The 114570-nt window shown below is 65.9% G+C and carries 99 protein-coding genes and 1 tRNA gene (2 of these 100 only partly in view); 58 read left to right on the forward strand and 42 right to left on the reverse strand.

The annotated features are described in order from the left end of the window. A protein-coding gene (locus tag QX094_RS14065; protein ID WP_316174456.1) for a ComF family protein crosses the window boundary here: on the reverse strand, positions 1–349 show its start. It extends 455 nt beyond the left edge of the window; 349 of the gene's 804 nt are visible here — the first part of the coding sequence; its start codon is at positions 347–349; its stop codon lies off the left edge, out of view. A 78-nt stretch (positions 350–427) separates the two neighbouring features. Here QX094_RS14065 and QX094_RS14070 point away from each other — a divergent pair, with 78 nt between their 5' ends. Continuing rightward, positions 428–1273 (forward strand): methyltransferase domain-containing protein, encoded by an 846-nt coding sequence (locus QX094_RS14070; protein ID WP_316174457.1) that lies wholly within the window; start codon positions 428–430, stop codon positions 1271–1273. A 62-nt stretch (positions 1274–1335) separates the two neighbouring features. Further along, positions 1336–1758 (forward strand): VOC family protein, encoded by a 423-nt coding sequence (locus QX094_RS14075; RefSeq protein ID WP_316174458.1) that lies wholly within the window; start codon positions 1336–1338, stop codon positions 1756–1758. A gap of 31 nt (positions 1759–1789) precedes the next feature. Here the strand turns inward: QX094_RS14075 and QX094_RS14080 are convergent, their stop codons facing one another. Then, a complete protein-coding gene (locus QX094_RS14080; protein WP_316174460.1) occupies positions 1790–2200 on the reverse strand; it encodes a (deoxy)nucleoside triphosphate pyrophosphohydrolase in 411 nt (136 codons plus the stop codon). Positions 2201–2380: 180 nt separating this feature from the next. Here QX094_RS14080 and QX094_RS14085 point away from each other — a divergent pair, with 180 nt between their 5' ends. Further along, entirely contained in the window at positions 2381–3709 is a 1329-nt protein-coding gene (locus tag QX094_RS14085; protein WP_316174461.1) for a TadE/TadG family type IV pilus assembly protein, read from the forward strand. Positions 3710–3772: 63 nt separating this feature from the next. On the opposite strand, the gene argJ is transcribed toward QX094_RS14085, so the two are convergent. Next, on the reverse strand, positions 3773–5014 hold the full coding sequence (gene argJ, locus QX094_RS14090) for a bifunctional glutamate N-acetyltransferase/amino-acid acetyltransferase ArgJ (RefSeq protein ID WP_315715203.1): 1242 nt from the start codon (positions 5012–5014) through the stop codon (positions 3773–3775). Between the two features lie 255 nt (positions 5015–5269). Next, entirely contained in the window at positions 5270–6184 is a 915-nt protein-coding gene (locus QX094_RS14095) for a peptidylprolyl isomerase (RefSeq protein WP_316174463.1), read from the reverse strand. A 392-nt stretch (positions 6185–6576) separates the two neighbouring features. Here QX094_RS14095 and secA point away from each other — a divergent pair, with 392 nt between their 5' ends. Then, the gene (gene secA / locus QX094_RS14100) at positions 6577–9429 is read left to right on the forward strand and encodes a preprotein translocase subunit SecA (RefSeq protein ID WP_315715205.1); all 2853 of its coding nucleotides are present in this window, start codon (positions 6577–6579) and stop codon (positions 9427–9429) included. 142 nt (positions 9430–9571) lie between these two features. On the opposite strand, the gene QX094_RS14105 is transcribed toward secA, so the two are convergent. The 3 genes from QX094_RS14105 to QX094_RS14115 form a co-directional block, all read right to left on the reverse strand. Continuing rightward, entirely contained in the window at positions 9572–10894 is a 1323-nt protein-coding gene (locus tag QX094_RS14105) for a caspase family protein (RefSeq protein ID WP_316174465.1), read from the reverse strand. 1 nt (position 10895) lies between these two features. Further along, a complete protein-coding gene (locus QX094_RS14110; protein ID WP_315715207.1) occupies positions 10896–12029 on the reverse strand; it encodes a glycoside hydrolase family 3 N-terminal domain-containing protein in 1134 nt (377 codons plus the stop codon). 72 nt (positions 12030–12101) lie between these two features. After that, positions 12102–13400 carry a flavin-dependent oxidoreductase gene (locus QX094_RS14115; protein WP_315715208.1) on the reverse strand — a complete coding sequence of 433 codons (1299 nt, stop codon included), beginning with the start codon at positions 13398–13400 and terminating at the stop codon, positions 12102–12104. A 210-nt stretch (positions 13401–13610) separates the two neighbouring features. Here QX094_RS14115 and QX094_RS14120 point away from each other — a divergent pair, with 210 nt between their 5' ends. After that, positions 13611–14633 (forward strand): glycerophosphodiester phosphodiesterase, encoded by a 1023-nt coding sequence (locus tag QX094_RS14120; protein ID WP_315715209.1) that lies wholly within the window; start codon positions 13611–13613, stop codon positions 14631–14633. Positions 14634–14856: 223 nt separating this feature from the next. On the opposite strand, the gene QX094_RS14125 is transcribed toward QX094_RS14120, so the two are convergent. From QX094_RS14125 to QX094_RS14135, 3 genes are all read right to left on the reverse strand, one after another. After that, a complete protein-coding gene (locus tag QX094_RS14125) occupies positions 14857–15366 on the reverse strand; it encodes a GNAT family N-acetyltransferase (protein WP_315715210.1) in 510 nt (169 codons plus the stop codon). Between the two features lie 62 nt (positions 15367–15428). Beyond that, positions 15429–17336, reverse strand: a complete 1908-nt coding sequence (locus QX094_RS14130) for an acyl-CoA synthetase (RefSeq protein WP_316187950.1) — start codon at positions 17334–17336, stop codon at positions 15429–15431. A gap of 346 nt (positions 17337–17682) precedes the next feature. Next, positions 17683–18126 (reverse strand): MarR family winged helix-turn-helix transcriptional regulator, encoded by a 444-nt coding sequence (locus tag QX094_RS14135; RefSeq protein ID WP_315715212.1) that lies wholly within the window; start codon positions 18124–18126, stop codon positions 17683–17685. A 185-nt stretch (positions 18127–18311) separates the two neighbouring features. On the opposite strand from QX094_RS14135, the gene QX094_RS14140 reads away from it, so the two are divergent. Beyond that, on the forward strand, positions 18312–19493 hold the full coding sequence (locus QX094_RS14140) for a substrate-binding domain-containing protein (RefSeq protein WP_315825529.1): 1182 nt from the start codon (positions 18312–18314) through the stop codon (positions 19491–19493). Between the two features lie 263 nt (positions 19494–19756). On the opposite strand, the gene QX094_RS14145 is transcribed toward QX094_RS14140, so the two are convergent. After that, positions 19757–21829 carry a putative bifunctional diguanylate cyclase/phosphodiesterase gene (locus QX094_RS14145; protein WP_316174636.1) on the reverse strand — a complete coding sequence of 691 codons (2073 nt, stop codon included), beginning with the start codon at positions 21827–21829 and terminating at the stop codon, positions 19757–19759. 329 nt (positions 21830–22158) lie between these two features. Between QX094_RS14145 and QX094_RS14150 the strand changes: the two genes are divergently transcribed. Then, positions 22159–23052 (forward strand): hypothetical protein, encoded by an 894-nt coding sequence (locus tag QX094_RS14150; RefSeq protein WP_315715215.1) that lies wholly within the window; start codon positions 22159–22161, stop codon positions 23050–23052. Positions 23053–23109: 57 nt separating this feature from the next. Here QX094_RS14150 and QX094_RS14155 read toward each other — a convergent pair whose 3' ends face one another. The 3 genes from QX094_RS14155 to QX094_RS14165 form a co-directional block, all read right to left on the reverse strand. Beyond that, the gene (locus tag QX094_RS14155; protein WP_316174469.1) at positions 23110–24429 is read right to left on the reverse strand and encodes a hypothetical protein; all 1320 of its coding nucleotides are present in this window, start codon (positions 24427–24429) and stop codon (positions 23110–23112) included. Positions 24430–24691: 262 nt separating this feature from the next. Beyond that, on the reverse strand, positions 24692–25399 hold the full coding sequence (locus QX094_RS14160; protein WP_316174470.1) for a class I SAM-dependent methyltransferase: 708 nt from the start codon (positions 25397–25399) through the stop codon (positions 24692–24694). Further along, positions 25389–25853: an Rrf2 family transcriptional regulator gene (locus QX094_RS14165; RefSeq protein ID WP_315715218.1), complete on the reverse strand. Its 465-nt coding sequence runs from the start codon at positions 25851–25853 to the stop codon at positions 25389–25391. The genes QX094_RS14160 and QX094_RS14165 overlap by 11 nt, the downstream gene beginning before the upstream one ends. A 581-nt stretch (positions 25854–26434) precedes the next feature. Here QX094_RS14165 and QX094_RS14170 point away from each other — a divergent pair. Beyond that, entirely contained in the window at positions 26435–27811 is a 1377-nt protein-coding gene (locus QX094_RS14170) for an IS30 family transposase (protein ID WP_315715219.1), read from the forward strand. A gap of 455 nt (positions 27812–28266) precedes the next feature. Here QX094_RS14170 and QX094_RS14175 read toward each other — a convergent pair whose 3' ends face one another. The 4 genes from QX094_RS14175 to QX094_RS14190 form a co-directional block, all read right to left on the reverse strand. Then, on the reverse strand, positions 28267–29724 hold the full coding sequence (locus tag QX094_RS14175; protein WP_316174472.1) for a L,D-transpeptidase family protein: 1458 nt from the start codon (positions 29722–29724) through the stop codon (positions 28267–28269). Positions 29725–30018: 294 nt separating this feature from the next. Continuing rightward, a complete protein-coding gene (locus QX094_RS14180; RefSeq protein WP_315756907.1) occupies positions 30019–30981 on the reverse strand; it encodes an acetyl-CoA carboxylase carboxyltransferase subunit alpha in 963 nt (320 codons plus the stop codon). Positions 30982–31200: 219 nt separating this feature from the next. Then, positions 31201–32157 (reverse strand): site-specific tyrosine recombinase XerD, encoded by a 957-nt coding sequence (gene xerD, locus QX094_RS14185; protein WP_316174474.1) that lies wholly within the window; start codon positions 32155–32157, stop codon positions 31201–31203. Positions 32158–32328: 171 nt separating this feature from the next. Next, positions 32329–32475: a histidine kinase gene (locus tag QX094_RS14190; RefSeq protein ID WP_315715424.1), complete on the reverse strand. Its 147-nt coding sequence runs from the start codon at positions 32473–32475 to the stop codon at positions 32329–32331. Positions 32476–32631: 156 nt separating this feature from the next. On the opposite strand from QX094_RS14190, the gene QX094_RS14195 reads away from it, so the two are divergent. The 3 genes from QX094_RS14195 (at position 32632) to QX094_RS14205 (ending at position 35820) form a co-directional block, all read left to right on the forward strand. Then, positions 32632–33297, forward strand: a complete 666-nt coding sequence (locus tag QX094_RS14195; protein WP_315715223.1) for a shikimate kinase — start codon at positions 32632–32634, stop codon at positions 33295–33297. Continuing rightward, complete coding sequence (gene aroB, locus QX094_RS14200; RefSeq protein WP_316174475.1) at positions 33294–34442, forward strand: 3-dehydroquinate synthase; 1149 nt, start codon at positions 33294–33296, stop codon at positions 34440–34442. Before QX094_RS14195 ends, aroB begins: the two co-directional genes overlap by 4 nt. Before the next feature lie 73 nt (positions 34443–34515). Then, entirely contained in the window at positions 34516–35820 is a 1305-nt protein-coding gene (locus QX094_RS14205; RefSeq protein ID WP_315715225.1) for an HlyC/CorC family transporter, read from the forward strand. 7 nt (positions 35821–35827) lie between these two features. Here QX094_RS14205 and QX094_RS14210 read toward each other — a convergent pair whose 3' ends face one another. Then, positions 35828–36097, reverse strand: a complete 270-nt coding sequence (locus QX094_RS14210; RefSeq protein WP_316174476.1) for a BolA family protein — start codon at positions 36095–36097, stop codon at positions 35828–35830. Positions 36098–36207: 110 nt separating this feature from the next. On the opposite strand from QX094_RS14210, the gene QX094_RS14215 reads away from it, so the two are divergent. Further along, positions 36208–36852 (forward strand): J domain-containing protein, encoded by a 645-nt coding sequence (locus QX094_RS14215; protein WP_315715227.1) that lies wholly within the window; start codon positions 36208–36210, stop codon positions 36850–36852. Positions 36853–36895: 43 nt separating this feature from the next. Here QX094_RS14215 and QX094_RS14220 read toward each other — a convergent pair whose 3' ends face one another. Further along, positions 36896–37984 carry a citrate synthase/methylcitrate synthase gene (locus tag QX094_RS14220; protein WP_315715228.1) on the reverse strand — a complete coding sequence of 363 codons (1089 nt, stop codon included), beginning with the start codon at positions 37982–37984 and terminating at the stop codon, positions 36896–36898. 83 nt (positions 37985–38067) lie between these two features. Here QX094_RS14220 and QX094_RS14225 point away from each other — a divergent pair, with 83 nt between their 5' ends. After that, entirely contained in the window at positions 38068–39291 is a 1224-nt protein-coding gene (locus QX094_RS14225; protein ID WP_316170982.1) for a citrate synthase family protein, read from the forward strand. Between the two features lie 14 nt (positions 39292–39305). On the opposite strand, the gene QX094_RS14230 is transcribed toward QX094_RS14225, so the two are convergent. Then, a complete protein-coding gene (locus QX094_RS14230) occupies positions 39306–39962 on the reverse strand; it encodes a DedA family protein (protein WP_316174478.1) in 657 nt (218 codons plus the stop codon). Between the two features lie 295 nt (positions 39963–40257). Between QX094_RS14230 and cobS the strand changes: the two genes are divergently transcribed. The 11 genes from cobS to QX094_RS14285 all read left to right on the forward strand — a co-directional run bounded on the left by cobS (position 40258) and on the right by QX094_RS14285 (position 53407). Then, the gene (gene cobS, locus QX094_RS14235; protein ID WP_315715231.1) at positions 40258–41256 is read left to right on the forward strand and encodes a cobaltochelatase subunit CobS; all 999 of its coding nucleotides are present in this window, start codon (positions 40258–40260) and stop codon (positions 41254–41256) included. Between the two features lie 144 nt (positions 41257–41400). Further along, positions 41401–43302 (forward strand): cobaltochelatase subunit CobT, encoded by a 1902-nt coding sequence (gene cobT / locus QX094_RS14240; protein ID WP_315715232.1) that lies wholly within the window; start codon positions 41401–41403, stop codon positions 43300–43302. A gap of 66 nt (positions 43303–43368) precedes the next feature. After that, positions 43369–44445 carry an esterase-like activity of phytase family protein gene (locus QX094_RS14245; RefSeq protein WP_315715233.1) on the forward strand — a complete coding sequence of 359 codons (1077 nt, stop codon included), beginning with the start codon at positions 43369–43371 and terminating at the stop codon, positions 44443–44445. Positions 44446–44548: 103 nt separating this feature from the next. After that, the gene (locus QX094_RS14250; protein ID WP_316174480.1) at positions 44549–45661 is read left to right on the forward strand and encodes an NADH:flavin oxidoreductase/NADH oxidase; all 1113 of its coding nucleotides are present in this window, start codon (positions 44549–44551) and stop codon (positions 45659–45661) included. A gap of 217 nt (positions 45662–45878) precedes the next feature. After that, positions 45879–46979, forward strand: a complete 1101-nt coding sequence (locus tag QX094_RS14255) for an LLM class flavin-dependent oxidoreductase (protein ID WP_315715235.1) — start codon at positions 45879–45881, stop codon at positions 46977–46979. 185 nt (positions 46980–47164) lie between these two features. Then, positions 47165–47587 carry a hypothetical protein gene (locus QX094_RS14260; RefSeq protein WP_315715425.1) on the forward strand — a complete coding sequence of 141 codons (423 nt, stop codon included), beginning with the start codon at positions 47165–47167 and terminating at the stop codon, positions 47585–47587. A gap of 322 nt (positions 47588–47909) precedes the next feature. Then, the gene (locus QX094_RS14265) at positions 47910–49457 is read left to right on the forward strand and encodes an ABC transporter substrate-binding protein (RefSeq protein WP_315752302.1); all 1548 of its coding nucleotides are present in this window, start codon (positions 47910–47912) and stop codon (positions 49455–49457) included. Between the two features lie 80 nt (positions 49458–49537). Next, the gene (locus QX094_RS14270) at positions 49538–50509 is read left to right on the forward strand and encodes an ABC transporter permease (protein ID WP_315735163.1); all 972 of its coding nucleotides are present in this window, start codon (positions 49538–49540) and stop codon (positions 50507–50509) included. Then, the gene (locus QX094_RS14275) at positions 50506–51345 is read left to right on the forward strand and encodes an ABC transporter permease (RefSeq protein ID WP_316174482.1); all 840 of its coding nucleotides are present in this window, start codon (positions 50506–50508) and stop codon (positions 51343–51345) included. Before QX094_RS14270 ends, QX094_RS14275 begins: the two co-directional genes overlap by 4 nt. Before the next feature lie 3 nt (positions 51346–51348). Then, entirely contained in the window at positions 51349–52959 is a 1611-nt protein-coding gene (locus QX094_RS14280) for an ABC transporter ATP-binding protein (RefSeq protein ID WP_315715239.1), read from the forward strand. Positions 52960–53218: 259 nt separating this feature from the next. After that, positions 53219–53407: a hypothetical protein gene (locus QX094_RS14285; RefSeq protein ID WP_315715240.1), complete on the forward strand. Its 189-nt coding sequence runs from the start codon at positions 53219–53221 to the stop codon at positions 53405–53407. 47 nt (positions 53408–53454) lie between these two features. On the opposite strand, the gene rpsU is transcribed toward QX094_RS14285, so the two are convergent. Further along, a complete protein-coding gene (gene rpsU, locus QX094_RS14290) occupies positions 53455–53778 on the reverse strand; it encodes a 30S ribosomal protein S21 (protein ID WP_315715241.1) in 324 nt (107 codons plus the stop codon). Between the two features lie 458 nt (positions 53779–54236). On the opposite strand from rpsU, the gene QX094_RS14295 reads away from it, so the two are divergent. The 3 genes from QX094_RS14295 (at position 54237) to QX094_RS14305 (ending at position 55223) form a co-directional block, all read left to right on the forward strand. Next, positions 54237–54443, forward strand: a complete 207-nt coding sequence (locus QX094_RS14295; RefSeq protein WP_315715242.1) for a cold-shock protein — start codon at positions 54237–54239, stop codon at positions 54441–54443. Between the two features lie 136 nt (positions 54444–54579). Beyond that, positions 54580–54816, forward strand: coding sequence for a transcriptional regulator (locus tag QX094_RS14300; protein WP_315715243.1), 237 nt, complete (start codon positions 54580–54582; stop codon positions 54814–54816). Positions 54817–54974: 158 nt separating this feature from the next. After that, complete coding sequence (locus QX094_RS14305) at positions 54975–55223, forward strand: hypothetical protein (protein WP_315715244.1); 249 nt, start codon at positions 54975–54977, stop codon at positions 55221–55223. 60 nt (positions 55224–55283) lie between these two features. Here QX094_RS14305 and QX094_RS14310 read toward each other — a convergent pair whose 3' ends face one another. Both QX094_RS14310 and rpmB read right to left on the reverse strand, forming a co-directional pair. Beyond that, a complete protein-coding gene (locus QX094_RS14310) occupies positions 55284–56546 on the reverse strand; it encodes a DUF2235 domain-containing protein (protein ID WP_315715245.1) in 1263 nt (420 codons plus the stop codon). Positions 56547–56889: 343 nt separating this feature from the next. Beyond that, positions 56890–57198 (reverse strand): 50S ribosomal protein L28, encoded by a 309-nt coding sequence (rpmB, locus tag QX094_RS14315; protein ID WP_172114511.1) that lies wholly within the window; start codon positions 57196–57198, stop codon positions 56890–56892. A gap of 615 nt (positions 57199–57813) precedes the next feature. Between rpmB and QX094_RS14320 the strand changes: the two genes are divergently transcribed. The 5 genes from QX094_RS14320 to QX094_RS14340 all read left to right on the forward strand — a co-directional run bounded on the left by QX094_RS14320 (position 57814) and on the right by QX094_RS14340 (position 64824). Further along, positions 57814–58590 carry a DUF3108 domain-containing protein gene (locus tag QX094_RS14320; RefSeq protein ID WP_315715426.1) on the forward strand — a complete coding sequence of 259 codons (777 nt, stop codon included), beginning with the start codon at positions 57814–57816 and terminating at the stop codon, positions 58588–58590. 554 nt (positions 58591–59144) lie between these two features. After that, complete coding sequence (locus QX094_RS14325; protein ID WP_316166233.1) at positions 59145–62711, forward strand: helicase-related protein; 3567 nt, start codon at positions 59145–59147, stop codon at positions 62709–62711. A gap of 22 nt (positions 62712–62733) precedes the next feature. Continuing rightward, positions 62734–63039, forward strand: a complete 306-nt coding sequence (locus QX094_RS14330; protein WP_315752296.1) for an RNA-binding S4 domain-containing protein — start codon at positions 62734–62736, stop codon at positions 63037–63039. 114 nt (positions 63040–63153) lie between these two features. Next, positions 63154–63492, forward strand: coding sequence for a ferredoxin FdxA (gene fdxA / locus QX094_RS14335; protein WP_315715248.1), 339 nt, complete (start codon positions 63154–63156; stop codon positions 63490–63492). A 501-nt stretch (positions 63493–63993) separates the two neighbouring features. Then, complete coding sequence (locus QX094_RS14340; protein WP_316166232.1) at positions 63994–64824, forward strand: CarD family transcriptional regulator; 831 nt, start codon at positions 63994–63996, stop codon at positions 64822–64824. Positions 64825–65187: 363 nt separating this feature from the next. Here QX094_RS14340 and QX094_RS14345 read toward each other — a convergent pair whose 3' ends face one another. Continuing rightward, a complete protein-coding gene (locus tag QX094_RS14345) occupies positions 65188–66654 on the reverse strand; it encodes a M48 family metalloprotease (RefSeq protein ID WP_315715427.1) in 1467 nt (488 codons plus the stop codon). Positions 66655–66702: 48 nt separating this feature from the next. Continuing rightward, positions 66703–67479: a thermonuclease family protein gene (locus QX094_RS14350; RefSeq protein WP_316174483.1), complete on the reverse strand. Its 777-nt coding sequence runs from the start codon at positions 67477–67479 to the stop codon at positions 66703–66705. A gap of 223 nt (positions 67480–67702) precedes the next feature. Between QX094_RS14350 and QX094_RS14355 the strand changes: the two genes are divergently transcribed. From QX094_RS14355 to QX094_RS14365, 3 genes are all read left to right on the forward strand, one after another. Next, on the forward strand, positions 67703–68887 hold the full coding sequence (locus QX094_RS14355; protein WP_316174637.1) for an ABC transporter substrate-binding protein: 1185 nt from the start codon (positions 67703–67705) through the stop codon (positions 68885–68887). Between the two features lie 200 nt (positions 68888–69087). Then, complete coding sequence (locus QX094_RS14360; RefSeq protein WP_316174485.1) at positions 69088–69882, forward strand: enoyl-CoA hydratase; 795 nt, start codon at positions 69088–69090, stop codon at positions 69880–69882. A 126-nt stretch (positions 69883–70008) separates the two neighbouring features. Continuing rightward, positions 70009–70770, forward strand: coding sequence for a hypothetical protein (locus QX094_RS14365; RefSeq protein ID WP_315715252.1), 762 nt, complete (start codon positions 70009–70011; stop codon positions 70768–70770). Positions 70771–70995: 225 nt separating this feature from the next. Here QX094_RS14365 and QX094_RS14370 read toward each other — a convergent pair whose 3' ends face one another. The 3 genes from QX094_RS14370 to QX094_RS14380 all read right to left on the reverse strand — a co-directional run bounded on the left by QX094_RS14370 (position 70996) and on the right by QX094_RS14380 (position 74197). Then, a complete protein-coding gene (locus QX094_RS14370; protein ID WP_316174486.1) occupies positions 70996–71802 on the reverse strand; it encodes an enoyl-CoA hydratase/isomerase family protein in 807 nt (268 codons plus the stop codon). Between the two features lie 153 nt (positions 71803–71955). Continuing rightward, positions 71956–73113 (reverse strand): acyl-CoA dehydrogenase family protein, encoded by a 1158-nt coding sequence (locus tag QX094_RS14375; RefSeq protein ID WP_315752289.1) that lies wholly within the window; start codon positions 73111–73113, stop codon positions 71956–71958. 19 nt (positions 73114–73132) lie between these two features. Further along, complete coding sequence (locus QX094_RS14380) at positions 73133–74197, reverse strand: acyl-CoA dehydrogenase family protein (RefSeq protein WP_315715255.1); 1065 nt, start codon at positions 74195–74197, stop codon at positions 73133–73135. 233 nt (positions 74198–74430) lie between these two features. Here QX094_RS14380 and QX094_RS14385 point away from each other — a divergent pair, with 233 nt between their 5' ends. Then, entirely contained in the window at positions 74431–75210 is a 780-nt protein-coding gene (locus QX094_RS14385; RefSeq protein WP_316174487.1) for an SDR family oxidoreductase, read from the forward strand. A gap of 55 nt (positions 75211–75265) precedes the next feature. Here the strand turns inward: QX094_RS14385 and QX094_RS14390 are convergent, their stop codons facing one another. The 3 genes from QX094_RS14390 to QX094_RS14400 all read right to left on the reverse strand — a co-directional run bounded on the left by QX094_RS14390 (position 75266) and on the right by QX094_RS14400 (position 76965). Next, entirely contained in the window at positions 75266–75532 is a 267-nt protein-coding gene (locus QX094_RS14390) for a GlsB/YeaQ/YmgE family stress response membrane protein (protein ID WP_315715257.1), read from the reverse strand. Positions 75533–75566: 34 nt separating this feature from the next. After that, the gene (locus tag QX094_RS14395) at positions 75567–76163 is read right to left on the reverse strand and encodes a YidB family protein (RefSeq protein ID WP_315715258.1); all 597 of its coding nucleotides are present in this window, start codon (positions 76161–76163) and stop codon (positions 75567–75569) included. Positions 76164–76263: 100 nt separating this feature from the next. After that, positions 76264–76965, reverse strand: coding sequence for a hypothetical protein (locus QX094_RS14400; RefSeq protein ID WP_409977942.1), 702 nt, complete (start codon positions 76963–76965; stop codon positions 76264–76266). Positions 76966–77335: 370 nt separating this feature from the next. On the opposite strand from QX094_RS14400, the gene QX094_RS14405 reads away from it, so the two are divergent. Further along, positions 77336–79462 carry an NAD(P)/FAD-dependent oxidoreductase gene (locus QX094_RS14405; RefSeq protein WP_316170971.1) on the forward strand — a complete coding sequence of 709 codons (2127 nt, stop codon included), beginning with the start codon at positions 77336–77338 and terminating at the stop codon, positions 79460–79462. Between the two features lie 28 nt (positions 79463–79490). Here QX094_RS14405 and QX094_RS14410 read toward each other — a convergent pair whose 3' ends face one another. The 3 genes from QX094_RS14410 to QX094_RS14420 are packed head-to-tail and all read right to left on the reverse strand — an operon-like array spanning position 79491 to position 81998. Beyond that, a complete protein-coding gene (locus tag QX094_RS14410; protein ID WP_315825506.1) occupies positions 79491–80435 on the reverse strand; it encodes a M28 family peptidase in 945 nt (314 codons plus the stop codon). 25 nt (positions 80436–80460) lie between these two features. Further along, entirely contained in the window at positions 80461–81078 is a 618-nt protein-coding gene (locus QX094_RS14415) for a fused MFS/spermidine synthase (protein ID WP_315715262.1), read from the reverse strand. Further along, positions 81075–81998 (reverse strand): fused MFS/spermidine synthase, encoded by a 924-nt coding sequence (locus QX094_RS14420; RefSeq protein WP_316174489.1) that lies wholly within the window; start codon positions 81996–81998, stop codon positions 81075–81077. Before QX094_RS14420 ends, QX094_RS14415 begins: the two co-directional genes overlap by 4 nt. 393 nt (positions 81999–82391) lie before the next feature. On the opposite strand from QX094_RS14420, the gene QX094_RS14425 reads away from it, so the two are divergent. From QX094_RS14425 to QX094_RS14435, 3 genes are all read left to right on the forward strand, one after another. Continuing rightward, a tRNA-Arg gene (locus QX094_RS14425) sits at positions 82392–82468 on the forward strand. Between the two features lie 190 nt (positions 82469–82658). Beyond that, positions 82659–83351, forward strand: coding sequence for a flavin reductase family protein (locus tag QX094_RS14430; RefSeq protein WP_315715264.1), 693 nt, complete (start codon positions 82659–82661; stop codon positions 83349–83351). A gap of 81 nt (positions 83352–83432) precedes the next feature. Continuing rightward, entirely contained in the window at positions 83433–85538 is a 2106-nt protein-coding gene (locus QX094_RS14435; RefSeq protein WP_316174491.1) for a tetratricopeptide repeat protein, read from the forward strand. A 38-nt stretch (positions 85539–85576) separates the two neighbouring features. Here QX094_RS14435 and QX094_RS14440 read toward each other — a convergent pair whose 3' ends face one another. Beyond that, the gene (locus tag QX094_RS14440; protein ID WP_315752282.1) at positions 85577–85963 is read right to left on the reverse strand and encodes a hypothetical protein; all 387 of its coding nucleotides are present in this window, start codon (positions 85961–85963) and stop codon (positions 85577–85579) included. Between the two features lie 237 nt (positions 85964–86200). Continuing rightward, entirely contained in the window at positions 86201–87238 is a 1038-nt protein-coding gene (locus tag QX094_RS14445; RefSeq protein WP_315715267.1) for an LLM class flavin-dependent oxidoreductase, read from the reverse strand. A 926-nt stretch (positions 87239–88164) separates the two neighbouring features. Between QX094_RS14445 and QX094_RS14450 the strand changes: the two genes are divergently transcribed. Together QX094_RS14450 and QX094_RS14455 are read left to right on the forward strand one after the other, a co-directional pair. Next, complete coding sequence (locus tag QX094_RS14450; RefSeq protein WP_315825500.1) at positions 88165–89196, forward strand: alpha/beta fold hydrolase; 1032 nt, start codon at positions 88165–88167, stop codon at positions 89194–89196. Between the two features lie 14 nt (positions 89197–89210). Beyond that, positions 89211–90170 (forward strand): fatty acid desaturase family protein, encoded by a 960-nt coding sequence (locus QX094_RS14455; RefSeq protein WP_316174492.1) that lies wholly within the window; start codon positions 89211–89213, stop codon positions 90168–90170. A gap of 292 nt (positions 90171–90462) precedes the next feature. Here QX094_RS14455 and QX094_RS14460 read toward each other — a convergent pair whose 3' ends face one another. Further along, complete coding sequence (locus QX094_RS14460) at positions 90463–92523, reverse strand: ATP-dependent helicase (RefSeq protein ID WP_315825498.1); 2061 nt, start codon at positions 92521–92523, stop codon at positions 90463–90465. A gap of 196 nt (positions 92524–92719) precedes the next feature. On the opposite strand from QX094_RS14460, the gene QX094_RS14465 reads away from it, so the two are divergent. The 10 genes from QX094_RS14465 to QX094_RS14510 all read left to right on the forward strand — a co-directional run bounded on the left by QX094_RS14465 (position 92720) and on the right by QX094_RS14510 (position 103557). Then, entirely contained in the window at positions 92720–95032 is a 2313-nt protein-coding gene (locus tag QX094_RS14465; protein ID WP_315752276.1) for a Tex family protein, read from the forward strand. Between the two features lie 150 nt (positions 95033–95182). Then, on the forward strand, positions 95183–95827 hold the full coding sequence (locus QX094_RS14470) for an NAD(P)H-binding protein (protein ID WP_316174494.1): 645 nt from the start codon (positions 95183–95185) through the stop codon (positions 95825–95827). Between the two features lie 325 nt (positions 95828–96152). Then, positions 96153–97046, forward strand: a complete 894-nt coding sequence (locus QX094_RS14475) for a TRAP transporter substrate-binding protein (protein ID WP_316174495.1) — start codon at positions 96153–96155, stop codon at positions 97044–97046. Positions 97047–97081: 35 nt separating this feature from the next. Next, on the forward strand, positions 97082–99097 hold the full coding sequence (locus tag QX094_RS14480) for a HAMP domain-containing methyl-accepting chemotaxis protein (protein WP_316174639.1): 2016 nt from the start codon (positions 97082–97084) through the stop codon (positions 99095–99097). A 58-nt stretch (positions 99098–99155) separates the two neighbouring features. Beyond that, positions 99156–99848: an alpha/beta family hydrolase gene (locus QX094_RS14485; RefSeq protein WP_315715275.1), complete on the forward strand. Its 693-nt coding sequence runs from the start codon at positions 99156–99158 to the stop codon at positions 99846–99848. 107 nt (positions 99849–99955) lie between these two features. Beyond that, complete coding sequence (locus QX094_RS14490; protein WP_315715276.1) at positions 99956–100438, forward strand: hypothetical protein; 483 nt, start codon at positions 99956–99958, stop codon at positions 100436–100438. 137 nt (positions 100439–100575) lie between these two features. After that, positions 100576–100746 carry a hypothetical protein gene (locus QX094_RS14495; RefSeq protein ID WP_315715277.1) on the forward strand — a complete coding sequence of 57 codons (171 nt, stop codon included), beginning with the start codon at positions 100576–100578 and terminating at the stop codon, positions 100744–100746. Positions 100747–100919: 173 nt separating this feature from the next. Then, positions 100920–101921, forward strand: coding sequence for an ABC transporter substrate-binding protein (locus QX094_RS14500; protein ID WP_315715278.1), 1002 nt, complete (start codon positions 100920–100922; stop codon positions 101919–101921). A 42-nt stretch (positions 101922–101963) separates the two neighbouring features. Next, positions 101964–102737 carry an ABC transporter ATP-binding protein gene (locus QX094_RS14505; protein WP_315715279.1) on the forward strand — a complete coding sequence of 258 codons (774 nt, stop codon included), beginning with the start codon at positions 101964–101966 and terminating at the stop codon, positions 102735–102737. Continuing rightward, complete coding sequence (locus QX094_RS14510; protein ID WP_316174496.1) at positions 102730–103557, forward strand: ABC transporter permease; 828 nt, start codon at positions 102730–102732, stop codon at positions 103555–103557. Before QX094_RS14505 ends, QX094_RS14510 begins: the two co-directional genes overlap by 8 nt. 10 nt (positions 103558–103567) lie before the next feature. Here QX094_RS14510 and gtdA read toward each other — a convergent pair whose 3' ends face one another. Next, positions 103568–104605, reverse strand: coding sequence for a gentisate 1,2-dioxygenase (gtdA, locus tag QX094_RS14515; RefSeq protein ID WP_316174497.1), 1038 nt, complete (start codon positions 104603–104605; stop codon positions 103568–103570). Between the two features lie 102 nt (positions 104606–104707). Here gtdA and maiA point away from each other — a divergent pair, with 102 nt between their 5' ends. Further along, positions 104708–105340 carry a maleylacetoacetate isomerase gene (gene maiA / locus QX094_RS14520; RefSeq protein WP_316174641.1) on the forward strand — a complete coding sequence of 211 codons (633 nt, stop codon included), beginning with the start codon at positions 104708–104710 and terminating at the stop codon, positions 105338–105340. Further along, positions 105330–105839, forward strand: coding sequence for a MarR family transcriptional regulator (locus QX094_RS14525; protein WP_315752271.1), 510 nt, complete (start codon positions 105330–105332; stop codon positions 105837–105839). The genes maiA and QX094_RS14525 overlap by 11 nt, the downstream gene beginning before the upstream one ends. Before the next feature lie 38 nt (positions 105840–105877). Here QX094_RS14525 and QX094_RS14530 read toward each other — a convergent pair whose 3' ends face one another. The 3 genes from QX094_RS14530 to QX094_RS14540 all read right to left on the reverse strand — a co-directional run bounded on the left by QX094_RS14530 (position 105878) and on the right by QX094_RS14540 (position 109693). Further along, on the reverse strand, positions 105878–107491 hold the full coding sequence (locus tag QX094_RS14530) for a benzoate-CoA ligase family protein (RefSeq protein WP_316174498.1): 1614 nt from the start codon (positions 107489–107491) through the stop codon (positions 105878–105880). Continuing rightward, on the reverse strand, positions 107488–108627 hold the full coding sequence (locus QX094_RS14535; protein WP_316174499.1) for an FAD-dependent monooxygenase: 1140 nt from the start codon (positions 108625–108627) through the stop codon (positions 107488–107490). The genes QX094_RS14530 and QX094_RS14535 overlap by 4 nt, the downstream gene beginning before the upstream one ends. 112 nt (positions 108628–108739) lie before the next feature. Then, positions 108740–109693 carry a RimK-like protein gene (locus tag QX094_RS14540; RefSeq protein WP_316170957.1) on the reverse strand — a complete coding sequence of 318 codons (954 nt, stop codon included), beginning with the start codon at positions 109691–109693 and terminating at the stop codon, positions 108740–108742. A gap of 288 nt (positions 109694–109981) precedes the next feature. Between QX094_RS14540 and QX094_RS14545 the strand changes: the two genes are divergently transcribed. The 4 genes from QX094_RS14545 to QX094_RS14560 all read left to right on the forward strand — a co-directional run. Next, positions 109982–110755, forward strand: coding sequence for a ferredoxin--NADP reductase (locus QX094_RS14545; protein ID WP_315715287.1), 774 nt, complete (start codon positions 109982–109984; stop codon positions 110753–110755). A 210-nt stretch (positions 110756–110965) separates the two neighbouring features. Further along, a complete protein-coding gene (locus QX094_RS14550; RefSeq protein WP_315752268.1) occupies positions 110966–112531 on the forward strand; it encodes an acyl-CoA synthetase in 1566 nt (521 codons plus the stop codon). A 216-nt stretch (positions 112532–112747) separates the two neighbouring features. Next, the gene (locus QX094_RS14555; protein ID WP_316174501.1) at positions 112748–114373 is read left to right on the forward strand and encodes an FMN-binding glutamate synthase family protein; all 1626 of its coding nucleotides are present in this window, start codon (positions 112748–112750) and stop codon (positions 114371–114373) included. 81 nt (positions 114374–114454) lie between these two features. After that, positions 114455–114570, forward strand: the 5' portion of a protein-coding gene (locus QX094_RS14560) for an RNA polymerase sigma factor (protein ID WP_316174503.1). It continues 571 nt past the right edge of the window; only the first 116 of its 687 coding nucleotides appear in the window; its start codon is at positions 114455–114457; the stop codon falls past the right edge of the window.

A 114570-nucleotide genomic window follows, 5' to 3' on the forward strand; every position in this document is an offset into this window, starting at 1 on the left:
ATTTCAGCTGATGCACCAGGGTGCGGGCGACCTCGTCATAGCGCACGGCGGCGCGGGCGCGGGCGTACGCCGGCGGCGCCGCGATCGCTTCCATCGACAGCAGCTCGGGGCCCGGATCGTAGACGAAGGGGATGCCGAGCTTCGGGCAATACGGCCGCTCGATGAACGACAATTTGCCCCAGCAGGCCGCGCAGACGCCCTCGCCGTCGACCGGCTCGCGGCAGGCGATGCACAGCGTCGGCAGTGCAATATCGAGTGCGAGCTTCGCAACGTGCGCGAGACTGCCATGCAGGGCGCCCACGGCTGCACGAAGTCGTCCGACGCTGATTGGAGCAAACGTCACACCCATGTATTGAGGCTAGCGCCGCAACCCACGCGGCTCAAGCGGTGCATTGCCCGACCGCGAGGATCGGCGTAACCAGCCCCAATGGTCCAGTCCGTCACCACTCCCGTTCTGTTCGATCGCAGTTTGCTCGCGCTCAGGCAGCGGCGGGCTGCGGCAGCGCCGGAGACCTTCCTGTTGGAGCGCGTTGCGGAGGACATCGAGGATCGGCTTGCGGCAGTGAACCGGTCCTTCACCGCGGCTGCCGACGTCTGGACGCCGGCCGCGGGCTTGAAGCCGTATCTTTCGGGACGCCTCTCGCAGCTCGCACATATCGCTGCGCCGGAAACGGCAGATGAGCGGCTGCCGCTGGCCGCGCAATCGCTCGATCTCGCGCTGTCGGCGCTGGCGTTTCAATTCGTCAACGATCTGCCCGGACTGCTGGTGCAGATTCGCCGCGCCTTGCGCCCCGATGGTCTGCTGCTGGCGGCGATGATCGGCGGCGATACGCTGACCGAGCTCCGGCAGAGCTTCGCGGCGGCCGAAGCCGAATGCGAGGGCGGCGTCTCGCCGCGCGTCGCGCCGTTCGCCGATCTGCGCGATGTCGGCGGGCTGTTGCAGCGTGCCGGCTTCGCGCTGCCCGTCACCGACGTCGACCGCGTCGTGGTCCGCTATGCCAGCGCGCTTGGCCTGATGCAGGATCTCCGCCGCATGGGCGCGACCAACAGCCTGGTCGAGCGGCGCCGCACGCCGCTGCGCCGCGCCACCCTGCTGCGCATGGCCCACATCTATGCCGAACGCTTCGCCGACCCCGACGGCCGCATCCGCGCCACCTTCGACATCATCTGGTTATCCGGCTGGGCCCCGCACGAAAGCCAGCAGAAGCCGCTGAAGCCGGGCTCGGCGACAGCGAGCCTCGAGGCGGCGGTGAAGAAAGCAGGCCGCGACTAGACTTTCTCCCGAAGGCCGGGCCTTATAGCCGTCGCCTATCAAGTCGCACGGTATCGCCTGCCATGCTTACCCGGATCGACTACGTCGCGGTCTATGTCGCCGATCAAAGAGCTGCACTCGACTTCTATGTCGATACACTCGGATTTGAACTGCGGCATTGCTCGCCTGGCGGCATCATCAATTGGGGATATGATCTGACCGTAGGCCTGCCCGGGCAGCGCATGATGCTGCAACTCACCTTACGCCCGCCCGGCGACACCTCGCGCAGCACCCCGATCATGCTGAGCTGTACGGATTTGGAGCAGACCTACCACGCTCTGCTTGCAAAGGGAGTTCGCTTCCACTGTCACCTCAATGGCGGGCTTGAATTCGTGTCGTTCTACGATCCAGACGGCAATGAATTTTATATGTCCGATAATAGCCAGAACTGGATCGACGAAAACGCCCTTGCACGAATGAAACAAGGGGTTCCGGACGGGCCATGAACTCGCCCGGAGAAACGTCGCTGCGCGATCCTCACATCAATAGATCGATCAGATGCGGCAGCAGCGGAATGTCCGCCGGGGGCATCGGGTAGTCGCGCAGCTTGTTCGGCCGCACCCAGGCCAGTTGCTGTCCCTCGCGCGCGGCGACCACGCCTTCCCAGCGCCGGCAGATGTAGAGCGGCATCAACAGATGGAATGTCTCATAGGCGTGGCTGGCAAACGTCAGCGGCGCGAGACAGGCCTCGCGCACGGTGATGCCGAGCTCCTCGTCGAGCTCGCGGATCAGGCTGGCTTCGGGGCGCTCGCCGGGCTCGAGCTTGCCGCCGGGAAACTCCCAGAGTCCCGCGAGCGTCTTGCCGGGCGGCCGCTGCGCCAGCAGCACACGATTGTCGGCGTCGACGAGCGCGCAGGCGACCACGAGCGTGAGTTTCAGGTCGGGCATGGTCCGATCGGTTTGAGAGGGATGCGCCGGTCCGAGAACCAGGTGCGCCTGTTGAGGGAATCTTAACCTAGGCCGTTTCGAGCCCGGTTTCCACGGTCGAAATAAGCCAACCTTAATGGCCGGCCGCGTATTTTCACGGGTGAACGCCATGGCCTCCTCATGGTTTGTTAGGCATCATTCATGCGAATTTTATCCAGCCTGCTCGGCCGCCTGCGGCGCGACGTCAGCGGCAACGTCGCGGTGACCTTCGCGATCGTCTGCGTCCCGCTGATCACCGCGGTCGGCTGCGGCGTCGACTACAGCCGCGCCAACCAGATGCGCGCCAAGCTGCAGGCGGCGGTCGACGCCGCCTCGGTCGGCGCGGTGTCCCGGACCTCGCCGGCCTTCATCGCCGCGGGCACGATGACCTCGGACGGCGTGATCGCCGCCGGCAATGACGATGCGGCGAAGATCTTCAACGGCAACATGTCGGGCACGTCAGGCTATACGCTGACCAGCCTGACGCCGGAGGTGAAGAAGGCCGGCTCGGTGCTGACCGCCACCGTGTCGTTCTCGGCCACCGTGCCGATGATGTTCATGAACATCGTCGGGTTCAAGACCATGACCCTGCAGGGATCGTCGACCGCCAAGGCTTCGATGCCGCGATACATCGATTTCTATCTGCTGCTCGACAATTCGCCGTCGATGGGCGTGGCGGCGACGCCGGCGGACGTGACCAAGATGGTCAATGCGACCTCCGACAAATGCGCCTTCGCCTGCCACGACTACAACGACTCCAACAACTACTACAATCTCGCCAAGACGCTCAACGTGACCACCCGGATCGACGTGCTGCGCAGCGCCACCCAGCAGCTCATGGACACGGCGCAGCAGACGCAGACCTATACGAACCAGTTCCGCATGGCGATCTACGATTTCGGCGCAGCGTCGAAGACGATCGGATTGCGGGCGCTGTTTTCGCTGTCGTCGAGCCTGTCCAGCGCCAAGAGCGCCGCGGGCAACATCGACCTGATGGGCGTCTACGGCAACAATGATTCCTACACGGCCGACAAGGATACGCCGTTCACCACGGTGTTCCCCGCCATCAACAACGAGATCTCGACGCCTGGTGACGGCACGACCGGCTCGCCGCTGAAATACCTGTTCTTTGTCTCCGATGGCGTCGCGGACGAGAGCAACGCCTCCTGCCTGAAGCCAAAGGCCAGCGGCAATCGCTGCCAGTCGCCGATCAATCCGGCGCTCTGCACCACGCTCAAGAACCGCGGCATCAAGATCGCGGTCCTCTATACGACCTATCTGCAACTGCCGACCAACAGCTGGTACATGAGCTGGATCGATCCCTTCAACAAGGGGCCGTTCGGCCCGTCGCCGAACAGCGAGATCGCGCAGAAGATGCAGGCCTGCGCCTCGGACGGATTCTATTTCGAGGTGTCGCCGACGCAGGGCATCGCGGAGGCGATGAAGGCGCTGTTCCAGAAGGCGGTCGCCGACGCACGGATCGCGAGCTGATCGACTCGGCCCCAGGAAGCGCGCCGGCATCTGCGCGCTTCCTGGCCGCGGTTGGTTGCGGAATCAGGATCGGTAGTCGCCGTTGATCGCGACATACTCCTTGGTCAGGTCGCAGGTCAGCACGCGGTCGCGGCCCTTGCCGAGGCCGAGCGCCACCTTGATCTGCACCTTCTGCGCCTTCATCGCCTCGGAGACTTCCGTCTCGTCATAGGACGGATCGCGCGCGCCCTTCGATGCGACGCGGATGCCGTTGAAGGAGATCGAGAGCTTGTCGCGGTCGGCCGGCTCGCCGGCCTTGCCGACGGCCATCACGACGCGGCCCCAATTGGCGTCCTCGCCGGCGATCGCGGTCTTGACCAGTGGCGAGTTGGCGATCGACATCGCGATTCTGCGCGCCGACGGCTTGCTCTTGGCGCCCTCGACGATGATCTCGACCAGCTTGCGGGCGCCCTCGCCGTCGCGCGCGACCTGCTCGGCGAGGTCGGCCAGCACGGCATTGAACGCCTTCACGAACGCCTTCGCGCGCGGATCGCTGGCGCGGCTGATCTTCGGTGCGCCCTTCGCCGCGGCGGCCCCGGTGGCGAAGGCGAGCAGCGTGTCGGATGTCGAGGTGTCGCCGTCGATCGTCACCGCGTTGAAGGTGTCCTCGACGCCGGCCTTGAGCAGGGCCTGCAGCGCGGGGGCCGAAATCGGCGCATCGGTGAAGATGAACGACAACATCGTCGCCATGTCGGGCGCGATCATGCCGGCGCCCTTGGCCATGCCGTTGATCGTCACCTTGGCCTTTCCGAGCTTGACGGTGGCGGTGGCGACCTTCGGGAAGGTGTCGGTGGTCATGATGGCGCGCGCTGCACCCATCCAGTCCTCAGGCGCCGCGGTGCCGGCCAACCCTTCGAGCACGCCGTCGAACTTGGTCGCATCCAGCGGCTCGCCGATCACGCCGGTCGAGGCGAGGAAGATCTCGTCCTGCTTGCAGCCGACCGCCTTGGCGGCGATCGCCGCCGTCAGGGCCGTCGACTGCTTGCCGGTCTTGCCGGTGAAGGCGTTGGCGTTGCCGGAGTTGACCACCAGCGCGCGCGCCTTGCCGCCCTTCAGCTTGGCCCGGCACCATTCGACCGGCGCCGACGGGCATTTCGACAGGGTGAACACGCCGGCCACGGTGGTGCCGGGATCGAGCAGCGCCAGCAGCACGTCGGTGCGGTTCTTGTAGCGGATGCCGGCCGCCGCAGTCGCGAGCTTGACGCCCGCAACGGCGGGCATGTCGGGGACATCGGTGGGGGCGAGCGGGGAGACGGCTGAGGACATCGGAGAGGCTTCCGGCAGGAATGAGCGGGAAGCGCTCTGTATCATCTCGGTCGTCGTTGTGGGAGTGGATGTCACTGCACCCACTGCTGTCATCCCGGCGAACGCCGGGATCCATAACCACAGGGTCCAGTTGGGAGCCCTGGTATCGGCCGCGTGCCTGTTTCAAACATCACGCGGTATGGGTCCCGGCTTTCGCCGGGACGACACCATTTATGACGCGACCATGTCCCGTCTCAAGCCAAGTAGCCGAGCCGCTTACTTCTTCGCCGGCTCGGCCGGCTTCGCGTCCGCCGGCTTCGCGTCCGCCGGCTTGGCGGCGTCGGCGGCCGGCTTGTCCAGGCGCTCGATCTTGGCGGCCTCACGCAGCTTGCCGACGTAGTCGGCCTGAGCCTTGCGGGTGACGTAGGTCTCGATCTGGCCCTTGACCTGGTCGAACTCCGGCGGCTTGCGGCTGCGCTTTTCCTCGACCTTGATGACGTGCCAGCCGAACTGGGTCTTCACCGGATCGGAGATCTTGCCCGGCTCCAGCGAGAAGGCGACGTTGGCGAATTCCGGCACCATCTGCTCCTTGGTAAAGAAGCCGAGGTCGCCGCCGTCCGAGGCACCGGGATCCTTGGACTTCTTCTTGGCGAGCTCGGCGAAATCGGCGCCCTTGGCGAGCTCGGCCTTGACGGCCTTGGCGTCGTCCTCGGTCTCCACCAGAATATGGCGGGCGTGGACCTCCTGCTCGCCGCCGATCTGCTTGGCGGCCTCCTCATAGACCTTCTTCATCGCGTCCGGCGTGGTCGCGGCCTTGCCCTCGGTGGCGAGCAGGCTGTCCATCAGCAGCCGGTTGCGGGTGAAGGCGAGGCGCTTCTTGAACTCCTCGGTATCGGCGACCTTCTTGTCCTCGGCCGCCTTGGCGACCAGCTTCATGTCGATCAGGAACGACAGCACGTTCTCGTCCTTGGTCGCCGGATCCATCTGCGCGAGGCTCTGTCCGAGCTCCTCCTCGGCGAGCGTCACGTCGCTCTTGCGGATCTCGGCGCCGTTCACCTTGGCCAGCACCGGGTTGGCATCGTCGGCGGCGCGTGCGGGCGCGGCAAGCAGGGACAACGCGAGACTTCCGGCGAGAGCGGTGGCAAGGCCGAGGCGCAGGCCGGTTTTCGTAACCGGGAACGACGTGGTCATGGAAAATCCTTGTTGAGAAGAGGGGGCTCGAGGGGGAGGCCTCAGGGCGGCCGGGACACTCGCCCAATCGCCGTGCCTTGGCAACGCGAAAAGTCTGTCAATTTCGTGAAATCGGCGACAGGTTGGCGACGACGGCCCCGCTGTCGGGCGCCGTTGACAACGTTCCCCCCCAGCCATATCTCTGCCCGGTCGCTTCAAGGGCGATGGCGCTTATTTTGCTGCGTTTTTGGCCGTTGAACCCTGGTTTGCCTGTCTCCCACTCATCTGGCGGACGCCGCCCGGCGCCGAAGGTCGAGGCTGGCGCGGGTGCTGCGGTGCATCACGTCGGGAACAGCAAACCCAAACCATGAGTTACGGCTGCAACGCAGACCCATAGAGGCAGGATTTCAGCAATGATCGGCGCGCTCGCCCGTAAGCTATTCGGCTCCGCCAACGACCGTCGCGTCAAGGGTTACCAGTCCCGTGTCAATGCCATCAATGCGCTGGAGCCGGAGCTCGCCAAGCTGACCGACGAGCAGCTCAAGGCGCGCACCGAGGAGTTCAAGAAGCAGCTCGCCGACGGCAAGACGCTCGACGACATCCTGGTCCCGGCCTTCGCCACCGTCCGCGAGGCCTCCAAGCGCACCCTCGGCCAGCGCCATTTCGACGTCCAGCTGATCGGCGGCATGGTGCTGCACGAGGGCGACATCGCCGAGATGAAGACCGGCGAAGGCAAGACGCTGGTGGCGACCCTCGCGGTCTACCTCAACGCGCTCGCCGGCAAGGGCGTCCACGTCGTGACGGTGAACGACTACCTCGCCCGCCGCGACGCCGGCTGGATGAGCCAGATCTACGGCTTCCTCGGCCTGACCACAGGTGTGATCGTGCACGGCCTCGACGATGCCGAGCGCAAGGCGGCCTATGCCTGCGACATCACCTACGGCACCAACAACGAATACGGCTTCGACTATCTGCGCGACAACATGAAGTACCGTCTGGAGGACATGGTCCAGCGCGGGCACTTTTTCGCCATCGTCGACGAGGTGGACTCCATTCTCATCGATGAAGCGCGCACGCCGCTGATCATCTCCGGCCCGCTCGACGATCGCTCGGAGTTCTACAACACCATCGACACCTTCGTGCCGAAGCTCGACAAGACCGACTACGAGGTCGACGAGAAGCAGCGCACGGTGACGCTCACCGAAGCCGGCATGGAGAAGATCGAGACCCTGCTGCGCGATGCCGGCCAACTCAAGGGCGAGTCGCTCTACGACGTCGAGAACGTCTCCGTCGTGCACCACATCAACCAGGCGCTGCGCGCGCACACGCTGTTCACCCGCGACAAGGACTACATCGTCCGCGACGGCGAGGTCGTGATCATCGACGAATTCACCGGCCGCATGATGCCGGGCCGGCGCTATTCGGAAGGCCTGCACCAGGCGCTCGAGGCCAAGGAGCACCAGCCGGTGCAGCCCGAGAACCAGACGCTGGCCTCGATCACCTTCCAGAACTACTTCCGGATGTACGAGAAGCTCGCCGGTATGACCGGCACGGCGGCCACCGAGGCCGACGAGCTGTTCGACATCTACAAGCTCGAGGTGCTGGAGATCCCGACCAACCTGCCGGTCGCACGTCTCGACGAGGACGACGAGGTCTATCGCACCCAGCAGGAGAAATACGCCGCCATCCTCGCCGAGATCGAGCGGGCGAATTCACGCCTGCAGCCGGTGCTGGTCGGCACCGCCTCGATCGAGAAGTCCGAGGTGCTGGCCGCCTATCTCAAGCAGCACGGCTACAAGCAGATCGATTTCGGCAGCGAGCGCGCGCTCGACAAGCTCTATGCGGCGGCCCGCGCCGGCAAGCCCGCAAAACTGTTCGCGGTGCTCAATGCGCGCTTCCACGAGCAGGAAGCCTATATCGTGGCCGAAGCCGGCGTGCCCGGCGCGATCACGATCGCGACCAACATGGCCGGCCGCGGCACCGACATCAAGCTCGGCGGCTCGCTCGAGATGCGCCTGCAGCAGGAGACCGCCGGGATCACCGACGAGGCCGAGAAGGCCGCCAAGATCGAACAGATCAAGGCCGACATCGCCCGCTTCCGCGAGATCGTGCTGAAGGCCGAGGAGACGGTCGAGATCGAGCCCGCCAAGGGCTCGAAGGCGGCGAAGACCGTGACCAAGCCGGGTGGCCTCTACATCATCGGCTCCGAGCGCCATGAATCCCGCCGCATCGACAACCAGCTGCGCGGCCGCTCCGGCCGTCAGGGCGACCCCGGCCGGTCGAAATTCTTCCTGTCGCTGGAAGACGACCTGATGCGCATCTTCGGCTCCGACCGGCTCGACAGCATGCTGACCCGGCTCGGCCTGAAGGAAGGCGAGGCCATCATCCATCCCTGGATCAACAAGGCGCTGGAGAAGGCGCAGCAGAAGGTCGAGGCGCGCAACTTCGACATCCGCAAGAACCTCCTGAAGTTCGACAACGTCCAGAACGACCAGCGCAAGGTGATCTTCGACCAGCGCGTCGAGCTGATGCAGGACGAGAGCGTGGTCGAGACGATCACCGACATGCGTCACGCCTTCATCGACGATCTCGTCGCCAAGCACGTTCCCGAGCACGCCTATGCCGAGCAGTGGGACGTCGCCGGCCTGAAAGAAGAGCTGAAGCGCGTGCTCGACATCGACCTGCCGGTCGACGAATGGGCGAAGGAAGAGGGCATCGCCGACGAGGAGTTGCTCAAGCGCATCGAAACCCACGCCGACGAGCGCATGGCCGCCAAGGTCGCGCAATGGGGCCCCGACGTGATGCGCTACGTCGAGAAGACCATCCTGCTGCAGACGCTCGACCACCTCTGGCGCGAGCACCTGGTGATGCTCGACCATTTGCGCCAGGTCATCGGCCTGCGCGGCTACGGCCAGCGCGATCCGCTGCAGGAGTACAAGTCGGAAGCCTTCACGCTGTTCGAGGCGATGATCGCGCATCTGCGCGAGGCCGTCACCGCGCAGCTGATGCGGGTCGAGATCGTGCCACCGGAGGAGCAGCAGCCGGTGCTGCCGCCGATGCAGGCGCACCACGCCGATCCCAGCACCGGCGAGGACGAGATGGCCTTCGCCAACGTGTCACTCGTGCCCTCTTCGGGCGCCGCCCCGGTCCCGGCCGAAGCGCGCAACCCCAACGACCCCACCACCTGGGGCAAGATCGGCCGCAACGAGGATTGCCCCTGCGGCTCCGGCAAGAAGTACAAGCACTGCCACGGCAGGTACGCGTAAGCGCGGGCCGGGCAGTAACATTCGACGTGCTCGCGTGAAAGGAGCGAAGCGACGGATGGGTGGAAAGACCCGAATGTCGCTCCGCCGATCGAGCTAGATTTAAGAGCCGTCGAGTTCCGAAACTGCCCTTGATTCAGTCAGTTCATTTGGCAACAAAGAAATAGTCTTCGTTACCTGAGAGCGAGCCATAAGAGAACGGCTGTTGCCGGCGATTGGTCGCTAGGAGCACATCGTCTCGCACGAGATCAAACAAGCGACGGACCTCAAGACCGGCGACTTTCAGCCGGCTTGCGAGCGCTATCGCAAACGGGCTGTTGGAGCCATCTCCGTCGAGGGCAGTCTCTCCGTGCTTTGCCGAAAATATAACTAGCGATCCCGGCTCCGGCTCGACGGCAGCCAAGCCGCGCCCTAACGAGCGGGTGGCGATGGTCCGTTTCATCTGACTCAGAAACGGATTGCTGCGACAGGCATCCATGATCACCATGCGCAGCTTCCTTGCACCGTCCGCAGCAGAGATTGCCAAGGAGAGTGGAACGGTCTCAAAATCTACATCTCTGTCAGATTCGAGGTGAGCGTCGACGGGGATCATGTAGTCGGCGCCACCCACTTCGATGCCATGTCCCGAGTAGTAGATGACCGACCAGTCGGCCTCCGAAGACTTCTTCGAGAACTCCAACAACAACTTGTGTAAAGCATCGCGCGACAGGTTCTTTCCTGCGATTACCTCGTCAAACCCGATAGACTTCAGCGTTTGTGAAATGAGGTCCGTGTCTCTCACAGGATTTGGAAGCTCCGGAACGGAACTGTATTTCGAGTTGCCGATCACGAGGGCAACCCGACGGCTGGGTTTAGACCAAATAGGTAGAGAGGCGCCACCGGAAGGCCTCGTAGAGGTTTCAGAAGAAGAAGGTTGATTTAACTTTTCTGCTGTCTGAGCTGAAAGAATTCTCAGCTCTTCGGTGGCTTCTGAGCTGCTCGGTTCAATAGCGAGAGCTATTTGGTATTCCGCTCTGGCTCGATCGAGCTCACCGAGCCCAGCGAGTGATCGGGCCAGATTTAGATGGGACCAAAAGAACCGAGGCTTTAGCTCGATAGCCTTCCTCGCGGCGTTGGCAGCTTCCCCAAAATTCTTCAATCCCAGGAAAGCCGAGGACAGATTGTTGTAGGAGTACGAATAGTTCGGTCGAAGCGATATGCTTGCCCTGCAGTCTGCAACGGCCAGTTCATACAGTCCCTTGACGTGGTATGCCCAGCAGCGCCCGTCCAAAGCGTCGGCAAGCCGAGACTTAGGACGTCTACCTTGAGAGACTACTTCGCTGCAGCCGGATATCCGCTGGTCGGCATCCGACGATTGGCAGCGTTTCCAAGCATCGCTCTCGATAGGCCGCGCATGTACTGAGCATACAGCGGCCGACCGCGCACATACCGCTAAGCAGATCAACAAAAATCTGGCGCTTAGACACAAGTTAATGACTCCCCCCGCTTCGATCTCGCTGGATGCTCATCGCCTTTAGTCCACGAACACGGGCATACGACCGTTTGACCAGATCCAACGGGAGCTCACGTGAGCAAGCGGCTGCTGTCAACGCGCTGTTGATCTCGCGGCCGACGTCGGACGTCTGGTCCTCGTCGCTCAGCTTGGTGAACATGATGATATCGGCGCCTGCCTTGACGGCATCGATGGCGGCGGTGGCCGGCGGCTTGGCGTCGAGAATGGCCTTCATGGCGAGGTCATCCGTCATGACCACGCCGTCATAGCCGAGCTCGCGGCGCAGAAGACGGTCGATCGCGTGCGCGCCATTCTGCGTTGCGACACCGCCCCAGCGGCGGGTATTGGCGAGATGGCCGACCATGATCGCCTCGGCCATCCCCCGCCGAATCAGGCGCCTGTACGGCTTCAGCTCCGCCGATGACCAGGTGGTCGTGACGTCGGCGATGCCGGCGTGGCTGTCGGCGGTGGACGATCCATGCCCCGGGAAATGCTTGAGCACCGTCAGGATGCCCTGCCTTCGGTGCGCCCGGATGAAGGCTGCCGCGTAGCGCGCCACCGTGTCGGCGTCGCGGCCATAGCTGCGTTGCCGCTGACCGATGATCGGGTTCGACGGGTTGGTGTTGAGATCGACCACCGGCGCGAGATTCATGTTGATGTGCAGCGTCGCGAGCTTCTCGGCGAGTGCCGCGTAAGCGCGGCGCGCCGCCGGGACGGAGCCGCGGGCGATCTCCGCGGCCGACGGCGTTTCCGCAAGGCCGACATTCGATCCGAGCCGCTCGACCGTTCCGCCTTCATCGTCGATGGCGATGAACGGAGGAGCCGCGCATTTGCAGGACCGGAGTCGATCGATCATCGCGGCGAGATCATCTGACGTTCCGACATTGCGGCCGAGGATCACGACACCGCCGATCAGCCCCTCCTCGAGATCGGACAGAATCTGCTGAAATCCGGCATCCGATGCCTTGGTCCCGAAGAAGCCGGCCATGATCATCGGGCCCACGAGCCGCGACGTTGCCGCTGTGTTGCGGCAGCCGGCGGCAAGGCCGGCGTGCCCCGAGTGCATCAGGAGTGCGAGGGCGAGGGACAGTCGGCCCAGTCGTCGCAGCATTGCGATCACGCCTCGCGGCTGTGGAGGTGACTCGCTCATATGCACGGGGTCAGATCGCCGCGAAGGCAAATCTCAGGTTGTTGACAGGCTCGCGACCGTCGCCCCCTCGGCAATGGTCCGCGGCGCGGCATTGAGCTGCTCGATGGCAAACCCTGCCGCCTTCTTGTAGCCGGCCATGAACGCGTCGCGCTCGGCCGGTGGGATGACCTCGTCAATATTGGTGAAGGTCCCGCCGCAGCGCTCGTCGACCAGATTGAGCAGGCCGAACGGGCCGGCGCCGCGGTTGCGCAGGATGACAGCCGAAATCGGGCCGCACAGTTTCTCGTCATAGGCGGCGAGCGCCGCCGGCGTCACGCCGTGCGCCAGCAGGCAGGTGCCGAGCACGCGGGCGTCGACGATCGCCTGGCTCGCGCCATTGGAGCCGGTCGGGTACATCGCATGCGCGGCGTCGCCCATCAGCGCGACCGGGCCATCGACCCAGGTCGAGACCGGATCGCGGTCGATCATAGGGTTCTCATAGGCGCCATCGGCGCCGGCGATCAGCGCGGGCACGTCGAGCCAGTCATAGGTCCAGCCGGCGAAGTGATGCGCAAACTCCTGCACCGGGACCTGGCGGAACCAGCCGGTCTGCTTCCAGCCCTCGGTGTTGTCCATCGTCACTTCCGCGATCCAGTTGATCAGCGCCAGCCCCGTCTTCGGGTCGGGATGCGAGATCGGATAGACCACGACGCGATGGCGGTGAGTACCCAGCCCGACGAAGGACGAGCCGGTGCGCATCGGCTTCGCCCAGGTGACGCCGCGCCACATCACCGCGCCGCCCCAATGGATCGGCGGCTGCGCCGGGTGCATCTGCGCGCGCACCGCCGAGTGGATGCCGTCGGCGCCGATCAGGAGCCGCCCGCGCCGCTCGGAGCGCGACCCATCGGCATGCTCGACGCGTGCGGTCACGGAGCCGTCCGCATGCTTCTCATAGCCGCTGACGCGGCTGCCGAGCCGCACGCAATCAGCGCCAGCCCGCTGTACCAGCCGGCTGTAAAGCAGCATGTGCAGCCTGCCGCGGTGAACCGCATATTGCGGCCAATTGTAGCCGGCAAGCAGCCCGCGCGGCTCGGAATAGATGTCGTTGCCGTTCAGCCCGACCAGCGCCCATTCCTTCGCGGGCACGCCGACCTGATCGAGATCGTCGGCGCCAATGCCCAGATCATACAGCTCGCGCACGGCATTGGGCTGCAGGTTGATGCCGACCCCGAGCGGCCGCATCTCGCGCACGCTCTCGTAGACGACGCAGGGCACGCCGATCTGCTGCAGGGTGAGTGCGGTCGCAAGGCCGCCGATGCCGCCGCCGGCGATGATGACAGGAAGGTCGGTCATGGGCATGGGTCCGTCGCGCCTGAACTCGGGAAACAAAGCTCGAAAGGAGGGTCGATAGGGATGCTGGCACGACGCGTGCAGCGCGCGGATCGCCTCCCTCGATCCATCCGTGGCCAGCGTTATCCGCCGGTCTGTGGCAAAGGCCTAATTCAGAAGGCCAGCCGAAACAAGGGGAATGGGCAATCCGCGCCGTCATGGTAGGCTGGTGCCATGCACCGTCCAACTCTCTCCCTCTGTGCGGCCCTGTTGCTGGCCGGCCTGGCGAGTCCCGCGACCGCCTTCGACGTCGAGGCTCATCGCGGCGGGCGGGCACTGCATCCGGAGAACACGCTGCAGGCCTTCGCCGCAGCGCTCGCGTTGGGCGTCGATACGCTGGAGCTCGATGTCGGCGCCACGGCCGACGGCGTGCTGGTCGTCTCGCACGAGCGGCGGCTCAATCCCGATCTCGCCCGCGACGCTTCCGGCAACTACGTCGCGCCGCCCGGACCGCTGCTGATCGACCTGCCGCTGGCCGAGGTGCAGTCCTACGATGTCGGCCGGATTCGCCCCGGCAGCGACTATGCCAGGCAGTTTCCGGAGCAGCAGCCGCTCGCAGGCGACGTGCCGCCGCGCATTCCGACCCTGAAGCAGCTGTTCGATCTCGTCAGGCGCTCGGGAGACGACCATGTGCGTCTCAACATCGAGACCAAGCTCGATCCGGCGTTTCCCAACGAAGCGCCTGACCCGGCGCGGTTCGTCAGCCTGCTGCTCGGCCTGATCGATGCTGAGCAGTTCGCGGATCGCGTCATGATCCAGTCGTTCGACTGGCGCACCCTGCAGTTGGTACAGCAACGCGCACCTCGGATTCCAACCGTCTATTTGTCACTGCAGCGGGGCAAGGCGCCGACGGTGTCGTTGACCGCGGCCACCCGCTGGACCGCCGGCTTCAATCCTGCCGATCACGGCGGCTCGCTGCCGCGCACGATCAAAGCGGCCGGGGGCAAGGTGTGGTCGCCCTATTTCGCCGACGTCACGCCGGAGTTGGTCGCCGAAGCGCATGCGCTCGGGCTGCAGGTCGTGGTCTGGACCGTGAACAAGCCGGAGGACATGGCGCGGCTGATCGACACCGGCGTCGATGGCATCATTTCCGATCGGCCGGATGTGCTGCGCAAGGTTGCTGCCGACAAGGGGGTGGCAAATCCAACGGGGGAGCTGCGGCTGCAATCGACGAAGCCAAGGGCGCATCCGGACTAGCGGAGCCGAGAGCTCTCACGCGTCGGAATCCGTGGCTCCTGACAGGATCATAGGCGATGAGTCGCGGCATAGACAGTCGGCTCCCTCTCCTCGTTCTGACGAGGGAGGAGGCCGGGGTGAGGCGCCGCCGCGCGGGGATACTTTGTTGTCCGACCTGTCGTCACTCCCCCTGACTGCACGTTCGATGCATCCGGACACCCAAGCACCGTTCGCGCCAGCCTGGTCAAGCCACCAGCCGTTTGGTCATGAACAGGCTGAGCGGATCGAGTCGGTAGATCCCGAACGGCCCGCAATCCTGATAGCCGGAGCTGCGATAGAGCTGGATCGCCTGCGGCTGTCTGATGCCCACTTCGAGGCTCACGCGGCCAAGCCCGCGACCTTGGGCCTCGTCTTCCAACGTCATGAGGAGCCTGCGTCCGAGCCCACAGCCGCGGGCGGTTTCGCGGACGAACAATCGCTTGATCTCGGCGTGTCCTGGACCAATGAGCCGAAGGGCGATCGACCCGAGCAGCGTCCCGTCACGACGGGCGGCAAAAAATGCGGCCCCGGGCACCGAAAGCGCGTGGGCATCGACGGGATGATTGCTTTCAGCAGGGTATAGCGTCCGCAGAAAGGCATTGGCCTCCGCGATGAGGTCGGCCACATCAGCCTGTCTGGCATCTTCGATCGCGATGGTGATGTCGGTTGGGTTCATCCGTCCCGGCCTGGCAAACGTGACGAAACGCGTCAGCATCGTGCCAGAGCACCACCGTCCCGATCAAATGCCGAGACGGCTGTCTCACCCGGAATCGCGGCTCACTCCATCACCACCTCGTGCCGGATCACGAACGGCGCCAGCAATGTGTGCACCTCGTTCTCGACCGCCTCGCGGGTCTCCGCCGGCACGTTGCGCAAGGTCACCGTCGCGATGCTGCCGTGGCTGCCGTGCGGTCCGACCTTGACGCTGCAATCGATGCCGCGGTCGGTCAGTTGCGACAACACCTTGGCGAACACCCGCGTCGCGGCGTCCCAGCGCAGTTGCGGCTTGAACACCTTGCCGACGCCGGTCACCGGCATCGGATCGATCGGGATGATCTGCACCGGCACCGCGGCGCGCTCCGGAGTGCGGGCGCGCACCCAGTCCTCCAGCTCGCCCGGTTGCACGCTCGCGCCGGGCTTGAGCTGCACATAGCCGATCGGCAGCTCGCCCGCATAGGCGTCGGGCTGACCGACCACCGCGGCGAAGCCCACGGCCGGATGCTGGAACAGGATCTCCTCGATCGGCGCCGGATCGATGTTGTGGCCGCCGCGGATCACGAGGTCCTTGGCGCGGCCAGTGATCCACAGGAAGCCGTCGGCATCGAGCCGGCCGAGATCGCCGGAATTGACCCAATGTCCCTGGACGAAGGCGCCCTTGTTGTGGGCGTCGTCGAGATAGCCGGAGAACACGCCGGGCCCGGCCATGATGACGACGCCGATCTCATCCGTTGCGCAGTCGCGCTCATAGCGCCCGTCGGCATCGAGCTTGACGATCCGCACCTTCGCGTAAGGCAGCGGCAGGCCGACCGAGCCGAGCCGGATCGGCTGGTCCGGATAGGCCATGGTGTGCACGCTCGCGGTCTCGGTCATGCCGTAGACCTCGATCACCGGCAGCTTGAGCTTGTCCATGATCGCCTGCCCCACGGCGACCGGAATCGCCGAGCCGCCGCCCGCGGCATAGCGCAGACTGGAGATGTCGGCGGCGCCTTGCGGCACCGCGAGCGTCGCCGCCAGCACCGTCGGCACGCTCGACAGCGTCTCCGGCTTGAAGCGCTGCACCAGACCCCAGATGTTGCGCACCGCATTCGGATTGCGCCAGCCGGCGCCCGACAGCACGACGAGGGACCCGCCCGCCGACAGCGTCTGCAGCGCCTGGGTCAGCGATCCCCCGACATGGAATAGCGGCATGCCGAACAGCAAGGTGCCGCCGGGCTTGGCCTTCAGGACCAGGTTGATCCCCCAGGCCTGATAGACCTGGTTGCCATGGCTGTGGCGCACCAGCTTCGGCGTGCCGGTCGTGCCGCCGGTGTGGAAATAGGCGGCGGTGTCGCTGGCCTTGATCTGCCGGCCGCTGACGAGGTGGTCGCTCGGCTGCGCTCCGATCAGGTCGTTGAACGCGTGAATGCCGTTGGCGGGGTCACCGCCGCCGCCATGCACCTGCACGATCGCCTTGAGGTGCTTGAGGCCGCCGCGCACCTTCTCGACCTTCTGCCAGATGTCGGTGCCGGGCAGGGGGCCGAGCGCCACCAGCACCTTGGTCCTGGCGGCATCGAGAATCTCGGTGATCTGGTGCGGCTCGAGCAGCGGATTGACCGGGTTGGCGATGCCGGCGGCCTCGGCGCCGAACAGCGTGACGAAGGCGTCGGGCACCAAAGGCAGCATGAAGCTGACGACGCCGTCGGGGCCGACGCCGAGCGCATGAAACATGTTCGCCGCCTGCGTCACCCGGGCGATGAAGTCGCGATAGGAGATCACCACCGGCGTGTCGGCCGGATCGGCGTTGGGCAGAAACTGGATCGCCGGCGCATCCGGATTGGCGGACGCCCCGCATTTCAGCGCCTCATAGGTGCTCTGCGCCGCGATCCGTTCGCTGTACGGCGTCTGCTCGAAGGCGCGGATGTCAGCGGTGCTTGCGAATGTCGGATAATCGCTGCCGATGGCGCGATCGAGCAGGTGAATGCCCATGGCCTGTCCTCCCTGTGTCGTGTCCTCGTCCGGCGGTTTTGGTCCCGCCGGTGATCGCGCGCGGGCTCTATGCGGCCCGTTCGTCGCGATCGTCACAGGACAGGATGAGGGAGGATTCGTCTTGCGTCTATCCCGGCGTTGCCGGGCGGACCGCCCGATTTGCCGCAGGCGAGGAGACGAGGCGTGGTCAAGTCGTCTTGATGCGACGCGAAGACCGCTCCGATTTCCGCGTCATTGCGAGCGCAGCGAAGCAATCCAGGGTGGTGGGGGGCTCTGGACTGCCTCGCTGCGCTCGCAATGACGGGAGGATAGAGCTTAGCCCTGAATGTCGGCAGCGCAGCGTGCCTCAGCTCGCCGCGTCGATCAGATTTTCCAAGAGCCGCTTCAGCTCGCCGGTGGCCTTGTCGCCGTAGTTCTCCAGGATGTGCGCCTCCTGGCTGGCGGCCAGCGAGTTCAGCCGCTTGCATAGCGCCTTGCCATGATCGCTGATGAACATCAGCACCTTGCGCCGGTCGTGGGCGTCCTGGCGGCGGTAGACCAGCGAGTCGGAGACCATGCGGTCGATCATCTTGGTCAGGGTCGGGTGGTTCAGCAGGACCGCGTCGGCGAGATCGCCCATCGAGTGCCCCTCGCCGTCGGAGAGCACCTTGAGGATGCGCCACTGCTCGACGGGCACGCCCTCGGTGCTCAGGCGTGACTCCAGCTGCCGGTTGATCTCCCGGTTGGCCTGCGCGAGCAGGTAGGCGAGATGTTCGGTGAGGGGGCTGTTGGGATGGGGCGGTTTGGCCACGGTGAACTTCGCTTGCGGTCCCGACTTGAATGAATGTCCGGCAGTAGCTGCCCGATCTATATGCATCCTAATTCTTGAACATTCAACATTTTCGAATAGGATATTTGCCGAACGCGTGCTGATTTTGACGGCGTATGACCGCCGGCCCACAATGGGCCAGGCACGGTTGCGGCCAAGGAGTGGGTGTGCTCTCGACAGGATCTGTCACGGCCGGGCGTCTCCGTCTGCCGCCATCCCTGCTGTTCAGGAGCCCGCCCCGGCGGGCCGGCCTTCCTGCACTCGCCCCCTTCGATCCTGACCGTATCCAGCGGCGCGGCTCCCAGAACAGGCTGCGCATTGGCAACTTCCTCACCTTCTCCGGGTCACCCGGCATCTGGGGGCCGGCCGCGACCAACAGCGCGCTGCTCGCGGTGTCCGACATCAACCGCCACGGTGGCATTCTCGGGCGCGAGATCGAGTTGTCGTTCTACGATTCCGGCGGGCCGGCGGACGAGGTGGCCGAGCGCGCGAGGGACGCGCTCGAATTCGACGACATCGACGTGGTCATGGGCTCGCATATCAGCGCGGTGAGGCTGGCGCTGCGCCGGCTCACCCGCGGGCGCATCCCGTATGTGTATACGCCGGTCTATGAAGGCGGCGAGCGCACGCCCGGCGTGATGGCGATCGGCGAGACGCCGCACAGCCAGACGCGCCCCGCCATCCACTGGCTGGCGGAGAACAAGCGCGCCCGGCGCTGGTATCTGATCGGCAGCGACTATGTCTGGCCGTGGCAGTCGCACCTCCAGACCAAGACCTTCATCACCGAGGCCGGCGGCCAGGTGGTCGGCGAGGAGTTCGTGCCGGTGGGCGAGGATGATCACGAGGCGCATCTGGCGCGGATTCGCGCCGCCAGGCCCGATGTCGTGCTGATCTCGCTGATCGGCACCGACAGCATTACCTTCAATCGCGCCTTCGGCGAGTCGGGCCTCGCCGCGACCACGCTGCGTCTCGCCGGCGCGGTGGACGAAACGGTGCTGCTCGGCATCGGCGCCGACAACACCGAGAACCTGTATTCGGCCTCCGGCTATTTCAGCTGCATCGGCTCCAAGGCCAATGACGCGTTCATGAGCCGCTACACCGCGATGTTCGGCGCCGATGCGCCGCCGGTCGGATCGGTCGGCCAGTCGAACTACGAGGGCCTGCGCTTTCTCAAGGCGGCCGCCGAGCGCGCCGGCTCGCTGTCCCTGCGACCGCTCGCTGCCGCCGGCCGCAACATCGTCTATTCCGGCGCGCGCGGCGAGGTGACGATCCGGCAGGGCCGCGCCGGCATGGCGATGCATCTCGCCGCGGCCGACGGGCTCGACTTCAAGATCATCCGAACGTTCTGAGTAACGCTGCGCCGAGCTTGGCCGGGCTGCGTGCCGCGGTCACCCTCCCCTGGAGGGGAGGGTCGCCTCACGGGGCGCGAAGCGGCGCGTGAGGCGGGGTGGGGTGATCTCTCCTCTGGAGCCGGCGCGTGGAGACATCACCCCACCCCGCTCGCCCGCTTCGCGTGCGATCGACCCTCCCCCTCCAGGGGAGGGTGAGCCATCACATTCGCGGCCGCCTGTTCAGTTCAGCCGCAAGGCAATCACGATGACAAGATCTGCCGTCACGCGGCCGCGGCCTTCTTGGCCAGCACGCCGACGGCAGCCGCCGGCGTACCTCCGACCTCACGAATCATCCGGCTGATCGCCTCCTGCGGCATCGGCTTGCCGAACAGGAAGCCCTGTACGCTGCTGCAGCCTTCCTCGCGCAGGAAGGCGAGATGCTGTTCGGTCTCGACGCCTTCGGCGAGCACGGGAATGTTGAGGCTGCGCCCGAGCAGCAGGGTCGCCTTGACGATGGCCGCGGCGTGCACGCTGGTCTCGACCGACTGGATGAAGCTCTTGTCGACCTTGATCTTGTCGAATGGAAACACCTGCAGGGTCGACAGCGACGAATAGCCGGTGCCGAAATCGTCCATCGCCACGGTGACGCCGATCGCCTTCAAGGCCTGCATCACCTGCAGCGCATGCTGGCGGTCGGCGATGATGCCGGTCTCGGTCAGCTCGATCTCCAGCCGCTCCGGCGCCAATCCAGTCTCGCGCAGCACCTCGGCGACACGCTTCGGAAGGTCGTGGTTGAGCTGCATCGGCGCGACGTTGACGGCGACCTTGAACGGCCGGCTCCAGGTCGCGGCAGTGGCGCAGGCGGTGCGCAGCACCCAGTCGCCGATGTCGACGATCAGCCCGGTTTGTTCGGCCATCGGAATGAAATCGTTCGGCGGCACGCGGCCCTTCACCGGATGGTTCCACCGCAGCAGCGCCTCGAAGCCGACGATGCCGCCGCTCTGCGTGTCGTTCTGCACCTGGTAGTGCAGCTCGAACTCGTTGCGCACCAGCGCGCGCTTGAGGTCGATCGCGAGCTCGGCGCGGCGCCGGCTGGCCTCGTCCATCGACGGCTCATAGGTGCAGATCTTGCCCTGGCCGAGACTCTTGGCGCGGTACATCGCGAGGTCGGCGCGGGTAAGAAGCTCGTCCGAGGTCAGGCCGTGGTCGGGATGCAGCGCGATGCCGATGCTGCAGCCGACCGAGAGGCTGCGCTCCTCCCACTCGACGGGCGCCAGCACCAGCGCGCGCATCCGCTCGGCGAACTTCGCCGCCTCGGTGCGCGCGAAGATCTCGCTCTTGACGGCGACGAACTCGTCGCCGCCGATTCGCGCCAGGAACTCGCCGGGCTGCAGCGTCGATGCAATACGCTGTGCGATCACCGTCAGCACCGCATCGCCCGCGGCATGGCCGTGCGCGTCGTTGACGTCCTTGAAGCGGTCGAGGTCGATCGCGAGCACCGCCAGATGCGCGGTCTCGTCGCCCTCGGTGAGCAGCGGCGCGAGCCGCTGGCCGAGGCCGCTGCGGTTCGGCAGGCCGGTCAGCGGGTCCTGCAGCGCCAGCTGCCGATAGCCTTCGACCGCTTCCTGCGTCGCCTGCATGTCGATCATGTAGGCCGAGGCGGCCATCGCCATGATCAGGCCGATGCCGGTGACGACCGTGACCAGCATCAGGCTGTCCGACAGCGACTGCACCGGCGCGCTGCTGGCCGCCATTGGTGCCAGGGTCAACGCGAGCATGCCGGTGAAGTGCAGGCTCAGGATCGCAAGCACCATCGCGAGCGAGCTGCCATATTTGCAGAAGCGGGTGACCGGCCGCGCGATGCGGTTCGCCGCGACGGCACCGAACACCGTTGCAAGCGCGATCGAGAGCCAAACCATCGGCACGTTCCAGGTCAGCGCGCCGTCGAGCTTGAGCGCGCTCATGCCGCTGTAATGCATGGCGGCGATGCCGAAGCCGAACACCGCGCCGCCGGCCTCGATCAGCGGGCCGCGCTGGGTGCGTGTCGTGATGAAGAAGCCGAGCCACGCAAAGGCCACCGCCAGTCCGAGCGAGGCGAAGGTCATCGCCGGCTCGAACGAGCGGTATCCTGGCGTGTCGTAGCCGAGGACCGCGGCGAAGTGCGTGGTCCAGACCGTGCCACCGGCCACGAGTCCGGCCAGAAACAGCAGATGGAAGCGGCGGAGGCCGGCGTTGCGACGGACCCGCGCGAGCAGCCGCATGGACAGAATCGAGCCGAGCACGCAGACGAGCAGTGCGGCGGCGACGTAGCGCAGATCATGATCGGCGGGCAGGCAGGACAGGATCGTCAACATCGGCAATGAACCCTCACGCAGGCCAGCTACGGTCCGTCGCGTGCCGCGTTTCGGCGCGCCGGAATCGCGGTTAGCGAAACGTCAATCCGGGCAGCACCTTGTGCCCGCTCCGATCCATGCATGAGTTTTGAAAGCCGACGCTTAAGGCGCGAGGCGCCGCCCGCGGGTTCCTGCAAGGAACTCCGGACATCGTGACGAAACTCCCAATGCCGGCCGCAGGGCTCGCCGTCACACGGCCTTTTGCGATCCTCCGTGGCCGGAATGGGTTGCCGCTGCATGACGGAATTAATACGATCCCATGTCGTTCACATGAAATTTGGAGTGCCCGGATGCGTGCGCAGTCGCGAGCCCTGTCGAACCCGGTCGCCCTGTGGTGGGCGATGCTGACGCTCGTCAGCCTCGCCAACATCGTGTTCTGGTTCATCCTGTACCGCCAGCTCAACGGCGGCAGCAGTTCGTCGGGTCAGGCGTCCCAGACCAGTTCGATGCTGGCGCTGTCGGCGGCCTATGTGTTCGGCTGCGCCTTCCGCTCAGTGCTGCCGCGCGCCGACGTGCAGCGCATCTGCCTGGTCGACAGCTGGCTGTCGAGCGTGTTCATCGGCCGCACCGTCGCGACCATCGCCGAGATTGCCTTCGCGGCACAGTGGGCCATCATCCTCGCGCAGCTCGGCGCGATCGCCGATGCCGAGACTGCGGTCAACATGGCCCGCATCATCGTGCCGCTGATCGTCGTCGCCGAGATCTGTTCCTGGTACGCCGTCGTCACCCGGAATTTCCTCTACAACGCGATCGAGAACTCGCTGTGGGCGGTGGCCTTCCTGTTCGTCGGCATCGGCCTCGGCCGGCTGCTGCCGGAGTTCGACGGCCTGGTGCGCGGCCTTCTGATCGCGGGCCTCGTCGGCATCGCCTGCTATCTCGCCTTCCTGGTCGTGATCGACGTCCCGATGTATGTGAAGCGCTGGCGCATCGAGCGCGCCGCCGGCACGCCACTGCTGCATCCGCTCGCCGGTCTGCGCGACTCCGCCACGCGTTGGACCGTCACCCACGAGTTCGAGCACTGGAAGGAAGAGATCGCCTGGATGTCGCTATATTTCAGCGCCGCCGTCTGGGGCTCGCTGGCGCTATGCGCGCTCTCGGCGATGAACGATCCCCTGCCGCGAGATCGCGCGCAGGCGACCGGTGCACCGCCGGCCATCGTCCAGCACGACGCCGATCGATCCTGACGCGACATCCCGCCGTGACGATCACGGCGGGATGCCTGCCGGCCGAGCGGCGGTGCCTCAGCCATGCATCGCGAAGTGATGCGAATCGTCCATCTGGACGATGTGGCTGTAGTCGGCGTGCGGCGCGTCGTGCACGGCCACCGGCGCGTGGTCGAAATTCGGCGGCACGATGCCGGTGTTGCCCGCATGGCCATGGTCCCCGAAATTGTCGACGATGATCGGGTTGTGCGACGAGCCCTCGCCATGCAACGGGCCGGGGAAGCCGGGGCCGGGGCCCTGGCCGCCCTGGACGTTGTCGCCGGACTGATGGATCGCCTGCGCGATCGAGTCCCAGAACCCGCCATGGCTGCCGCCGTCCTGCCCCGCATGAGCGATCTGGATGCTGCCGTCGCTGCGCAGGCCGTCCTGGGCCAGCTTGAACACGTCACTGATCACGGCGCCGAGATCGCCATGGCTGAGGTCGTTGACCAGCGAGCCGAGGTCATGGCCGATCGCGTCGAGCTGTTGACCGAGCGAGTGGCTCAATTCGCCGGCGGTCTGCGCCAGCCCGTTGAGACCCTCGCCGACGAAGTGACCGACGCCATCGACGATCCCGGTGCCGACCGCATCGGCGCCGTGGGCGATGCCGGAGATCGCCTCGCCGATCGGTCCGCCGATCAGGTGGCCCGCCGCCGACGCCGTGTCGGTGACCACGCCGATGGCGCCGTCGGCCACCGCCACGCCGGCGTCGAAGCCGCCCTTCACCACCGCGCCTGCGGCGTCCAGTGCGTCCATTCCGACCTCGCCGGCCGTTCCGACGATGGTGCCGGCCATGCCGAGCGCGCCGTGACCGACCGCGCCGGCCGCCTCCAACCCAGCCTCGCCGAGGCCGACCGCGGTGTGTGCGAGGTCGCCGGCGACGTCGAGGGCGCCATGCGCCACGTCGCCCCCGACCTTGAGTCCGCCATCGACGATGTCGCCACCGATATGCTTCACGTCGTTGATGACGCCGTCGATGTCGCCATGCACCAGATGGCCCACCCCGGACGCCACGTCGCCGGCGACGTTGATCCCGGTATGGAGGACGTCGCCGCCGACATGGACCACGGTCGACGCGACGTCGCCTACGGTGTGAAGCAGGCCGCCGCCGATCGCCTCGGCACCGTGCCCGATCGCGCCGAGCACGCCGCCCACGGTATGGATGGCCTCGCCGCCGAGCGCGCCGATGCCATGCACCACGCTGCCCACGGCATGGGCCGCATCGCCGGCGACGTGCTCGACCGTATGGACCACGGCGCCCGCCGCACCGCCGACCGCACCCGCCACATCCTTCGCGACGTCCTTCACGTCGTCCACGGCGGAACTGACGGCATCTCCGATATCATCCCAAAAGCTCATGACCTGCTCCTCTCGGTTGCGTCACCTCGCCTCGGGTGACGCGCCGTTTGTCGCAGATCGCGTCCCCGCGCTCCGTGCGCGACATCACGCAAGCTGAGACGTGGCAGGGCTCGGGCGCGAAGCCTGTCCGCAAGCCGCGTCATCCACCTCTTCGGGGGCCGCAGGGAGGGACATGCGTGAATGCCGGCGCAGGCCGGGCAACTAATTAGCAGGCACCGATCGCGATCGTTCAGGGGGCATCGGTGTGATGCTCGGCGGCGGTTCAGGCGTGGCCGATCCAGCCATGCCAGGTCAGCGCTGAGAAGAATGGACGGGCATCGCGAAAGCCGCCGTCACGCAGGATGGCTTCATCCTCCCCTGGGCTCAGCATGTTGACGCTGGCATCGACGGTCGCGCGCATCGTCCTGGCCTGCTCGGGGTCTGTGCCGGACGCAACGGCATAGGCTGCGTACCGATCCAGCCACAGCGATCTCTCGACTGGCTCGTTGGGCAGGCAGCTATGGGCCACCACGAAAGGCGCTCCAGGGCGGAGCCGGTCGTGCACGGCGCGGACTGTCCGCGACCGTTCCGGCGCTGCCAGAAAATGCAGCGTCAGCAGGCATGTCGCCGCGTCAAACGGGCCGGCCGGCGCATCGTCGATGGTGCCTTCGATCAGTTCGACCCGGCTCGTCCGCGCGCCGAGCGTGCGTTCGGCGAGTCGCAGCATCTGCGGCGCCGGATCGACGCCGACGAAGGTCCACGATGGTTGCGCTTCCGCCAACGCGTTCAGCTCGAGCCCGCCGCCCGCGCCCAGCACGAGCACCCTCGCATGTTCGGGCGCCCGCTCGGCCAGCAGGACCGCCGTCATCCGGTGCAGCCCGTCGAGACCGGGCACGAAGCGCCGTGGACCATCCGTGTAGCGCGCGACGAATTCGGGATCGGAAAACGCGCGGATGAACTGCTGGGCGCCGTCGGCGATGTCAGCCGGCATGACAGATGTCTCCCTTGCGAGGTCGCTTGCGTCGTTCGAGGCGGTCGTGGAAATCGGCGCTCAGCGCCGCCAGCGTGATGGCGCCGAGACGGGACAGCAGCAAGGTCTCGGCGGCCCGGATGGAGCTGTCGAGCGCCGCATTGACCGCCTGCTCGACGAGGCAGTCGGGAGTCTCGCTCCGATGGCCGATGGCGAACGCCGATGGACGCCCGAGGGAATCGTAGACGTCGCGCAGGGTGACGGTCGCCAGATCGCAGGCGAGCGTCCAGCCGCCGCCATGGCCTTTCTCGGAGCGCACATAGCCGCTGTCCCGGAGGCCCGCCATGATTCTGCGGATCACGACCGGATTGGTCTGCATCATCGCTGCGAGGGCCTCGGACGTCACCGGACCGTCGTGCTCCGCCATGTGGAGCAGGACGTGCAGGATGCCGGACAACTGGCTGTTGGGTCTCATGTAACTTTTAATATGACATGATATTCCAGCCGTCAACCGGCCGGCTTGGCCATGAAGGCTTGGGCGACGACGCTGGCGCCTTCTGCCCGTCGGGCGATTCGGTCCTGCGTCCCGCATGCGGCGGGCGGGTCCATGCCTCGCAGCGATGAGAAACGCGCTGCGCGGAAAAACTGAATTTGCCCGCGCGTTCAAGCTGATTTGGGCTGTCCAGTCCCATCAGCAAAAATATGCCGCTTCCAAATTTCGGAATTTCGTGATCTATTCCGTCCGTCCCGCCTCATCGACGAGGGGCGCTGCGCGGTCGTCACGAAGCGTGGAGTGCGGGATGTGATGGGCGGGCCGGTTTGCAGCGTGATCATTCGCGCGGACGAACAACATCGGCTCGCACGGTCAAGTCGCGTGGTCCTGGCCTCCCGATGCTGAGGTCAAGCCGGCGGATGATGCCCCGCGCATCTCGCCGGTGATGGGGGCAAGACAGCCCGGTCCCCAGGGAGATCGCGAAGCAGCCGTTAAAACTATCGCGCAGGGAGGGCCGGAGGCGGATTCAATTGGTCGTCGCAACACTCGATGAGGAGGTTGCGATGGGCATTCGAAAGAAACGGTCAACGCGGGGCAAGCTGGGATCATTGGGGCGCCCACCAGTTGCGGGGCGTGCGGAACAGCAGAAATTTTGGCGTGGGATTGCCGCTGGGTTGAACAGCGAGAATGCTGCGCTGGCTGCTGGATTATCGGATGCTGTCGGCCCCCGATTATTTCGAAAAGCGGGCGGCGTGGCACCGGCAATGTTCCGACCTTCAGCGAAGCCGCTCTCCGGACGGCACCTCTCTTTTTCTGAGCGCGAAGAGATTGCGCTGCTGAATGCGCAGCGCCATTCTGTACGAGAGATAGCGCGGCGTCTCAATCGATCTCCCTCGACCATCTCCCGTGAACTCGATCGCAATGCGGCCACGCACGGCGGCAAGATGGCCTATCGGGCGACGGCCGCCCAGTGGCATGCAGATCGATCGGCCCGGCGTCCTAAGCCGAGCAAGCTTGCAAGCAACGCCGCCTTGCGCGCTTATGTTGAAGAGCGGCTTGCAGGGTTTGTCGCACCTCCAGGCGGCGTTCGGCGGAAGGCCGGTCGTGCGGGCTCTAGCCAGGATCAGGGGTGGACGAAAGCGTGGAGTCCCGAGCAGATTGCCCGGCGCTTACCGATCGACTTCCCGGATGACGAGGCGATGCGCATCAGCCACGAAGCCATTTACCAGGCGCTTTTTGTTCAGGGCCGAGGAGCGCTGAAACGCGAGTTGTCGTCCTGTTTGCGAACGGGACGTGCGCTGCGCGTGCCCCGAGCGCGTACGCGGAAGCGCAGCAAAGGCTTCATATCGCCAGAGATCATGATCAGTGAGCGTCCGGCCGAAGTCGCGGATCGAGCTGTGCCGGGACATTGGGAAGGAGATCTGATCGTCGGCTCCGCCAGCTCGGCAATCGGCACGCTGGTCGAACGCAGCACGCGGTTTACAATGCTCCTGCACCTTCCACGGCTGCCGGGGTTTGACGATGGCCCACGTACGAAGGATGGGCCTGCGCTCTCCGGACACGGAGCTGAAGCGGTACGCGATGCGATCACGCGCACCATCGTCACCTTGCCCAAAGAACTCCGCCGCTCGCTAACCTGGGATCAGGGGACCGAAATGGCTCAACACAGTGACCTCAAGATCGATACAGACCTTCAGATCTACTTCTGCGATCCAAGAAGCCCCTGGCAACGTGGCACGAACGAGAACACGAATGGCCTGCTGCGGCAGTACTTCCCGAAAGGTACCGATCTGAGCGTCTACGATGCTGACGAGATCGCCGCCGTGGCCGCAGCGCTCAATTCCCGACCGAGAAAGACGCTAGGATGGAAAACTCCAGCAGAAGCGCTTGACGAGCTGCTGTCACGAATGAAAACACTTGGTGTTGCGACCACCGCTTGAGCCCGCCGGATCGTCCGGCTGGACCTGTGGTACCTGCCGCCTGCATTTTTTTCGCAGGCGGGCCACGGGCCTCAGTCGAGGTCCGGCCTTCCCTGCACCCTCGCTTCGGAAAGAGGGTGAGATCGATGCATCACTCGGACGCCAAGCGCGCCGCGAGGATAAAAGCGCATGTCCAAAGCTGCCGTTGAGATTGTTCGCCGCGGCGCCGCTGCGAGCACGGTGCTCACCCTCCCCTGGAGGGGGAGGGTCGCCTCACGAGGAGCGAAGCGAAACGTGAGGCGGGGTGGGGTGATCTCTCCTCTGGCACCGGCGCGTATGGAGAGATCACCCCACTCCGCTCGCCCGCTTCGCGTGCGATCGACCCTCCCCCTCCAGGGGAGGGTGGCACCGCGCGTGCGGCCCGACTCTGGCGAAGCGCGGGCAACGATTCAGAACTGCCCGCCGCTGGACGAGGCTTACTTGAACCCTGCGAAGCGGCTGTCGAACGAGTTCGACTGCAGCACCGGGACGGCGCCGGAGACCAGCGCGGTCTGGGTCTGGGCCGGGGCCGAAGCGGTGGTGGCGGGCGCCTCGCTCGTGGCCGGCTTGAACGGCGGCCGCGCGGCAGCTTGCCGGGTCTCGGACGGCTTGGCGGCGACCGGCCTCGGTGCAGGCTTGGTCTCGGCGGGCTTCGCCTCTGCTGTCTTGCTCGGCGCAGGCTTGGCTGTCGCTGTGCTCTCCGCCGCCGCATTGCCGCCGATCCCGACCTTACGGGCGAGGCTCGACATGAAGCTCGGCTTCTCGGGCGCGCTGACGGCCGCCACGCGGGTCGAGGGAGCCTCCGCGGTGCTGGTCGGCATCGCGACCTCGTCGGCGCCGGGTGCGCGCGGCGGGTTGACGTGACCGGGGATCGTGCCTGGCGCGGCCTGGAAGTTGGCGAGCGACAGGCCCGGCGCCTCGCCGGCGTCGGACAGGCCGGTGGAGGCTCCGGGCACGCGGCTGGCGAAGATCGGATTCATGCCGCCATCGATGCCGGTGTTGAGCTTGGCGACCGGCGTGCCCTTGGCGACGAGCTTGGCATATTCCGCCTCGTCCGCCTGCTGCTTGTCGCGCACGGCGGCGGTGATCTCGTCGGGCACGACATAGGCCGGGCACTTGGCGGAGGCGTCGAACACCGGATCATGCGTCGCGCCCGGCGGCTTCTGGGCGTCGAAGACGTATTTCTTCTCGCAGAAGTCGACCTTCGGCTCCTGCCGGGTGACCTCGAAATGATCGTAGCCTTCCTTGATCATGCGCCAGAACGGCATGTTCGGATTGTTGCGGTGCCTGGCCATGTTCACCGGCGTCATCCGGAACGGATAGGCCTGGAACTGGAAGGCGCGCTGGCCGCCGAAGAAGGACTCGCGCCCGAGCGCATAGATCTCGGCGATCTGCTCGTCGGTCATCGCGAAGCAGCCGCGCGAGGAGCAGTCGCCATGCACCATCAACTGCGAGCCGGTGCGGCCGAGCGCCTTGTCAAACGCGTTCGGATAGCCGGTGTTGAAGGACAGATAGTAGGCCGATTGCGGGTTCATCTGGCTCGGATTGATCGAGTAGAAGCCCTCCGGCGCCTGGCGGTCGCCCTCGCGCACCTTCGGTCCGAGATCGCCGGACCAGCGGCAGATCGGATAGGTCTTGAGCAGCGCGAACTTGCCCGAGCGGTCCTGCTTCCAGACCTCGAGCTCGGCTTCCTGCTTGAACACGCGGACCAGGATCGGCGACTGCAGATCCATGTCCTTCTCGCCCATCGTCGCGACGAGCTTCGGCGGCACCGGCTGGTTGGCCTTGGCGTTGGTGGCGAGCGCGACCTGATCGCTGTTGCAACCCGTCAGCAGCGCGCCGGCGGCCAACACCGCCGAGGTCATCAGAACCCGGACGAAAGCGCGGTTGATCAAAGCAAAGCTCCCCGCAAACCCGGCATGCCGCAACACCCCAGTCTCATCTCACGCGATCGGCCCGAAAGCTGGATAAATCACGGGTCGACCCTGCGTCATGCCGTCAAACCATTGATTAAAATTGTAGCCTTTGACCCCAAGCCTCGCAACCCGCGCTCCGGTGATGCCGAAAGGCCCCGGCCGCCTTGGTCAACAACTCCTAAACAGCAGACCCCGCCGGCGGGGCCGAAATGCGGCCAAACGGCTGGAAAGACTCACAAAACCGCGAGCGCCGAGGTCCCGGCGCAAGCCCGCTCAGCCGAGCTTGCGGCCGATCTCGATGAACTTCTGCCGGCGCTGCTTGCGGATGGCGTCGGCGTCGAGCCCCTTCAGCTCGTCGAGCGCCTGGGCGATCGCCTCGCCGGTGGCGGCGATCATCGCCGCCGGGTCGCGGTGGGCGCCGCCGACCGGCTCCTTGAGGATGGTGTCGACCACGCCGAAACGCAGCATGTCCTGGGCGGTGATCTTCATGCTGTTGGCGGCTTCCTGCGCCTTGGTGCCGTCGCGCCACAGGATCGAGGAGGCGGCCTCCGGCGAGATCACGCTGTAGATCGCGTGCTCCAGCATCAGCACCCGGTTTGCGGTGGTCAGCGCGATGGCGCCGCCCGACATGCCCTCGCCGGTGATGATCGCCACGTTCGGGACGCCGAGCGCCAGGCAGGCGTCGGTGGAGCGGGCGATGGCCTCGGCCTGGCCGCGCTCCTCGGCACCGATGCCGGGATAGGCGCCGGCGGAATCGACCAGCGACAGCACCGGGATGCCGAACCGCTCGGCCATTTCCATCAGGCGGACCGCCTTGCGGTAGCCCTCGGGGCGGGCCATGCCGAAATTGTGCTTGAGGCGGGATTCGGTGGTGGCGCCCTTTTCCTGGCCCATCACGCAGATCGGCTCGCCGCGGAAGCGGCCGAAGCCGCCCAGCAAGGCGGCGTCCTCGCCGAACTTGCGGTCGCCGGCGAGCGGCGTGAACTCGGTGATCAGGCCACCCACGAAATCGGTGAAGTGTGGCCGCTGCGGATGGCGGGCCACCATGGTCTTCTGCCACGGCGTGAGCGTGGCGTAGAGCTCGGCCAACGCTTGGCCGGCCTTCTCCTCGATCCGGCTGACCTCCTCGCCGATATCGGTGCCGGAGGCGGCCATCGCCCGGAGTTCATCGACCTTGGAATCAAGCTCGGCAACGGGCTTTTCGAAATCGAGGTAGCTGCGCATGGGATCCGGCATGGAAGAGCTGAAGGAAGAGCGCTGGGAGACGAAATCGGTTCGGCCTTCGGACCTGAAGATGAAGGACTTCAGGAGCTTAGGGTACGATCGGTGCCCAGCCTCCAGGCATCGCGCCGGGATCGCGGGCAGGATGGCGCTCTTTCGGGGCAGACGGGCGCGAAGTCAAGCCGGCCGGGCGTCACGCCGGCGGATTTGGTTTCGGGAAGGTGTGAAGCGAGGTCAGGTCTCGGCCAGCGGGTGCAGGTCCCGCACCAGGCTCTTGAGGCGCTCCTCGACCACGTGGGTGTAGATCTGGGTGGTCGAGATGTCGGTGTGGCCGAGCAGGGTCTGGACGATGCGCAGGTCGGCGCCGTTGTGCAGCAGATGGCTGGCGAAGGCGTGGCGCAGCACGTGCGGCGACACCAGCCGGGCCGGCAGGCCGCTCGCCACCGCCAGCTCCTTGAGGTCGCGGGCGAAGTGCTGGCGGGTGAGATGGCCGCTCTCGCCGAACGAGGGAAACAGCCATTTGCCGAAGGTGACGCTGGCCTTCTTCTCGGGCTTCAGCGCATCCAGGGCGGCGAGATAGTCGGCCATCGCCTGGCGCGAGGCCTGGTTCAGCGGCACCAGCCGCTCCTTGTTGCCCTTGCCGCGCACCACGATCATGCGGGCGTCGTTGCGCGCCGCGGTGCGCGGCAGCGCCACCAGCTCGGAGACGCGCAGGCCGGTGGCGTAGAGCACCTCGAGCAGGCAATACAGTCGCAGCGCCCGTAGCCGCTGCGACGGCGAGGCGTCGGCGACCTCGGAGAGCTCCTTGGCGCGGGTCAGCATGCGGTCGACATCGCCGATCGACAGCACCTTGGGCAGCGGCCGGCCGCGTTTCGGGCCCGACAGGATGGCGGCGGGATCGTCGCTGCGGATGCGCTCGCTCAGCAGGAAGCGAAACAGGTGCCGCATCGCCGACAGCCGCCGCGCCACGCTGGAGGATTTGAAACCCCTGGTGTCGAGATTGGCGAGATAATCGCGCAAGGCCTGGGTGTCGGCCGTGGCGAAGCCGTTGGCCTTGCCGCCGAGAAATTCGGAGAGATCGGTGAGGTCGCGGCGATAGGCGTCCAGCGTGTTCTGACCGGCGCCCTGCTCGGCGGCCATCATGTCGAGGAACAGGCTCATCAGCCCGGCGTCGGAGGCCTTGACCTTCATGTCGTGAAATCCGCTGCGTCCGAGGCGATCGAATCACTACGAGGTATTCGTGCCGGCACGGCGAGCGGTGACTGCAAATCTGGCCGATATCGCGGCGCCCGGCCGCCTCAGACAACCGCAAAATTCTTAATCAATGCCCTGTGGCTTTTCGGTTCGTCGCCGCGGCGCCGCTCATCTCTTCTGGAACCTGTCGGGCGGGATCGTCACCGTCATCTCGCGCGGCTTCGGATTGACGAAATTCGCCAGCGCGTAGATCGCGCCATAGACCACGCCGACGATGACGGCGATGACGGTCAGGAAGCGGAACAGGCTGGGCATGTCGGTCGCGCAGGCCACCAGAAAGGGAACGGTTTCATCCAACATGTTCGCATCGGCCTTGCAAGCCCGTCGGGCAGACCGGGCAGCTCGCCTTGGCTCGGGGGGACGGAACAGGATGCCTTTGAAAGCAGCAGGGGCTGGGTTAGAAGCCTGGAGATGACCGACACGACGCAACCCGCACCCAGCCCAGCCGCTCCGGAGGCCGCGATTCTCGCAGGCCTCGGCAAGCGACTGATCGTGCTGGTCGGTATGATGGGTGTCGGCAAGTCGACCGTGGGCCGGCGGCTAGCGGCGCGGTTGCGGCTGCCCTTCGTCGATGCGGACACCGAGATCGAGACCGCGGCCGGCATGACCATACCGGAAATCTTCGAGTCGCGCGGCGAGGACTATTTCCGCAACGGCGAGGCCAGGGTGATCGCCCGCCTGCTCGAAAATGGTCCGGCGGTGCTGGCAACCGGTGGCGGCGCCTTCATGCGCGAGGAGACGCGGCGGCGCATCCAGGAGAAGGCGGTCTCGGTGTGGCTCAAGGCCGATGCCGACGTGATCATGCGCCGCGTCCGGCGGCGGGCCGACCGGCCGCTGCTGCAGACCGCCGATCCGGAAGGCACGGTCGCTCGCCTGCTCGTCGAGCGCGAGCCGGTCTACCAGCTTGCCGATCTCACGATCTGCTCGCGCGATGTGCCGCATGATCGCGTTGTCGAGGACTGCATGGAGGCGCTGCAGGCGTTCTTCTCGCCACCGGAGACCGAGGCGGGGCCGGCCGGACCACAACCCGATCCAGTTCAACCCGATCCTCCGCAGGCGATGGGCGCGCTCCGATGACAGCACCACTGAAGCATTCCGATCCGATCATCGTCGACGTCGCGCTCGGCGAGCGCGCCTATGACATCGTCATCGGCCGCGGCGTGGTGGCTTCACTCGGCCAGCGGATCGCGGCGCTGCGGCCCGGCGTGCGCACCGCCATCGTCACCGACCGTACCGTGGCCGCGCATTGGCTGAAGCCGGCCGAGGCGATCCTGGCGGAGGCGGGCATCCCGGCGTCCACGATCGTGGTCGATGAGGGCGAGGGCTCCAAGACCTATGCAGGCCTGGAGAAGGTCAGCGAGGCGCTGATCGCTGCCAGGATCGAGCGCAACGATCTCGTCATCGCGCTCGGCGGCGGGGTGGTCGGGGATCTCGCCGGCTTCGCGGCCGCCATCCTGCGCCGCGGCGTCGATTTCGTGCAGGTGCCGACCTCGCTGCTGGCGCAGGTCGATTCCTCCGTCGGCGGCAAGACCGGCATCAATTCGCCCCAGGGCAAGAACCTGCTCGGCGCCTTCCACCAACCGGTGCTGGTGATCGCCGACACGGCCGTGCTCGACACCCTGTCGCCGCGCCAGTTCCGCGCCGGCTATGCCGAGGTCGCCAAATACGGCCTGCTCGGCGATGCCAGCTTCTTCGCCTGGCTCGAGGCCAACCATGCCGACATCGTCAAGGGCGGTGCGGCGCGTGAGCACGCGGTCGCGACCTCCTGTCGCGCCAAGGCGGCGATCGTCGCCCGCGACGAGCGCGAGACCGGCGACCGGGCGCTGCTCAATCTCGGCCACACCTTCGGCCATGCGCTGGAGGCCGTGACCGGCTTCTCCGACCGGCTATTCCACGGCGAGGGCGTCGCGGTCGGCATGGTGCTGGCGGCGCAGTTCTCGGCCGAACTCGGCATGCTGCCGCCCGACGACGTCGTCAGGATCGAGCGTCACCTTGCCGCGGTCGGTCTGCCGACCCATCTGCAGGACATCGCCGGCTTCGCCCAGGAGGGGATCGGCGACGCCGATCGGCTCTTGGCCTTGATGGCGCAGGACAAGAAGGTCAAGCGCGGCAAGCTCACCTTCATCCTGATGGAAGCCATCGGCCGCGCCGTCATCGCGAAGGACGTCGATCCGGCGCGCGTCCGCGACTTTCTCCAGGCCAAATTGCGCAGCAGAGGCTGATCCCGGGCTTTACGCCGTATTGAGCAGTGCCAACGGATCATCGGCGGCCTCCCTACAGAGCGACATCGGCGTCATGGACTGGTTCACACTCTCCGTCGTCATCCTCCTCCTCGCCGCCTCGGCCTTCTTTGCGCTGAGCGAGACCGCGCTGACCGGTGCCTCCCGCGCCTCGATGCTGCGGCTGTCGAAGCAGGGCAATCGCGATGCCGATGTGGTGTCGAGCCTGTTCGACATGCGCGAACGGCTGATCGGGGCCCTGCTGCTCGGCAACAACATCGCCAATATCGGCGCCTCCGCGCTGGCGACCGGTATTTTTACCGCCTGGTTCGGTGAGGTCGGCGTGCTCTACGCGACCGGCGTGATGACCGCGCTGGTCGTGATCTTTGCCGAGGTGCTGCCGAAGACGATCGCGATCAATGCGCCGGATCGCGTCTCGCTCGCGGTCGCCAGGCCGATGCGCGCGACCGTGTTCGTGCTCGGTCCGGTGCTCGCAGTGATCGAAGCGATCGTGCGCGGGCTGATGCGGCTGATCGGCTTCAAGGTCGGGGCCAATCAGCCGATCCTGTCGCCGACCGAACGCCTGCGCGGTGCCGTCGATCTGTTGCATCATGAAGGCAAGGTCGAGAAGCAGGACCGCGACATGCTCGGCGGCCTGCTCGATCTGCGCGAATTGCAGGTGTCCGACGTGATGGTCCACCGCACCGAAATGGTGATGGTGAATGCGGACCTGCCGCAGGAGGAACTGGTGCGCGAGGTGCTCGCCACCGAGTACACACGCATCCCGCTGTGGCGCGGCACGCCGGAGAACATCATCGGCGTGCTGCATGCGAAGGACCTGCTGCGTGCGATCCGCGCCGCCGAGGGCGATGTGTCGCACATCGACGTTGCTTCACTCGCCCTCCCGCCGTGGTTCGTACCGGAGATGCGCTCCGTGTCGGAACAGCTGAAGGCGTTCCGCCGGCGCAAGACGCATTTCGCGCTCGTGGTCGACGAGTATGGCGAGGTCGAAGGCATCGTCACGCTGGAGGATATTCTGGAGGAGATCGTCGGCGACATCTCCGACGAGCAAGATGTGCAGGTCGCGGGGGTGCGCCTGCAGCCGGACGGGTCCGTCGTCGTCGATGGCTCAGTGCCGATCCGCGATCTCAATCGCGCGATGGACTGGACGCTGCCCGATGAGGAAGCAACGACAGTTGCCGGTCTCGTCATTCACGAGGCGCGTTCGATCCCCGAGCGCGGCCAGAGCTTCACGTTCCACGGCTTCCGCTTTCGCGTGCTGCGCCGGGAGCGCAATCGCATCACCGCGCTGCGCATCGTACCGGTGCCGCGCGGCGAAACCGAGGAGGCGCGGCCGCGCCGTGCGGGCACGGCGTTCTAATTGGGGATCAAGCCTCGCCCGGCGCCTTCGCATGCAGCGCGAGCGCGTGCACCGAGCCGGCAAGTTCCGCTGCCAATGCGGCGTTGATCAGGCGGTGGCGATCGACACGGCTCTTGCCGGCGAAGGCCTGCGACACAATATACACGCGGAAATGGGTCTCACCGCTCGGCTGATGGCCCACATGGCCTTCATGCAGATGTGATTCGTCTTGAACATCGAGGCTTTCGGGCGAGAAAGCTTCGCGCAACTTTTTGATGATAGCATCTCGGGTCCGCATGGTCTCTGGAAATACGCATCAAATTATTTTTCGTCAATCGGCGGTCCCCGCCTGAGGTATTCGCAATGTCAAGACTTGAAGCTTTTCGCGTTGCGTAGTCAAAGTCCGCCATGCCGATCGATTCAAACAAATTCTTCGACTCCATCCGCATCAAGCCCAAGAAGCAGGCTGCGCGGCAGCCGGTGGTGCGCGAGGAGGCCCAGCCCTGTCAGTGGCCGGACTGCAAGAACAAGGGCTCGCATCGCGCGCCCAAGGGACGCGAGAACGCGCGCGAGTATTGGCACTTCTGTCTCGATCACGTGCGCGAGTACAACCAGTCCTACAATTTCTTCTCGGGGATGAACGCCGAAGCGGTCGCGCGCTACCAGAAGGATGCGCTGACCGGACACCGCCCGACCTGGAAGATGGGTGCCAACACGTCGGCCAAGCGCGGCACCGGCAGCGCCGAGGGCGATCTCGGCGATGCCGCCGATCCGTTCAGCGTATTCGCCGAGATCAACGGCCGCGGCAGTTGGCGTCCGGATCCCCGCTCGGCTCCCAAGGCCGAGACGCGCAAGGTCTTCAACGCCGAGCGCAAGGCGCTGCAGGTGATGGGCCTCGGTCCCGACGCGACGCTCGAGGATGTCAAGGTCAAGTACAAGGCGCTGGTGAAGCAGCACCATCCCGATGCCAATGGCGGCGATCGCTCCACCGAGGATCGCCTGATCGAGATCATCAAGGCCTACAACTACCTGAAGACGGTGGTGAAGGGCTGACGCGCGGCAGCGCGCGAGGCTGCCGCACGGCGCGTTGAAGGTATCAGGGCTTCGGCCCGATATAGGCCGAGCTCGGCCGGATCAACCGCCCGGTGCGCTGTTGCTCGCGGGCATGCGCCGTCCAGCCGGCGGCACGCGCCACCGCGAAGATCGGCGTGAACGCCTGGCGCGGAATCTTCAGCGCATCGAGCAGGATGGCGGTGAAGAACTCGACATTGGTGTCGAGCACGCGCTCCGGATTCTTCTGCCGCAGCGCTTGGCGGATGTAGGCCTCCACCTCGCTCGCAAACGGAAGGTCGGTCCCGCTGCCCGCCAGCCGCTCGATCGCGCTCTTGAGCACGTCGGCGCGCGGATCGCGCACGCGATAGATCCGATGCCCGAACCCCATCAGCCGCTCGCCACGGCCGAGCGCCGCGTCGACCCACGGCCTGATGTTGTCGCGCGTGCCGATCGCGTTGAGCATTTCCAGCACCGGCTCGGGCGCGCCGCCATGCAGCGGGCCGGTGAGCGCGCAATAGCCGGCGGTGACTGACGCGAACAGGTCGGCCTGGGTCGAGGCGACGACGCGCGCGGCGAAGGTCGAGGCGTTCATGCCGTGATCGCTGACGGTGACGAGATACGTGTCCAGCGCCGCCACCTCGCCGCTCTCGGGCGTGTCGCCGCGGACCATCCGCAACGTGTCTGCGGCGTGACCGGCGTCTGGATCGGGCGCGATCGGCCTCGCTCCCTGCGCGCGCTGGACCAGGGCGCCGGCAATCACCGGGCAGGCGCCGACGATCGTGGCTTCGTCGTCGAGCCCGGGTTCGGACCGCAGTGCCGCGACGGCGGCGCGGAAGCCGTCGATGATCGACAGGCCGGAGGTCGCGGCGAGCAGCTCGGGCAGCCGGGCAAAGGCACGCTCGCGGGCACGGCCAAGGCTGGCGCGGACCTCGGCCTCGCCGACGGTGCGCTTCGTCGCCGCGCTCCATAGCCGGGCGGTCACGCCCTCGAAGCCGCTGGCGGCGGCGAGATCGGCCACGTGCGCTCCCGCGATGATGAGCTCCCCCTGCTGGCCGTCGACGTGGCTGAGCACGGTCTCGGCGGCGGCGATGCCGTCGAGGCCGATCGGGGTCTTGCCGAGCTGGATGGTCATGGCGAGGGTCTCCTTCGAGAATGATCACGCTGACAAGATCCGCCCAGTCGACAACTTGATCAATCTTGATTAAGCTGATCAATATGAAAAAAGACAGTGGGCTTTACCTATCTGCCCGTGAAGCTTCGGCAGAGCTCGCGATCTCGCCGGCCACCCTCTACGCCTATGTCAGCCGCGGACTGGTCCGCTCCGAGCCGTCTCCGAATTCGCGCAGCAACCGCTATCGCGCCGAGGACATCCGAGCCCTGAAGGAAAGGCGCGCACCGGCCCCCGAGCCGCGCGCCTTCCGCAGCTTCGATGCGGACCTCCCCGTGTTCGATTCCGCCGTGTCGACGATCACCGAAGCCGGTCCGATCTATCGCGGCGTCAATTGCGTCGACTTGGCCGTGCGCGGCACGCTGGAGCATGCTGCGACGCTGCTGTGGGACGTGACCGCGCTCGATCCGTTTGCGCCAGGCAACCTTCCGGCCGTGTCAGAGGAGATGGGTTTCATCGCCGATGCTGCGCGGCGCGCGGCGCCGATCGACCGCGCCATCGCGGTACTGGCGCTGGCGACACATGCTGATCCCGCGGCTTTCAACCGCGCGCCCGACGGTCGGGCGCTGGTCGGCGCGCGCATCGTTCGGCTTGTGGTCGCAACCATGTTGAACCAGCCAGCGTCAGCCGACCCGCTCCATGTTCAGGTCGCGCGGAGTTGGGCGCCCGGACATGAACATGCGCCGGACCTGATCCGCCGAACCCTGGTGCTGCTGGCCGATCATGAGCTGAACGCGTCGACCTTCACCGTCCGCTGTGCGGCGTCGACGGGCCTCAGCCTCTACGATGCCGTCATCGCGGGTCTTGCGGCGCTCAAGGGACCGCAGCACGGCGGCGCCGGCGTGCTGGCGTCGCAACTGGTGAAGGCACTCATCGATCGCGATGTCGCGCCGCTGATCCGCGAGCGGGTGGCGCTCGGCGAGCGTTTCGCCGGTTTCGGCCACGGCGTTTACAAGCACGGCGACCCTCGCGCCATCTCGCTGCTGGAGGCGCTGACGCGCGCCGGTGCGCCGCGCAAATTCACCCGCGAGGTGCCCGAGCGGATCGCGGAAGCGACCGGCGAATTCGTGAACATCGATTACGCGCTGGCCGTGCTGGTTCACAGCCTGCGGCTGCCCCCGGGAAGCGAGCTGGCGCTGTTCGCGATGGCGCGCTGCGTCGGCTGGATCGCCCATGCCTGCGAGCAGCTGCAGTTCGGCCGCCTGATCCGGCCGCGCGCCCGCTACACCGGACCCATCCCGGGGCGCGGCGCTACCCTGGAGACGCTCTAGCGACCGCCGTCCGCCTATTCCGCCGTGCCGGCCGCCAGCTGCGTTTCGCGTCGCTTCCGCACGAGCCACAGCACGAGCCAGACCACGATCGTGCCCGCGACAGTCGCGATGATCCAGGTGGACTTGGCGATATGGCTATGATGCGGAATGCCGCCATAACGGTGCAACAGCTGCACGGCGAATACTCCGGGCAGGACATGGGCGCAGGCCCACAGCACGATGGCAGGGATGTTCACGGCGTAGAAGCGGGGCGGAGGGATGTCGAGCGCGCCGGCCGTGATCGGTACGACGGCGCGGATCGGCGCGATAAAGCGGGCGAAGAAGATCGCCAGGGTGCCGAAACGGTGGAACAGGGCCTCGCTCTGCGCCACCAGGCGCGGATAGTTCGAGAACGGCCAGCTCGTCAAGATCTCGCGCTGCCTGCGATGGCCGACCCAGAACGCCCCGCCGTCCCCCAGCACCGCGCCCAGGATCGCCGTCGCCAGCACCCATTGCAGGGTCAGCTCGCCGCCCGGAATCAATGCGCTCAGCGCCAGGATGATGGTCGTGCCTGGAACCACCGAGCCCACGATCGGGATCGCCTCCAGCAGGGCGGCCAGAAACAGGGTGAGATAAGCCAGTCCCGCATGCGCTGAGACGAAGGCAATGAGGGGATCGAGCAGATGGGCCACGCGGTTCCTGTTGGTACAGAGGGTGGGCGGGGAGCTCCTCGATAAGTAGGAACCCCGGCTCGGGGTGCCACGTCGAGATCCCGAGAAGAGCCGGTGGGCGAAAAGGTGGCACGATTCGCAGGGCAGCCTTTCGAAAACGGCCACTCATGCCTATCTCGATGATATAACGACGGAACTTTGATCAAGGCTTAGGCTTCTGCCCGCGCGTGCTCTCTGCTAGGCTGGCGTCGAAGCCCTTCAACCGCAGCCAAACATGAAATCTGGTTTCGGGAATGCCCGGGACCTCGGAGGATGAATGACGACCGCCGCTACGACCAATGCGCAGGAGATGACCGGTGTGCCCGACATGAAGGTGTCGGTGCGGCAGGTGTTCGGGATCGACAGCGACCTTGAGGTGCCGGCCTTTTCCGCAAGCGACCCGCATGTTCCCGAAGTCGACGCCGACTACCGCTTCGACCGCGCCACCACCCTTGCGATCCTGGCTGGCTTCGCCAAGAACCGCCGCGTGATGGTGACTGGTTACCATGGGACGGGCAAGTCGACTCATATCGAGCAGGTCGCGGCGCGACTCAACTGGCCCTGCGTGCGCGTCAACCTCGACAGCCATATCAGCCGCATCGACCTCGTCGGCAAGGACGCGATCGTGGTGAAGGACGGCAAGCAGGTCACCGAATTTCGCGACGGCATCCTGCCCTGGGCGCTGCAGCACAACGTCGCACTGGTGTTCGACGAATATGATGCCGGCCGCCCCGACGTGATGTTCGTGATCCAGCGCGTGCTCGAAGTGTCGGGCCGCCTGACCCTGCTCGACCAGAACAAGGTCATCAAGCCGCACCCGGCGTTCCGTCTGTTCGCGACCGCCAACACCATCGGGCTCGGCGACACTTCGGGCCTCTATCACGGCACCCAGCAGATCAACCAGGGCCAGATGGACCGCTGGTCGATCGTCACCACGCTCAACTACCTCGCCCATGACGAGGAGGTCGAGATCGTGCTGGCCAAGGCCAAGCACTATCAGAACCCCCAGGGCCGCGACACCGTCAACAAGATGGTGCGGCTCGCCGACCTCACGCGCAACGCCTTCGCGAATGGCGATCTGTCGACGGTGATGAGCCCGCGCACGGTGATCACCTGGGCCGAGAACGCCGAGATCTTCAGTGACATCGGCTTCGCCTTCCGTGTGACGTTCCTCAACAAGTGCGACGAGCTCGAGCGTCCGCTGGTCGCGGAATTCTATCAGCGCTGCTTCAATGCGGAGCTGCCGGAATCCTCCATCAACGTGGCGCTGAGCTGACACACCGGCGTCGTTCTGGCCTCGGGCCGGGACCCATACGCCGCGGCCTCTCTCGTCGGGTGATGCGGGAGAGCGAGTGCGAACAAACGAACGCCGGTGGTTATCGGGCCTGGCGTTCGCCGGGACGATAGCCGCAGGAATCAGATGACCACACCGAGCAACAAGCCCCGTCCTGGCGTCAAGGAAGCACCGACCGAACCTTTCAAGAGGTCGGTCACGGGGTGCCTGCGCGCGATCGCCAGGGCGCCTGAGCTCGAAGTCTCCTTCGCGGCCGAGCGTCCCGGCCTCGCGCCGGGCAAGGCCCGGCTGCCGGAGCCGGCGCGCAAGATGACCAAGCGCGACGCCGCCGTCGTGCGCGGCCATGCCGACTCGATCGCGCTGAAGCTCGCCTGCCATGATCCGAAGATCCATCGCAAGCTGATCCCGGGCAATCCGCAGGCGCGTGGCGTGTTCGAGGCGGTCGAGCAGGCGCGTGTCGAGGCGATCGGTGCAAAACGCATGGCCGGCGTCGCCAAGAATCTCACGGCGATGCTCGATGACCACTTCCATCGCGGCAAGTATGACGAGATCACCGACCGCGCCGACGCACCGCTGTCGGATGCGCTGGCGATGCTGGTGCGCGAGCGGCTGACCGGCATGGCGCCGCCGAACGCGGCGCGCAAGGTGGTCGATCTCTGGCGTCCGTTCCTCGAGGACAGGATCGGCCAGCGCCTCGATGAGCTCGGCCGTTTCACCGAGGACCAGGCCAAGTTCGGCGACCTGGTTCACGATCTGCTCTCGGCGCTGGATCTCGGCGACGAGCGCAACGCGGATTCGGAAGAGGACGAGGACAACGACGACAATCGCGACGGCGACAATGAGCAGTCCGGCGCCGAGGGCTCGCCGGATTCCGACGCTGCCCAGGAGATGAGCGCCGACCAGGCGCAGACGACGTCGGACGAGATGTCGGAGAGCGCGATGGAGGCGGCCCAGGCCTCGGCGTCTGACACGCTCGACGACGGCGAACTCGGCGACGACGAGACGCCGGGCGAGGCGACGCGTCCGAACCGCGGCGGCGCCAACGAGCCGCGCGGCCCCGAATATCACGCCTTCGCGCCGAAATTCGACGAGGTCATTGCCGCGGAAGACCTGTGCGACCATGACGAGCTGGAGCGGTTGCGCTCCTATCTCGACAAGCAGCTCGCGCATCTGCAGGGCATCGTGGCGCGGCTCGCCAACCGGCTGCAGCGCCGGCTGATGGCGCAGCAGAACCGCGCCTGGGAGTTCGATCTCGAGGAGGGCATCCTCGATCCGGCGCGGCTGTCGCGCGTCGTCATCGACCCCTATCAGCCGTTGTCGTTCATGCGTGAGAAGGAAGCGACTTTCCGCGACACCGTGGTGACGCTGCTGCTCGACAATTCCGGCTCGATGCGTGGGCGGCCGATCACGGTGGCCGCGACCTGCGCCGACATTCTCGCGCGCACGCTGGAGCGCTGCGGCGTCAAGGTCGAGATCCTCGGATTCACGACGCGGGCGTGGAAGGGCGGACAGTCGCGCGAGGCGTGGCTTGCCGCCGGCAAGCCGGCCAATCCCGGCCGCCTCAACGACCTCCGCCACATCATCTACAAATCGGCCGATGCGCCGTGGCGGCGGGCGCGCAAGAATCTCGGTCTGATGATGCGCGAGGGGTTGTTGAAAGAGAACATCGACGGCGAGGCGCTCGACTGGGCGCACAAGCGCCTGCTCGGGCGTGCCGAGCAGCGCAAGATCCTGATGATGATCTCGGACGGTGCGCCGGTCGATGACTCCACGCTGTCGGTCAATCCCGGTAACTATCTCGAGCGGCATCTGCGCCACATCATCGAGGAGATCGAGACTCGCTCGCCGGTCGAGCTGATCGCGATCGGCATCGGCCACGACGTCACGCGCTACTACCGTCGCGCGGTGACCATCGTCGATGCCGAGGAGCTCGGTGGCGCCATCACCGAGAAGCTCGCCGAATTGTTCACGGAGACCCACGCGGCGCCGCAGCCTGCGCCGGGGCAAAAGCGCAGGCTGCATTCGTAAGCGGCCGTCGGCCGGCTGCGTCCCTCCTCCGGCTCGGAGGAGGTGGGGGAGGGGGCTCCGCTAACGATGTCGCTGCAGGCGATTGCCGACCGCAGGCGCTTTCTTGCGCTGACCATCGGCGGAGTGTCGGCATTCGCATGGTCCAGGACGGCTGTTGCGCAGCTTGCGCCGGCGCCGGTTCGCAGACGCGTCACCATTGACGAGCACTCCGTCACATCGGCGGTCAAGATCGAGGTCAACGCGCGACCGCTGCCCTCGTTCGACCTCCGCGATCGGACGCATCTGCGCTTCGGGATGCTGCAATATCGCAGCGGCGTGGCGCTGACCTCGTCCTTTCCCGGCTTTGGCGGCCTGTCCGGCATCCGGCTCGATGCCAAGGGTGAACGCTTCCTCGCGGTCAGCGACAAGGGCGGCTGGTTCACTGGCCGCATTGCCTATTCCGGCCGCGAGATCGCGGGGCTCGCCGATGTCGAAGCGGCGCCGCTGCTTGGTCTGGACGGACGTCCCATCACCGATCGCGGTTGGTATGATTCCGAGTCGCTCGCGCGCGATGGAGACATCGTCTATGTCGGCCTCGAACGCGTCAACCAGCTCTTGCGCTACGACTTCGCCAAGGGTGGAACCGGCGCGCGCGGCGAGATCGTGCCGCTGCCGCCGGCCGCCAAGCGGCTACCCCACAACAAGGGACTGGAGGCGTTGGTGGTCGTGCCGAAGGGCCTGCCGCTCGCCGGCACCCTGATCGCGCTCTCCGAGCGCGGTCTGGACCCGAACGGCAATCTGCTGGCCTTCCTGATCGGCGGACCGGCCGCGGGACAGTTCAGCATCGTTCGCAGCAACGACTTCGATGTCAGCGATGCCGTGCTGCTGCCGTCGGGCGATCTTCTGGTACTCGAACGCAAGTTCTCGCTGTTCAACGGGGTCGGCATTCGAATCCGCCGGCTGACGCTGGCGCAGATTGCGCCGGGCGCGCTGGTCGATGGTCCGGCGATCTTCTCCGCCGATCTCGGCCAGGAGATCGACAATCTCGAGGGCATCGATGCGCATGTGACGCCGGAGGGCGAGACCGTGCTGACGCTGGTGTCCGACGACAACTTCTCGATGATCCAGCGCACGCTCCTGCTGCAGTTCACGCTGATGGAGTGAGCTGCGACACCGCTGCGGCGGCTCGCGTTGACCGCGGCTCGTCCATGATCGACACTCGCGGCCATCAGATCATCGCGTCAACGGTCACAGCCTGGAACTCAGCATGAGCGCCCTGTTCACTCCGATCAAGCTGCGCAGTCTCGAACTCGCCAACCGCATCATGGTGTCGCCGATGTGCCAGTACTCGGCCGATAATGGCGCGGCCAATGACTGGCACTTCACCCACATCAACACGCTGGCGCTGTCGGGCGCGGCGATGTTCTGCATCGAGGCGACGCATGTCGAGCCGATCGGGCGCATCACTCCCGGCTGTCTCGGGTTGTGGGACGATGTGACGGAAGCTGCGCTGAAGCCGATCCTGGCCTCGGTTCGCAAACATTCGAAGGCTGCGGTTGCGATGCAGCTCGCCCATGCCGGCCGCAAGGGCTCCAGCCACAAGCCGTGGGATGGCGGACAGCAGATTCCGCTCGCGGACGGCGGATGGCAGACGGTCGCGCCGTCGGCCTTGCCGCACAAGGAGGGCGAGCTCGCGCCGGAGGCGCTCGATCTCGCGGGCCTGGCCCGCATTCGCGATGCGTTCGTTTCCGCATCGCAGCGGGCGGCGCGGCTCGGCATCGACGCGATCGAGCTCCACGGCGCGCATGGCTATCTGTTGCATCAGTTTCTGTCGCCGATCGCCAACCAGCGCACCGACAGCTATGGCGGGTCTCTGGAGAATCGCATGCGCTTTCCGCTCGAAGTTTACGATGCGGTGCGCGCCGTCTTCCCTGCGGACAAGCCGGTCGGCATGCGCGTCTCGGCCACCGACTGGGTCGACGGCGGCTGGGATCTCGATCAGACCATCATATTTGCGCAAGCGCTGAAGCACCGCGGCGCCGATTGGATCGACGTCTCCTCGGGCGGCGTGTCGCCGTTGCAGAAGATCACGCTCGGACCCGGCTATCAGGTACCGTTCGCCGCGGCCGTGAAACAGGCGACGGGGCTTCCCACCATTGCGGTCGGTCTCATCACGCAGGCGCAGCAGGCCGAGGAGATCGTGGCCTCGGGCAAGGCCGACATGGTCGCGCTGGCCCGCGGCATGCTCTATGACCCGCGCTGGGGCTGGCACGCGGCAGCGGAGCTCGGCGGACAAGTCGCCGCACCTCCGCAATATTGGCGTTCGCAGCCGTCGACGCAGAAGGAGCTGTTCGGCAAGACGACGTTCGGCGCACGCTGACGTGCAATTGATGACCGCAATGTTGCGCATCAGCGTTGCAAAATTCTGCGGTCATCATTCCGCCCGCGACACGGCTGACGATTGTCGCTGTCCGACGAAGTGCTAGACTTCGCAGACCACGTGCGGCGATGCCGACTCGTCTGGTCGTGTTTCGTCTCGCGTGACGATGAGCGCATCACGAAGATGCGCCGCAATACAAACGCGAGAGGAAAGCGCCATGGAAATCGGATATTTCACGATGCCCTCGCATCCGCCGGAGTGCGGATTGAAGGAGGGGCAGGAATGGGATCTGCAGGTCCTGCGGTGGCTCGACGAGCTCGGCTATCAGGAAGCCTGGATCGGCGAGCATCACACCGCGCCCTGGGAGCCGCACCCGGCACCCGACCTGATTCTGGCGCAGGCCTTCCGTGAAACCAAGAACATCCGGCTCGGGCCCGGCGGCTTCCTGCTGCCCTATCATCACCCGGCCGAGCTCGCCAATCGCGTCGCGATGCTCGATCACCTCTCCGACGGCCGGCTCAATTTCGGCATTGCCGCATCCGGCCTGCCGAGCGACTGGGCGATGTTCAACGTCGACGGCATGAGCGGCCAGAACCGCGAGATGACGCGCGAGGCGCTGGAGATCATCCTGAAGATGTGGTCCGAGGACGCGCCATGGACGTACAAGGGCAAGTACTGGACGGTGACCAAGCCCGACGTGATGTTCGACTTCCTCAAGCCGCACATCAAGCCGGTGCAGGCGCCGCATCCGCCGATCGGCGTCGCCGGCCTGTCGAAGAACTCCGATACGCTGAAGCTCGCCGGTGAGCGTGGCTTCATCCCGATGAGCCTCAACCTCAACCCCGCCTATGTGTCGTCGCACTGGGACTCCGTCGAGGCCGGCGCCGCGAAGTCCGGTCGCAAGCCCAGCCGCAGCGATTGGCGGCTGGTGCGCGAGGTGTTCGTCGCCGATACGGACGAGGAAGCCTGGCGTTTGTCCTCCGGCGACATGATGGGACGGATGATGGGCGAGTACTTCCTGCCCCTGCTCGGTCATTTCGGCTTCAAGGACTATCTGAAGCACTCACCCGACGTGCCCGATTCCGACGTGACGGTGGACTATTGCGCCAGGCGCAACTGGATCGTCGGCTCGCCGGCGACGGTGACCGAGAAGATCGAGAAGATCTGGCATGAGGTCGGCGGCTTCGGCACGCTGTGCGTGTTCGGCTTCGACTACAAGCACAGGCCGGAAGCCTGGCACAACTCGCTGCGCCTGTTGAAGCAGGAGGTGATGCCGAGATTGAGCCACCTCAATGCCGGCCTCACCAAGGCCGCCTAGTCTCTCTTGGCGCCAGCATTCACCCTCCCTTTCGGGCAATGCTGGCGTCAAAAGAAATGTAGCTAAAATTTTCGCGCGAGTGCAGCTTCAGATTTGACGTTTGGGTGACGGTCTCGCCGTTAGGACGGATCCAGGCGTCGAATCCGCCGCATGCGTGTGGCGGGTCTGACATTTGGGGGCAGGTCATGCGGTTTCGCGTCAGGAAGTTTGCCCATATCCTCGAACGCTCGGGTCTGGCTCTGGCGGGCGCCGCCTGCGGCGTCTTCGTCGGGGCCCATGTCGGCTCCAGCGTTCCGTTGCTGACCACACAGGGCTTCCTGATCGTGATGATGCTGTCTGGGGCACTGGGCTTCTATCTCGGCATCGACACGCCGCAACTGCCTTTTCATCCTCATGAGGAGAACTCGCCGGAGGCGAAGATCGATACGGCCGAATTTCTGAGCGCCTTCGGGACCTTCCTCGCAACCCTCACGGCGTTCTTCGCCGTTGCCATCATCATCCTGCGCGAAGATCCGCACATCGTCTGGACGTCGCTGATCATGGTCGGCTGGATCATCGGCGTGATCATGCAGATCGTTTCCGGCGCGATCGCCCGTCTGCGGCGCTGATTTTCCCTGTTCAATTTTTGGGCTAACGCTGTCGCGAGTTTCATCTTGCGGCGGCGATTATGATCGTGTGAGCCTTTGCATCAGGGGCTCGACCTGTGATGCCGCGTCGTTCGTGGACGCATTGCGCGACCGACACAGGTCCTGGCGGCGTTTCCAAAGCGTTGCCCGCGGTCGTATTGGAGCCGTTCTACAGCGCTGCGCGCGGACGATCCAACAGTCCATGCGCCCAGAGCAGGCATCACATCAGAAGCTGCATGGCGATATCGCGCACCTTGGCGCGCTTGATGCATCGCGGCCGGCAATGACATTTGGGAAGTTCATCATGTTGAAACGGGTGCTGCTGGGTGTGGTCATTGGCTGCGGACTGTCCGCGGCGCAAGCGGAGGAGCCGAAGATCGGCGGCGTGGTCAACGCGGTGATCCAGCCCGAGCCGCCCGGCCTGATGCTGGCGATGGTCCAGAACGGCCCGACGCAGATGGTGTCCGGCAACATCTTCGAAGGCCTGCTGCGCTACAGTCCCAAGCTGGAGCCGCTGCCCGGCCTCGCCGAGAGCTGGACCATCAGCCCGGATGCCAAGGTCTACACCTTCAAGCTCAAGAAGGGCGTGACCTGGCACGACGGCAAGCCGTTCACGTCGGCCGACGTGCTGTTCTCGATCGACATGCTGAAGCAAACGCATGCGCGCGCTCGCAACAACCTCGCGATTGTCGAGAAGGTCGAGGCGCCGGATGATCTCACGGTGGTGTTCACGCTGAAGGAGCCGTTCGGTCCCTTCATCGGCATCTTCGAGGTCGGCTCGATGCCGATGGTGCCGAAGCACCTGTATGAAGGCACCGACTACAAGACCAATCCGAACAACAACGCGCCTGTTGGCACCGGCCCCTTCATGTTCAAGGAATGGCAGAAGGGATCCTTCATCCGGATGGTGAAAAATCCGAACTACCACGAGAAGGGCAAGCCCTATCTCGACGAGGTCTACTGGCAGATCATTCCCGACGCCGCCGCGCGCGCGGTTGCCTTCGAGACCGGCAAGGTCGACGTGCTGCCGGGCGGCTCGATCGAGAACTTCGACGTGCCGCGCGTCTCCAAGCTGCCGGGCGTCTGCGTCACCGGGGCCGGCTGGGAGTTCTTCTCGCCGCTGTCGTGGATGTGGCTCAACAACCGCAATCCGATCCTGGCCAACAAGAGTGTGCGCCAGGCGATCATGTATGCCATCGATCGCGACTTCGCCAAGGACGTGATCTGGAACGGCCTCGGCAAGGTCGCAACCGGACCTTCGGCATCGACCATCAAGTACTATTCCGACGACGTGCCGAAATATTCGTACGACCCGGCCAAGGCCAAGGCGCTGCTCAAGGAGGCCGGCTACAAGGGCGAAAAGATTCGCATGCTGCCGCTCGCCTATGGCGAGACCTGGCAGCGCTGGGGCGAGGCGGTGAAGCAGAACCTTCAAGACGTCGGCATGAATATCGAGACGATTGCGACCGACGTGCCCGGGGGCAACCAGAAGATCATGGAGTGGGACTACGACATCGCCTTCACCTATCTGTATCAGTACGGCGATCCCGCGCTCGGCGTGTCCCGCAACTACATCACCTCGGCGATCGCCAAGGGCCAGCTCTTCAACAATGTCGAGGGCTACTCGAACCCGGAGGTCGACAAGCTGTTCGCGGAGGGCGCCACGGCGCCGACCGACGCCAAACGCAAGGAGGCCTATGACAAGGTGCAGAAGATATTGGCTGAGGACGTGCCGGTGGCCTGGCTGCTCGAGCTCCAGTTCCCGACCATCACCAAGTGCAAGGTGAAGAACCTGATCACCACCGGCATCGGCGTCAACGACGGCTTCCGAGACGCTTGGCTCGACAAATAGTGGTGCACTCCGGGGCACGGCCATGATCCCCGCGCTCCGGTGTTTCGCTGTCCTGCCGAGCTGACCTTCACGGACCTTTCATGCTCTCCTTCATCGCCCAGCGCGTCGTGAAAGGCGTCATCGTCCTTCTCGCCATCATCGTGCTGAATTTCTTCCTGATCCGGCTGGCGCCGGGCGATCCGGCCGTGGTCATGGCCGGCGAGGCCGGTGCCTCGGACCAGATCTTCGTGGCGCAGTTGCGCGAAAAATTCGGCCTCGACCGTCCGCTGCCGGAGCAGCTCCTCATCTACGTCAAGGGTATCGCCAGCCTGGATCTCGGCTTCTCGTTCCGCCAGCAGGCGCCGGTCGCCAGGCTGATCGCCGAGCGATTGCCGGCGACCCTGCTGCTGACGCTCACGGCGTTCGCGATCTCGCTCGGACTCGGCATCCTGTTCGGCGCGCTCGCCGCGCGCTTCGCCGGCACGATCCTCGATACTGCAATTACCGTGCTCGCGTTGATCTTCTACGCAACGCCGCTGTTCTGGATCGCGCTGATCGCGATCCTGCTGTTCTCGGTCTGGGTCGATTGGTTGCCGAGCTTCGGCTATGAAACGGTCGGTGCCGGCTATACGGGAGTCCGCCACGCGCTCGACGTCGCCGCACATCTCGCGATGCCGGCTGCGACGCTCGGCCTGTTCTTCATGGCGACCTACACCCGCATGACCCGCGCTTCGATGCTCGAGGTCAAGCGGCTCGACTTCGTCAAGACCGCGCGCGCCAAGGGCCTGCGTGACGGCGTCATCCTGCGCCGCCACGTGCTACGCAACGCGCTGCTGCCGGTGGTGACGCTCGCCGGCGTCCACGCCGGAACGCTGGTCGGCGGCGCGGTATTGACCGAGACCGTGTTCGCGTGGCCCGGCATCGGCCGGCTGATGTATGACGCGCTGATCCAGCGCGACTACAATCTCCTGCTCGGCGTGTTCGTGGTCTCCTCCGCGATGGTGCTGATCTTCAACCTCGTCACCGACCTCGTCTATCGCCTGGTCGATCCGCGCATCGAGTACGCGTCATGAGGCAGTTCTGGCGAACCATGCTGCGCAGCCCGAGCGGCATCATCGGGCTGATCATTCTCGCCCTGGCGATCGCCGTCGCGGTGGCCGGCCCGTTCTACTTTCCCAACTCGCCGTGGCGCATGGTGCAGCGGCCGTTCGTTCCGCCGTTCACGCTGTCGAAGGTCCCGCTTGGCACCGATGCGCTGGGACGCGACGTGCTCGCCGGCCTGATCTTCGGCGCGCGCGTCTCGCTGCTGGTCGGCCTCGTCTCGACATTGGTGGCGTTGATCGTCGGCGTGCCGCTCGGCGCCATCGCCGGCTATTTCGGCGGCCGGGTCGATGACGCGCTGATGCGCTTCACCGAGTTCTTCCAGACCATCCCGAGCTTTGCGCTCGCGATCGTGCTGGTCGCGATCCTGCAGCCGTCGATCTATTCGATCGTCGCCGCGATCGGCCTCGTCAGCTGGCCGCCGGTGGCGCGCCTGGTCCGCGGCGAGGTGCTGAGCCTGCGGACCCGCGAATATGTCCAGGCTGCGGTCGTCACCGGCCAGAGCAATGCCTGGATCATCTGGCGCGAGATCCTGCCCAACGCGCTGTCGCCTGTCATCGTGCTGGCCTCGCTGATGGTCGCGACCGCGATCCTCCTGGAGTCCTCGCTGTCGTTCCTCGGCCTCGGCGATCCCAACCTGATCTCCTGGGGCTATATGGTCGGCGCCGGCCGCACCGTCATTCGTCAGGCGTGGTGGATCACCGTGTTTCCCGGCGTCGCGATCCTGTTGTCGGTGCTTGGCCTCAATTTGATCGGCGAGGGCCTGAACGATGCGCTCAACCCGCGCCTGTCGCGCGAGGGCAGGTGAGCCGTGGCTGATCCCGTCGTTGCCATCCGCAACCTCCGTATCGCTTTGCCGCCGGGCGCCGAGCGCGCCCACGCCGTCGACGGCGTCTCCTTCGATCTTACCGCGGGCAGGATCGTCTGCGTGGTCGGCGAATCCGGCTCGGGCAAGTCGATGTGCGCGCATGCGCTGCTCGGGCTGCTGCCCGATACGGTGAAAGTGGAGAGCGGCGAGATGCGCTTCGAGGGGCGCGACCTGCTTGCCGTCGATGAGGACGGCTGGCGCGATCTGCGCGGCCGCCGCATCGCGATGGTGTTCCAGGAGCCGATGACCGCGCTCAATCCCTTGATGCGGATCGGCGAGCAACTGATGGAGGTGTTCGAGGCGCATGATCTGCTGAGCCCCCGCGAGCGCCGCGACAAGGCGCTGGCGCTGGCGCGCGAGGTCGGCCTGCCCGATCCCGAACGGATCATCCGCGCCTATCCTCATCAGCTCTCCGGCGGCCAGCGCCAGCGTGCGATGATCGCGATGGCGCTGGCGCTCGAGCCTGCGGTGCTCGTCGCGGACGAGCCAACCACCGCGCTCGACGTGACGACGCAGGCGCAGATCCTCAAGCTGATCCGCAACCTGCAGGCCAGCCACAACATGGCGGTGATGTTCATCACCCATGATTTCGGCGTCGTCGCCGACATCGCCGACCAGGTCGTCGTTCTGCGCCATGGCAAGGTGGTGGAGGAGGGTACGGCCGCCGCCGTGCTCTGCCGGCCGCAGCACGACTACACCAAGGCGCTGCTCGCCGCCGTGCCGTCGTTCGACCCGCCGCCGCGGCAGTCACGCGAGGCTGCGCCTCGGGCGGTGGAGGTGATCGGCCTCGACAAGACCTATGTGACGCCGACCGGCTGGTTCCGCCCGAAGCGCGAGACGCGCGCCGCGCATGCGGTCAATTTCGCGATCCACCAGGGCGAGACGCTCGGACTCGTCGGCGAGTCCGGCTCGGGGAAGTCATCCGTTGCGCGTCTGGTGATGCGGCTGATCGAGGCCGATCGCGGCACGGTGCGGATCGGCGATGTCGATCTCACGGCGCTGGAGGGTCGCGCCTTGCGCGCGCAGCGTCACCGCATCCAGATGATTTTCCAGGATCCGTTCGCCTCGCTCAACCCGCGCCGCAAGGTCGGCCGCATCATTGCCGACGGCATGGTCGCGCGCGGCACGCCGCTCGACGCGGCGCTGAAGCGCGCCCAGGATCTGCTCGGCATGGTCGGGCTCGACGCCGGCGCCATCGGCCGCTATCCGCACGAATTCTCCGGCGGCCAGCGTCAGCGCATCGGCATTGCGCGCGCGCTCGCGCTGGATCCGGAGATCATCGTCGCGGACGAAGCAGTGTCGGCGCTCGATGTGTCAGTCCAGGCGCAGGTGTTGCGGCTCCTGGAAGATTTGAAGGCGCGCCTTGGTCTGTCGATGCTGTTCATCACGCATGACCTGCGGGTGGCCGCGCAGATCTGCGATCGGATCGCCGTCATGCAAAAGGGCGAGATCGTCGAGCTGAAGCCGACCGCGGCGCTGTTCGCCAATCCCGAACACGCCTATACGCGCGAGCTGCTCGCTGCCGTTCCCGGCCGCAAGCACGGTACGGCGTGATTTGCGTAAGCCGGCCGCCGGTCGGAACCATGGAGCATCGTGCCGGGTCGGGTTCAAATGCTTGCAACATCTTCGGCGTATTTGGATTATAATAAGACTGGACCCCGATGGGGCCGCAGGGTGGTCGCCCGAGCTGGTACGCGCCAAGACAGCGGGCTCGTGCTCCCTCTACCCGCGGCCTTCATTGAACCGTGCCGTGCTGCGCCAGTCTCGACAGGATGTCGCAGCGGCGTTCACCATCCCAACGAGGACTCTCATCATGTCGGAGCGCAAGCCAACGGCCGCCGTGCGCGAGGCTCAAAAAGCCTTCAAGCCGGCCGAGCCGACGAGAAGCGATTATGAAAAGGCGCAGAGCGCCTTCGATCAGAACCGCGAGCGACTGAAGGCCGAGCGATTGGCGCGTGAAGCGGCTGACGGCGCCGGCAAACAGCCGAAGAAGCTGGCGTGAACCGCCAGCCTCTTCCCGTCGATTTCGGCGGGCATGCCGTCGCTTGCTCAGCTGCGCGGGGGCGTAGCGGTAAGCTGGTCCCGCGGCCGTTCACGATCGGTGTGCGTCGAGGTCGTTGAGGGGAGCGCGCCCGGCCGCGCTGCGGGTACCTTCTTGACCGGCGCCGGCAGCAACCCTTCGCGGATGGCCTGCTTGCGCGCGACTTTGCGATGGCGCCTGATCGCATCGGATTTCTCGCGCGTCTTGCGCTCCGATGGCTTCTCATAGGATCTGCGGCGCTTCATCTCGCGGAATACGCCTTCGCGCTGCATCTTCCGCTTCAGGATGCGCAACGCCTTCTCGACGTCGTTGTCACGAACAAGAACCTGCAAAAGTGTCCTCCTTGTCTTCATCTCTATCGATGAAATTCGGTTGGCAAAGCCGAGCGGCGCTGCGGCGGGGCGAACGGCGCGCTCAGCAGAGCGGCGTCAATGAAACGTGTTGCTCACAATGTTATGAGTCACGATACGTGCGAGACACGGTGATCCCCTTCGTCGGAAGGCGGGAGCACGAGTGTCTCTCAGCCATCGATGGCCATGCCGTTACCGATGGTGCTGTGAAGATAGGGGCAATCTGCTGATATTGCCAGCGCGAGCCGACTCAACGGTTCCGGCCCTCGGCAAACTATATTTGCCGCGCGGCCTTGTAATCCCCGAGAAAATCTCTACCTTGAGGTAGTTCGATTAGCCGCTGTGCCTTTCTGAATGTGCCTGTGGGCTATTTCCAAAAGTCATCGCTCAGTTGAATGAGATCGCGTGATGGTCGCGCGGTGAATGATTTGGAGATAGACATGCAGGGTACGGTCAAGTGGTTCAATGGCCAGAAGGGCTTTGGTTTCATTCAGCCGCAGGATGGCGGGAACGACGTGTTCGTTCACATCAGCGCTGTTGAACGCGCTGGTCTCGCCGGTCTGGCTGAAGGCCAGAAAGTCAGTTTTGAGGTCAAGACGGACAAGATGCGCGGTAAAACCAGCGCAGAAAATCTCGCGCTGGTCTGATCGCACTGATCTGACGTCTCTGACGTCTTGGGCCATTTCACGGATGTACTGAAATGGCCGGTTTGCCCGCTCGATCCTGTATTGAGCGGGCTTTCTGCGTCTCGACGGTAACCCGCGTTTCCGGAAGGATCAGTCGATGGCCACCAAGAAGATGTCAGAACGCTCCCCCGAAAGCATTGCGCGGTCGGAGCGCCAGCGCGTCGCCGCCGAGGACGGGGCGAAGGCGCGCGCCGAATGGGATCAGCGCGCGACCGCGGTCCGCAAGAACATGGAGCGGCTGCGCGTGTTGCGGCTCGCCAAGGAAGCGGAAGCTGCGCAAGCGGGTTCTGACGCGGCGCCTGCGCCGAAGCGGCGGAAGAAGGTCGCTCGCTAGGGCGGTTTCGTCTCGCCTTCCGACGTCGGCTGCCCGGTGGAACTATCGGAACTTCAGATCCGTTGCCGGTGCTCGAACAGACGGGCGATCCATGCCTGATCATTACGTCTCAACCGCGTCCCGCGTACAGACCCGACCTTCGTACCGAGGAGGCTGACGTGGCCAAGTCGACAGCTACAGACGTTCGCATCGCCAAGGACGAGACGCAGCGTGGAGGCCAGACGATCGCATTCGCGCTCGCAATCGGCGCCACGCGGCAGGTCTGTCATCTCGAGACCTGCTTTTGCACCCGCAACCAGGCGTTCGCCTATCTGCAGCGAAACCGCACGGCGTTCGAGCAGATGGCGCGCGAGCAGTTCGCCCGTGGCGAGGTGACCGACGGCGTCATCCATCTGCGCATGATCTGAGGCGATCCGCCACACGCGGGCCTCTGAAGACGCTGCCCGACGCGCAACGCGCCGTTGCTGCTACTCCGCCTTCTGTTTGACCGGAAGCGGGACGCGCTCATAGGACGCGGGCAGATTGACGGGCCGGTAGTCCTGCGATTCCGCGATCCGCATCAGCACGCTCTCGTGGATGAACGCGCCCTCGGGAATGAAGCGCGGCTCGCAATTCGGAACGTACAATCCGAAATGCGCCTTGCGCTCCGGCCACTCCTTGTACGTCGCGCTCTTCGGCAGCCATTCCAGCAGCCGCCAGGCCGGCGTCATCGAATCGTGCAGGGGGCCCTGGACGCTCGGCGCCACATAGGAGAACGGACTGTTCTTGCGCTGCACGCCCCAGGCGAGCTGATTCACCGTGCGCGGATTGACCGTCAGCCCGGCCTCGACCGCCTCGTCGATCATCCACAGCAGCGGATATTTCGAAGCCGCCGACCGCACCTCGGGATAGCCGCCGCCGACGTCGGAATGCACGCCGGCGAACCACACCTGTTTGGCGTCCTGCGGTCGCGCCTGCGCCTTGTTGAAGCGGTTCGGCGTGAAGGTCTGCGGCATCCCCCACGGCTTCAGCCGGAACATGCAGCGGCGCTCGTCGATCGCCGCAGCCTGACGGAAGATCTTCACGCTCGGGTTCTCGATCGTGAAGGCGAGCTCCTCGAGGCTCGGCAGCGCAAACAGCCGGTCGGTGCGCGGCACGATCACGCTCGCCACCGTGTCCCACACGCCGACGAAATGGATCGTCGGCCAGCGCGTCGAGGTGATCCGCGCGAACTGCGCGGCCTGGTCGGCGCGGCTCTCCGGGATCGGCCCGTCCTCCTCGGTGCTCTCGAGCTCCTTGGTGATGCCGCGCCCGGCCTTCGGATTGTCGGAGGAGTACTTCTTGTAGGCAATCACGCCTGGGCCGACGAGATTGATCTGACCCGGCGAGATCAGCCCGATCTTGTGGATCAGCCCGGCCAGCACGCGCACGGTGTAGGCGCCCCGCGAGAAGCCGAACAGGAAGATGCGATCGCCGTCCTGGTACTGCGTGGCCAGGAAAGAGTAGGCGTTGATGACGTTGTCGTCGAGGCCGTAGCCCGTCGCGAGCCCCAGCACCATGTTGAAATTGGCCTTGAAGCGATGCCAGCTGTCGGGCTGCGTCAACGTGCCGACGCCGGGATCGTAGAACACGACCTGATGCGGTGTCGTCTTGTCGGTCTTGCGCAGGCACCGATAAAGCTTGAGCACGTTCGAGATGTTCTCGCTGATCTCGTTGCCGGTGCCGTCGCAGCAGATGACAATATTCTTCATGGCAAAGGAATGTCCGCAATAATGCTACCGCAACGAGTGTAGAGCATCCGGCTGGTGTTGGGGAGGTCGGTTCCCTATGGCACTTCGTCTGGGTCGCTGTTGCGCGCGGCGCGGCGGACATCGCGAAGTGACTGCGGGGCGCCGTTGTACGAACGGATGGTCACCCGACCAGTCCTGCCGCCCCACGCCTGCTGCCCGTGTCCAGAGTTGTCAGTTGGTCACGGCATCCGCAAGCAAAACGGCCGGATCTCTCGACCCGGCCGTTTCGACATCTCGTTCAGCTTGAAGCCGCGCCCGTGACGCGTCCGGCTTCTGCATCAATCCTGAATTTCGGCGCGCTCTCTCAGCTCGCCTTGGCGACCGGGGCAGCGTCCGCCGCCTTCTTCTCGATGGCGCGCTTCAGCTCCAGCGCGCGCGGCGACAGGGTCGCGGCGTTGGCCTTGAGCAGATAGGCATCGAGGCCGCCATTGTGGTCGACGCTCTTGAGCGCGTTGGTGGAGACGCGCAGGCGCACGTTGCGGCCGAGTGCATCCGAGATGAAGGTCACGTTGCACAGGTTCGGCAGGAAGCGCCGCTTGGTCTTGATGTTGGAGTGGCTGACCTTGTGGCCAACCTGGGGACCCTTGGCCGTCAGTTCACAGCGCCGCGACATGGCAATAAATCCTCTCTCATCCCCGCACCCTTCGTCCGCCTGTGTCGGCGGGCCGCGGGGGTCCAAAACTCGTCCAGCTCGTCTCTGGGAGATGCGGTCGTATAGGGGGGATGCGGCTTTTCGTCAAGGTTTTGAAGGCCGCAGCGAATAGAGGGAGCCGGGCCGGCGAACCCGAAGGGCGCGACCCGTGCATCCTCCTGGTCGGGCCGAAATCGCCAACCAGCAGAAAAGCAGGCGTATAATCAATAGTATAGCCGATAGTTTAGACCATATAAAGGGCGCATTCGGACGTGATGGATGGATATCCCGCGAACAGTCCGAAATGCCGGAATGGCGGCATGCTGGCGCGGTCGGAGGTTCGCGGCTCGGTTCCGGCAGAGCTGCGGATGACGGTCTGAGTGCTGTTCAGCTGCAAAGCGCTGGACAAACCGCCATTGTCGGACGGTTCGCGTTGTTTGAAGGCGTTTTTGGCTTAAGTAGCAAGGACGGCGCGTCGGATCGGTCCGGCGCTCAGGCAGGCGGATCGGTAGGATCATTCGTCACGTGACCATCATCTCGGTTCCCTCATTTCTCTCCTGTCGCCTGGCCGCGGCCGGGGCAGCGCTCTGCCTATTGTTGCCGGCGCAAAACGCCCAGGCGCAGGCTCGGTTGGACGCTCAATACGAGGCTTCCCTGGCTGGCATCCCCGTCGGCAAGGGCACCTGGGCGGTCGAGATCGGGGATGATCAGTATGGTGCCGCGGCTCAGGGCGGCACCGCCGGCCTGCTCAAGAGCTTCTCGCAAGGATCAGGCACCGGCTCGGTGCAGGGGCGCGTCGTCAACGGCGCCCTGGTCGGCCAGAGCTACCAGGCCTCGACCACGACGGGAAAGAAATCCGAGCAGATCCGCATCAATCTGCAGAACGGTACTGTGAAGGACTTCGCCATCGAGCCGGCGCCTCCGGTCGATCCCGACCGCATTCCGGTGACGGATGCCCACAAGCGTGGCGTGCTCGATCCGATGACGGCCTCTCTGGTGCGCGTGCCGGGCAACGGCGAGCTGCTGTCGCCGGACTCGTGCCGCGGCGCTGCGCCCGTGTTCGACGGCCGCATGCGCTACGAGCTCAAGCTCGACTACAAGCGCATGGAGAACGTCAAGGCAGACAAGGGTTATCGTGGCCCGGCCCTGGTCTGCGCGATCTACTTCACGCCAGTCGCGGGCTACATCCCGGACCGGCCGGTCATCAAATATCTGGCTCAGGCCCGCAACATGGAGATCTTCTTCGTGCCGATCGCCGGCACCCGTGTGCTGGTGCCGTTCAAGATGGTGATCCCGACCCCGCTGGGGACCGCGATGCTGGAAGCGACGTCGTTCATCACCCAGGCGGCGCCGCACGTCGCCAAGACCCAGTAGTGCGTCGTTTCGCTGCTCCTCCACATCGGAATCTCGTCGTTGCGGCACAGCCCCGTCAGCGGCCGTGGCGTGAAGGCCTGACGGCATGCCGTCCGCTATCGCTTGAATCCGATGGAGATTCGGGGTTCGCGCTGCATGATCTCCGGACTGACGGGCTCATGAGCTCCGATTTGTCGGGACCCCCTATGGATACTGTCTGCTGCGCGTGAATCCGTTTGACTCTTCCCTGATTCTGATTCGACTCGGGACGCGCTGAACGCGCGCCAGTTCCATCGCGAAAGCGTTGCTTGTGGAGCCCGCGAAAACTTGATCTAGTGCTGGCTTGATGGCAGAGCGCGAGATGTTGCGGTGAACGAAGCCGGAAAGCCGACGGAGTCAGCGATTCCTTCGCGATTCGTTCTCAAGGCGTTCCGAAGCTTAAGCTGCGTCACTATATGCGTCACAATGTGAGACAGGGGTCAGCATCGCAGCCTCTCCAGACACACGATTATTCCGCATCCGTCGCGCGTGAACGGCGCGCTTCCAACGCCGGCTTCGAGACCCACATTTAACGAATGGCTTTTTCGTCCTCTTCGGCTGCCTCGCCTTTCGAGCGCACGTCCGACCGCGCTCCCGGAAGCGGCGTCACCGCCGTGCTCGGCCCCACCAACACCGGCAAGACGCATCTGGCGATCGAGCGCATGCTCGCGCATTCCTCCGGCATCATCGGACTGCCGCTGCGGCTGCTCGCGCGTGAGGTCTACAACAAGATCGCCGATCGCGTCGGCAGCGAGGCCGTCGCGCTGATCACCGGCGAGGAGAAGATCAAGCCGAAAAATCCGCGCTACTGGGTGTCGACCGTCGAAGCGATGCCCAGGGATCTCGACGTGTCGTTCCTGGCCGTCGACGAGATCCAGATCGCGTCCGATCTGGAGCGCGGCCACGTCTTCACCGACCGCATCCTCAATCGCCGCGGTCGCGACGAGACGCTGCTGCTGGGTGCTGCGACGATGCGTCCCATCATCGAGCGCCTGCTGCCGGGCGCGTCGATGGTGACACGGCCACGATTGTCGCAACTCGAATTCGCCGGTGATCGCAAGATCACGCGACAGCCGCGCCGGACCGCCATCGTGGCGTTCTCGGCCGACGAGGTCTACGCCATCGCCGAGCTGATCCGCCGCCAGCATGGCGGCGCCGCTGTCGTGCTGGGATCGCTGTCGCCGCGAACCCGCAACGCGCAGGTGGCGATGTTCCAGAACGGCGACGTCGACTATCTCGTCGCCACCGATGCGGTCGGCATGGGGCTCAACCTCGACGTCGATCACGTTGCCTTCGCGTCCGACCGCAAATATGACGGCTATCAGTTCCGCCGGCTCACGCCGTCGGAATTTGCCCAGATCGCCGGCCGTGCCGGACGCGCGACGCGCAATGGCACGTTCGGCACCACCGGACGTTGTGCGCCATTCGAGCCCGAGCTGGTCAATGCGCTTCAGAACCATGCCTTCGATACCGTGAAGGTGCTGCAATGGCGCAACTCCCGGCTTGATTTCGCGTCCTTGAGCGCGCTTCAGGTCTCCCTGGCGGTCGCGCCGGCGCATGAGGCGCTGACGCGCGCGCCGATTGCGGAGGATCTGCGCGTGCTCGATCATGCCGCGCGCGATGCCGAGGTGCGCGACATGGCTCACGGCGCGGCCGCGGTCGAGCGTCTGTGGGAAACCTGCCAGATTCCCGACTATCGCAGGCTGGCGCCGGCCGCCCATGCGGAGCTGGTGACCACCGTGTTCGGCTTCCTGATGCAGAAGGGGCGTATTCCGGACGCCTGGTACGCGGCCCAGGTCGATCAGGCCGACCGCGTCGATGGCGACATCGATACGCTGTCGGGGCGGATTGCACAGATCCGTACCTGGACCTTCGTGGCCAACCGGCCCGACTGGCTGCGCGACCCTGATTATTGGCAGGGGATTACCCGCGAACTCGAAAATAAATTGTCAGACGCCCTTCATGAACGGCTCACGGAGCGTTTCGTTGATCGTCGTACCAGTGTATTGATGCGGCGCCTGCGGGAGAACAGTGTTTTGAATACGGAAATCGGCAAGACCGGCGAAGTGATCGTTGAAGGGCACGCGATCGGCCGCCTGGATGGATTCACCTTCGCGCCCGACGCCGCCGAAGCCGGCTCGGAGGCCAAGGCCTTGCAGGCTGCTGCCCAGAAGGCGCTGGCCGGCGAGATCGAGGCGCGCGCCGAGAAGCTGTCCAGCGCGCCCGACGAGCACATCGTGCTCACCGCCGACGGCACGGTGCGCTGGACCGGCGACGCGGTCGCCAAGCTGGTCGCGGCCGACGACGCGCTGCATCCGCGCCTGCGCATCATCGCCGACGAGCGGCTGACCGGTGCTGCGCGCGACAAGGTCCAGGCGCGGCTCGATCTGTGGCTGAAGACGCATATCGAGAAGCTGCTCGGCCCGCTGTTCGAGTTGTCCAAGGCCGAGGACATCACCGGCATCGGCCGCGGCATCGCGTTCCAGCTGGTGGAGGCTCTCGGCGTCATCGAGCGCGCCAAGATCGCCGCCGAGATGAAGGATCTGGACCAGCCGTCGCGCGCCACCTTGCGCAAGTATGGCGTCCGCTTCGGTGCCTACCACATCTACGTCCCGGCGCTGCTCAAGCCCGCCGCGCGCGCGCTCGCTGCGCTGCTGTGGGCCGAGAAGCAGGGCAATGTCGACATGTCCGCGCTGACCGGCGCGCAGCATCTGGCGAGCTCGGGCCGGACCTCGTTCCCGGTCGACAAGGCGCTGCCGCGCGATGCCTATCGCGTGCTCGGCTACAAGCAGGCGGGCGAGCGCGCCGTGCGCGTCGACATCCTGGAGCGGCTGGCCGACCTAATTCGTCCCGCCCTGGCCTGGCGCGACAATGCACCGGGCGAAAAGCCGGCCGGCGCCTTCGACGGCCGCGGCTTCGTGGTGACGCAGGCGATGACCTCGCTCACCGGCTCGGCCGGCGAGGACTTCGCCTCGATCCTGCGCGCGCTCGGCTATCGCATGGAGAAGCGCCCGCCGCTGCCGCCCAAGCCGATTGAGAAGCCCGTCGAGGCTGCTGCCGCCGCGGGAGCCGCTGCGGAAGCCGCTCCGGCTGAGCCGGCAGATGCGCAGGCCATGCCGGGCGAGGACCTCGCAGTTGTCGCCGGCGAGCCGGCCGACGAGCAGGTTCCCACCGTCGCGGAGGCCGCAGTCGCTCCGGTGACCGAGCAGGCCGTCGCCGTGCCCGCGGTGGTCGGTGAGGAGCAGGCGGAAACCGCGTCGGTGTCGGCCCTGGCATCGCTGCCGACTGTCGATTTCGTCACGCCGGATGTGGCGGACGAGGCGTCCGTGGCCGAGACGGCTGCCGAAAGCGTCGTCGCCGAGGCGGAAACCGCCGTCGCTGCGGATGCGCCGCGGCCCGAAGCCGCTGAGGCCGTCGCGAACGAGGCAACGAGCATCGGCGACGCTTCGGCTGAAGCCGCCGCGGCGGAAACTGCTGCTGGATCGACCGCTACCGAGGCTTCTCCCGCCGAGGCCGCGCCTGCTGCCGAGCCCGTCCTGGTCGAGGTCTGGCGGCCGGGCGGGCGCTCGGAGGAGCGCCGGCCGCGTCACGACCATCATCATCGCGGCCGGCCCAACCGTCCGCAGCATGAGCGCGGGCAGGCTGCCGGCGGCGGCCAGGCACCGGCCGGGACCGCTCCGGCCGAGGGCGGCGAGGCGCGCGAGCGCCATCACCGCGGCCATGGCCGGCGCGACCGGATGAAGGAGTTCGGCAAGGACTTCCGCAAGGGCCCGCCGGAGGCTGGTGCGGCTCCACCAGCCGAGGGCGCATCGACACCGGCGCGCGAGGATCGCGGGCCGCGCCGCGATCATGATGCCAAGGGGCGCGACCAGAACCGGGATCGCAACAAGGGTGGCAAGTTCGGCGGTGACCGCGAGGGGCGCGGCGGCCGCGACTTCGGCAAGGGGGGGCGCGACAAGCGCGACAGCGGCCCGGCGCTGCGGCCCTACGCATCGAGCAGCGGCGGCGGCCGGGATCGCGACCGTCCGGTCGATCCCAATTCGCCGTTCGCCAAGCTCGCCGCGCTCAAGGAGCAACTCGCGGGGAACAACCGCAAGGACTGAGCGGCAAGATCGGTTGGCAAGATTGGTTGGAAGGACAACGCCGACGTCCGACACCCCGTCAGAGCGCCAGCGCCTCGACAAATGGCTGTGGCATGCGCGGCTGGTGAAGGCGCGCACCAGCGCCGCGGCGCTGGTGTCGTCGGGGCACGTCCGGGTCAATGGTGTGCGCGAGACCTCGCCGGGCCATGGGGTGAAGACCGGTGATGTGCTGACCATCGCGCTCGATCGCAGCGTGCGCGTTCTCAAGGTGACCGGCTTTGCCGAGCGTCGCGGCGATGCTGCCTCGGTGCGCGGACTGTACGATGATCTGGATGGCGGACGATCCTGATCTATTGCGCCAGAGCAATGTCCGGTTCAGTTCTTCGCCCCGCTTCACTTGCGGCACATCACGTCCTGCGCTAGTCCAAGCCAGCCGAATTGTCGATCCGTTCCGGAGCCTTGGATGACTTACGTCGTCACCGAAAACTGTATCAAGTGCAAATACACCGATTGCGTTGAGGTCTGCCCGGTAGACTGCTTCTACGAGGGTGACAACATGCTGGTCATTCATCCGGACGAGTGCATCGATTGCGGCGTGTGCGAGCCGGAATGCCCGGCCGACGCGATCAAGCCGGATACCGAGCCGGGTCTGGAGAAGTGGCTGGGTGTGAACGCTGAATATGCCAAGTCCTGGCCCAACATCACCCAGAAGAAGGACCCGCCGGCCGACGCCAAGGAGCACGACGGCGAGGATGGAAAGTTCCAGAAATATTTTTCGTCGAAGCCCGGCGCCGGAGACTGACGGTCGTCTCGCTACCTGCGAGGCACCAGCGCGCCCCGTCCTGCGGGGCGCCATCGCGCCGATCGAAATCGTTGCGCGGAAACAATGGCCTAGAACACCTCATGCGGTGAGCGGGAACCGCTGCATGAGTTGTTCTATTCCGGCACGTTGCACTTAACCCTAACTTCGTGGATCCGTCACAATACCGCCCCTGCGGCCTCTAAATCATTGATTTTTGCGGCAAATGTGCTATATATACCACATTCTCAGAGCCGAACCCGGCCATGCGTAACCTTTTTTGGCCGCCCTTTTAGGTTCCCGCAACATCAAACAGGGGCGTGGCAGTTCCGCGCGCAGGCTGTGTCACAGAAAACGCGTAAAAAGAGTGCTTCCAAGAGTACAAAAAAAGCCGCCGCGGCCAGCCGCAGCGTTTCCAAGGGCCGTGCCCGGGCTCCTGTAAAGGAGATTCGGGCTGCCGCGAAGGCCTCGGCTGCCAAGTCCACCAAGAACAAAAGAAGCGCAATGCCTGAAAAGACTGCCAAGACTGCCGCGAAAGCATCCGCCGCGAAGACCACTCTTGCAAAGGACTCTGTTGCCAAGGCTGCGCCTGCCAAGGCCGCCGCTGCGCCCAAGGCTGCCACCAAGACCGCCGTTCCCGCGGCCGCTGCCCCTGTTGCCAAGCCCGCCGTCGCCGCCAAGCCGGCTGTTCCCGCCGCGGCCGCGCCGCGCGTCGAGGAAAAGAAGCTGCCGACCCAGCGCCAGGGCTTCAAGACCAACGAATTCGTCGTCTATCCGGCTCACGGCGTCGGCCAGATCCTGGCCATCGAGGAGCAGGAGATCGCGGGCGCCAAGCTCGAGCTGTTCGTCATCAACTTCATCAAGGACAAGATGACGCTGCGGGTGCCGACCGCCAAGGTCGCCAATGTCGGCATGCGCAAGCTGTCCGACCCGGCGCTGGTGAAGAAGGCGCTGGAGACCCTGAAGGGCCGTGCCCGCGTCAAGCGCACCATGTGGTCGCGTCGCGCCCAGGAATACGAAGCGAAGATCAATTCGGGCGACATCGTCGCGATCGCCGAGGTCGTGCGCGATCTCTACCGTTCGGAGTCGCAGCCCGAGCAGTCCTACAGCGAACGCCAGCTCTACGAAGCAGCGCTCGACCGTCTGTCGCGCGAGATCGCCGTCGTGCAGCACTCGACCGAGACCGAGGCCGTCAAGGAGATCGAGACGCAGCTCGCCAAGAGCCCGCGCCGCGGTGCCAAGACCGAAGCCGATGCGGTCGCCGAAGGTGATGCCGACGCCGAGGGCGATGATATCGACGGCGACGACACCGCCGTGGCCGACGAGGCCGCCTGATCGACCGTTTGCGCGTTTTCTAATTAGTTGCTTAGCAAAGCCCGGCCGCGAGGTCGGGCTTTTTGCTTTGCGCGTTTCGCCGCGACCCTCGCGCGGCTGGACAGACGATAGCGGATTGTCGCCAAAGGCCGCACCATCACATAAAAGGCCGCAACCGTAGCCCGCTCGCGCCCCGCGCAGGCCGACCGGAGCAGCGATACCGGCGCGCTGGCGCGGCTCAGGCAGATGGTCGCCTATATCGAGCGGCGCGAGCCAGTGTTCGGCGGAGCGCAACCTGCGCGACGACCGCCGTCAGGCTGGCCGTTCTGAGCAGATCATTTCCGAAGTCGTGGGCCGGCTGCTGGAAGGCGCGTTCGCGTCCGCTCACTCCACCACGATCTTGACGCGGTCGCGGACCTTGACCTGGGCGCGGGCGTCGAGGCCGTTGAGAACGCGGAAGCGCTCGACCGGGCGGTCGACGCCGGTCATGCGGTGCGCAAGCGATTCGACGGTATCGCCCGGCTGCACGGTGATCACCTTGATCCGCAGCGGCCGGGCCGACTGGATCTCCTCCAGGCTGAGCCGGCGGAACGAGTTCACCGTCTCCCGCGCATTGCGCTCGCTCTCGGTGGATTTCTGCCGCGAGGCGAAGATGAAACGGTAGACGTCGCTGCCGACGCGCAACGCGTAGACCTTGAACTGCCAGGGATCGCCGCTCGCCGTGGTCGAGGCCGCTGGGAAGCCGTTGATCGTCAGCTCCTCGGTCGCCGACTTGTCGACGTTCTCCATCCAGCCGGAATTCAGATAGTCGCCGAGCGTCTGCTGGGCCGGCACGCGCACCACGTCGAAGCGCATCGCCTGCGCGCCGCCTTCGCGCACGCCGATCACCGCCTGCGCGGTGTTGTCGAGCGTGAAGTTCTCCGGCGCCTGGAAGGTGAAGCCGAGCTTCGGATGCAGGAAGCGCCGGCCGCGCACGAAGCCCTCGCTCGGGTCCTCGCCGTAGACGATGTTGTCGACTGCAGCCAAGTAGGTCTCGCGGTCATGCTCCCTGGCCTCGGGGGAGACGTATTGCTTGGCGATGGCGGCGGCGTTCTGCACCCGCTCCGGCGTCGCCGGATGCGACGACAGGAAGTCCTGCGCGCGCGGGTCGATTGCGACTTTACCGGCCTTCAACTCGGCATTGCGCTCCATCGAGCTCAGGAAGCGCGCCGCGCCGTAGGGATCGAACTTCGCCTTGGCGGAGATGCCGACGCCGATGCCGTCGGCCTCGAACTCCTGAGTGCGCGAGAAGCTCGCCATCGTCAGCTTGGTCTTGGCGAGCGCCAGCGCCGTCAGGTCCGGATCGTTGCCCATGTCTGAGACGACGCGGGTCACCACGGCGGCCTGCCGCGCCTGGTCCTCGCGGATCGCGGCATGGCGCGCCAGCACGTGCGCCATCTCGTGGCTCAGCACCGACGACAATTCGGAGGTGTCGTTGGCGAGCGCAATCAAGCCGCGTGTCACGTAGAGCTGGCCGGTCGGCAGCGCGAAGGCGTTGACCGCACCGGAATTCAGGATCGTGACCTTGTAGCCCTGGTCGGGGCGATCGGACACGGCCACGAGCCGGTCGACGATCTTGCCGATCAGGCCCTCGAGCTGGGGATCCTCATAGGCGCCGCCATAGGTTGCGAGAATGCGCTCGTGCTCGCGATCACTCGCCGGCGTCGTCTGCACCATCGCCGGCTTCGGCCGTGGCGTCGGCATCGGCGCCGTCGCCTGCTGCAACTTGCCCATGTCGCTGCAACCGGCCAACGCCAGTCCCAGGCACAGCAGCGCCGGTGCGATCCGCGAACCGCAGTTCATCACCGTCATGCGCTTTCGAACAGACAGGTTCACGTCGCTACTCACGTACCTCAGCGGTCAATTCCCGCTCAAAATCTCGATCTGGGCAGTCTGTGTCAGTTCCAGTCTCGGACCCGCATGCGCCTCAACCCAACCGCGCACGCGAACCTGCCGATTCGCAAGTGATTTGACGTCGATACCGGCACCTTCCAATACCGCCATCATACGCTTTGGAATAATCACCGCGAAGCCCCGTGTCCAGCTACGAGCGAAGTTCAGATAAGTTGTTGTCCCCGTCTGTCGTACGGACAACACCTTCCCTTCGACAACCGTAAATAGCCCTACGCGAGACAAAATATCGTCTGGACTTTCCGTGTTTTTTATGACGGTCCCAATCTTCCAGAGGCCGCGCCCGGCGCTGCGTGCCTCGGCTTCCGCCGCGCCCAGGCTGAGGGCGCAATCCCGGTCGGGCAGGTCGACCCCGCGCAGCACGGCGCCCTGCCGGAGCAGCTCGCTCTGCACCGGCTGGTCTGCGCCGACCACGAAGGCGAAGGCCCGCTGCCGGCCATAGCGGTCAGGGGTGTCGTCCTCTCCGCGCAGCACGACGTCGCGGCCGCGCAGCAGCACGCCCAGCGCTTCCATCGACGTCGCGCGCTGCTCCTCCGGCGGCACCTCGATGCCGGCGAGCCTGACCTCGCGACCGTCGTCGAGACGGAAGCTGCGTGCATCGATGATCTCGCTGACGTGGCCTTCGCCGAGCTCCGCGAACATGCACGGTGTGGCGTGACTCGCCGACATCATCGCGATGGTCGCGACGCTCGCGCCGAGCGCAATCAGCCTCCGTCTGCTCCGCATCCTGCGCTCTCTCGTCATGCTGCATCATCGCACGAAATTTCCATTCCACTGAGCGGAAAGCGGCGACCGGCGACGCTTTTGCTGAGCGTGCTGAGCGCTTGCCGCATGCGAAAGCGTGCGCCATGATGCGAACTATCAAAGAGGCCGTCGCCATGTAGCGACGCGCCCGGCAGGGAGGATATCGATGAGCAGAACCATCCGCGGCGCGGCGGCGTCGTTGTTCATGCTGGCGTCGGCGCTGACGTTGTCCGCAGGCGTGGCGCATGCGCAGAGCAAGCCGCCGCTGAAGATAGGCGGCATTCTCGACATGTCGAGCCTCTACGCCGACATCACCGGTCCCGGCAGCGAGACCGCGGCGAAGATGGCGGTGGAGGATTTCGGCGGCGAGGTGCTGGGCCGCAAGATCGAGGTGATCGCGGCCGACCATCTCAACAAGGCTGATCTCGCCGCCAACATCGCGCGCGACATGCTCGACAACCAGGGCGTCGAGATGATCTGGGATGTCGCAGCCTCCGCCACCGCGCTGGCCGCCGGCGAGATCGCCAAGGCGCGCAACAAGATCATCATCTTCAATGGTCCCGGCTCTGTCAGGCTCTCCAACGAGGCCTGCGGCCCGTTCACCGTGCACTACGTGTTCGACACTTTTGCGCAGGCCAACGTCACGGGCCTGGCGGCGGTGAAGTCTGGCCTCGACAGCTGGTTCTTCCTGACCGCGGACTACGCGTTCGGCCAGGATCTGGAAAAGGACACCACCGCCGTGGTGGTGAAGTCGGGCGGCAAGGTGCTCGGCAGCGTGCGTCATCCGCTCAACACCTCGGACTTCTCCTCCTTTCTGCTGCAGGCGCAGGCCTCCAAGGCCAAGGTGATCGGGCTCGCCAATGCCGGCGGCGACACCATCAACGCGATCAAGCAGGCCGCCGAATTCGGCCTCACCAAGGGCGGCCAGAAGCTGTCGCCGCTGCTCGCCTTCGTCTCCGACATCGACAGCGTCGGGCTCGAGACGGCGCAGGGGCTGCTGGTTGCGGAAGCGTTCTACTGGGATCTCAACGACGACACCCGCGCCTTCACCAAGCGCTTCATGGAGCGCACCAAGCGCGTGCCGACCTCGGCCCAGGCCGGCGTCTATTCCTCCGTCACGCACTATCTGAAAGCCGTGAAGGCCGCGGGCACCACGGATGCGGACGCCGTCATGAAGCTGATGCGGGCGACCCCGATCAACGACATGTTCGCCAAGGGCGGCCGCATTCGCGAGGATGGCCGCATGGTGCACGACATGTATCTGTTCGAGGTCAAGAAGCCATCGGAATCGAAGAGCAGGTCCGACGACTACAAGCTGCTCGCGACCGTGTCTGGCAACGAGGCGTTCCAGCCGCTGGAAGCGTCGCGCTGCTCGCTGGTGAAGAAGTGACGGCCGGGGCGACGGCATTCCGGGGCGCGCCTGCGCAAGGCGCAAACGCTGCCGCGACATCCGTCGTTCCGGGGCAACGCGCAGCGTTGAACCCGGAACCTCGATGTGAGTCCATCAGTTCGGGATTCCGGGTTCGACGCTGACGCGTCGCCCTGGAATGACGGAGACATAACACCGGGAAACAACAAGGAGCGCCGGCCATGACCACCAACACCACAGTTCTGCAGCACCTCGAGTCCGGCCTGCTCACGATCACGATGAACCGGCCGGAGCGGCGCAACGCGCTCAACAGCGACCTGACGAAGGGCCTGGTCGAGGCGGCGCATCGTGCGGCCAATGATCCGGAGGTGCGCGCGGTGCTGCTCAAGGGCGCCGGCGGCACGTTCTGCGTCGGCGGCGACGTCAAGGCGATGGCCGAAGCCAAGACCGCGCCCTCGTTCGAGACCAAGGTGACGACCTTGCGCGAGCGCATGGAGGTGTCGCGGCTGCTGCACCAGATGCAGAAGCCGGTGGTGGCGCAGATCGACGGCGCGGCCGCCGGCGCCGGCCTGTCGATCGCGCTGGCCTGCGATCTGCGGGTGGCCGGCGAGTCGGCCAAGATCACGACGGCCTTCGCCAAGGTCGGGCTGTCGGGCGATTTCGGCGGCACCTATTTCCTCACCCAACTGCTCGGCAGCGCCAAGGCGCGGGAGCTGTATCTGACCTCGCCGGTCCTGACGGCGCAGGAGGCGCTCACCCTGGGGATGGTCACCAAGGTCGTGCCCGACGCCGAGGTCGAAGCGGCCACGCGCGCGCTGGCGATGTCGCTGGCGCAGGGGCCGAGCGTGACGCTCGGCTACATCAAGCGCAACATCAACAATGCCGAGACGATGACTCTGGAGGCCTGCTTCGACGCCGAGGCGATGCATCACTCGCGCTGCAGCGACACCGAGGATCACAAGGAGGCGGCGAAAGCCTTCGTCGAGAAGCGCGCGGCGGTGTTTCAGGGCCGATAGCTCCGCGTTCTCCGTCATTGCGAGCGCAGCAATCCAGGGTTATGGCCTGAGCTCTGGATTGCTTCGCGTCGCTCGCAATGACGCCGCGGGCTTGTGTGAACAGGGGATTCCGCAAAGAGGGCTGCGATGGCTTACCTCCACCTCCGTCAGATCTGCCTTGTCGCGCCCCGGCTCGAGCCGGTGGCCTCGGACATCGCCGCGATCATGGGGCTGGAGGTCTGCTACCGCGATCCGCATGTCGGCAAATACGGGCTGGAGAATGCGCTGCTGCCGGTCGGGCCGATCCTGCTCGAGGTGATCGCGCCGACCCGCGAGGACACCGCGGCGGGACGCTTCCTGGACAAGACCGGCGGCCGCGGCGGCTACATGGCGATCTTCGCCTGCGATGATCCCGATGGCCGTGCCGCCCGTGCCAACGAGATGGGTGTGCGGACCGCCAACGTCATCGATCATCCGCCCTATCACGGGGTGCAACTGCATCCCCGCGACTGCCGCGCCGCCTTCATCGAGCTCAATCACACCGAGGGCAGCGACGATGTGCTCGGCCCGTATCCGCCCGCCGGGCCGGATTGGACGCGAGCGATCCGCAGCGACGTGACGTCGGCGCTGACCGAGGTGGTGCTGCAGAGCCCCGCGCCGGCTTCACTTGCCGCGCATTGGGGGCGCATTCTCGATGTGGTGCCGACGGCCGGCAGCGATGGTGTTGAGCAGTTGTACTTGCCGAACGCCCGTATCCGTGTCGAACCCGGCGAGCGCGAACTGATGAGCGCGCTGACCTTCCGTGTCGCCGATATGACGTCCGTCAGCGACGTCGCGCGTGCGCGCGGATATGCGGTGTCAGACGGCGACTTCGAGATCGGTGGCGTGACGTTTGCGCTCACGGCGTGAGATTCGTGCCTGGAGGCAGTCTGGCGGCGGGCTCGGTGTACCTCGCCCCGCTTGCGGGGAGAGGTCGGATTGCATCGTCAGATGCAATCCGGGTGAGGGGGTACAGGTCCAACCTCTGGCACCACCCGTGCGTCTGCCCCTCACCCCAACCCTCTCCCCGTAAGAACGGGGAGAGGGAGCGCAGCGTAGATCGCGGTGTTAGTTGGCATTTCCAACGGCGATCGCTCACCGGCCCTTGAAGTTCGCGAAGCGCCGCTCCTCCGTTGCCTTGACGCCTTCCCTGAAATCCTCGGTCGCGCGCAGCCGGGTCTGTTCGGCGAGTTCGTGCTCGGTTGCTGCCATCACACGGTCGGCGAGATTGGCGCGCATCGTGGCGCGGGTCGACAGCAGGCCGAGCGGCGAGCATTCGGCGATTTCCGCGGCGAGCTTCATCGCAGCCGTCCGCACCTGGTCCTGCGGCACGCATTCATTGGCGAGGCCCATCCTCAGCGCTTCCTCGCCGGTGACGCGGCGGCTGGTGTAGAACATCAGCTCGGCGTTGTTCTTGCCGACCAGTTCCGGCAGCGTCACCGTCAGGCCGAAGCCGGGGTGGAAGCCGAGCTTGGTGAAATTGGCGGAGAAGCGCGCTTCCGGACAGGTGACGCGGAAGTCGGCCGAGACGGCGAGGCCGAGCCCGCCGCCGATGGCGGCGCCGTGCACGGCGGCGACCACCGGCTTCTTGCAGCGGAAGATCCGCACCGCCTGCATGTAGAGATGGTTGATCGCCCCGAGGCTGTCGGCCGGATCGCCTTTGGCGCCGGCCGCTTCCTGCGCCTGGCGTGCCGGATCGGTGAAATTGGCGCCGGCGCAGAACGCCTTGCCCTGCGCCGCCAGCACCGAGGCGCGGATCTCGATGTCGCGGTCGAAGCCTTCGAGCGCGTCGGCGATCTGGTTGATCAGCGCAATGTCGAAGAAATTGAGCGGCGGCCGGCGAATCTCGATCAGGCCGACATGGCCGTGGATCTCGACGCCGATGTCAGGGAAGTGGGTCATGGTGGGTCTCCGATTCTGCTTCTCCAGCGTCATTGTGAGCGCAGCGAAGCAATCCAGACTGTTGGTGCGGTCCTGGATCGCTCTCTGCGCTCGCGATGACGGAGCTACTTCCCCGCGCGTGCGGCTGCGACGATCGCGGCGTGTCGTCGACCCTCACCTTAATCCCAGCCCGCGCGCGATGATGCCGCGCAGCACCTCGGTGGTGCCGCCCTGGATCGTCAGCTTCGGCGCGGTCTGCATCGCAAAGGTCAGCTGGTTCTCCAAGGTTTCGCGATTTCCTGCGTTCTCCTCGACGAACGCGGCGAGGTCGCGGACGCGGTGCGGCAGCTGCTGCTCCCAGATCGTGCCGACGTCCTTGACGATCGAGGCCTCGACCACCGGCTCCTTGCCGGCCTGCAGCATGCCGGCGACCGACACCGACATCCGCCGCATCGTGTGCAGCTGAGCCACCAGCCGGCCGATGCCCTCCGCGCTGCGCGTGTCGGGGTTGGGACCGACCGCGCGCACCAGCTCGGTCAGCACGTAATAGGTTTCGAGGAAGCGCTCCGGTCCCGAGCGCTCATAGGCGAGCTCGGAGGTCGCTTGCTTCCAGGCGCCGTCGATCTCGCCGAGCTGATGATCGTCCGGCACGAAGGCGTCGGTGAAGACGACCTCGTTGAACTCCTTCTGCCCGGTGATCTGCCCAATCGGGTTCACCTTGATGCCGGGCGTTTTCATGTTCACCAGGAACTGCGTCAAGCCATGACGCCTGTTCTCCTTGGTCGACGGCGAGGTGCGGAAGATCGCGATCATGTAGTCGGCCATGTGCGCCGACGTCGTCCAGATCTTCGAGCCGTTGATCAGCCAGCCGCCCTCGGTCTTCGTCGCGCGTGTCTTGGCGGCGAACAGGTCGGAGCCCGAGTTCGGCTCGCTCATGCCGATCGCGAAGCACAGCTCGCCGCGGCAGATGCGCGGCAGGATGTCCATCTTGATATGCTCGGGCGCGTAGCGCAGCAGGATCGGCCCGCTCTGCCGGTCGGCGACGAAGAAGCGCCTGACCGGCGCGTTGGCGACGCGCATTTCCTCGGTCACGACGTAGCGCTCCAGGAACGAGCGCTCGTGGCCGCCATATTGCTTCGGCCAGGTCATGCCGATCCAGCCGCGCGCGCCGACGCGGGCTGCAAACTCGCGCGCGTCGGCGTCCTCGCGCTTGGGCTGGTACGGGTTGAAGGTGCCGGCCGCGATCTCATCAGCGAGGAAGGCGCGCACCTCCTTGCGCAGCTCCTCGCATTCCCTCGGCAGCCGGATCGGATCGAAACGAAGTGCGCTCATGCAACAATCCTCTTCGTGGTCAGCGCGAGGCGACCAGCGGCCACAGCTCATCGGCGCCGCGCGCAGCGACGCGCTTGCCGAGCTCGACGGCCCAATGACTCTCGGAGCCGAAATCGTCGCGCCAGGCCAGCGCGCGCAGCGAGAAGCGGTGCAGGATGTGCTCGGTGGTGAAGCCGATGGCTCCGTGGACCTGATGCGCGATCGCCGCGCCCTTCTCGGCGGCCTCGGCGCAGCGGATCTTGGCCGCGGCGGCTTCGAGAAACACCGCCTCGTCGAATGCGGCGGCCCGCGCGATCGCATCCGCGGCGGATGTCGCGGCCGCGCTCGCGGCGGCGCTCTCACCGGCCAGCCGTGCCAGGTTGTGCTGCACCGCCTGGAATTTGCCGATCGGCTTCTCGAAGGCGACGCGCTCACCCGCATAGTTGACGCTGATCGCGAGCAGCCGATCCAGCGCGCCGGCGATCTGCAGTCCGCGGGCGACGCCGCCCATCAGCATCAAGGTGGTGGCGTCGAAGCCGGCCGGTGCCGGCCGGCATGCCAGCGGCATGATCTTGTCGAACGTCACCGTGTCGCTGGGATCGTTGGCGAGGTTGAGGCCCGCGTCGATGCGCAGCCGCGCGGTCTCGACCAGCGCGATCGACACGCCGTCTCCGCCCTCGGCGAGCACGGCAACGTGCTGCGCCGTCCTTGCGAACGGCACGCCGCGGGCACGGCCGGACAAGGTGCCGTCAGTGTCGAGTGTGATCCGGTCTCTCGGATGAGCCGGCGCGATCGTCATGGCGCCGTCGGGGGAGGCAATGCCGCCTTGTTGCAGCAGCCAGCCCGCGAGCAGCGTCTCGGCCAGCGGCACCGCAATCGCAAAACGGCCGGCGGCATTGATGATCTCAAAGCCATCGGCGAGGTCAGTGCCGGCGCCGCCGAACTCCTCGCCCACCCAGGCGAGCGTCAGGCCGGCCTCGCTCAGCGCCCGCCACAGCGGCGCCGTCCAGCGGCCGTCCTTGTCGTGGTTGATCGTCTGCGGGTCGGCGAGATCGGCGAAGATCCTTTCCGCGGTCGCAACGACGATGTTCTCAGCTTCCGCCACAGCGCTCCTCGCCCTCGTTGTCGTCGGTCTCGGCGCGCCATGTCCTGCGCGCGCCGGCGATGTTTTGCCGGCATGATGAGCGCAAGCGACGGCCCTGACAAGCGTAGCCCGCTGCAGGGCCCCGTCCGCTCGCCGCATGGAGGCGAGCGATTTCCGCGCTGCGGAGATTGTGCCGATTTTGCAGATGCAGCGATGTTGGCTAAGAAGAAGCAAGCCAAACAGGGAGGTGCGGAATGGCTGAAGGTCTGTGCGCGGTCGTGACGGGGTCGGCGTCCGGCCTCGGAGCCGCGACCGCGTTGCTGCTGGCGAAGGCCGGCATGCGCATCGTCGTGAACTATTCGAACAGCAAGAGTGAAGCCGAGCAGACCGCTGATCTCTGCCGCAAGGAAGGAGTCGAGGTCGTCGTCATTCAAGGTGACGTGTCGCGCGATGAGGATTGCCGCAAAATCGTCGCCGCCGCTGCGTCCTGGGGCCGGCTGGATGCCCTCGTCAACAATGCCGGCACCACCAAGCACGTGCCGCACGATCAGCTCGATGGCCTTTCGGCGGAGGATTTCCAGCGCATCTTCGCGGTCAACACCATCGGCCCCTTCCAGATGGTGCGCGCCGCGCGGCCGCTGCTGGAAGCGGCGGCCAAGGCGACGGCGCGTGCGTCCGCGGTCGTCAACGTCTCGTCGGTAGCCGGCATCAGCGGCATCGGCTCGTCGGTCGCCTACGCCGCCAGCAAGGGCGCGCTGAACACGATGACGCTATCGCTGGCGCGTGCCCTGGCGCCTGCGATCCGCGTCAACACCGTCTGCCCCGGCTACATCGATACGCCCTGGTTCACCAAGGGGCGCGGCGAGGCCGGTGCCAAGCAGGTGCGCGATGCGGTGGTCGCGCGGGTGCCGCTGCGCGCGGCTTCATCCGCTGAGGACATCGCGCAGCTCGTGGCGTTCCTGGCGAGCCCGGCGTCAGGCCACATGACCGGCGAGGTCGTGCGCATGGATGCGGGGATGCATCTGTTGGGGTGAAATCGTCATTGCGGGCGGCCGCTGTGGTCGCTCGCAACGACGTGGCGCGAGGCCGTTACCGATTGAAATCGCGGATCGTGCCGCTCGCGACCAGCCTGTTCCAGATGAACAGCACCACGATCGCGCCGAGGGTTGCGGTCACGTAGCCCGCGCCCTGGTCGGGGCTGTAATGGCCGATGGCCTGCCCGATCGCGGTGGCGATGAACGCGCCGACGATTCCGAGCACGATGGTCAGGATGAAGCCGGAGGGATTGTTGGGACCCGGCGATAGAAGCCGCGCCAGGAAGCCGGCGACCAGCCCGACGATCAGAATGTGCAGCATGAGTCTCGTCCTTCCCGTCAACGATCGCGGAGCGTCAGATCCGGCCCGCCAACTCATGCTCGGTCGGCAGCCGCCCGTCCGGCGTGAGCTGATCGATCACTTTCGGCAGGTACTGGCTCAGCCCGTTCAACAGCTCGTCGCGCGACAGCCCGCTCTGCGCGGTGAGCTGATCGATCTGATCGGCGCCGAGCGCATTGGCGAGATCGCCGGGCGAGATCGGCTTGTTCTCGCCGGGGGAGACCCAGGAGTTCGCGGTGTCGCCATGGCCCTTGTCCTGGAACTGGCGCAGGAGATCGCCGAGCCCGCCCGACAACACGCTGCCGGCCGCGCCGCCCGCAAGCAGACCGCCCAGGCCGCCGGCGATGATGTTGCCGAGGCCGCCACTCAATCCGCCACCAAGCGCACCGCCGAGCGGTCCGCCTTGATTCCCGGTCGGCTGGGGCGGCGGGACTGGCGCAGGCGCCGCGTTCGGCTGCTGTCCATTCTGCGAGAAATGCTTCACCGCTTTCCACGCCAGCAAAGCGAGGATCGCCATCGTCATCGGCGACATGCCGCCGTTCTTCTGCGTGGTCGGATGACTCGGCCCGCTCGGGCCGTTCTGCATGCCGTTGAGGATATCGAGTAGACCCATGACCTGCTCCTGCGCCCCGCGCCGACAAACCTATGGGCTTGCACGCGGCGTTACAAGCCGCGGTCAGATTCGTCGCACAGGGGAACGTGTCGCGCGCGGCTCAGTTCCGGGCTTCGGCCCGTTTCGGCGCCTTGGCTCCGGGCGGTGCGGCTGCGGCCTGGCTCGGGCCGGTGAACATCCGCTTCAGCTCGTCGAGCTTCTCCGACAGGACCGGAAAGTTGCAGGAGAACGAATCGCGGCGCCAGCCGTCCTTGGCGCATTGCGCTGCCTTGATGCGGGCGCGTGCCTCCACGTTCGACGTCGGCGGCGGCAATCCGCCCTGCGCGGTCGCGGCCGGGGGCTTGTTCGGCCGTTGCGGCGGCGGGGCCGGCATGGCCGGCTTCGGCGGCTCGATCGCGGCCCGCGCCGTCATGTCCCGGAGCGAGGGCTGGAGGTCCTGCGTTTGCGGCCGCGACATCATCGCCGAGCTCATGTTGGCGTGGCGCTGGCGCTCGAGGTATTGCGTATACTGCTGGTCGATGAACTTCTGCTCTTCGGCCGTGGGATTGGGGCCGGCGATGTCGAAGCTGCGATCCTGCATGAAGTCGTAATAGACGTAGCCGCCGCCCGGCTTCCGTCTCCCGGCAAATTTCGCGTTGCATTGCGCCAGCGCCGCCGTCTTCTCCTCCTTGGAGGCGGACTTCTCGGCAGCGTCGGCACACTCCTCGAAATCCGTCGGGGAGCGGCTCCACCATTCCGCATGCGCGCGTTGAGGTTGCACGGCAGGCAGGCAGGTGATCGCTGCAAAGACCAGTACTGGCAGGCGGGGTGGGTACACGAACGGTAATCCTCAGCGGCTCCCCGCCTCAGATGACGGGAGATTGTCGCCATTTTGCGGCGGGGTGTGACTCCAATGCTGCGTAAATTGAGACTTTCTTCTTTATCTGCCGTGGTTCCGTGATCTCGTTGCCACAGTCGGGCCGGCAATGACGGCAGCGCCGTTCGTGAATCGCGCCTTGCTGTGGCGCCGGAACGATACGCAGCATTTTTCCACCATTTTCATCCCGCCGTAGTTGACGAAACTAATCTTGACGTTGGAAAGATTGGTGTTGACGAGACCGGGCAAGCGCTTCTATGAATATCTTGACAATGGAAAGATGATCTGCGCCGCCCGGTGCGGAGGAGAGGCTGCGATGAAAGTGTTCCTCACGGTCAAGCTGGCGCTGTTGCCGTTCGTCGCGTTCTGGACCCTGCTGGCCTGGCATCAGCCGGCATGGGCGGTGTGGTCCGCGCTGGCCCTGGCGCTCGCCGCCAACGTCTGGCGAGCCTCCCGGAGCGAGCTCGCGCTGCTGGAGCTCGGAAGCCTCGCCCTTTTCGTCGTGCTGGCGATCGCCAACGACGTCGCGCCGAATTGGACGGCCGGCAACGCGCTGTGGCTGTCCTTCGCAGGGCTCGGCCTCATCAGCTTCGCTTCGCTCGTCGTCGGCCGTCCCTGGACCGCGGACTATTCCCGCTCGGCCTATGCCGACAGCGCCTCGACGCCCCAATTCCACCTGATCAACATGATGATGACCGGGCTCTGGGGCGTCCTGTTCCTGGTCCTCGGCCTGTGCCGCTGGGCCGGCGTCGCCTCCTGGATCGCGACGATGATCGTCGTCGGCGGCGCGCTGATCTCGATCTTCGGCCCGCGCTTCGCAATTCGCCAGGCCTTGCTGCGCATGCGGGCCGCGCGCGAGGAGTGCCATTGGCCGGCACCGGGCTTCACCCCCGCGGCCGGCGTCGACTGCGACGTCGCGGTGATCGGCGCCGGAATCGGCGGGCTGACGGCCGCCGCCCTGCTCGCGGAGTCCGGGTTGAAGGTGAAGGTGTTCGATCACCACGTGGTGCCGGGCGGCTTCTGCCACACTTATCTTCGCAAGGCTCACCACGACAACAAGCCGGTGCTGTATCGCTTCGATGCAGGGCCGCACGATTTCTCCGGCGTCTGGCCGGGCGGGCCTGTCGACAGCGTGCTGCGCCGGCTCGGCGTCGCCGACCGCATCCAGTGGCGGCGGGTCACCCACTCCTACCGTCTCGCCGGCCGCCGCGTCGACGTGCCAGCGGACTGGCGTGCTTATGTCCGACTGCTCTGCGAGATGTTTCCCGCCAGCGCGGACGGGCTCACCCGGCTGTTCGACACCATCCATGCCATTTTCGAAAGCATGTACGCGACGGGGCAGGGTCGCAGCGGCATTCCCGGCATGCCCGCCACATTGGAGGAGATGCTGGCCTTCCCGCGCAAGCATCCGCAGGCGTTCAGGTGGATGAACCGGCCGTTCGACGAGCTCGTCGCCGCCCATGTCTCCGATCCCGAACTCATCGCCTATCTCAATGCGCTGTCGGGCTATCTCGGCGACGGCAGCGAGACGCTGAGCTGCGCCCAGATGGTCCCGATCTTCGGCTACTATTTCAAGGGTGGCTTCTATCCGGTCGGCGGCTCCGGCCGCCTCGCGGACGTGCTCGCCGAGGCGGTCACCGCCAGGGATGGCGAGGTGCATCTGAAATCCAGGGTCACCCGCATCCTGGTCGAGGAGGGCCGCGCCGTCGGCGTCGTGCTCGGCAACGGCCGCACGGTCCGCGCGCAGGCGGTGGTCTCGAATGCCGATCTCGGCCGTACCTTCACCGAGCTTCTGAGTCCCGACGATCTGCCCGCCGGTTTTCGCGAGCGTGCCCGCACCCTCGCGCCGGCGACGTCGTGCTTCTCGGTGCATCTCGGCCTCGACATCGTGCCCGACATCGCGCCCGCCACGCATCTCGATACGCCGATGGGAATCGGCCTTGCCGTGATGTCCAAGCTCGACCCGTCGGCGGCGCCCGAAGGCCATGCCACGATGACGATCATCACCCTCGTGCCGCACGATCAGGCCACGCGCTGGTTTCCGGGCGAGGGCGGCGACGACTGGAAGGCGTGGCGGCGCTCGCCGGACTACGAGGCCCGCAAGCAGCAGCTCGGCGATGCCATGGTTGCCGCTGCCGCGACCGTCATTCCCGACTTGTCCAGGCATATCGTCTATCGGACCGACGCCAGCCCGGTGACCTATGCACGCTATGATCTCGCCAGCGCCGGCGCGATCTATGGCGTGGCGCAGTCGGGACGGCTGAAGGGCGCCAAGGCGCCGGTGCGCAATCTCGTCATCGCCGGCGGCGGCAATGCCGGAGCGGGCGTCGAGGCCGTGGTGATCTCGGGCGCGGAGGCGGCCGAGGCGCTGGTGCCGGGTCTGCTGGCGCGCGCATCGGCAGTCGCGTCGGACGCGGTGACGGCGCGGCCGCGGGCGGCCTGAGCGCGGCGCCTGCCGCAGCTCGGGCGTATCAAGGCGTATAGAGGTAGCGCAGCAGGGTGCGGCCGACGGTCTCCAGGCTCTGCGCCGAGCACTGCTCGATCGTATCCTGCGTGGTGTTGAAATAGGGCTCGTAGTCGAAGTCGATGACGAGGAAGCTCGGAATGCCGGCCTGCTGCAGCGCCGTGTGGTCGTCGCTGATCGGATACGCCGTGGGCTCCGGCGAGAACGCCGATGGCGCGATACGGCTGCCGATGCTCCAGAACCTCTTGACCTCGGGCAACGCCGAGGCCAGCGACGACGGCTCCGGCTGCAGCTTGAGATCCTTGTCGCAGACCATGTCGAAATCGACTGCCTTCTCCGGCTTGTGCGTCGGATAATAGGTCTTCAGGTTGGCCGCGAAATGCGGCGAGCCCAGCGGGCGCCAGGTCGGATCGCCGGCGCCGAGCGATTTCGGCCCCTCCTCGCCGTCGAAGAAGATCATGTCGATGCCGACGTCGGGCTTCGGCGACAGCGACAGCACGCGTGCGGTCTCGAGCAGCAGCGCCACCGCCGAGGCGGAGTTGTTGGCGCCCGGCATCGGTGCGTCCGGCGATTTGGGATCGCGATAGGCCTTGATGATGCTGTCGTAATGGGTGGCGACGATGACGCGCCGCGGGTTCTGCACCTGGAAGCGGGCGATGATGTTGGTCAGCGGGATCGCCTTGCCGTCATCGCCCTTGGCGGTGAAGCTCTGCGTGAGCACGGCGTCCGCCGCGCTCTTGGCCATCGCTGCCTTGATGTAGTCGATCGTTTTCTGATGTCCCGGCTCGCCCATCGATCGCGGCGTGAACCGCAGCAGATCGGCGATGACAGCCATTGCGCGCTGACCGTCCCACAATTCGATCTGCGCGTCCGCGGCGTAGGCGGTCGGCGACATCAGCAGCAATACGGCCGCTGTCGCGGTGGCGGCGAGGCGAGGCCAGAACTCAGTCATCCGCAAAGCTCTTCAATGATGAAAATCAGGACGTCTTCTTGCCGAAGGGAATGAACAGGATGCCGGCGCAGCCAGCCAGCGCCACGGCGAAATAATAGGTGATCGCGCGCGAGCCGATCGTCGGAATCAGCGCGAACGTCGTGACGAGCGTGCCGACGACGTTGCCGATGGTCGAGACGCCATAGACCAATCCGGCGACACGGCCGGCCTCGCCGGCCGAGCGCGTCAACAGGCTGACGGCGATCGGCGAGAAGGTGCCGAGCAGGGTCAGCGGCACCAGCAGCAGCGCGGTCGAGGCCATCAGCGTCGCCATCGGTCCGTCGCCGATGCTGTCGAGGATGTCGGCCATGACGGTGTCGGCGGTCGCCGGAACCAGCGCCATGTAGGCGGCGGCGATCAGGATCATGGTGCCGATGGTGCGCGTCGTCGGCTGCCGATCGACGATGGCGCTGCCGGCGAAATAGCCGATCGCGAGCGCGCACAGCACGGTCGAGATCAGGCTGGCCCAGGCGCCGATGCCGCTGCCGAAATACGGGTTGAGGTAGCGGCTGCCGAGCATCTCGAAGCCCATCAGCACGCAGCCGACCAGGAACGAACAGAGATAGATCGCCAGCATGCCGGCGCGGGACACCGGCGCGCTCATGGCAGCTTCTTGTTGTGGCGCTCGATGCTCTTCAGCGCCTCGACCGGCGCGAAGTCGTCGGTCAGCACCTTGGCCTTGGCGTCGATCACCTGGCCGTTATCGATGTCGATGCGCTTGCGCTGCGCCAGCATGTCGGCGAGCTTGTAGCGGAAGCCGAATTCCTTGTCGCGCTCCTGCGCGATGGCGGCGAGATCCTCGGGCTTCCGCTCGTCGCCGGGATAGGCGACCATCACGATGTTGCCGCCGGCCTCGTAGAAGTCGACCTGCGGGAACACGCTGTGGATGGTCTTGACCGCGGCGTCGAACAGCATGGTCGACGGCTCGACGTTCTGCGCCACCACGCCGCCCTCGGCGAGATGCTCCTTGACGAGCTGGTAGAATTCCTTGGTCAGCAGGTGGAACGGCACGAACGGTCCGCGATAGGCGTCGATCAGGATGACGTCGTAGCGCTCCTTGGATTCCTGCACGAACAGCCGGCCGTCGCGGTTGGCGACGTGGAAGTTCGGCTCCTCCTTGATGCCGAAATATTTCTTGGCGAGCTCCAGCACGGTCGGATCGAGCTCGACCGACGTCACCTGCACCTTGGGCAGGAAGCGGTGCAGGTACCAGGCGGTGCGGCCGCCACCGAAGCCGATCTCCAGGACCGAGCCGACATTCTTTGCGTACATGACGCTCGCGGTCATGAAGCGGGTATAGTCGACCGGCAGATCGAGCTCGTCCTGGGTGTTGTAGACGCTCTCGGTATAGATGCGCCGGTTGTGACCGAACGTCATGCTGCGGTAGGGCGCCTGCTCATAGACATAGATGTTGTTGTAGAGCGACTCCTTCGACTCCAGCAGGTGGCGGGTGTCCTGCGCGCTTGCGGCGGCGATGGAGAGGAAGCTCGCGAACACGCCTGAAATGACCGACCGGATGAGCATCGACTTGTCTGTGTCCCTCGGCTGAAATGGGCAGGCGCGCTGGATCGAGCGGACCTCGTGGCGCCGGACGCCTGGCCGGCCACGAGATGCGCTCAGGCACGACCAATACGGCAATCCCGAGGCCGGGTTCCGGATTGGCGCCGTTCTCTTAGACCATCGGCTGCCGTCCGGATAGTCAAACCGCCCCTCCCAAACGGGGGTGTGATCGGGCATGAGCGGCCCCGCTCTAACCGGGATCGCGCGGCTGCGTTCCCGTCGCCGTCCCCTCAGGGGACCCGAACATCGTTGTGCCCCGGTCGGCCGCCCGGTCCAGGCTCCGACCGGAGAGGCTTCCGGTCGGTGGCGGGGTCTGCTATGGAGGCGGCGAAGCAGGTGCACTTCGGTGCAGGCTCCGGTCCCGTAGCTCAGCTGGATAGAGCGGCGGTTTCCTAAACCGTAGGTCGCATGTTCGAGTCATGCCGGGATCGCCATCTGCCGCAGCCTTGCACGCGCAGACAATCTCCAGATCAAACCCAGGGCGCGCCTGATCCGGCCCGTTCGGGAATCGGGTGGAGCGCTTCGCTGCCATCGAGGAACTTCTTCGGGTGAGACGGCGGCCTGAGCCCCGTCCGCGCGGCGCGCGCAATCGCCGCCGAGATGCATCACCCTGGAGAGCTTTCCATGCATACGACTATCGAGCCGGGCATCCTCTATTTCGGGACGCCGGTCGTCCTCATCAGCACCGTCAACGAGGATGGCGGCTTCAATCTCGCGCCGATGTCGTCGGCATTCTGGCTCGGCTGGCGCTGCATGCTGGGCCTCGCCGCCGGATCGAAGACGCCGCAGAACATGCGCCGCACCGGCGAGTGCGTGCTGAACCTGCCGTCGGTCGATCTCGTCGCCGCCGTCGATCGCCTGGCGCTGACCACGGGATCGGACCCGGTGCCGGCGATGAAGCAGCGCAAGGGCTACCGCCACGTGTCCGACAAGTTCGCCGCCGCCGGGTTGACCGCAACGGCGTCGGAAACCGTTGCGGCTCCGCGCGTCGCGGAATGCGCGGTGCAGCTCGAAGCCCGCATCGAGTCGGTGCATGGCATCGCCGACGACGACGCGATCCTGAAGGGGCACATCCAGTGCTTCGAGGTGCGGGTGCAGCGGGTCCATGTCGATGAGGCCATCCTGATGGACGGTACGCGTGACCGCATCGACCCGGACAAATGGCGGCCGCTGATCATGAGCTTCCAGCAGTTCTATGGCCTGGGCGCGCGCCTTCACGAGTCGCGGCTGGGCACCATTCCGGAGGCGGCCTATCGCACGCCCGACGTCGAGCGCGCCCGCGAGGCGGCCATGCGAATGGAGGTGGCGGCAGGCTGAGCCGGCTCGGCCTGGAGTCTCGCCTGGAATCGCCCGGCCGCACGTTGAAGCTTGCATTCGAGTGCGAGAGGTGGGGACATCATGGGGGCTGTGGCTGTCGACCGGCTGCTGATCGAGGCGGCTGATCATTACAATGCGGGGCGCGCCGGTCCGGCCAAGGCGCTGTGCAGCGACATCCTCCAAGCGGTGCCGGATCATCTGCCGGCGTTGCATCTGTCCGCGATCCTCGCCTTCGCCGACGGCGGCATGGCGGAGGGTGCGGAGCTGCTCGGGCGCGTCTTCGCCCGCGATCCCCACCATGCGCCGGCCTATGTCACGCTCGGCGATGCGCTCGCCGTGAAAGGCGAGCGCAAGGGCGCCGCCGATGCGTTCGCGCGCGCAGCGGCTTTGCGGCCGCTCGATGCGGCGATTCACAGCAGGCTCGGCAGCGCGCTGCTCGAGCTGTCGCGCTTCGCCGAGGCCGAGGCCGCCTATCGCCACGCGCTGGCGCTCGATCCGGCGCTGTTGCACGCGCGCTGGAATCTCGCGCTCGCCTTCAACCGGCAGGGGCGGCTTGCCGAGGCGGAAGCAGCCTATCGCGCGTTGCTCGAGCGCGAGCCCTCCTATCCCGGTGCATGCCGGGCGCTGGCGCATGTGCTCGCCGACCAGGCCAGATATGACGAGGCCGTGCCGGCCTATCTGCATGCGCTGGCGGCGCAGCCGGCCGATGCCGGCCTGCATCTCAGCCTGGGCGATGTGCTCTACAAGCAGCGCGCCTTTGCCGAGGCCGCGGTACAGTATCGTCAGGCCTGCGATCTCGCGCCCGGCGATGCCAATGCCGCGCGATTGCTCGGGCACGCGCTGCATGAGGCCGACCGCCCGGCCGAGGCCGTCGAGGCCTATCGGCGCGCCGCCGTGCTCGATCCCACCGATGTGGTCGTGCTCAGCAATCTCGCGGCCTGCCTGTGCGGGACAGGCCAGCTCGATGCGGCGATTGCCGCCTGCGAGCACGCGCTGGCGCTGCAGCCCGATCACGCCCCGGCGCATACCAATCTGGGCATCATCCATGAGATGCGCGGCGAGACCATCGAGGCCGTCGCGGCGCATCGCCGCGCCGTCGCCTCCGATCCCGGTTACGCCAAGGGTCACGCCAACCTCGCGGTGGCGCTGCGCAACGCCGGCGACATCGACGCGGCGCTGGCCGCCTCGCATCGTGCGATCGCGCTGGCGCCCGACAATGCGCTCGCCCGCTACAATCACGCGCATTTCCTGCTGATGTGCGGCGACCTCGTGAACGGCTTTGCGGAGCATCGCTGGGGCCGCGACTGTCCGGACCTCTCCGCGGGCATGCCGCGCTTCGACGCGCCGGAATGGCAGGGCGCGCCGCTCGACGGACGCACGCTGCTGCTGTTCGCCGAATATGGCATCGGCGATGCGCTGCAATTCGTGCGCTACATCGATCGCGTCAGGATGATGGGGGGGCCGGTCGTGCTGCAAGTGCAGCCGGCGATCGCGCCGCTGCTGCGCCGTCTGGAGGGCGTGACCGTGGTGCCACGCGGCGCGCCGCTGCCGCCATTCGACCTGCAGGCGCCGCTGATGGATCTGCCGCGCATCTTCGGCACCACGCTGGAGACGATCCCGGCCGAGGTGCCGTATCTCGCGGCCGATCCGATCAAGATGGCCGCGTGGCGCAACGTGCTCGGGCGCGCGCCGTCGTTGAAGGTCGGCGTCGTCTGGGCCGGCAATCCCAGGCACAAGGGCGACCGCCAGCGCTCGCTCACCGCGCAGGCGGTGCTGCCGCGGCTGGTGATGCCGGGCGTGCAGCTCTATTCCTTGCAGAAGGAGCCGCGGCCGGATGATGCGCTAGGGCTCGCCGAGCTTGGCACCGACGTCATCGATCTCGCGCCGCTGCTGAGCGACTTCGCCGAGACCGCGGCCGCGGTTGCCGCGCTCGATCTCGTCATCTCCGTCGACACGTCGGTGGCGCATCTCGCCGGCGCGCTCGGCCGTCCGGTCTGGGTGCTCTTGCCCTATGCGCTCGACTGGCGCTGGTTGCGCGATCGCGCCGACACCCCGTGGTATCCGACCATGCGGCTATTCAGGCAGGAGAAGCCCATGGCTTGGGACGGTGTGCTGGCGCGGACGGCAGGGGAGCTTGCGCGGCTGGCGGCAGGTGAGCGCGGGCCGTCGTTGCCCGGGCTGGTATGAGGCGGTGAGCGATGTCGAAGGCTGACAGGGCCTGACGCTTATCGCATGGCCATGCGTGCGAGACCGGTCTGATCCGAGCGCGTGGACGGAAACGACAATCGCCACAAGCTGAAGAGCATCGGGAGTTGGAAAACGAAGCTGATCGCCGCAGCGCCCGCCAGCACCTCGAAACGTTGTGCCTCGATCAGGGCCTTGGCGCTCGGGACCACGTGGACCAGGCCGTCGGCGACGTAGACAAGCGCAACGGTCCGCCAGATGTTGGCGGACAGCCAGCCCATCCTGAAGGCGTGATCGAACAGCGCGAGCAATCCGCCGAGCGCGAGCGTCGAGCTCGCCATGTGAGACGGCGTGTCGTAGAAGCCGGGCTCCAACGCGGCCTGGACGAACCAGAGTCCGTAGACCACCGCGACGATCTTCAGCAACATCAGTTCGTTCCTAGGCTCGCGAGCTTGTCGTCTGCCTCCGGGCAACCGATCGGATTGCGCCCCCTTGATCGGAGCAGGCACGCGCGACATCGAGCCTACGATGCGTGTCACGAAGGCTCTGTTAATCGGCTCGCTTGGATTGTCCTGAACGAGCCGTTTTGCTCGCGCCCTTGATCCAGGTCCGTGATGCAAGGGCCGGGCGCGGTTGCGGACATGGTGAAGGACCGCGTAGCCGGCCTACTGCTCCGCCAGCAACTCCCTCACCCTCGGCACCACCACCTTGCCATACAGCTCGATGCTCCGCATCAGTTTCGCATGCGGCAGCGGACCGGCTGAGTATTTCAGCTGAAACCGCGACAGGCCGAGCGCCTTGATCGTCGCGGCGATCTTCTGCGCCACGGTCTCCGGCGAGCCGACATAGAGCGAGCCGTGATCGGCCTCCTGGACGAACTCGTCGCGGCCCATCGGCGGCCAGCCTCGCTCGCGGCCGATGCGGTCGCGCATGGTCTTGTAGTCCGGCCACAGCTCCTCGCGCGCCACTTCGTCGGTGTCGGCGACATAGCCCGGCGAATGCACGCCGATCGGCTTCGTCTCGCGGCCGAACTGCTTGAGCGCGCGATGGTACAGCTCGACATAGGGCGCGAACCGTTTCGGGTCGCCGCCGATGATCGCGAGCATCAGCGGCAGCTCGTAATGCGCGGCGCGCACCACGGACTCGGGACTGCCGCCGACGCCGATCCAGGCCCTCAGCCGTCCATGCTCGACCGGCGGATAGACCAGTTGATCCCTGAGCGGCGGGCGCAACCGGCCCTGCCAGGTCAGTGGCTGCTGCGACAGCAGGCTGACGAACAGATCGAGCTTCTCCTCGAACAGCGCCTCGTAGTCCTTGAGATCGAAGCCGAACAGCGGGAAGGACTCGGTGAACGAGCCGCGGCCGAGGATGACCTCGGCGCGGCTGTTCGACACCGCGTCGAGCGTCGAGAAGCGCTGGAACACGCGGATCGGGTCATCCGAGCTCAGCACCGTCACCGCCGAGCCGAGCTTGATCTTCGTGGTGCGCGCGGCGATCGCCGCCAACGCCACCTCGGGCGCCGAGATCGCGAAATCGCCGCGATGGTGCTCGCCGAGCCCGATGAAATCGAGCCCGAGCTGGTCGGCGAGCACCGCCTCCGCGACAACGTCGCGGATCACCTGGGCATGGGCGGCCATCGCGCCCTCCGCGTTGCGGGTGACGTCGCCGAACGTGTCCAGGCCGAATTCGATCGCTGTGCTCATGTCTCATTCCGTTGCGTCGGGCCGTCATACGGCCTCTGCTCGTCAGCTGGAAGGGGCCGCCCCGGATTGCAAGCGGAGGAAAGCGAAACACAAGGTTTCCGTGAGCTTGAGCGCATCACGAGAAGGTTGGGCCGTCGCCATTCTCCGTCATTCCGGGGCAATCGTCGATGCGCAGGCGCGGAGCGGCTGCGTGTTGACGATTGAACCCGGAATCTCGAAGTCGTTCAGAATGGACGCAGGACAATATCGAGATTCCGGGTTCAAGGCCTCTCGGCCTTGCCCCGGAATGACGGTGGTCGTGATACCGGGCGGATCAGACGGTCCGGACGACCGGCAAAAATTTTTCTTTCGTTTTTCCAGAAAGTGTGCTCTACTGCGCCCATCCTGCCTCATCGATGAGGGGCGTACGCGCGGTCGTCACGAGACGCGAGGCAGGGATGCGGTGGCCGTAGCGGGTCGCAGCGCGGTGTCGCGCCGACGAACGATCCGATGCGGACAGTCAAGTCGCGTGGTCCTGGCCTCCCGATGCTGAGGTCAAGCCGGATGATGGTGCGGAAGCGCATCACGCCGACGATGGGGGCAACACAGCCGGTCCCCAGGGAGAGCGCGAAGCAGCTGTTAAGACCATCGCGCAGGGAAGGCCGGGATGTCCCAGCCGAACCTGTGGTTCCTGCCGCCTGCATTTTTTTCGCAGGCGGGCCATGGGGGCGGCGAGCTCCCGGTCTTCCCTGCGCCCTCACGTTTCAGAGGGCACGCGATCCGGACAAAGCTCGGGCTTGAGCGGCCGCGAGGGTACGAACCCATGGCCTCGGCTGATGCGATTGCCGCCTGCGCCTCTTGCGCGGTCATGCCATGCCAAAAAATGGGCGTGTGAGCCGGTGACGCATCACGTAGGCTCCGTTCATCGATCACACGGGATGACGTGCATGGCGGCGGGCAGCGACTATCAGATCTTCGAGGCGGGCGACGTCGTGCTGCAATCGGGCGTGACGTTCCCGTCGCTGCGGCTCGCCTACAAGACCTATGGCACGCTGAACGCGGCCAAGGACAACGTCATCATCTATCCGACCTCGTTCGGCGCCCAGCATGTCGACACCGAGTGGCTGATCGCGCCCGGCGGCGCGCTCGATCCGAGCAGCTACTTCATCATCATTCCCAACCTGTTCGGCAACGGGCTGTCGTCGTCGCCTTCGAATACGCGCGAGCTGTTCGGCGACGCGCCGTTCCCGGCCATCAGCTATCACGACGCGGTCGCGGTGCAGCGCCGGCTCGTTGAGGAACAGTTCGGGATCAGCCGGATCGCGCTGGTCTATGGCTGGTCGATGGGCGGCATGCAGGCCTATCACTGGGCCGCCTGTCATCCGGACATGGTGGAGCGTGCGGCGGTGGTGTGCGGCAGCGCGCGCTGCTCGCCCTACAATCACCTGTTTCTCGACGCGGTGAAGGCGGCGCTGATGGCCGATCCCGCGTTTCGCAACGGCCGCTTCGCCGAGAAGCCGGTGGCCGGCCTGCGCGCGATGGGGCGGATCTATGCGGGCTGGGCGATGTCCTACGAGTTCTACCGCGACGAGGTCTGGCGCGAGCAGGGCTTTGGCTCGCAGGAGGACTATCTCGCCGCCACCTGGGACTTGGCCTTCGCGCATCGCGATGCCGACAACCTGCTGGCGCAGATCGCGATCTGGCAGGGCGGCGATATCAGCAACTGCGCGGCGTTCGGCGGCGATCTGGATCGGGCGCTCGGCGCGATCACCGCCCGCATGTTGCTGATGCCGGGCCAGACCGACCGCTACTTCGATTGGCGCGACAACGAGCGAGAACTCCCCAAGCTCGTGAACGCCCGCTCCGCGGCGCTGCGGCCGATCCCCTCGATCCACGGCCACCGCGCGGGCAATCCGATCCGCATCCCGGCGGACCGCGATTTCATCAACGCCAACGTCTCCGCCCTTCTCCAGAGCTGACACCCGAGCTCGACATGACCGACGTGCCCACCGACGAATTCGCGCCCCGTCCGAAGCTGCTGACACCGCCGGTGGTGCAGCAGCTCTGCACGCGCTCCAACATGCAGGGCGCGCTACGCACGCTCAGCCATTACGGCGCGATCATCGGCGTGGGTGCGCTGATCGGAGCGATCGCATCGACGCATGGTGTGCTGTGGGCGCTGTCCTTGCTGCCGGTGCAGGGCGTGCTCATCGCGTTCCTGTTCATGGCGGTGCACGAGACCGCACACAAGACCGCCTTCGACAGCCGCAGGCTCAACCTCGCGGTCGGCTATCTCTCCGGCTTCCTGATCGGACTGCCTTATGAATATTACTGCCTGTTCCATTGGGAGCATCACCGCCACACCCAGGATCCCCTGCGCGATCCGGAGCTGATCGTCGGCCCCAAGCCGCGCTCCGAGACGCAACTCGCGATTGCCTATTCCGGCCTGGTCCAGGTGGCCGGCCGTCTCAGGCTGCTGCTGAAGCATGCGGTGACCGGCGAGGTGACGGTTCCGTGGGTCCCCGCGGGCCGCCGGGCGATCGTCGTGCGGGAGGCGCGCGCCTATGTCGCGGGCTATGCACTGCTGCTCATCGCCTCGCTGGTGCTGCACAGCGCGCTGCTGCTGTGGGTCTGGGTGCTGCCGCTGCTCGTCGGACAACTCATCCTGCGGCCCTATCTCTACGCCGAGCACACCGGCTGCGATCATGCGAGGAGCGCCTTCCAGAACACGCGGACCACCCTCACCACGCGGTTTGTGCATTGGCTGGCCTGGAACATGCCGTATCACGTCGAGCACCATGCCTATCCGGCGGTGCCGTTCCATGCGCTGCCGAAGCTGCACGCGATCGTCGACGGCGAGATCAAATATCGCGGGCAGGGATACGTCGCCGTGACGCGGCAGACCTGGGCGTGGTTTCGCGCGCAGTGGAAGGAAACGAAGTCTCATCCATGATGAGTTTGGATCCGAGTTATCGCCGCTCGGCCGGTGCGCTCCCTCTCCCGCTTGCGGGGGAGGGCTGGGGTGGGGGCGCCACAACGGCAGTCTTTCCAGAGCATCCCCCACCCGCATCGCATCTCTCGATGCGATGCGACCTCCCCCGCAAGCGGGGGAGGCGCAGACCGACCACGTCGCCAGGGATGTCAGCAAGCCATCGTGCCCGACCGGTGCGCGTCCTCCCGGCACGCCCCTTGTGGGAGAAGTGCAGTGATTGGCGTCGTGTTGATATGGTCGCAGCGACGCTGGCTCACCGCCATCGCTCGCGCATCCGCGCGCCGAGATCGATGCGCGGCCCGGAGCGCGCATATGCCGACCCCGGCTGCGCCCGCGGCCAGCTGGCGCGTTCGAACAGCGGCACCAGCGCTTCCGGAATGAACCGCGTGCGTGAGGCATAGACATGACGATCGCCGCGCACCGGCTGGCCGTGGACGAAGAACCGCTGCGGCACCAGGAGATGCAGATCGTCCTTGGCGCGGGTCATCGCGACATAGAGCAGCCGGCGCTCCTCCTCCAATTCGGCGCTGGAGCCGGCGCCGAGATCGGACGGCATGCAGCCGTCGACGACGTTGAGGACGTGCACGGAATTCCACTCCATGCCCTTGGCGGAATGGATGGTGGAGAGGATCAGATAGTCCTCGTCGAGCAAAGGCACGCCGGACTGATCGGAGGTGGCGTCGGGCGGGTCGAGCGTCAGCTCGGTGAGGAAGCGCTCGCGCGACGGATAGCCGCTCGCGATCTGCTCGAGCTGCAGCAGGTCGGCGGCTCGCACCTCCGCATCCTCATGAACGCGCTCGAGATGCGGTTGATACCAGTGCCTGACGCGCTCGATATCTCCGGGCCATTCCGAGACGCGCAACTGCTCCAGCGTGCGCACGAACGCGGTCCAGTCATCGCCGGCGCGCGCCGGTGCGGACTGCTCGCACAGGCGCGCGATCGGATCGGCACTGTCGCTGACGGCATCGAGCAGACGCTGCGCCGACGCCGGGCCGATGCCCGGGATCAGATGCAGCACGCGGAAGCCGGCGATGCGGTCGCGCGGATTGGCCACGAAGCGCAAGCAGGCCAGCACGTCCTTCACGTGGGCGGCATCGAGGAACTTCAGCCCGCCGAACTTCACGAACGGGATGTTGCGGCGCGTGAGCTCGAATTCCAAGGGACCGCTGTGCGACGACGTGCGGAACAGCACGGCCTGTTGCTTCAGCACAATGCCTTCCTCGCGCTTCGCCAGCACCTGCTCGACGATGTAGCGCGCCTGATCGGTCTCGTCACTGACGGTCACGAGCTGCGGCTTGCGCGGGCTCGTGCGGTCGGTCCACAAATTCTTGGTGAAGCGCTCCCGCGCCAGCCCGATCACGCCGTTGGCCGCCGTGAGGATCGGCTGCGTCGAGCGGTAGTTGCGGTCCAGCGTGATGATGTCGGCGCGCGGGCTGAACTGATCGGGAAATTCCAGGATGTTGCGCACGGTGGCGGCGCGGAAGGCGTAGATCGACTGCGCGTCGTCGCCGACCACCGTCAGTCCCGCGCCGTCGGGCTTCAAGCCGAGCAGGATCTGCGACTGCAGCCGGTTCGTGTCCTGATATTCGTCGACCAGCACGTGGTCGAAGCGATCGCCGATCTCGCGTGCGATGGTTTCGTCCGCCATCATCTGCGCCCAGTACAGCAGCAGGTCGTCGTAGTCGAGCACGGCATTGGCCTGCTTGGCTTCGACATAGGCGGCGAACAGGCCCTTCAGCTCGCCGGCCCATTCCGCGCACCACGGAAAATGCCGCACCAGTGCCTCGTCGAGCGGCATGTCGGCGTTGACGCAGCGCGAATAGATCGCGAGGCAGGTTCCCTTGGTCGGGAAGCGTCGCTGCGTGTTGGACAAGCCGCGTTCGTGCCGCACCAGATTCATCAGGTCGGCGGAATCCTCGCGATCATGGATCGTGAACACAGGGTCGAGGCCGACGCGCTCGGCGTAGTCGCGCAGCATCCGCGCGCCCAGGCCATGAAACGTGCCCGCCCAGGTGAGCGCGGCCGTGATCGGCTCGGCCTTGCCGCCCAGCACCTTGCGGGCGATGCGCTCGACCCTGCGGCTCATCTCGCTCGCCGCGCGGCGCGAGAACGTCATCAACAGGATACGGCGCGGATCGGCGCCATTGACGAGCAGATGTGCGACGCGATGCGCGAGCGTGTTGGTCTTGCCCGAGCCCGCGCCGGCAATGATCAGCAGCGGCGGGCCAGGCGCGGCGCAGGCACCGCCATGCTCGACGGCGCGGCGCTGCTCCGGATTGAGATCGTCGAGATATGTCGCAGCCGTGGCCTGCACGAATCGTCCCTCAGCCTGCAAGAATCAGTGATTTGCGCCGCATGTGCAACGCGATGGCCCGGTCGCGGCAGCGTTTTACATGATTCGCAACCGGTCTTTTTTGTCACGGTTGCCCACAGAGCGTCTGCCAGCCGCTTGCGCTGGCGCGCGTGCACTCCTATCCAATCAGCCCCGTCACGAATCTCGGAAGAACACCGTGTCGAATTTTGCCTCCATCATCGCTGCTGAGCTCTCAGTCAAGGATGCCCAGGTCCAAGCCGCGATCGACCTGCTCGACGGCGGCGCGACCGTGCCGTTCATCGCGCGCTATCGCAAGGAGGCGACCGGCATGCTGGACGACACGCAGTTGCGTACGCTGGAGGAACGGCTGCGATATCTGCGCGAGATGGATGCACGGCGCACCGCGATCATCGAGAGTATCAAGGCGCAGGGCAAGATGACCCCCGAGATCGAGCTGGCGCTGGCGACCGCCGACACCAAGGCCCGGCTCGAGGACATCTATCTGCCGTTCAAGGAGAAGCGCCGCACCAAGGCGCAGATCGCGAAGGAAGCCGGGCTCGAGCCGCTCGCCGACATGCTGATCGGTGATCCGATGAAGGCGCCGGAGGTCGAGGCCAAGGCCTTCATCAAGAAGGATGGCGACAACCCGGTCAAGGACGTCAAGGCCGCCCTCGACGGCGCCCGCGCGATCCTGGTCGAACGTTTCGCCGAGCATGCCGATCTCGTCGGCTCGCTGCGCGAGGAGATGTGGACCCGCGGCGCGGTGAAATCGTCCGTGCGGCATGGCAAGAAGACCGAGGGCGCCAAGTTCGCCGACTACTTCGATTTCTCCGAGCCGTTCACCAAGCTGCCGTCGCACCGCATCCTGGCGATGCTGCGCGGCGAAAAGGAAGAGGTGCTGCAGCTCGATTTCGGCGATGGCGAGCCGGAGGATTCGAAGGACCCGACGCTGTATGAGAACCGCATCGCGGTGACCTTCGGCATCTCGCGCCAGGGCCGCCCGGCCGATCAGTTCCTGTCGGACTCCGTGCGCTGGGCCTGGCGCACCCGCATCAAGACCTCGCTGGCGCTCGATATCCGCATGCGGCTGTGGCAGGAGGCGGAGAAGGAGGCGGTGCGCGTGTTCGCGGCCAACCTGCGCGATCTGCTGCTTGCCGCGCCGGCCGGCGGCCGCGCCACGCTCGGGCTCGATCCCGGCTTCCGCACCGGCGTCAAGGTCGCGGTGATCGACCGCACCGGAAAGTTCGTCGATCACGCCACGATCTATCCGCACGAGCCGCAGCGGCAGTGGAACGAGAGCATGCTGACCCTGGCGCAGCTCTGCGTGAAGCACGGCATCGATCTCGTCGCGATCGGCAACGGCACAGCGTCGCGCGAGACCGAGAAGCTCGTCAACGATTTGATGAAGCTGAAGCCGGATCTCAAGCTGACCAAGGCGATCGTGTCGGAAGCCGGCGCGTCGGTCTATTCGGCCTCGGAGTTCGCTGCGAAGGAATTCCCCAATCTCGACGTCTCGATCCGCGGCGCCGTCTCGATCGCGCGCCGCCTGCAGGATCCGCTCGGCGAACTCGTCAAGGTGCCGCCGGCCTCGATCGGCGTCGGCCAGTATCAGCACGACCTCAACCAGTATGAGCTCGCCCGTGCGCTCGATGCCACCGTCGAGGACTGCGTGAATGCCGTCGGCGTCGATCTCAACACCGCCTCGGCGCCGTTGCTGGCGCGGGTGTCGGGCATCGGCGAGAGCCTGGCTCAGAACATCGTCGCGCATCGCGATGCCAACGGTCCGTTCCCGACCCGCGACAAGCTCAAGGAGGTGCCGCGGCTCGGACCGAAGGCGTTCGAGCAGTGCGCCGGCTTCCTGCGCATCCGCGATGGCGACAACCCGCTCGATGCCTCTGGCGTCCACCCGGAATCCTATCCGGTCGTGAAGAAGATTCTCGAGACGACCAAGAGCGACATCAAGGTGCTGATCGGCGACACCAAAACCTTGAAGACGCTCAATCCGGCGAAATTCGCCGACGAGCGCTTCGGCGTCCCGACCGTGACCGACATCATCAAGGAGCTGGAGAAGCCCGGCCGCGATCCGCGTCCGGAGTTCAAGACCGCGACCTTCCAGGAGGGCGTCGAGAAGATCACCCATCTCAAGCCCGGCATGATCCTGGAGGCGACCATCACCAACGTCGCGGCCTTCGGCGCCTTCGCCGATATCGGCGTGCACCAGGACGGCCTGATCCACATCTCGGCGATGTCCGAGAAGCGCATCAACGATCCGCGCGAGGTGGTGAAGCCGGGGCAGGTCGTGAAGGTCAAGGTGCTCGACGTCGATGTGCCGCGCAACCGCATCTCGCTGACGCTTCGGCTGTCCGATCCGCTGCCGGCCAAGGGCGAGAAGCGGACCAGCGCACGGCCGCCCGCGGGGCGCATGACCTCGCGTGAGGAGAAGCCGTCTGGCGGCGGCGCGTTCGCCGCGGCGATGGCCAAGGCCGCAGAGCGGCGCAAGGGCGCCTGAGGCGAATGGTGACGAGGCGCCGCGGAGGGAATGTCTCGTCTGCGGCGTCATATCTGCGGCGCCATGGCATTCGGCGTCGTGTCGTTGCGGTCTTCCCTACCTCCGCGGCCAGGCTTACCTTGGGCGGCGAGTTGTGAGTGGGGACCGCGCATGACGAACCGGACCGTGATCATTGCCGGCGCGACTGGGCTGGTGGGACGGGAGCTGCTTCGCGGTCTGCTTGCCGACCCGGCCGTGGATCATGTGCATGTCGTCGGCCGCCGCGCGCCGACTGACCATTCGTCCAAGCTGACGGCGCATGTGGTGGATTTCACCGCGCTGCCGTCCCTGCCGCCGGCCGACGAGCTTTATCTGGCTCTCGGGACCACGATCAAGGTGGCCGGAAGCCAGGCCGCCTTCCGCGCCATCGATCACGACGCCAACCTCGCCGTCGCCAAGGCCGCGCTCGCGAGCGGCACCAGGCGCGTTGGTCTGGTCAGCGCGATGGGCGCCGACAGCAGCTCGCCCGTCTTCTATAGCCGGGTGAAAGGCGAGCTCGAGGACGATCTGACCGCGTTGCCCTTCGAGGGACTGGTGATCGCGCGGCCTTCGCTGCTGGTCGGCCCGCGGGCGGAGCTCGGACAGCCGAGTCGTCCGGGCGAGGAATGGGGCAACAGGCTGCACAACATCATCGGCTTCCTGATCCCGGCGAACTACAAGCCCATCGCGGCGGCGGACGTCGCCAACGCCCTGCTGATGGCTGTTCCTACGGTTGCCGGCAAGCGAGTGATGCTGTCAGGGGCCATGCGCCGATGATCGAGCCTGCCGCTCTTGCGTAGCGGCCCGGTCTCGCTATTTACGGTAAATCGAAATCTGATATCGCGCCGCGCCTCAGGCCCGGATCGACTGGTCGACGGCGCTCCGTAGTTTTGCGGCTCTCTCGCATGCGACTATCAGCGAGTGAATGGCTGGAGCGGGCAAGACGGGAATCGCATCTTAACATCTTAACCATATCTCGCTGTTAGTTGTGCATCGAGGAAAAACAGCCCGGTGTTTTATGCGCAGACAGCTGCTTGAGTTTTGTTTCTTGGCATTGGTGGGAACCCTGCTCGGATCCCAAGCGGCGACGGCGTCTCCGCGAATGGTGTCGCTGGTCTACAACTCGCAGATTCAGAACCCGCAGCAGGTCGGGTCGGACGAATTTCGCGTGAAGCTGCAGGCGTTGGCCGGCAAGCGGCTCATCATTGATGAGCGTGCGGGCAACGCATTCGGCAGCGAGGCGGCGGTGCTGGCTGCGACCCGGAGCGGCGCGGTGGACGTGGCCGTGGTGTCCGGCGGCATCGCCAGCGCGGTCGTCCCCGAGCTCGGCGTCTTCGACATCCCGTTCCTGTTCCGTGACACCGCGCATGCCAAGGCGGTGGCGCAAGGGCCGGTCGCCGCCGCGATCGGCGCCAAGTTCGCCGACAAGGGACTGGTGCTGCTGGCGCTGGGCAAGCAGGGCTTTCGCAATCTCACCAACTCGAAGCGTCCGGTCCGTACCGTCGATGACGTCAAGGGCCTCAAGATCCGCGTGATCCCCAATCCGGTCTACCAGATGACCTTCAAGGCGCTCGGCGCCGACGTGATGCCGATGGATTTCCCGCTGGTCTATGCCGCGCTCAAGGACGGTCGGCTCGACGGCCAGGAAAATCCGGTTGCCACCATCGCGGCCAATCGCTTCGACGAGGTGCAGAAATATCTGACGCTCACCGGGCATTTCTTCGCGCCGATCGCCTTCGTCGCCAACCGCGCGATGTTCGACCATCTCGATGCGGCGGATCGAGATGCGCTGGTTGCCGCCGCCAAGGCGGCTGCGGAGGTCACCTGGCAGGCCCAGCTCGATGCGCAGAAGCTCGATGAGTTGCGCAAGACCGGCATGGAGGTGATCGAGACGTTCGACCGCAAGACTTTCGTCGATGCGGTCAGGCCGCTCGATGCCGACTTCGAGAAGCGCTTCGGCAAGGAGCTGCTCGCCACCATCAGGTCCACTCCGTGAAACAGCCGGGCAAATCGATGAAATTGTCTTCTCTGATGTCTTGGATCGGCGTCCGCCCGCGCATCTTCGGCGGCTTCGCCCTAATCCTGAGCTTCCTGGTGTTGCTCGGCGGCTTCGCCATGGTCCAGGTCGGCCGCATCGGCGGCACCGTGGATGAACTCGTTACCAGCGCGGCCGGGGACGCCGGCATGTCGCAGGTGCGTGCCGCGCTGCTCGGCGCCAACGGCGCGGTCGAGAGATTCGTCCGGACCTGGAACGTCGGTGACAAGGATGCGGCCAGCAAGGCCATCGACGCCGTCGGCGGTCTCGCCGATCAGGTCGAGAAGCAGTCCGGCAGCCTGAAGGTGCTGGCTGACGGCGTTGGGCCGGTACGGAGCGCGCTGGCGGCCTACCGCTCATCGTTCGCTGCCGCGGCCGAGGCCGTGGACCGCCTGCGGGCGGCGACGACCAAGACCGACGCATTGGGCGCCGTTGCCGGCATCAACATGGGCGGCATCCAGGTTGCCCTTGCCAATCGTGCGGGCAGCGAGCCGCTGATGAATCCGTTACGTCTGGCCAGCGTCGTCGACGCGGTTCGCATCGCGGTGATGCGCTATGCCAACACGTTATCGAATGGCGATGCCGACGATGCCAGGCTCACCTTCGTCTATGCGAAGCTCGCGATTGCCGATACGGAGGCCGAGATCGCGGGTGTCGATGATGCCAAGCTGAAGGCGCTGGTTGCTGCGCTGAAAGAGGCTCTCACGGCGGATGCCGCCGCGCTCGAGGAGGTGATCAAGGTGGCCGCTGACCTGCGCGCCAAGCAGGCGGAGCTCGCCAAGGCGAGTGCCTCGATCGATACCCAGGTCAGCCAGATCAACCGGCAGCTTGGTACCGCGCGTGCAGAGCAGGCCGCGAGGACCGGCGTCGCGGTCGAAGATACCAAGCAGACCGTGATCGTGACCGCAGCCGCAGCGGTGATATTCGGAGCGGTGCTGGCCTGGCTGATCGGCGCCAGCGTGTCGACCCCGATCCGCGGCATGACCGACCGCATGCAGTCGCTGGCGGCCGGCGAATTGGATCAGCCGATTCCCGGCGGCGAGCAGCGCGACGAGATCGGCCGGATGGCGCGCGCCGTGGAGATTTTCCGTGACAACGCGCTTGCCGTGCGCCGCATGGAGCAGGAGGCTGCGGCACAGCGTGAAGCTGCGGAGGCCGAGCGCGCCCGCATGATGTCCGATCTGGCTGGTCGATTCGAGCAGGGCATGCAGGGTGTCATCACCGGCGTCGGCGGGCGTGCGACCGAGATGGGCGAGAGCGCCAGCGAGCTGGCGCGCGTCGCCGAACGCGGCCGTGGCCTTGCGGAAGCGGTCGCCAGCCGGGCCGAGCAGGCCTCCGTCAATGTGCAGACCGTGGCCTCGGCGACCCAGGAGCTCGCGGCCTCGATCAGGGAGATCTCCTCCCAGGTCCAGCGCTCGGTCACGGTGTCGACCCGGGCGACGCACGAGACGCAGCGGACATCCGAGCTGATCGACGGGCTGTCCAGCGCGGCGGAGAGGATCGGCACCATCGTGCAGCTGATCCAGGCGATCGCGAGCCAGACCAACCTGCTGGCGCTCAACGCCACCATCGAGGCGGCGCGCGCCGGCGAGGCCGGCCGCGGATTTGCGATCGTCGCGAGCGAAGTGAAGAACCTGGCGTCGCAGACCGCGCAGGCGACGGAGCAGATCTCGAGCCAGATCGCGACCATCCAGAGCGCGACGCAGGAGACGGTCGGCGCGATCGCCCAGTTCGGCACGACCGTGCGGGAGATTGCCGAGATCTCCAATGCGATCGCCGCCGCGGTGGAGCAGCAGGGAGCGGCGACCAGCGAGATTGCACGCAACGTCGAGCAGGCGGCCAGCGGTACGGCGGCGGTCACGCAGGAGATCGGCGACGTGCGCAACGTGGCCGGGCAGACCGATGCCGGCGCTGAAGCTGCGCTGGCGGCGGCCGCGGCGCTGCAGCAGCAGGCCGCTTCGCTGAAGAGCAATGTCGCCGACTTCCTGCAGACGATCCGAACGGCGGCGTGAGCCGCAAACCGGTGGCGAGTGGAGTTGACGCAGGGGACGCAGGCTCACACTCTGGCGCATGACCGAGCACCAGCCGCGTTCCCTTGCGTTTCCCGTCGACGGCGCGGACATCGTGTCCGCGCTGTTCATGGCCCCGCCGCGGCCGCGCGCCTGTTTCGTGTTCGCCCATGGCGCGGGCGCCGGCATGACCCACGTCTTCATGAACCAAGCGGCCGCAAGCCTTGCCGCGCGCGGCATCGCGACGCTCCGCTTCCAGTTTCCCTATATGGAGAAGGGCAGCAAGCGCCCTGATCCGCCCGCGCTCGCTCACGCCGCGGTGCGGGCTGCCGCGGCGGAGGCCGCGCGGCTCTGTCCGGGGCTGCCGCTCGTAGCGGGCGGCAAGTCGTTCGGGGCGCGCATGACGTCGCAGGCGCAGAGTGCAGCGCCGCTGCCAGGCATAGCCGGGCTCGCCTTTCTCGGCTTTCCGCTTCACCCCGCCGGCAAGCCCTCCATCGCGCGCGCCGATCATCTCGATGCGATCGAGGTCCCGATGCTGTTCCTGCAGGGGACGCGCGACAAGCTGGCGGAGATGGAGCTGCTCGCGCCCGTCGTGAAGCGGCTGGGACCGCGTGCGACCTTGCATTGGATCGATCAGGCCGACCACGCCTTCCACGTGCCTGCGCGCTCCGGCCGGAATGATCGGGCCGTCATGGAGGACCTGACGAAGGCGTTTGCGGCGTGGCTGGAGACTCTCGAAGCGTGTGCCGGCTGACGCGCCTAGCGCCTCCTTCGGAGAAAAATGGCATGAGAACAAAAACAGAACTTTTCTGTCACCGGAGGTTGAGGCATAGTCATATTGAAAGGTAGGGAGGGGGTTCGATGAAGTCAGCAGTGGTGGCGCTATCGGTGTGCGCGCTTGGCGTGCTGATGATCTCTGCAGCTCCATCGCTCGCCGATGCCAGGCTGACCGGCATGGTGGTCGTGAAGGGAACTTGCCAGAAGCTCATCGTCGCGGGAAAGGATCGCAGCTCGGAATGCAAGGGCGCGCTGCTCAATACCGACTATGACGATCAGCGCACCGGCTTCTACTTCACCTTGCTCGACGGCAGCGTGGTCACGTTCTCGAACCGCGGCGATCTGCAAGAGCAACCGGGGCCTGACAAGTTCGTCACGCCGGTCGACATGATGATCATTGGCCAAAGTCGCAAGACGATCAACAAGGTGACGGCCAAGGGGCAATGCCGCCACGGCAATCCATTCAAGGGACCCGACCTGCTCGAATGCACAGCCGACAGCGAGATCGGCCGTTTTGAAGGGCTATTTCTGTCCAATGGCGAGAAGCCGGTGATGCAGACCTTCTGAGGCCGTGACCCCTGCGCACAAGCAGGATGGGCCAGCAGGAGAGTTCGTCGCGGCGTCGCCGGTCGTCACCCGCCATCGTACAGTCCACGCGACAAATCCGGCCCGCTCGGCAATATCCACTTTGTCAGAAGATCGCGATGAGAAAGACAGCTTCATCCGTTTGGCTGCTGGCCCTCGGCGCGGCGAGCCTGCCGGCCATGTCGGTCCGTGTAGAGGACGGATTGAAGGAGATCGAGACGTTTCACGGCCCCTGCAGGAAGCTCACGGTCGCGGCAAAGGACCGGACCGCCGATTGCAAGGGCGTTTAGCTCAATACGCGTTACCGTGACGGACGAGGAGGCTTGGAGCAAGACGCCCGGCCTCTGAGGCTGCGATCTCCCGACTCCCGAAAATTTGGCGCGACATCAAGCGCGAAATATTGCAACAAGTCGGCGTCGTGGGTGAGGCCGGGTGTGCGGGTCGCCAGATCTTGGAGAGTGTGATGTTCCGATACGTTGGCGTCGTCCTGGGGCTGCTCTGGAGCCTCGTATCGATCAGCACCGCGCTGGCCGACGACGCCAAGCTCCGGATCGGCGTTCTCCGGCTGTCCTCGTCCGCGCCAGTGTTCATCGCGTTGGACAAAGGCTACTTCCGCGAAGCTGGACTGGACGTCGAGCTGAAGTTTTTCGATGCAGCGCAACCGATCGCCGTGGCGACGGCCACCGGCGACGTCGACGTCGGGGTGACCGCCTTCACCGCAGGACTGTATAACCTCGCAGGCAAGGGCGCGTTGAAGATCATCGCCGGCATGAGCCGTGACCGCCCGGGCTTTCCGCTGATTGGCTACTTTGCCAGCAACAAGGCCTATGAGGCAGGTCTCAGGACGCCGAAGGACATTGCCGGCAAACGCGTGGCGATGACCCAGGTCGGGTCGAGCTTTCACTATTCGGTGGGGCTGCTGGCCGATAAATATGGCTTCAAGCTCGCCGACGTGAAGATCGTGCCGCTGCAGTCGATGTCCAACATGTCGGCGGCCATCAAAGGGGAAACCGTCGACGCGGCGCTGATGCCGGTTTCGGTGGCGCGCAAGCTGATGGAGGAGGGCGCCGTCAAGCATCTTGGCTGGGTCGGCGACGAGACGCCGTGGCAGGTCAGCGGCGTGTTCGCGGGGCCGAAGACACTTGCCAACACGGCGCTGGTCGGCAAGCTGCTGGCGTCGCTTCAGCGCGCCGAGCGCGAGTATCATGATGTCGTGCTCGCCTCGGTCAAGGACGGCACCGCCGCCATCGACGACAAGACCAAGCCGTTGCTCGAGATCATCGGCAAGTACACGAACCTGCCGGTCGAGCAGGTCGTGGGCAATTGCGCCTACATCGATCCCGACGGCAAGCTCGATGTGAAGAACATCGAGAGCCAGATCAAATGGCTGCAGGCTCAGGGGTTCGCCGACCAGGGCTATGATGCGGCCGCGATCATCGCCAAAGACTTCGTGAAGCCGGATTGATGAAGGCAGGCGCAGCGCGGGCCTGCAGCGGGATCGCCTGATATGGACCTGATCGCCGAGACCATCAGCCACCGTTTCGACGCGCTCGATGTGCTCGACCGCGTGTCGTTCACGGTCGGAGCCGGCGAGGTGGTCGCCCTCGTTGGGCCGTCCGGCTGCGGCAAGAGCACGCTGCTGGCAATCCTCGGAGGGTTGTTGCAGCCAAGCAAGGGACAGGCGGTGCTGCGCGGAGCTCCGCCGCCCGGCAGCCTCAATCCCCTGACGTTCGTGTTCCAGGACTTCGCGCTGCTGCCGTGGGCAAGCGTCGCCGACAATGTTGCCTTTCCGCTCCTCCATACATCCCTGTCGACGCAGCAGCGCGCCGCCGCCGTCGACGATGCGTTGCGGCGAACCGGCCTGGCAGACTTCCGGACCGTCTATCCCAAGCAGTTGTCGGGCGGCATGCGACAGCGGGTCGGGATTGCCCGGGCGCTGGCGGTCCGCCCGGCGATCCTGCTGATGGATGAGCCGTTGTCGGCGCTGGACTCGCAGACCCGCGAGCTGCTGATGGAGGACTTCGTCGATCTGCTCGCCGACGGCACCATGGGCGCGGTCTATGTCACGCATAATCTCGAGGAGGCCGTGCGGCTCGCCGACCGCATCGTCGTGCTGTCGCGTCGTCCCGGCCGCATCCGGAAGGTCGTCAGCGTCCCGGCGACGCGGCGCAGCCGCGGCGATGCCGGAGTACGCGCGCAACTGCTGGACCTGCAGAACGAGCTCTGGGGGCTGATCCGGACCGAGGCAATCGATGCCGAGCGCGAGGTTCAGAATGCTTGAACGCTCCCCGGCCGGAACGCCTGAGGTCGTCGGCAAGCAGAGCCGGAAAGTGCCGTTCCGGGGCGGCGGCTTCACGCCAGCCGCAAGCCGATGGGCCGGCTGGCTCGCGCTCGCGGCGGCTCTCGGCCTGTGGCAACTCATCGGCAGCCTCGCACTGGTCAACCCATTGTTCCTGCCGGCGCCGCTGACGATCTTGCGCGCCCTGTATCGATTGGCCGAAAGCGGCGCGCTCTGGCAGCATGTCTCGGCATCGTTCGTGCGCATCGTATCCGGCTGGGCGCTCGGCACGGCCACCGGCATCGTCGTCGGCTTCGCGATCGGCCTCTGGCGCATTGCGCGCAGCATCGGCATCACGTTCGTCTCTGCGCTGTTTCCGATTCCGAAGATCGCCGTGCTGCCGCTGCTGATTCTTTGGCTCGGCATCGGCGAGCAGCCGAAGATCGCGACGATCGCGCTGGGCGTGTTCTTCTCGACCACGATCTCGGTCTATAGCGGCGTCGATGCGGTGCCGCGCAACCTGATCCGCATGGCGCAGAGCTTCAACGTGCCATTCCCGACCATCGTCCGCCGCGTGATCTGGCCCGGCGCGCTGCCGTCGATCCTCGCCGGTTTCCGCATCACCGCGTCGGTCGCGCTGATGCTCGTGGTTTCGGCGGAGATGATCGGCGCCGAGACCGGCATCGGCACCTTCGTGCTGCAGGCCGGCAATCTGATGCAGACCGATCAGCTGATGGCGGGGATCCTGATCCTGTCGCTGTTCGGTCTCGCCGTCGGCCGGCTGATCAGCATGCTCGAAGCGCAGCTCCTGCGCTGGCGCTGATCCGGCGGTGTCAGGCGTTGCCGCGGTCTTCCCGGAACAAGTCGAGCTTCTCCTGCACCGGGCGATCCGAGAACGAGAACAGGACCGCATCCTCGTCGGGCTCATGGCTGACCCATTGCCAGCTCGGAACGACGAACAGGTCGCGCGGGCCCCATTCGAAGGTATGGTCGCCGATGCGGCTGCGGCCCCTGCCTTCGATCGCGGTGAACACGGTCGCGTCGGTCGAGCGATAGCGCGCAGTCTTGAAGCCCTTCGGCAGCAGCTGGATGAAGGTGCCGATCGTCGGCATCGCGAAATCACCGGTCTCCGGGTTGGAGAATTTCAGCTTCAGCCCGTGGCAGGCGTCCCATTCCTCGCTCCGCTTCGCGTTCTCCAGCGCCTCGCGCGTATAGGCGTAGGGATAGTTGAAGATCGGCGATGTCCTGGATTTGCGCTTCGCATCGACCGGCAGCAGATTGTGGCCGTAGCGGGCGAAGCTGTCGCCCGCGGGGCGCGCGACCTTCTGCTGGTCCTCCTGTGCGCCTTGCGCGAACGACGCGTCGAGAAACTGCACCAGGGGAATGTCGAGGCCGTCGAGCCAGAACATCGGCTCGGTGGTCTCATTGCCGTGATCGTGCCAAGTCATCGACGGGGTGATGATGAAGTCGCCCGGCTCCATCAGGGTGCGCTCGCCCTCGACGGTCGTGAAGGCTCCCTTGCCTTCCAGCACGAAGCGCAATGCGGACTGGCTGTGCCGATGGGCGGGCGCAACATCGCCTGGGATCACCATCTGAACGCCGGCATAGAGCGATGTGGTGATCTTGGACTGCCCGCGCAGTCCCGGATTCTCCAGGATCAGCACGCGCCGCTCGGCTTCCTTCGCCGTGATCAGCCGCCCGGCCTCGACCATGTAGTCGCGGATCGCCGCGAACTGCCACAGATGCGGGCGGCAGGCGCTCTTCGGCTCGGGCGTGATGAGATCGCTCATCACGGTCCACAGCGCCGTCATGTTTTCGCCGTCGATCTTCTTGTAGAACGCCTCGCGCTCCGGTGTCGAAACCGCGGCCATGCGCGCCTCCCATGATCAGATGTCGTTCTTGATTGACAGTATACTGCCAATTTGATTACCGTCAAATACAACCAGAGCTGTCGCATCGGGAGGACTGCCATGATGAAGCTGCACGGCTATTTCCGCAGCAGCGCATCCTATCGCGTCAGGATTGCGCTCAACCTCAAGGGTCTCACGGTCGAGCATCTGCCGCATCACCTCCGCAAGGGCGAGCAGCGCGCGCCCGCCTATCTCGCGCTGAACCCGCAGGGTCTGGTCCCGGCGCTCGAGGACGACAGCGGCGCCACGTTGATCCAGTCGCTTGCGATCATCGAATGGCTCGACGAGACTCATCCCGAGCCGCCGCTGCTGCCGAAGGATTCGTTGCGACGCGCCCAGGTCCGCGCCTTCGCGCAGGTGCTCGCCTGCGACACCCATCCGGTGCAGAACCTGAAGGTGCTGGCGCGGCTCCGGGAGCTCGGCCTGCCCGAGGACAAGGTCACGGCCTGGGCCGGCTGGGCCAACCGCGAGGGGCTCGCTGCCTGCGAAGCGCTGATCAAGCATGAGCCCGGCCCATTCTGCTTCGGTGCGACGCCAACCTTGGCCGATCTCTGCCTGGTGCCGCAGCTCGGCAATGCACGCCGCTTCGGCGTCGATGTCGCAGCGTTTCCGCGCCTGCTGCAGGCCGAAGCCGTGGCGAAGGCGCTGCCGGCCTTTGCCGATGCTGCTCCGGAGCGTCAGCCCGATGCCGAGTAGGCCGGCCGACATCACGATGGACGCAGTCTACACCAAGCCGGGCTATCTGTTCCGGCGGATGCAGCAGATTGCCGTGTCCATCTTCGTCGAGGAGTGCCGCGAGTTCGACCTGACGCCGGTGCAATATGCGGCGCTGGTCGCGATCCAGACGCACCCCGGCATCGATGCCACCAGGCTGTCGGCGGTGATCGCCTTCGACCGTTCGACGCTCGGCAGCGTGATCGAGCGGCTGGAGAGCAAGGGCTATATCGAGCGCAGGCCGTCGGCCGAGGACAAGCGCGTCAAGCTGCTTTATCTGACCAGGGCGGGCGGAGCACTGCTCCGTGCGATCATGCCGGCGGTCGATCGCGCCCAGGCACGCATGCTGGCGCCGCTGAAGGCCGCGGATCGCAAGATGCTGATGGCGTTGCTGGCGCAGCTCGTCGATCTCAACAACGAGGTGTCGCGGGTGCCGCTGCGCGCCGAGGATGCGCTGGAGCATCTCGGCAAAACCGGCTGATCGCGGAACTCCGCGGTTGTCGGGCGCAAGGCGTAGGCTCACAGCCGCATCACCGCCTGACGATCGATCTTGCCGGTGCCCGTCTTCGGCAATTCGTCGATGAAGACGATCTCGCGCGGATATTTGTAGGGCAGCAGTTTCGCCTTCACGTAGTCCTGCAGCGCCTTGACGGTCGGGATTTGGTCGGGGGATCCGCCGTTGGTGACCACCACGGCCTTCAGGCTCATGCGACGATCCGGCAGCTCGTGCGCAAACACGGCGCATTCTCTGATATCGGGATGCTCGGCGAGGCAGAGCTCGACCTCGAGCGGATAGACCCATTGGCCGGAGATCTTGACCAGGTCGTCGGCGCGGCCGCGAAAGAAATGGAAGCCGTCGGCATCGCGCACGAAACGATCGCCGGTGTAGATCCAGCCGCCATCGCGGATCGTCTCCGCGGTCTTGTCCGGACGGTTCCAGTAGAGCGGCGTGTTGGAGTCGCCGCGTACCCAGAGAATGCCCTCTTCGCCGTTGGCGACCTCGCGTCCTTCGCCGTCGCGCAGCGCGATCTCGTAGCCGGGAACGCGCAGTCCGGCGGCGCCGAGCTTCTTGCGGTCCTCGCGGTTCGAGAGATAGACGTGGAGAACCTCGGTCGAGCCGAGACCTTCGACGATCTCCAAGCCGGTCAGGCTCTTCCAGCCGTTGAAGACCTCGGCCGAGAGCACCTCGGCCGCGGAAACCGCGAGCCGCAGTGACGAGACGTCGGCCTGCTTCGCACGCTCGGCCTTGGTGAGCGCGGTGTAGAGCGTCGGCAGGCCGAAGAACACGGTCGGTCGGAAGCGGCCGATCGCATCGAAGATGGCGGCGGGTTTCGGCTGGCCGGGCAGCAGCAGCGTCGTCGCTCCGGCCGAGAATGGAAAGGTGATCGCATTGCCGAAGCCGTAGGCGAAGAAGATCTTGGGCACCGAGAAGCAGATGTCGTCCGGCTTGAGCCGCAGCACGTTGCGGGCGAACGCCTGCTCGCTATAGGCCATGTCGTGCTGCAGATGGACGATGCCCTTGGGGCGTCCGGTCGAGCCGGACGAATACATCCAGAATGCCATCTCGTCGCGGTGGGTGTCGGCCTCCGCCAACTGATCGGTGAAGTTGGGCAGCCACGCATCGACCGCGACCGTCGTTGCGACGGCGGTGGCCGGCGCCTCGCCATTGACGACGACCAGTGTGCGCAGCGCGGTCTCGGCGCAGGCCTGTGCGTCGAACCGTGCGGCAAACTCGGCGTCGGCGACCGCGATCTTGGCGCCGGAATCAGCGAGATAGAATTGCAGCAGATCCGGCGGCGTCAATGTGTTGATCAGCAGCGGCACGAAGCCGGCGCGCACTGCGCCGAAGAACGCGGCCGGATAGGCCGGTGTATCGTCGAGGAACAGCAGGACCCGGTCGCCGCGGCTGAGCCCGAGCGCGGTGAAGCCGTTGCCCCAACGGCAGGCGTCGGCACACAGCTCGGCATAGCTGCGCTGGCCGGCCGGACCGATCAGCGCAGTCTTGTTGGCGTTGCCCTTGGCGAGGTTGTCGAACAGCACGCGGCTGGCATTGTAGCGGGCGGGAATTGCGAAGCCGATCTCGCGCGCGCCGGCGCTGTCGCGCGGAACCTGGTCGGCGATCTCTCTCGTCATGCGCGTGCTCCCGTGTTCCGAGATGCCTCGTAGCGGGCCATGAACCGCGGAGCCATCGCGCGCAGCCTGGTATCATCGATGCGCCCGGACCGGGTGATGTAGCTGTAGGCAAAATCCAACAGGCTGAGCGTCATGTGAGCCGGGAAGGACTCATACCAGTCGCTGCTGGTCCGGGCCGCCGTCACCAGCTTCTTCACGATCGGCTGGCGCTCGGCCTGATAGCGGGCGAGGCCGTCCGAGAGGCTGGTCTCGGCATCGAGCGCCTTGGCGAGCGCGATCGCGTCCTCGATCGCCAGCCGCGTCCCGGAGCCGATCGAGAAGTGCGCCGTATGCAGCGCGTCGCCGATCAGCACCATGTTCCGGTGCCACCAGTGCTCATTCCAGACCCAGGGGAAATTGCGCCATACCGATCGGTTGGAGACCAGCGCGTGACCGTCGAGCGTGGCGGCGAACACCTGCTCGCAAACGCGCCGGGATTCATCGACCGACATCTCGGCGAAGCCATGGGCGTGCCACGTGGCGCGATCGCATTCCACCAGGAACGTGCTCATGTCCGGCGAATAGCGATAATGGTGCGCGTTGAAGCTGCCGCGGTCGGTCGCGACGAAGGTCTGCGACAGCGTGGCAAAGGTCTTCGACGTGCCGTACCATGCGAACTTGTTGCTGGAGTAGGAGACGGAGAAGCCGAAATCGCCTTCGAAGCTGCGGCGAACCAGCGAGTTCAGCCCGTCGGCAGCGACGATGAGGTCGTAGCCTGCGAGCTGGTCCAGCGACTGGATGGTCGTGCCGTAGCGGGCGACGACGCCCACGCTCTCGGCGCGGGCCTGCAGCAGCTTCAACAGCTCGAGCCGGCCGATCGCGGAAAAGCCGACGCCGTCGATCTCGACAGTCTCGCCGCGCAGATTGAGCGTGATGTTGCGCCAGCTCTCCATGTGCGGCGCGATCGCGTCCACGGTGTCGGGATCGTCGGCGCGCAGGAATTCGAGCGCCTGATCGGAGAACACGACGCCAAAGCCCCAGGTCGCCCCGGCCGGATTCTGCTCGAACAGATCGACCACGGCGGCGGGGTGCCGCTTCTTCCAGAGATAGGCGAAATACAGCCCGCCAGGGCCGCCGCCGAGCACGGCGATGCGCAAGGGCGTCCTCCACATTGACAGTATACTGTTTATTTTGGATCGGAGACTAATCCCTCATCTCGATCGAGGCCAGGGAAATCTTATTGCTGGAAATCGGGCCGGCGGCCGCAAGTCATCCCGACCGGCCTCTGCCGAAGATCGCGTCGAGCGCGGCGAAATATGTGCTTTCGACCAGCTCCGGCGCATGCCGGCCGAGCGCCTCCATCTTCACGCCCGAATTGATCTCGAGCACCTGCCAGTGTCCATCGGCCAGCACGAGGTCGACCGATGCGTAGCGGATGCCAATGACGCGTGCCGCCGCGGTGGCGAGTGCGGCACAGAGGTCCCGCTGCGCGCCTGGTTCGAGCAGCACTGGCTGAGCTCCGAATTCGAGATTGTGCCGCCAGCTCAGCAGGCGCTGCTCGCCGCGCGGCACGACGGCGCGCAAGGCCGACGCGTCGAATTCCGCATCGAGGCGCCGCAGGAGCTGGGCGTGCCCCGTGGCCGGAGTGGCCGCCAGCGCGAGGGCGAGCAGCGGCTGCACGCCATCGCCGGCCACGATGGGGCGCTGCTTGCGGTAGACGATCAGGGACGCGTCATCGAGCTGCACGACACGGACTTCGTCGACGATGTCCATGAGCGGCGCGATCGCGACATTCGCGCCGGTCTCGAAGATGCTGTTCACTGCGCGCAGCAGGTCATCCTTCGCCGTGACGCGGACCACCGACCGTCCAGAGGTCCCCTCGTTGGGCTTGACCACCAGCCCGCGCGGATGCGTTTCGAGCAGCGCCAGCGCGGCCTCGGCCATCTGCCCCGACTGGCCGCCGAGGGCCGGCGCCAGAAAGAATGCGTGTGGAACCGCGGCAATCCCGTCGGCTCTCAGCAGCGCCGAGGTCGCCGCCTTGTCACAGGCCAGTCTGTGCGCCACCGCACTGTTCAGGCCGAGATCATAGCCGAAGATCAGGTGACGCCGGGTGGCATCCTCGAGCACCAGCAGCCAGCCGTCCTCCCGCACGTCGAGCGCGATGCCTCGTTCGGCGCAGTAGCGGGTGATGGCGGCGAGCTGGGCCTGCGGATGGTTAATCATTGCTCAAGGATTGGGCCAGAGATGCGGAATTAAAGTGCTGGAAAATCGGAATATCGGCAAGTAAATTACCCATATCGTTTGTGTACGAACGAATGCCCGATCGAGGCGAATCCGGACATCAGCCGGCATGCATTTGATCGTGATCAATGGTGCGTCCATGCGGGTTGATTATTCGCTGTTTTCACGTACATCAGGCGCCGAAATCGCTGGATCTATAGGGGTTTTGCGGTCCTGCCTCCGTCACGACTTGTTTCTTCCAACTTCAGCCCACGTGAAAAAACAAACGACATGAGCGCGTTCTATAAAGAGAAAGTTCTTTCCGTTCACCACTGGACGGACACCCTGTTCTCCTTCCGAGCCACCCGCGATGCGGGCTTCCGCTTCCAGAATGGTCAGTTCGCGATGATCGGCCTCGAGGTCGAGGGCCGCCCGCTGCTGCGCGCCTACAGCATGGCCAGCGCCAATCACGAGGAGGAACTCGAGTTCTTCAGCATCAAGGTGCAAGACGGCCCGCTGACCTCCCGGCTGCAGAAGATCAAGGAAGGCGACACCATCCTGGTCGGCCGCAAGGCGACCGGCACGCTGATCCCCGACAACCTGCTGCCCGGCAGCCGGCTTCTGCTGCTGTCGACCGGCACCGGCCTTGCCCCGTTCGCCAGCCTGATCAAGGACCCCGACGTCTACGAGCGGTTCGAGAGCATCGTGCTGGTCCATGGCTGCCGCCAGGTCGCCGAGCTCGCCTATGGCGAGAGCGTCGTCGCCAAGCTGCGCGAGGACGAGTTGTTCGGAGAACTGCTCGACGGCAAGCTGCAGTATTATCCGACCGTCACACGCGAGCCGTTCCGCAACCGTGGCCGCATCACCGACCTGATCTCGTCGCAGCAGCTGTTCAACGATATCGGCCAGCATGAGCTCGATATCGCCAAGGACCGTATCATGATGTGCGGCAGCCCGGCGATGCTGGAGGAACTCAAGACCATGTTCGAGTCGCGCGGCTTCCTCGAAGGCAGCGGCAACGAACCGGGCCATTTCGTGATCGAGAAGGCCTTCGTCGAGCGCTGAGCCGTCGCCCCTTCGTCTCCGACTTTTCTGAAAGAGCGCCTCGACGCAATCGGGGCGCTCTTTTCGTTGGCAATATCCTCCTTGCGCGTTTCGAAGCGGCTGTGCGATTTTCGGCAGCAAGACCGGACCTGCAGACGTCCGGCGCGACACAGGGAGGGGACTTGGACTGCCTGAGCGGCGGCCATCCCCGATACAATAAGGGGTACGGCCATGGATTCCATCGTTCGCAGACAGACGCTCGGTGACCTCCTGCGGCGGAGCGCGGCGCGCACGCCGGGAAAGACGGCCGTGATCTGCGGCGAGGTCAGCTGGACCTACGCCGAGTTCAACGCCATCGTCGACCGCCTCGCGGCCGGCCTCGCCACCCGCGGTGTCGGCAAGGGCGAGCGCGTGGCCATCCTCGCCCGCAATTCGCATGCCTTCGCGGCCTTGCGCTTCGCGCTGGCGCGGCTCGGCGCCGTGCTGGTGCCGATCAACTTCATGCTCAAGCCCGAGGAGGTTGCCTACATCCTCAAGCATGCCGGCGCGCGGCTGCTGGCGACCGACAGCGGCTTTGCCGGCGTGGCCCGCGCCGCCAAGACGCTGGTGCCGGCGGTCGAGCAGATGATCTGGCTGCCGTCGGAAGGTCCGAGCGAGCGGCAAAGCGACATGATCGACTTTGCGGAGCTCGCGGCGTCGACGGCGACGGTGCCTGCCGTCGAGATCGCCGGAAGCGACGTCGCGCAGATCGTCTACACCTCTGGTACGGAGTCGCTGCCGAAGGGCGCCATGCTCACCCATGACGCCGTCATTTGGCAGTATGTGAGCTGTATCGTCGATGCTGGCATCGCCGCCGATGACGTCACCCTGCACGCGCTGCCGCTGTATCATTGCGCGCAGCTCGACGTGTTCTTCGGCCCTTCGATCTATGTCGGCGCGACCAACATCATCACGGCGTTTCCGACGCCCGACAATCTGCTGCCGCTGATCGCGAAATATCGGATCACATCGTTCTTCGCGCCGCCCACCGTCTGGATCTCGATCCTGCGCTCGCCGCTGTTCGAGACCACCGACGTATCCACCTTGCGCAAGGGCTATTACGGCGCCTCGATCATGCCGGTCGAGGTGCTGCGCGAGCTGGCGCAGCGGCTGCCCAAGGTGCGGCTGTGGAATCTCTACGGCCAGACCGAGATCGCTCCGCTGGCGACGATGCTCGGACCCGAGGATCAACTGCGCAAGCCGGGCTCTTGCGGCCGCGCCGTGCTCAACGTCGAGACGCGGGTCGTCGATGACGACATGAATGATGTCGCACCAGGCGAGGTCGGCGAGGTCGTGCACCGCTCGCCGCATCTGATGCTCGGCTACTTCCACGACGACGAGCGCACCGCCGCCGCCTTCCAGGGCGACTGGTTTCACTCCGGCGATCTCGCGACCATCGACGGGGAAGGCTACATCACCATCGTCGATCGCAAGAAGGACATGATCAAGACCGGCGGTGAGAACGTCGCCAGCCGCGAGGTCGAGGAGGCGCTCTATCTGATCCCGGAAGTGTCGGAGGTCGCCGTCGTCGGCCTGCCGCATCCGCGCTGGGTCGAGGCCGTTGTGGCGATGGTCGTGGTCAAGTCCGGCTGTGAGCTGACCGAGGCGGCCGTGCTCGAGCAGGCTTCGGCCAGGCTGGCCTCGTTCAAGACGCCGAAGCGGATCGTGTTCGTCGATGCGCTGCCCAAGAACCCCAGCGGCAAGCTGCTGAAGCGGCAGTTGCGCGAGACGCATTCGGGGCTGTTTGCGCAGGGGTAAGCGGCTGCCGTCGTCGAGCAACGCGTAGCGGCGCCGGGAGTCCCGGAGGCCGGCCCGGCGCTGCGGCTCGATCCCGCAGCGCGGCAGTCGATAGAAGGCGGCTATCGACGTTGTGATATGATCGATGGCCGATTGCGCGCGCTTGTGTAACGATTGCTTCGCGATATCAGTAGTATCGTGATCATCGATCTTCCACGAGCCGCCCCGAGGCCTTCCATGGATACGCTGCTGCTCCCGTTTTCGCCGCGCTTCATCGTGCTGACGATCTGCGCCACGGCGACCGCTTTGCTGCTGATCCTCGGCATCTACGACCGCAAGATCTTCGATCTCGTCCTGATCCCGCTGTTGATCTTCGGCGCGCTCACCCTGCTCGGCGTGCGCGACCTCATGCAGAAGAGCCACGCGGTGCTGCGCAACTACCCGATCGCGGCACACCTGCGTTTCCTGCTCGAGGAGATGCGGCCTGAGATGCGGCAGTATTTCTTCGAGAGCGAGAAGGACGGCATGCCGTTCTCGCGCGACACCCGTGCGGTGGTCTATCAGCGCGCCAAGATGGTGCTCGACAAGCGCCCGTTCGGCACCCAGGAAGACGTCTACCGCGAGGGCTATGAATGGATGCACCATTCGATGTCGCCCAAGCCGCGTGCGGAGGAAAAATACCGCATCACCATCGGCGGCCCCGACTGCGCAAAACCCTATTCCGCCTCGGTGTTCAACATCTCGGCGATGAGCTTTGGCGCCCTGAGCCCGAATGCGGTGCGCGCACTCAATGGTGGCGCCAAGCGCGGCGGCTTCGCGCACGACACCGGCGAGGGCGGCTTCAGCCCGTACCATGCCGAGATGGGCGGCGACATCATCTGGGAGATCGGATCCGGCTATTTCGGCTGCCGCCGCCATGACGGCACGTTCGACCCCGACGCGTTCGCGCGGGTCGCAGCCGCCGAGCAGATCAAGATGGTCGAGCTCAAGATCAGCCAGGGCGCCAAGCCCGGCCACGGCGGCGTGCTGCCGGCGGCGAAGGTGTCCGAGGAGATCTCCAAGATCCGCGGCGTCGCGATGGGCGAGGACTGCATCTCGCCGGCGGCGCACCGCGCGTTCTCGACGCCAACCGGGATGATGCAGTTCATCGGCGAGATGCGGCGGCTGTCGGGCGGCAAGCCGGCCGGCTTCAAGCTGTGCATTGGCCATCCCTGGGAGTTCCTTGCGATCTGCAAGGCGATGCTGGAGACCGGCATCTATCCCGACTTCATCGTGGTCGACGGCAATGAGGGCGGCACCGGCGCGGCGCCGCTGGAGTTCATGGACCACCTCGGCATGCCGATGCGCGAGGGCGTCAATTTCGTGCACAATGCGCTGGTCGGGCTGAACGTCCGCGATCGTATCAAGATCGGCGCCTCCGGCAAGATCGCCACCGCCTTCGACATGGCGCGCGCGATGTCGATCGGCGCCGACTGGTGCAACTCGGCGCGCGGCTTCATGTTCGCGCTCGGCTGCATCCAGTCCTTGAGCTGCCACACCGACCGCTGCCCGACGGGCGTCGCGACGCAGGATCCGACGCGCGCCCGCGCGCTGGTCGTGCCGCACAAGCTCGACCGCGTCTACAACTATCATCACGCGACCCTGCATGCGCTGGCCGAGCTGCTCGCCGCCGCCGGCCTCGAGCATCCGCAGGATCTGCGGCCCATCCACTTCTCACAGCGGACGTCGACCACCGATGTCTCCTCCTTTGCCAAGCTGTATCCATCGCTGCGGCCGGGCGAACTGCTCGAGGGCACCCAGGACGTCCGCTTCCGCGACGCCTGGGCGATGGCGCGAGCCGATACGTTTGCGGCGGTGCAGTGAAACGCCTTGCGTGATCGTTCTTGGGAACTTTCCGGCTCCAATTCCATCTAAGCCACGTGTACTCAGCTTGGATGATCGACAATGCCTTGGACCACAGCGACCACGGTCTCCGCGGCGACGAGCGGCGAGAATGACCTGATCCGACGGGCGAAAGCCCGCGACGAGGCGGCCATTCGGGCCATCCTGCAGGCCAACAA

The organism is Bradyrhizobium sp. SZCCHNS1050, from assembly GCF_032484785.1.
Lineage (GTDB): Bacteria > Pseudomonadota > Alphaproteobacteria > Rhizobiales > Xanthobacteraceae > Bradyrhizobium.

What these genes read in the sequence shown, in the direction of transcription:
- QX094_RS14070 (WP_316174457.1), top strand. Translation starts at nt 428, where the DNA reads ATGGTCCAGTCCGTCACCACTCCCGTTCTGTTCGATCGCAGTTTGCTC.
- QX094_RS14075 (WP_316174458.1), top strand. Translation starts at nt 1,336, where the DNA reads ATGCTTACCCGGATCGACTACGTCGCGGTCTATGTCGCCGATCAAAGA.
- QX094_RS14080 (WP_316174460.1), bottom strand. Translation starts at nt 2,200, where the DNA reads ATGCCCGACCTGAAACTCACGCTCGTGGTCGCCTGCGCGCTCGTCGAC.
- QX094_RS14085 (WP_316174461.1), top strand. Translation starts at nt 2,381, where the DNA reads ATGCGAATTTTATCCAGCCTGCTCGGCCGCCTGCGGCGCGACGTCAGC.
- argJ (WP_315715203.1), bottom strand. Translation starts at nt 5,014, where the DNA reads ATGTCCTCAGCCGTCTCCCCGCTCGCCCCCACCGATGTCCCCGACATG.
- QX094_RS14095 (WP_316174463.1), bottom strand. Translation starts at nt 6,184, where the DNA reads ATGACCACGTCGTTCCCGGTTACGAAAACCGGCCTGCGCCTCGGCCTT.
- secA (WP_315715205.1), top strand. Translation starts at nt 6,577, where the DNA reads ATGATCGGCGCGCTCGCCCGTAAGCTATTCGGCTCCGCCAACGACCGT.
- QX094_RS14110 (WP_315715207.1), bottom strand. Translation starts at nt 12,029, where the DNA reads ATGCTGCGACGACTGGGCCGACTGTCCCTCGCCCTCGCACTCCTGATG.
- QX094_RS14115 (WP_315715208.1), bottom strand. Translation starts at nt 13,400, where the DNA reads ATGACCGACCTTCCTGTCATCATCGCCGGCGGCGGCATCGGCGGCCTT.
- QX094_RS14120 (WP_315715209.1), top strand. Translation starts at nt 13,611, where the DNA reads ATGCACCGTCCAACTCTCTCCCTCTGTGCGGCCCTGTTGCTGGCCGGC.
- QX094_RS14125 (WP_315715210.1), bottom strand. Translation starts at nt 15,366, where the DNA reads ATGCTGACGCGTTTCGTCACGTTTGCCAGGCCGGGACGGATGAACCCA.
- QX094_RS14130 (WP_316187950.1), bottom strand. Translation starts at nt 17,336, where the DNA reads ATGGGCATTCACCTGCTCGATCGCGCCATCGGCAGCGATTATCCGACA.
- QX094_RS14145 (WP_316174636.1), bottom strand. Translation starts at nt 21,829, where the DNA reads ATGTTGACGATCCTGTCCTGCCTGCCCGCCGATCATGATCTGCGCTAC.
- QX094_RS14150 (WP_315715215.1), top strand. Translation starts at nt 22,159, where the DNA reads ATGCGTGCGCAGTCGCGAGCCCTGTCGAACCCGGTCGCCCTGTGGTGG.
- QX094_RS14155 (WP_316174469.1), bottom strand. Translation starts at nt 24,429, where the DNA reads ATGAGCTTTTGGGATGATATCGGAGATGCCGTCAGTTCCGCCGTGGAC.
- QX094_RS14160 (WP_316174470.1), bottom strand. Translation starts at nt 25,399, where the DNA reads ATGCCGGCTGACATCGCCGACGGCGCCCAGCAGTTCATCCGCGCGTTT.
- QX094_RS14165 (WP_315715218.1), bottom strand. Translation starts at nt 25,853, where the DNA reads ATGAGACCCAACAGCCAGTTGTCCGGCATCCTGCACGTCCTGCTCCAC.
- QX094_RS14170 (WP_315715219.1), top strand. Translation starts at nt 26,435, where the DNA reads ATGGGCATTCGAAAGAAACGGTCAACGCGGGGCAAGCTGGGATCATTG.
- QX094_RS14180 (WP_315756907.1), bottom strand. Translation starts at nt 30,981, where the DNA reads ATGCCGGATCCCATGCGCAGCTACCTCGATTTCGAAAAGCCCGTTGCC.
- xerD (WP_316174474.1), bottom strand. Translation starts at nt 32,157, where the DNA reads ATGAAGGTCAAGGCCTCCGACGCCGGGCTGATGAGCCTGTTCCTCGAC.
- QX094_RS14190 (WP_315715424.1), bottom strand. Translation starts at nt 32,475, where the DNA reads ATGCCCAGCCTGTTCCGCTTCCTGACCGTCATCGCCGTCATCGTCGGC.
- QX094_RS14195 (WP_315715223.1), top strand. Translation starts at nt 32,632, where the DNA reads ATGACCGACACGACGCAACCCGCACCCAGCCCAGCCGCTCCGGAGGCC.
- aroB (WP_316174475.1), top strand. Translation starts at nt 33,294, where the DNA reads ATGACAGCACCACTGAAGCATTCCGATCCGATCATCGTCGACGTCGCG.
- QX094_RS14205 (WP_315715225.1), top strand. Translation starts at nt 34,516, where the DNA reads ATGGACTGGTTCACACTCTCCGTCGTCATCCTCCTCCTCGCCGCCTCG.
- QX094_RS14210 (WP_316174476.1), bottom strand. Translation starts at nt 36,097, where the DNA reads ATGCGGACCCGAGATGCTATCATCAAAAAGTTGCGCGAAGCTTTCTCG.
- QX094_RS14215 (WP_315715227.1), top strand. Translation starts at nt 36,208, where the DNA reads ATGCCGATCGATTCAAACAAATTCTTCGACTCCATCCGCATCAAGCCC.
- QX094_RS14220 (WP_315715228.1), bottom strand. Translation starts at nt 37,984, where the DNA reads ATGACCATCCAGCTCGGCAAGACCCCGATCGGCCTCGACGGCATCGCC.
- QX094_RS14225 (WP_316170982.1), top strand. Translation starts at nt 38,068, where the DNA reads ATGAAAAAAGACAGTGGGCTTTACCTATCTGCCCGTGAAGCTTCGGCA.
- cobS (WP_315715231.1), top strand. Translation starts at nt 40,258, where the DNA reads ATGACGACCGCCGCTACGACCAATGCGCAGGAGATGACCGGTGTGCCC.
- cobT (WP_315715232.1), top strand. Translation starts at nt 41,401, where the DNA reads ATGACCACACCGAGCAACAAGCCCCGTCCTGGCGTCAAGGAAGCACCG.
- QX094_RS14245 (WP_315715233.1), top strand. Translation starts at nt 43,369, where the DNA reads ATGTCGCTGCAGGCGATTGCCGACCGCAGGCGCTTTCTTGCGCTGACC.
- QX094_RS14250 (WP_316174480.1), top strand. Translation starts at nt 44,549, where the DNA reads ATGAGCGCCCTGTTCACTCCGATCAAGCTGCGCAGTCTCGAACTCGCC.
- QX094_RS14255 (WP_315715235.1), top strand. Translation starts at nt 45,879, where the DNA reads ATGGAAATCGGATATTTCACGATGCCCTCGCATCCGCCGGAGTGCGGA.
- QX094_RS14260 (WP_315715425.1), top strand. Translation starts at nt 47,165, where the DNA reads ATGCGGTTTCGCGTCAGGAAGTTTGCCCATATCCTCGAACGCTCGGGT.
- QX094_RS14265 (WP_315752302.1), top strand. Translation starts at nt 47,910, where the DNA reads ATGTTGAAACGGGTGCTGCTGGGTGTGGTCATTGGCTGCGGACTGTCC.
- QX094_RS14270 (WP_315735163.1), top strand. Translation starts at nt 49,538, where the DNA reads ATGCTCTCCTTCATCGCCCAGCGCGTCGTGAAAGGCGTCATCGTCCTT.
- QX094_RS14275 (WP_316174482.1), top strand. Translation starts at nt 50,506, where the DNA reads ATGAGGCAGTTCTGGCGAACCATGCTGCGCAGCCCGAGCGGCATCATC.
- QX094_RS14285 (WP_315715240.1), top strand. Translation starts at nt 53,219, where the DNA reads ATGTCGGAGCGCAAGCCAACGGCCGCCGTGCGCGAGGCTCAAAAAGCC.
- QX094_RS14295 (WP_315715242.1), top strand. Translation starts at nt 54,237, where the DNA reads ATGCAGGGTACGGTCAAGTGGTTCAATGGCCAGAAGGGCTTTGGTTTC.
- QX094_RS14300 (WP_315715243.1), top strand. Translation starts at nt 54,580, where the DNA reads ATGGCCACCAAGAAGATGTCAGAACGCTCCCCCGAAAGCATTGCGCGG.
- QX094_RS14310 (WP_315715245.1), bottom strand. Translation starts at nt 56,546, where the DNA reads ATGAAGAATATTGTCATCTGCTGCGACGGCACCGGCAACGAGATCAGC.
- rpmB (WP_172114511.1), bottom strand. Translation starts at nt 57,198, where the DNA reads ATGTCGCGGCGCTGTGAACTGACGGCCAAGGGTCCCCAGGTTGGCCAC.
- QX094_RS14325 (WP_316166233.1), top strand. Translation starts at nt 59,145, where the DNA reads ATGGCTTTTTCGTCCTCTTCGGCTGCCTCGCCTTTCGAGCGCACGTCC.
- fdxA (WP_315715248.1), top strand. Translation starts at nt 63,154, where the DNA reads ATGACTTACGTCGTCACCGAAAACTGTATCAAGTGCAAATACACCGAT.
- QX094_RS14340 (WP_316166232.1), top strand. Translation starts at nt 63,994, where the DNA reads ATGCCTGAAAAGACTGCCAAGACTGCCGCGAAAGCATCCGCCGCGAAG.
- QX094_RS14345 (WP_315715427.1), bottom strand. Translation starts at nt 66,654, where the DNA reads ATGACGGTGATGAACTGCGGTTCGCGGATCGCACCGGCGCTGCTGTGC.
- QX094_RS14350 (WP_316174483.1), bottom strand. Translation starts at nt 67,479, where the DNA reads ATGCGGAGCAGACGGAGGCTGATTGCGCTCGGCGCGAGCGTCGCGACC.
- QX094_RS14355 (WP_316174637.1), top strand. Translation starts at nt 67,703, where the DNA reads ATGCTGGCGTCGGCGCTGACGTTGTCCGCAGGCGTGGCGCATGCGCAG.
- QX094_RS14360 (WP_316174485.1), top strand. Translation starts at nt 69,088, where the DNA reads ATGACCACCAACACCACAGTTCTGCAGCACCTCGAGTCCGGCCTGCTC.
- QX094_RS14365 (WP_315715252.1), top strand. Translation starts at nt 70,009, where the DNA reads ATGGCTTACCTCCACCTCCGTCAGATCTGCCTTGTCGCGCCCCGGCTC.
- QX094_RS14370 (WP_316174486.1), bottom strand. Translation starts at nt 71,802, where the DNA reads ATGACCCACTTCCCTGACATCGGCGTCGAGATCCACGGCCATGTCGGC.
- QX094_RS14375 (WP_315752289.1), bottom strand. Translation starts at nt 73,113, where the DNA reads ATGAGCGCACTTCGTTTCGATCCGATCCGGCTGCCGAGGGAATGCGAG.
- QX094_RS14385 (WP_316174487.1), top strand. Translation starts at nt 74,431, where the DNA reads ATGGCTGAAGGTCTGTGCGCGGTCGTGACGGGGTCGGCGTCCGGCCTC.
- QX094_RS14390 (WP_315715257.1), bottom strand. Translation starts at nt 75,532, where the DNA reads ATGCTGCACATTCTGATCGTCGGGCTGGTCGCCGGCTTCCTGGCGCGG.
- QX094_RS14395 (WP_315715258.1), bottom strand. Translation starts at nt 76,163, where the DNA reads ATGGGTCTACTCGATATCCTCAACGGCATGCAGAACGGCCCGAGCGGG.
- QX094_RS14405 (WP_316170971.1), top strand. Translation starts at nt 77,336, where the DNA reads ATGAAAGTGTTCCTCACGGTCAAGCTGGCGCTGTTGCCGTTCGTCGCG.
- QX094_RS14410 (WP_315825506.1), bottom strand. Translation starts at nt 80,435, where the DNA reads ATGACTGAGTTCTGGCCTCGCCTCGCCGCCACCGCGACAGCGGCCGTA.
- QX094_RS14415 (WP_315715262.1), bottom strand. Translation starts at nt 81,078, where the DNA reads ATGAGCGCGCCGGTGTCCCGCGCCGGCATGCTGGCGATCTATCTCTGT.
- QX094_RS14420 (WP_316174489.1), bottom strand. Translation starts at nt 81,998, where the DNA reads ATGCTCATCCGGTCGGTCATTTCAGGCGTGTTCGCGAGCTTCCTCTCC.
- QX094_RS14430 (WP_315715264.1), top strand. Translation starts at nt 82,659, where the DNA reads ATGCATACGACTATCGAGCCGGGCATCCTCTATTTCGGGACGCCGGTC.
- QX094_RS14435 (WP_316174491.1), top strand. Translation starts at nt 83,433, where the DNA reads ATGGGGGCTGTGGCTGTCGACCGGCTGCTGATCGAGGCGGCTGATCAT.
- QX094_RS14440 (WP_315752282.1), bottom strand. Translation starts at nt 85,963, where the DNA reads ATGTTGCTGAAGATCGTCGCGGTGGTCTACGGACTCTGGTTCGTCCAG.
- QX094_RS14445 (WP_315715267.1), bottom strand. Translation starts at nt 87,238, where the DNA reads ATGAGCACAGCGATCGAATTCGGCCTGGACACGTTCGGCGACGTCACC.
- QX094_RS14450 (WP_315825500.1), top strand. Translation starts at nt 88,165, where the DNA reads ATGGCGGCGGGCAGCGACTATCAGATCTTCGAGGCGGGCGACGTCGTG.
- QX094_RS14455 (WP_316174492.1), top strand. Translation starts at nt 89,211, where the DNA reads ATGACCGACGTGCCCACCGACGAATTCGCGCCCCGTCCGAAGCTGCTG.
- QX094_RS14470 (WP_316174494.1), top strand. Translation starts at nt 95,183, where the DNA reads ATGACGAACCGGACCGTGATCATTGCCGGCGCGACTGGGCTGGTGGGA.
- QX094_RS14475 (WP_316174495.1), top strand. Translation starts at nt 96,153, where the DNA reads ATGGTGTCGCTGGTCTACAACTCGCAGATTCAGAACCCGCAGCAGGTC.
- QX094_RS14480 (WP_316174639.1), top strand. Translation starts at nt 97,082, where the DNA reads ATGTCTTGGATCGGCGTCCGCCCGCGCATCTTCGGCGGCTTCGCCCTA.
- QX094_RS14485 (WP_315715275.1), top strand. Translation starts at nt 99,156, where the DNA reads ATGACCGAGCACCAGCCGCGTTCCCTTGCGTTTCCCGTCGACGGCGCG.
- QX094_RS14490 (WP_315715276.1), top strand. Translation starts at nt 99,956, where the DNA reads ATGAAGTCAGCAGTGGTGGCGCTATCGGTGTGCGCGCTTGGCGTGCTG.
- QX094_RS14495 (WP_315715277.1), top strand. Translation starts at nt 100,576, where the DNA reads ATGAGAAAGACAGCTTCATCCGTTTGGCTGCTGGCCCTCGGCGCGGCG.
- QX094_RS14500 (WP_315715278.1), top strand. Translation starts at nt 100,920, where the DNA reads ATGTTCCGATACGTTGGCGTCGTCCTGGGGCTGCTCTGGAGCCTCGTA.
- QX094_RS14505 (WP_315715279.1), top strand. Translation starts at nt 101,964, where the DNA reads ATGGACCTGATCGCCGAGACCATCAGCCACCGTTTCGACGCGCTCGAT.
- QX094_RS14510 (WP_316174496.1), top strand. Translation starts at nt 102,730, where the DNA reads ATGCTTGAACGCTCCCCGGCCGGAACGCCTGAGGTCGTCGGCAAGCAG.
- gtdA (WP_316174497.1), bottom strand. Translation starts at nt 104,605, where the DNA reads ATGGCCGCGGTTTCGACACCGGAGCGCGAGGCGTTCTACAAGAAGATC.
- maiA (WP_316174641.1), top strand. Translation starts at nt 104,708, where the DNA reads ATGAAGCTGCACGGCTATTTCCGCAGCAGCGCATCCTATCGCGTCAGG.
- QX094_RS14525 (WP_315752271.1), top strand. Translation starts at nt 105,330, where the DNA reads ATGCCGAGTAGGCCGGCCGACATCACGATGGACGCAGTCTACACCAAG.
- QX094_RS14530 (WP_316174498.1), bottom strand. Translation starts at nt 107,491, where the DNA reads ATGACGAGAGAGATCGCCGACCAGGTTCCGCGCGACAGCGCCGGCGCG.
- QX094_RS14540 (WP_316170957.1), bottom strand. Translation starts at nt 109,693, where the DNA reads ATGATTAACCATCCGCAGGCCCAGCTCGCCGCCATCACCCGCTACTGC.
- QX094_RS14545 (WP_315715287.1), top strand. Translation starts at nt 109,982, where the DNA reads ATGAGCGCGTTCTATAAAGAGAAAGTTCTTTCCGTTCACCACTGGACG.
- QX094_RS14550 (WP_315752268.1), top strand. Translation starts at nt 110,966, where the DNA reads ATGGATTCCATCGTTCGCAGACAGACGCTCGGTGACCTCCTGCGGCGG.
- QX094_RS14555 (WP_316174501.1), top strand. Translation starts at nt 112,748, where the DNA reads ATGGATACGCTGCTGCTCCCGTTTTCGCCGCGCTTCATCGTGCTGACG.